The organism is Gordonia sp. (in: high G+C Gram-positive bacteria), from assembly GCF_052106715.1.
In the GTDB taxonomy this organism is placed as follows: domain Bacteria; phylum Actinomycetota; class Actinomycetes; order Mycobacteriales; family Mycobacteriaceae; genus Gordonia.
This window is the reverse complement of sequence record NZ_JBQEDL010000011.1, coordinates 1-112718: the sequence shown is the minus strand read 5'-3', so window position 1 is coordinate 112718 and position 112718 is coordinate 1. Positions and strand designations below refer to the sequence as shown.

General features: G+C 66.8%; 110 protein-coding genes, 2 tRNA genes, 1 pseudogene and 1 riboswitch. Of the genes and pseudogenes, 71 read left to right on the top strand and 42 right to left on the bottom strand.

The genetic code is table 11. The features are described from left to right. Positions 1-124 precede the first annotated feature (124 nt). From ACTIMF_RS08025 to ACTIMF_RS08010, 4 genes are all read left to right on the top strand, one after another. Positions 125-2035 (top strand): acetolactate synthase large subunit, encoded by a 1911-nt coding sequence (locus ACTIMF_RS08025; RefSeq protein ID WP_442349750.1) that lies wholly within the window; start codon positions 125-127, stop codon positions 2033-2035. Then, positions 2032-2535 (top strand): acetolactate synthase small subunit, encoded by a 504-nt coding sequence (ilvN, locus tag ACTIMF_RS08020; RefSeq protein ID WP_442349749.1) that lies wholly within the window; start codon positions 2032-2034, stop codon positions 2533-2535. Before ACTIMF_RS08025 ends, ilvN begins: the two co-directional genes overlap by 4 nt. 73 nt (positions 2536-2608) lie before the next feature. Beyond that, complete coding sequence (ilvC, locus tag ACTIMF_RS08015) at positions 2609-3622, top strand: ketol-acid reductoisomerase (RefSeq protein ID WP_442349748.1); 1014 nt, start codon at positions 2609-2611, stop codon at positions 3620-3622. 201 nt (positions 3623-3823) lie between these two features. Beyond that, positions 3824-4270, top strand: coding sequence for an SRPBCC family protein (locus ACTIMF_RS08010; RefSeq protein WP_442349747.1), 447 nt, complete (start codon positions 3824-3826; stop codon positions 4268-4270). Positions 4271-4376: 106 nt separating this feature from the next. On the opposite strand, the gene ACTIMF_RS08005 is transcribed toward ACTIMF_RS08010, so the two are convergent. After that, complete coding sequence (locus ACTIMF_RS08005) at positions 4377-5051, bottom strand: trypsin-like serine protease (protein WP_442349746.1); 675 nt, start codon at positions 5049-5051, stop codon at positions 4377-4379. Positions 5052-5331: 280 nt separating this feature from the next. On the opposite strand from ACTIMF_RS08005, the gene serA reads away from it, so the two are divergent. After that, the gene (gene serA, locus ACTIMF_RS08000) at positions 5332-6927 is read left to right on the top strand and encodes a phosphoglycerate dehydrogenase (protein ID WP_442349745.1); all 1596 of its coding nucleotides are present in this window, start codon (positions 5332-5334) and stop codon (positions 6925-6927) included. Between the two features lie 26 nt (positions 6928-6953). Next, positions 6954-7964 (top strand): 3-isopropylmalate dehydrogenase, encoded by a 1011-nt coding sequence (locus tag ACTIMF_RS07995; RefSeq protein WP_442349759.1) that lies wholly within the window; start codon positions 6954-6956, stop codon positions 7962-7964. Between the two features lie 98 nt (positions 7965-8062). On the opposite strand, the gene ACTIMF_RS07990 is transcribed toward ACTIMF_RS07995, so the two are convergent. Continuing rightward, entirely contained in the window at positions 8063-9310 is a 1248-nt protein-coding gene (locus ACTIMF_RS07990) for an MFS transporter (protein WP_442349744.1), read from the bottom strand. 83 nt (positions 9311-9393) lie between these two features. Between ACTIMF_RS07990 and ACTIMF_RS07985 the strand changes: the two genes are divergently transcribed. Beyond that, positions 9394-10164 (top strand): fumarylacetoacetate hydrolase family protein, encoded by a 771-nt coding sequence (locus ACTIMF_RS07985; RefSeq protein ID WP_442349743.1) that lies wholly within the window; start codon positions 9394-9396, stop codon positions 10162-10164. Continuing rightward, on the top strand, positions 10161-10991 hold the full coding sequence (locus ACTIMF_RS07980) for an alpha/beta fold hydrolase (RefSeq protein ID WP_442349742.1): 831 nt from the start codon (positions 10161-10163) through the stop codon (positions 10989-10991). The genes ACTIMF_RS07985 and ACTIMF_RS07980 overlap by 4 nt, the downstream gene beginning before the upstream one ends. Here the strand turns inward: ACTIMF_RS07980 and ACTIMF_RS07975 are convergent. Together ACTIMF_RS07975 and ACTIMF_RS07970 are read right to left on the bottom strand one after the other, a co-directional pair. Continuing rightward, entirely contained in the window at positions 10988-11974 is a 987-nt protein-coding gene (locus tag ACTIMF_RS07975; RefSeq protein WP_442349741.1) for a DUF1648 domain-containing protein, read from the bottom strand. The genes ACTIMF_RS07980 and ACTIMF_RS07975 overlap by 4 nt on opposite strands. Next, positions 11961-12320 (bottom strand): GntR family transcriptional regulator, encoded by a 360-nt coding sequence (locus tag ACTIMF_RS07970; RefSeq protein ID WP_442349740.1) that lies wholly within the window; start codon positions 12318-12320, stop codon positions 11961-11963. The genes ACTIMF_RS07975 and ACTIMF_RS07970 overlap by 14 nt, the downstream gene beginning before the upstream one ends. Before the next feature lie 90 nt (positions 12321-12410). Here ACTIMF_RS07970 and gltX point away from each other — a divergent pair, with 90 nt between their 5' ends. The 3 genes from gltX to ACTIMF_RS07955 all read left to right on the top strand — a co-directional run bounded on the left by gltX (position 12411) and on the right by ACTIMF_RS07955 (position 14193). Further along, entirely contained in the window at positions 12411-13895 is a 1485-nt protein-coding gene (gltX, locus tag ACTIMF_RS07965; RefSeq protein ID WP_442349739.1) for a glutamate--tRNA ligase, read from the top strand. A gap of 103 nt (positions 13896-13998) precedes the next feature. Beyond that, positions 13999-14070, top strand: a tRNA-Gln gene (locus ACTIMF_RS07960). 50 nt (positions 14071-14120) lie between these two features. Continuing rightward, positions 14121-14193: transfer RNA gene (locus tag ACTIMF_RS07955), tRNA-Glu, on the top strand. A 131-nt stretch (positions 14194-14324) separates the two neighbouring features. Here ACTIMF_RS07955 and ACTIMF_RS07950 read toward each other — a convergent pair. Both ACTIMF_RS07950 and ACTIMF_RS07945 read right to left on the bottom strand, forming a co-directional pair. After that, positions 14325-14840, bottom strand: coding sequence for a PPOX class F420-dependent oxidoreductase (locus tag ACTIMF_RS07950; RefSeq protein ID WP_442349738.1), 516 nt, complete (start codon positions 14838-14840; stop codon positions 14325-14327). A gap of 15 nt (positions 14841-14855) precedes the next feature. Next, on the bottom strand, positions 14856-15557 hold the full coding sequence (locus ACTIMF_RS07945; protein WP_442349737.1) for an IclR family transcriptional regulator: 702 nt from the start codon (positions 15555-15557) through the stop codon (positions 14856-14858). Between the two features lie 76 nt (positions 15558-15633). Between ACTIMF_RS07945 and leuC the strand changes: the two genes are divergently transcribed. The 3 genes from leuC (at position 15634) to ACTIMF_RS07930 (ending at position 18568) form a co-directional block, all read left to right on the top strand. Beyond that, positions 15634-17070, top strand: a complete 1437-nt coding sequence (gene leuC / locus ACTIMF_RS07940; RefSeq protein WP_442349736.1) for a 3-isopropylmalate dehydratase large subunit — start codon at positions 15634-15636, stop codon at positions 17068-17070. Between the two features lie 29 nt (positions 17071-17099). Then, positions 17100-17687 (top strand): 3-isopropylmalate dehydratase small subunit, encoded by a 588-nt coding sequence (gene leuD, locus ACTIMF_RS07935; protein WP_442349735.1) that lies wholly within the window; start codon positions 17100-17102, stop codon positions 17685-17687. Between the two features lie 173 nt (positions 17688-17860). Then, complete coding sequence (locus ACTIMF_RS07930; protein ID WP_442349734.1) at positions 17861-18568, top strand: HU family DNA-binding protein; 708 nt, start codon at positions 17861-17863, stop codon at positions 18566-18568. A 12-nt stretch (positions 18569-18580) separates the two neighbouring features. Here the strand turns inward: ACTIMF_RS07930 and ACTIMF_RS07925 are convergent, their stop codons facing one another. From ACTIMF_RS07925 to cofC, 3 genes are read right to left on the bottom strand one after another with little or no spacing between them, the layout of a single operon-like run. Next, on the bottom strand, positions 18581-19486 hold the full coding sequence (locus tag ACTIMF_RS07925; protein WP_442349733.1) for an NUDIX hydrolase: 906 nt from the start codon (positions 19484-19486) through the stop codon (positions 18581-18583). 12 nt (positions 19487-19498) lie between these two features. Next, positions 19499-21712 carry an RNA degradosome polyphosphate kinase gene (locus ACTIMF_RS07920; protein WP_442349732.1) on the bottom strand — a complete coding sequence of 738 codons (2214 nt, stop codon included), beginning with the start codon at positions 21710-21712 and terminating at the stop codon, positions 19499-19501. Next, entirely contained in the window at positions 21699-22397 is a 699-nt protein-coding gene (gene cofC, locus ACTIMF_RS07915; RefSeq protein WP_442349731.1) for a 2-phospho-L-lactate guanylyltransferase, read from the bottom strand. The genes ACTIMF_RS07920 and cofC overlap by 14 nt, the downstream gene beginning before the upstream one ends. A 122-nt stretch (positions 22398-22519) precedes the next feature. Here cofC and ACTIMF_RS07910 point away from each other — a divergent pair, with 122 nt between their 5' ends. Then, on the top strand, positions 22520-23530 hold the full coding sequence (locus ACTIMF_RS07910; RefSeq protein WP_442349730.1) for an NAD(P)H-dependent glycerol-3-phosphate dehydrogenase: 1011 nt from the start codon (positions 22520-22522) through the stop codon (positions 23528-23530). Between the two features lie 32 nt (positions 23531-23562). Here the strand turns inward: ACTIMF_RS07910 and ACTIMF_RS07905 are convergent, their stop codons facing one another. Next, the gene (locus ACTIMF_RS07905; protein ID WP_442349729.1) at positions 23563-24105 is read right to left on the bottom strand and encodes a DUF3515 domain-containing protein; all 543 of its coding nucleotides are present in this window, start codon (positions 24103-24105) and stop codon (positions 23563-23565) included. A gap of 59 nt (positions 24106-24164) precedes the next feature. Between ACTIMF_RS07905 and thiL the strand changes: the two genes are divergently transcribed. The 3 genes from thiL to ACTIMF_RS07890 are packed head-to-tail and all read left to right on the top strand — an operon-like array spanning position 24165 to position 26348. Beyond that, positions 24165-25133 carry a thiamine-phosphate kinase gene (gene thiL / locus ACTIMF_RS07900; protein WP_442349728.1) on the top strand — a complete coding sequence of 323 codons (969 nt, stop codon included), beginning with the start codon at positions 24165-24167 and terminating at the stop codon, positions 25131-25133. A gap of 16 nt (positions 25134-25149) precedes the next feature. Beyond that, positions 25150-25674, top strand: a complete 525-nt coding sequence (locus tag ACTIMF_RS07895) for a gamma carbonic anhydrase family protein (protein ID WP_442349727.1) — start codon at positions 25150-25152, stop codon at positions 25672-25674. Beyond that, a complete protein-coding gene (locus ACTIMF_RS07890; protein ID WP_442349726.1) occupies positions 25671-26348 on the top strand; it encodes a uracil-DNA glycosylase in 678 nt (225 codons plus the stop codon). Before ACTIMF_RS07895 ends, ACTIMF_RS07890 begins: the two co-directional genes overlap by 4 nt. Positions 26349-26381: 33 nt before the next feature. Here the strand turns inward: ACTIMF_RS07890 and ACTIMF_RS07885 are convergent, their stop codons facing one another. Continuing rightward, the gene (locus tag ACTIMF_RS07885) at positions 26382-27176 is read right to left on the bottom strand and encodes an enoyl-CoA hydratase/isomerase family protein (protein WP_442349725.1); all 795 of its coding nucleotides are present in this window, start codon (positions 27174-27176) and stop codon (positions 26382-26384) included. 120 nt (positions 27177-27296) lie between these two features. Further along, the gene (gene rpmB / locus ACTIMF_RS07880; RefSeq protein ID WP_442349724.1) at positions 27297-27485 is read right to left on the bottom strand and encodes a 50S ribosomal protein L28; all 189 of its coding nucleotides are present in this window, start codon (positions 27483-27485) and stop codon (positions 27297-27299) included. Positions 27486-27686: 201 nt separating this feature from the next. On the opposite strand from rpmB, the gene ACTIMF_RS07875 reads away from it, so the two are divergent. From ACTIMF_RS07875 to ACTIMF_RS07865, 3 genes are all read left to right on the top strand, one after another. Then, positions 27687-29330, top strand: coding sequence for a DAK2 domain-containing protein (locus ACTIMF_RS07875; protein ID WP_442349723.1), 1644 nt, complete (start codon positions 27687-27689; stop codon positions 29328-29330). After that, positions 29327-31624, top strand: a complete 2298-nt coding sequence (gene recG, locus ACTIMF_RS07870; RefSeq protein WP_442349722.1) for an ATP-dependent DNA helicase RecG — start codon at positions 29327-29329, stop codon at positions 31622-31624. Before ACTIMF_RS07875 ends, recG begins: the two co-directional genes overlap by 4 nt. Before the next feature lie 88 nt (positions 31625-31712). Continuing rightward, positions 31713-32447: an HNH endonuclease family protein gene (locus ACTIMF_RS07865; RefSeq protein WP_442349721.1), complete on the top strand. Its 735-nt coding sequence runs from the start codon at positions 31713-31715 to the stop codon at positions 32445-32447. Positions 32448-32618: 171 nt separating this feature from the next. Here ACTIMF_RS07865 and ACTIMF_RS07860 read toward each other — a convergent pair whose 3' ends face one another. Beyond that, the gene (locus ACTIMF_RS07860) at positions 32619-33239 is read right to left on the bottom strand and encodes a DUF305 domain-containing protein (protein ID WP_442349720.1); all 621 of its coding nucleotides are present in this window, start codon (positions 33237-33239) and stop codon (positions 32619-32621) included. Positions 33240-33387: 148 nt separating this feature from the next. Here ACTIMF_RS07860 and ACTIMF_RS07855 point away from each other — a divergent pair, with 148 nt between their 5' ends. The 11 genes and pseudogenes from ACTIMF_RS07855 to ACTIMF_RS07805 all read left to right on the top strand — a co-directional run. Next, complete coding sequence (locus tag ACTIMF_RS07855) at positions 33388-34647, top strand: glutamate-5-semialdehyde dehydrogenase (RefSeq protein WP_442349719.1); 1260 nt, start codon at positions 33388-33390, stop codon at positions 34645-34647. Then, positions 34644-35567 (top strand): AAA family ATPase, encoded by a 924-nt coding sequence (locus ACTIMF_RS07850; protein WP_442349718.1) that lies wholly within the window; start codon positions 34644-34646, stop codon positions 35565-35567. The genes ACTIMF_RS07855 and ACTIMF_RS07850 overlap by 4 nt, the downstream gene beginning before the upstream one ends. A 4-nt stretch (positions 35568-35571) precedes the next feature. Next, positions 35572-36975 carry a vWA domain-containing protein gene (locus ACTIMF_RS07845; RefSeq protein ID WP_442349717.1) on the top strand — a complete coding sequence of 468 codons (1404 nt, stop codon included), beginning with the start codon at positions 35572-35574 and terminating at the stop codon, positions 36973-36975. Positions 36976-37008: 33 nt separating this feature from the next. Then, positions 37009-37671 carry a nicotinate-nucleotide adenylyltransferase gene (gene nadD / locus ACTIMF_RS07840; RefSeq protein WP_442349716.1) on the top strand — a complete coding sequence of 221 codons (663 nt, stop codon included), beginning with the start codon at positions 37009-37011 and terminating at the stop codon, positions 37669-37671. Next, entirely contained in the window at positions 37658-38077 is a 420-nt protein-coding gene (rsfS, locus tag ACTIMF_RS07835) for a ribosome silencing factor (protein ID WP_442349715.1), read from the top strand. The genes nadD and rsfS overlap by 14 nt, the downstream gene beginning before the upstream one ends. Before the next feature lie 10 nt (positions 38078-38087). Then, complete coding sequence (locus ACTIMF_RS07830) at positions 38088-38795, top strand: histidine phosphatase family protein (protein ID WP_442349714.1); 708 nt, start codon at positions 38088-38090, stop codon at positions 38793-38795. 64 nt (positions 38796-38859) lie between these two features. Then, a complete protein-coding gene (gene octT, locus ACTIMF_RS07825) occupies positions 38860-39597 on the top strand; it encodes a diglucosylglycerate octanoyltransferase (protein ID WP_442349713.1) in 738 nt (245 codons plus the stop codon). A gap of 2 nt (positions 39598-39599) precedes the next feature. Continuing rightward, the gene (locus tag ACTIMF_RS07820; RefSeq protein ID WP_442349712.1) at positions 39600-40448 is read left to right on the top strand and encodes a DegV family protein; all 849 of its coding nucleotides are present in this window, start codon (positions 39600-39602) and stop codon (positions 40446-40448) included. 111 nt (positions 40449-40559) lie between these two features. Beyond that, entirely contained in the window at positions 40560-41564 is a 1005-nt protein-coding gene (locus ACTIMF_RS07815; RefSeq protein WP_442349711.1) for a ComEA family DNA-binding protein, read from the top strand. Beyond that, positions 41564-42151 (top strand): DUF4131 domain-containing protein, encoded by a 588-nt coding sequence (locus tag ACTIMF_RS07810; protein ID WP_442349710.1) that lies wholly within the window; start codon positions 41564-41566, stop codon positions 42149-42151. The genes ACTIMF_RS07815 and ACTIMF_RS07810 overlap by 1 nt, the downstream gene beginning before the upstream one ends. After that, positions 42126-42950: pseudogene (locus ACTIMF_RS07805) on the top strand (ComEC/Rec2 family competence protein); the annotation flags it as partial. The gene ACTIMF_RS07810 and the pseudogene ACTIMF_RS07805, both read left to right, overlap by 26 nt. A gap of 76 nt (positions 42951-43026) precedes the next feature. On the opposite strand, the gene ACTIMF_RS07800 reads toward ACTIMF_RS07805, so the two are convergent. After that, complete coding sequence (locus ACTIMF_RS07800; protein WP_442349709.1) at positions 43027-44448, bottom strand: alpha/beta fold hydrolase; 1422 nt, start codon at positions 44446-44448, stop codon at positions 43027-43029. Positions 44449-44575: 127 nt separating this feature from the next. Between ACTIMF_RS07800 and holA the strand changes: the two genes are divergently transcribed. Beyond that, positions 44576-45547 carry a DNA polymerase III subunit delta gene (gene holA, locus ACTIMF_RS07795; protein ID WP_442349708.1) on the top strand — a complete coding sequence of 324 codons (972 nt, stop codon included), beginning with the start codon at positions 44576-44578 and terminating at the stop codon, positions 45545-45547. Positions 45548-45647: 100 nt separating this feature from the next. Here the strand turns inward: holA and rpsT are convergent, their stop codons facing one another. Next, positions 45648-45908, bottom strand: a complete 261-nt coding sequence (gene rpsT / locus ACTIMF_RS07790) for a 30S ribosomal protein S20 (protein ID WP_442349707.1) — start codon at positions 45906-45908, stop codon at positions 45648-45650. Positions 45909-46120: 212 nt separating this feature from the next. On the opposite strand from rpsT, the gene ACTIMF_RS07785 reads away from it, so the two are divergent. Further along, positions 46121-47221, top strand: coding sequence for a sulfotransferase family protein (locus ACTIMF_RS07785; RefSeq protein WP_442349706.1), 1101 nt, complete (start codon positions 46121-46123; stop codon positions 47219-47221). A 1-nt stretch (position 47222) separates the two neighbouring features. On the opposite strand, the gene ACTIMF_RS07780 is transcribed toward ACTIMF_RS07785, so the two are convergent. Next, positions 47223-47621: a type II toxin-antitoxin system PemK/MazF family toxin gene (locus ACTIMF_RS07780; protein ID WP_442349705.1), complete on the bottom strand. Its 399-nt coding sequence runs from the start codon at positions 47619-47621 to the stop codon at positions 47223-47225. Then, positions 47618-48289 carry an alpha/beta hydrolase family protein gene (locus tag ACTIMF_RS07775; RefSeq protein ID WP_442349704.1) on the bottom strand — a complete coding sequence of 224 codons (672 nt, stop codon included), beginning with the start codon at positions 48287-48289 and terminating at the stop codon, positions 47618-47620. The genes ACTIMF_RS07780 and ACTIMF_RS07775 overlap by 4 nt, the downstream gene beginning before the upstream one ends. Before the next feature lie 110 nt (positions 48290-48399). Between ACTIMF_RS07775 and lepA the strand changes: the two genes are divergently transcribed. Genes lepA through ACTIMF_RS07760 form a run of 3 tightly spaced genes read left to right on the top strand, consistent with a single transcriptional unit; the run spans position 48400 to position 52487 of the window. Next, positions 48400-50253 carry a translation elongation factor 4 gene (gene lepA, locus ACTIMF_RS07770; RefSeq protein ID WP_442349703.1) on the top strand — a complete coding sequence of 618 codons (1854 nt, stop codon included), beginning with the start codon at positions 48400-48402 and terminating at the stop codon, positions 50251-50253. After that, positions 50250-52277, top strand: coding sequence for a M3 family metallopeptidase (locus ACTIMF_RS07765; RefSeq protein ID WP_442349702.1), 2028 nt, complete (start codon positions 50250-50252; stop codon positions 52275-52277). Before lepA ends, ACTIMF_RS07765 begins: the two co-directional genes overlap by 4 nt. Before the next feature lie 9 nt (positions 52278-52286). Then, complete coding sequence (locus tag ACTIMF_RS07760; RefSeq protein ID WP_442349701.1) at positions 52287-52487, top strand: hypothetical protein; 201 nt, start codon at positions 52287-52289, stop codon at positions 52485-52487. On the opposite strand, the gene ACTIMF_RS07755 is transcribed toward ACTIMF_RS07760, so the two are convergent. The 7 genes from ACTIMF_RS07755 to amiA all read right to left on the bottom strand — a co-directional run bounded on the left by ACTIMF_RS07755 (position 52484) and on the right by amiA (position 60169). Beyond that, positions 52484-54187 (bottom strand): ATP-binding cassette domain-containing protein, encoded by a 1704-nt coding sequence (locus tag ACTIMF_RS07755; RefSeq protein WP_442349700.1) that lies wholly within the window; start codon positions 54185-54187, stop codon positions 52484-52486. The two genes, ACTIMF_RS07760 and ACTIMF_RS07755, sit on opposite strands and share 4 nt — an antisense overlap. After that, a complete protein-coding gene (locus ACTIMF_RS07750) occupies positions 54184-55815 on the bottom strand; it encodes an ATP-binding cassette domain-containing protein (RefSeq protein ID WP_442349699.1) in 1632 nt (543 codons plus the stop codon). Before ACTIMF_RS07750 ends, ACTIMF_RS07755 begins: the two co-directional genes overlap by 4 nt. Beyond that, positions 55815-56801 carry a hypothetical protein gene (locus ACTIMF_RS07745; protein WP_442349698.1) on the bottom strand — a complete coding sequence of 329 codons (987 nt, stop codon included), beginning with the start codon at positions 56799-56801 and terminating at the stop codon, positions 55815-55817. The genes ACTIMF_RS07750 and ACTIMF_RS07745 overlap by 1 nt, the downstream gene beginning before the upstream one ends. A gap of 4 nt (positions 56802-56805) precedes the next feature. Continuing rightward, positions 56806-58197 (bottom strand): YcaO-like family protein, encoded by a 1392-nt coding sequence (locus ACTIMF_RS07740; protein WP_442349697.1) that lies wholly within the window; start codon positions 58195-58197, stop codon positions 56806-56808. Then, positions 58194-59129 (bottom strand): CocE/NonD family hydrolase, encoded by a 936-nt coding sequence (locus ACTIMF_RS07735; protein WP_442349696.1) that lies wholly within the window; start codon positions 59127-59129, stop codon positions 58194-58196. The genes ACTIMF_RS07740 and ACTIMF_RS07735 overlap by 4 nt, the downstream gene beginning before the upstream one ends. After that, on the bottom strand, positions 59126-59962 hold the full coding sequence (locus ACTIMF_RS07730; RefSeq protein ID WP_442349695.1) for a hypothetical protein: 837 nt from the start codon (positions 59960-59962) through the stop codon (positions 59126-59128). The genes ACTIMF_RS07735 and ACTIMF_RS07730 overlap by 4 nt, the downstream gene beginning before the upstream one ends. 108 nt (positions 59963-60070) lie before the next feature. Next, positions 60071-60169 carry a streptamidine family RiPP gene (gene amiA / locus ACTIMF_RS07725; RefSeq protein WP_420039364.1) on the bottom strand — a complete coding sequence of 33 codons (99 nt, stop codon included), beginning with the start codon at positions 60167-60169 and terminating at the stop codon, positions 60071-60073. A gap of 112 nt (positions 60170-60281) precedes the next feature. Here amiA and ACTIMF_RS07720 point away from each other — a divergent pair, with 112 nt between their 5' ends. From ACTIMF_RS07720 to ACTIMF_RS07680, 9 genes are all read left to right on the top strand, one after another. Beyond that, positions 60282-61472, top strand: a complete 1191-nt coding sequence (locus ACTIMF_RS07720; RefSeq protein ID WP_442349694.1) for a hypothetical protein — start codon at positions 60282-60284, stop codon at positions 61470-61472. A 5-nt stretch (positions 61473-61477) separates the two neighbouring features. Continuing rightward, complete coding sequence (locus ACTIMF_RS07715; protein WP_442349693.1) at positions 61478-63220, top strand: prolyl oligopeptidase family serine peptidase; 1743 nt, start codon at positions 61478-61480, stop codon at positions 63218-63220. After that, positions 63217-64263, top strand: a complete 1047-nt coding sequence (locus tag ACTIMF_RS07710; RefSeq protein WP_442349692.1) for a FecCD family ABC transporter permease — start codon at positions 63217-63219, stop codon at positions 64261-64263. Before ACTIMF_RS07715 ends, ACTIMF_RS07710 begins: the two co-directional genes overlap by 4 nt. Continuing rightward, complete coding sequence (locus ACTIMF_RS07705; RefSeq protein WP_442349691.1) at positions 64260-65063, top strand: ABC transporter ATP-binding protein; 804 nt, start codon at positions 64260-64262, stop codon at positions 65061-65063. The genes ACTIMF_RS07710 and ACTIMF_RS07705 overlap by 4 nt, the downstream gene beginning before the upstream one ends. 7 nt (positions 65064-65070) lie before the next feature. Then, a complete protein-coding gene (locus ACTIMF_RS07700; RefSeq protein ID WP_442349690.1) occupies positions 65071-66081 on the top strand; it encodes an ABC transporter substrate-binding protein in 1011 nt (336 codons plus the stop codon). A gap of 110 nt (positions 66082-66191) precedes the next feature. Next, the gene (locus ACTIMF_RS07695; RefSeq protein ID WP_442349689.1) at positions 66192-67271 is read left to right on the top strand and encodes a sulfate ABC transporter substrate-binding protein; all 1080 of its coding nucleotides are present in this window, start codon (positions 66192-66194) and stop codon (positions 67269-67271) included. Beyond that, a complete protein-coding gene (gene cysT / locus ACTIMF_RS07690; RefSeq protein ID WP_442349688.1) occupies positions 67268-68110 on the top strand; it encodes a sulfate ABC transporter permease subunit CysT in 843 nt (280 codons plus the stop codon). The genes ACTIMF_RS07695 and cysT overlap by 4 nt, the downstream gene beginning before the upstream one ends. Continuing rightward, positions 68110-68958, top strand: coding sequence for a sulfate ABC transporter permease subunit CysW (gene cysW, locus ACTIMF_RS07685; RefSeq protein WP_442349687.1), 849 nt, complete (start codon positions 68110-68112; stop codon positions 68956-68958). Before cysT ends, cysW begins: the two co-directional genes overlap by 1 nt. Position 68959: 1 nt before the next feature. After that, the gene (locus ACTIMF_RS07680) at positions 68960-69949 is read left to right on the top strand and encodes a sulfate/molybdate ABC transporter ATP-binding protein (RefSeq protein ID WP_442349686.1); all 990 of its coding nucleotides are present in this window, start codon (positions 68960-68962) and stop codon (positions 69947-69949) included. A 3-nt stretch (positions 69950-69952) separates the two neighbouring features. Here ACTIMF_RS07680 and ACTIMF_RS07675 read toward each other — a convergent pair whose 3' ends face one another. Beyond that, positions 69953-70345: a DUF4189 domain-containing protein gene (locus ACTIMF_RS07675; RefSeq protein WP_442349685.1), complete on the bottom strand. Its 393-nt coding sequence runs from the start codon at positions 70343-70345 to the stop codon at positions 69953-69955. Between the two features lie 223 nt (positions 70346-70568). Between ACTIMF_RS07675 and ACTIMF_RS07670 the strand changes: the two genes are divergently transcribed. Both ACTIMF_RS07670 and ACTIMF_RS07665 read left to right on the top strand, forming a co-directional pair. Beyond that, the gene (locus ACTIMF_RS07670) at positions 70569-71492 is read left to right on the top strand and encodes an alpha/beta hydrolase (protein ID WP_442349684.1); all 924 of its coding nucleotides are present in this window, start codon (positions 70569-70571) and stop codon (positions 71490-71492) included. 111 nt (positions 71493-71603) lie between these two features. Beyond that, positions 71604-72542, top strand: coding sequence for a hypothetical protein (locus ACTIMF_RS07665; RefSeq protein ID WP_442349758.1), 939 nt, complete (start codon positions 71604-71606; stop codon positions 72540-72542). 41 nt (positions 72543-72583) lie between these two features. Here ACTIMF_RS07665 and ACTIMF_RS07660 read toward each other — a convergent pair whose 3' ends face one another. The 5 genes from ACTIMF_RS07660 to ACTIMF_RS07640 are packed head-to-tail and all read right to left on the bottom strand — an operon-like array spanning position 72584 to position 78067. Continuing rightward, entirely contained in the window at positions 72584-73315 is a 732-nt protein-coding gene (locus tag ACTIMF_RS07660; RefSeq protein WP_442349683.1) for a sirohydrochlorin chelatase, read from the bottom strand. Next, positions 73315-74637, bottom strand: coding sequence for a sulfate adenylyltransferase subunit 1 (locus ACTIMF_RS07655; protein WP_442349682.1), 1323 nt, complete (start codon positions 74635-74637; stop codon positions 73315-73317). The genes ACTIMF_RS07660 and ACTIMF_RS07655 overlap by 1 nt, the downstream gene beginning before the upstream one ends. Then, entirely contained in the window at positions 74637-75593 is a 957-nt protein-coding gene (gene cysD / locus ACTIMF_RS07650; RefSeq protein ID WP_442349681.1) for a sulfate adenylyltransferase subunit CysD, read from the bottom strand. Before cysD ends, ACTIMF_RS07655 begins: the two co-directional genes overlap by 1 nt. Beyond that, a complete protein-coding gene (locus ACTIMF_RS07645) occupies positions 75590-76345 on the bottom strand; it encodes a phosphoadenylyl-sulfate reductase (protein WP_442349680.1) in 756 nt (251 codons plus the stop codon). The genes cysD and ACTIMF_RS07645 overlap by 4 nt, the downstream gene beginning before the upstream one ends. A 6-nt stretch (positions 76346-76351) precedes the next feature. Continuing rightward, complete coding sequence (locus ACTIMF_RS07640; RefSeq protein WP_442349679.1) at positions 76352-78067, bottom strand: nitrite/sulfite reductase; 1716 nt, start codon at positions 78065-78067, stop codon at positions 76352-76354. Positions 78068-78429: 362 nt separating this feature from the next. On the opposite strand from ACTIMF_RS07640, the gene hemW reads away from it, so the two are divergent. Further along, positions 78430-79650 carry a radical SAM family heme chaperone HemW gene (gene hemW, locus ACTIMF_RS07635; protein WP_442349678.1) on the top strand — a complete coding sequence of 407 codons (1221 nt, stop codon included), beginning with the start codon at positions 78430-78432 and terminating at the stop codon, positions 79648-79650. A gap of 46 nt (positions 79651-79696) precedes the next feature. Here hemW and ACTIMF_RS07630 read toward each other — a convergent pair whose 3' ends face one another. Next, positions 79697-80131: a type II toxin-antitoxin system VapB family antitoxin gene (locus ACTIMF_RS07630; protein WP_442349677.1), complete on the bottom strand. Its 435-nt coding sequence runs from the start codon at positions 80129-80131 to the stop codon at positions 79697-79699. 76 nt (positions 80132-80207) lie between these two features. Here ACTIMF_RS07630 and hrcA point away from each other — a divergent pair, with 76 nt between their 5' ends. The 11 genes from hrcA to ACTIMF_RS07575 all read left to right on the top strand — a co-directional run bounded on the left by hrcA (position 80208) and on the right by ACTIMF_RS07575 (position 90559). Further along, entirely contained in the window at positions 80208-81242 is a 1035-nt protein-coding gene (gene hrcA, locus ACTIMF_RS07625; protein ID WP_442349676.1) for a heat-inducible transcriptional repressor HrcA, read from the top strand. A gap of 100 nt (positions 81243-81342) precedes the next feature. Continuing rightward, complete coding sequence (gene dnaJ, locus ACTIMF_RS07620) at positions 81343-82500, top strand: molecular chaperone DnaJ (RefSeq protein ID WP_442349675.1); 1158 nt, start codon at positions 81343-81345, stop codon at positions 82498-82500. Then, the gene (locus tag ACTIMF_RS07615) at positions 82497-83249 is read left to right on the top strand and encodes a 16S rRNA (uracil(1498)-N(3))-methyltransferase (protein WP_442349674.1); all 753 of its coding nucleotides are present in this window, start codon (positions 82497-82499) and stop codon (positions 83247-83249) included. The genes dnaJ and ACTIMF_RS07615 overlap by 4 nt, the downstream gene beginning before the upstream one ends. 3 nt (positions 83250-83252) lie before the next feature. Then, complete coding sequence (locus tag ACTIMF_RS07610; protein WP_442349673.1) at positions 83253-84014, top strand: alpha/beta hydrolase family protein; 762 nt, start codon at positions 83253-83255, stop codon at positions 84012-84014. Between the two features lie 108 nt (positions 84015-84122). Further along, the gene (locus ACTIMF_RS07605) at positions 84123-85187 is read left to right on the top strand and encodes a PhoH family protein (protein WP_442349672.1); all 1065 of its coding nucleotides are present in this window, start codon (positions 84123-84125) and stop codon (positions 85185-85187) included. Beyond that, positions 85184-85729, top strand: coding sequence for an rRNA maturation RNase YbeY (ybeY, locus tag ACTIMF_RS07600; protein ID WP_442349671.1), 546 nt, complete (start codon positions 85184-85186; stop codon positions 85727-85729). Before ACTIMF_RS07605 ends, ybeY begins: the two co-directional genes overlap by 4 nt. Position 85730: 1 nt before the next feature. Continuing rightward, positions 85731-87083: a hemolysin family protein gene (locus ACTIMF_RS07595; RefSeq protein ID WP_442349757.1), complete on the top strand. Its 1353-nt coding sequence runs from the start codon at positions 85731-85733 to the stop codon at positions 87081-87083. Beyond that, positions 87080-87997, top strand: a complete 918-nt coding sequence (gene era / locus ACTIMF_RS07590) for a GTPase Era (protein ID WP_442349670.1) — start codon at positions 87080-87082, stop codon at positions 87995-87997. Before ACTIMF_RS07595 ends, era begins: the two co-directional genes overlap by 4 nt. Before the next feature lie 110 nt (positions 87998-88107). Continuing rightward, positions 88108-88938 (top strand): alpha/beta fold hydrolase, encoded by an 831-nt coding sequence (locus tag ACTIMF_RS07585; RefSeq protein WP_442349669.1) that lies wholly within the window; start codon positions 88108-88110, stop codon positions 88936-88938. A 47-nt stretch (positions 88939-88985) separates the two neighbouring features. Further along, on the top strand, positions 88986-89756 hold the full coding sequence (recO, locus tag ACTIMF_RS07580) for a DNA repair protein RecO (RefSeq protein ID WP_442349668.1): 771 nt from the start codon (positions 88986-88988) through the stop codon (positions 89754-89756). Continuing rightward, on the top strand, positions 89756-90559 hold the full coding sequence (locus ACTIMF_RS07575) for an isoprenyl transferase (protein WP_442349667.1): 804 nt from the start codon (positions 89756-89758) through the stop codon (positions 90557-90559). The genes recO and ACTIMF_RS07575 overlap by 1 nt, the downstream gene beginning before the upstream one ends. Before the next feature lie 19 nt (positions 90560-90578). Here ACTIMF_RS07575 and ACTIMF_RS07570 read toward each other — a convergent pair whose 3' ends face one another. The 3 genes from ACTIMF_RS07570 to ACTIMF_RS07560 form a co-directional block, all read right to left on the bottom strand. Continuing rightward, positions 90579-91313: a Clp protease N-terminal domain-containing protein gene (locus ACTIMF_RS07570; protein WP_442349666.1), complete on the bottom strand. Its 735-nt coding sequence runs from the start codon at positions 91311-91313 to the stop codon at positions 90579-90581. Between the two features lie 105 nt (positions 91314-91418). Next, positions 91419-91829, bottom strand: coding sequence for a Fur family transcriptional regulator (locus ACTIMF_RS07565; protein WP_442349665.1), 411 nt, complete (start codon positions 91827-91829; stop codon positions 91419-91421). After that, entirely contained in the window at positions 91826-92158 is a 333-nt protein-coding gene (locus tag ACTIMF_RS07560) for an ArsR/SmtB family transcription factor (RefSeq protein WP_442349664.1), read from the bottom strand. The genes ACTIMF_RS07565 and ACTIMF_RS07560 overlap by 4 nt, the downstream gene beginning before the upstream one ends. A 102-nt stretch (positions 92159-92260) precedes the next feature. Here ACTIMF_RS07560 and ACTIMF_RS07555 point away from each other — a divergent pair, with 102 nt between their 5' ends. Next, on the top strand, positions 92261-92710 hold the full coding sequence (locus ACTIMF_RS07555; protein WP_442349663.1) for a nitroreductase family deazaflavin-dependent oxidoreductase: 450 nt from the start codon (positions 92261-92263) through the stop codon (positions 92708-92710). 6 nt (positions 92711-92716) lie between these two features. On the opposite strand, the gene ACTIMF_RS07550 is transcribed toward ACTIMF_RS07555, so the two are convergent. After that, positions 92717-93109, bottom strand: a complete 393-nt coding sequence (locus ACTIMF_RS07550; protein ID WP_442349662.1) for a hypothetical protein — start codon at positions 93107-93109, stop codon at positions 92717-92719. A gap of 223 nt (positions 93110-93332) precedes the next feature. On the opposite strand from ACTIMF_RS07550, the gene ACTIMF_RS07545 reads away from it, so the two are divergent. Then, on the top strand, positions 93333-94724 hold the full coding sequence (locus tag ACTIMF_RS07545; protein WP_442349661.1) for a glycine--tRNA ligase: 1392 nt from the start codon (positions 93333-93335) through the stop codon (positions 94722-94724). Positions 94725-94853: 129 nt separating this feature from the next. Here ACTIMF_RS07545 and ACTIMF_RS07540 read toward each other — a convergent pair whose 3' ends face one another. Both ACTIMF_RS07540 and ACTIMF_RS07535 read right to left on the bottom strand, forming a co-directional pair. After that, the gene (locus ACTIMF_RS07540) at positions 94854-95387 is read right to left on the bottom strand and encodes a maltokinase N-terminal cap-like domain-containing protein (RefSeq protein ID WP_442349660.1); all 534 of its coding nucleotides are present in this window, start codon (positions 95385-95387) and stop codon (positions 94854-94856) included. A gap of 64 nt (positions 95388-95451) precedes the next feature. Beyond that, positions 95452-96066 (bottom strand): pyridoxamine 5'-phosphate oxidase family protein, encoded by a 615-nt coding sequence (locus tag ACTIMF_RS07535; protein ID WP_442349659.1) that lies wholly within the window; start codon positions 96064-96066, stop codon positions 95452-95454. Between the two features lie 141 nt (positions 96067-96207). Between ACTIMF_RS07535 and ACTIMF_RS07530 the strand changes: the two genes are divergently transcribed. Then, complete coding sequence (locus ACTIMF_RS07530; protein ID WP_442349658.1) at positions 96208-97632, top strand: WS/DGAT/MGAT family O-acyltransferase; 1425 nt, start codon at positions 96208-96210, stop codon at positions 97630-97632. Here the strand turns inward: ACTIMF_RS07530 and ACTIMF_RS07525 are convergent. Both ACTIMF_RS07525 and ACTIMF_RS07520 read right to left on the bottom strand, forming a co-directional pair. Further along, on the bottom strand, positions 97629-98507 hold the full coding sequence (locus tag ACTIMF_RS07525; protein ID WP_442349657.1) for an SDR family NAD(P)-dependent oxidoreductase: 879 nt from the start codon (positions 98505-98507) through the stop codon (positions 97629-97631). The two genes, ACTIMF_RS07530 and ACTIMF_RS07525, sit on opposite strands and share 4 nt — an antisense overlap. Next, positions 98483-99379 carry an alpha/beta fold hydrolase gene (locus ACTIMF_RS07520; RefSeq protein WP_442349656.1) on the bottom strand — a complete coding sequence of 299 codons (897 nt, stop codon included), beginning with the start codon at positions 99377-99379 and terminating at the stop codon, positions 98483-98485. The genes ACTIMF_RS07525 and ACTIMF_RS07520 overlap by 25 nt, the downstream gene beginning before the upstream one ends. A gap of 258 nt (positions 99380-99637) precedes the next feature. Between ACTIMF_RS07520 and ACTIMF_RS07515 the strand changes: the two genes are divergently transcribed. From ACTIMF_RS07515 to ACTIMF_RS07495, 5 genes are all read left to right on the top strand, one after another. Further along, positions 99638-100402, top strand: a complete 765-nt coding sequence (locus tag ACTIMF_RS07515) for a hypothetical protein (RefSeq protein ID WP_442349655.1) — start codon at positions 99638-99640, stop codon at positions 100400-100402. An 86-nt stretch (positions 100403-100488) separates the two neighbouring features. Next, a riboswitch (cobalamin riboswitch) is annotated at positions 100489-100684 on the top strand. Between the two features lie 56 nt (positions 100685-100740). Further along, on the top strand, positions 100741-101796 hold the full coding sequence (locus ACTIMF_RS07510) for an ABC transporter substrate-binding protein (protein WP_442349654.1): 1056 nt from the start codon (positions 100741-100743) through the stop codon (positions 101794-101796). Continuing rightward, on the top strand, positions 101793-102821 hold the full coding sequence (locus ACTIMF_RS07505) for a FecCD family ABC transporter permease (protein ID WP_442349653.1): 1029 nt from the start codon (positions 101793-101795) through the stop codon (positions 102819-102821). Before ACTIMF_RS07510 ends, ACTIMF_RS07505 begins: the two co-directional genes overlap by 4 nt. Continuing rightward, complete coding sequence (locus ACTIMF_RS07500; RefSeq protein WP_442349652.1) at positions 102818-103591, top strand: ABC transporter ATP-binding protein; 774 nt, start codon at positions 102818-102820, stop codon at positions 103589-103591. Before ACTIMF_RS07505 ends, ACTIMF_RS07500 begins: the two co-directional genes overlap by 4 nt. A gap of 42 nt (positions 103592-103633) precedes the next feature. Further along, on the top strand, positions 103634-106744 hold the full coding sequence (locus ACTIMF_RS07495) for a BTAD domain-containing putative transcriptional regulator (protein WP_442349651.1): 3111 nt from the start codon (positions 103634-103636) through the stop codon (positions 106742-106744). On the opposite strand, the gene ACTIMF_RS07490 is transcribed toward ACTIMF_RS07495, so the two are convergent. Next, positions 106723-107535: an ABC transporter permease gene (locus tag ACTIMF_RS07490; protein ID WP_442349650.1), complete on the bottom strand. Its 813-nt coding sequence runs from the start codon at positions 107533-107535 to the stop codon at positions 106723-106725. The two genes, ACTIMF_RS07495 and ACTIMF_RS07490, sit on opposite strands and share 22 nt — an antisense overlap. Positions 107536-107538: 3 nt before the next feature. Continuing rightward, positions 107539-108522 (bottom strand): ATP-binding cassette domain-containing protein, encoded by a 984-nt coding sequence (locus ACTIMF_RS07485; protein ID WP_442349649.1) that lies wholly within the window; start codon positions 108520-108522, stop codon positions 107539-107541. A gap of 228 nt (positions 108523-108750) precedes the next feature. Here ACTIMF_RS07485 and ACTIMF_RS07480 point away from each other — a divergent pair, with 228 nt between their 5' ends. The 3 genes from ACTIMF_RS07480 to ACTIMF_RS07470 are packed head-to-tail and all read left to right on the top strand — an operon-like array spanning position 108751 to position 111943. Next, positions 108751-109227: a cold-shock protein gene (locus ACTIMF_RS07480; protein ID WP_442349756.1), complete on the top strand. Its 477-nt coding sequence runs from the start codon at positions 108751-108753 to the stop codon at positions 109225-109227. Next, entirely contained in the window at positions 109202-110491 is a 1290-nt protein-coding gene (locus ACTIMF_RS07475; protein ID WP_442349755.1) for a deoxyguanosinetriphosphate triphosphohydrolase, read from the top strand. Before ACTIMF_RS07480 ends, ACTIMF_RS07475 begins: the two co-directional genes overlap by 26 nt. A 33-nt stretch (positions 110492-110524) precedes the next feature. Continuing rightward, a complete protein-coding gene (locus tag ACTIMF_RS07470) occupies positions 110525-111943 on the top strand; it encodes an acyl-CoA synthetase (RefSeq protein ID WP_442349648.1) in 1419 nt (472 codons plus the stop codon). 8 nt (positions 111944-111951) lie between these two features. On the opposite strand, the gene ACTIMF_RS07465 is transcribed toward ACTIMF_RS07470, so the two are convergent. Continuing rightward, on the bottom strand, positions 111952-112718 hold a 767-nt coding region (locus ACTIMF_RS07465), incomplete at its 5' end, for a thiamine pyrophosphate-dependent enzyme (protein ID WP_442349647.1).

The following is a 112718-nucleotide window of genomic DNA, read 5'->3' as shown; positions in this document are numbered from 1 at the left end:
ACGCGCCCCTCGACCAGCACACGCTGTCGAGGGTTTTTTCTTGTCAGGACCAGGTGGCCACGGTCGTCGGGCCTGCGGGGACGTCAGAACATTTTTGCTGGCACTAGAGGATGAGGAACGTGCAGTGAGTACTCCAGCAGCACACGGAACCGGGGGCCGACCGCAATCGCCGTCGACCGAGTCGATGCGATCGGGCGACGCGGTAGTCGCACCCGAGCGGGTCACCGGCGCGCAGTCGGTGGTCCGGACCCTGGAAGAACTCGGCGTCGAGACCGTGTTCGGCATTCCCGGCGGCGCCGTCCTCCCCGTCTACGATCCGCTTCTGGACTCGACGAAGGTCCGGCACGTCCTGGTCCGTCACGAGCAGGGGGCGGGCCACGCCGCAACCGGTTACGCGCAGGTCGCAGGCAAGGCCGGCGTGATGATGGCGACGTCCGGTCCGGGCGCGACCAACCTCGTCACCCCGCTCGCCGATGCTCAGATGGACTCGGTTCCGGTCGTCGCGATCACCGGCCAGGTCGGTCGCGCGCTGATCGGCACCGACGGCTTCCAGGAAGCCGACATCTCCGGGATCACCATGCCGATCACCAAGCACAACTTCTTGGTGAGTACGGCCGTAGATATTCCGCGCATCATCGCCGAGGCCTTCTACATCGCCGAGAGCGGTCGCCCGGGCGCCGTCCTCGTCGACATCCCGAAGGACATCCTGCAGGCGCAGACCACGTTCTCCTGGCCTCCGCAGTTCGACCTTCCGGGATACCGTCCCGTCACGCGTCCGCACGGCAAGCAGATCCGCGAAGCGGCCCGCCTCATCCAGCAGGCCGCGCAACCGGTGCTGTACGTCGGCGGCGGCGTCATCAAGGCCGAGGCGTCGGCAGAACTGCTCGAGCTCGCCGAACTGACGGGCATCCCCGTCGTCACCACGCTGATGGCGCGCGGTGCATTCCCCGACAGCCATGAGCTGCATATGGGCATGCCGGGTATGCACGGAGCGGTCGGCGCCGTCGGCGCACTCCAACGCGCCGATCTGTTGATCACGCTCGGTGCCCGCTTCGACGACCGCGTCACCGGCCGTCTCGACTCGTTCGCGCCCGACGCGAAGGTCATCCATGCCGACGTCGATCCGGCGGAGATCGGCAAGAATCGAGACGTCGATGTGCCGATCGTCGGCGACGTGCGGGCGGTCATCGTCGATCTGATCGACGCGCTGCGCGCCGAGCACGCGACCGGTGGCGCAACGCCGGACCTGTCCGCGTGGTGGAAGTACCTCGGCGGACTGCGCGAGACGTACCCGCTGAGCTACGACGGGCAGTCCGACGGCTCGCTCTCGCCGGAGTTCGTCATCGAGGAGCTGGGCAAGGCCGCGGGCCCGGACGCGGTGTACGTTGCGGGCGTCGGTCAGCATCAGATGTGGGCCGCCCAGTTCATCAAGTACGAGAAGCCGCGTACGTGGCTCAACTCGGGCGGCCTCGGCACCATGGGCTACTCGATTCCGGCTGCGATGGGCGCCAAGGCCGCCGCTCCCGACACCGAGGTCTGGGCGGTCGACGGCGACGGCTGCTTCCAGATGACCAACCAGGAGTTGGCGACCTGCGCGATCGAGGGCATCCCGATCAAGGTCGCGCTGATCAACAACGGCAACCTCGGCATGGTCCGCCAGTGGCAGACCCTGTTCTACGAGAAGCGTTACTCGAGCACCGATCTGTCAACACACACTCGGATGATCCCGGACTTCGTCAAGCTCGGCGAGGCGCTCGGTTGCGTGGCGATCCGCGTCGACCGGGAAGAGGACGTCGCCCCGGCGATCGCGAAGGCTCGCGAGATCAACGATCGCCCCGTCCTCATCGACTTCATCGTCGGCAAGGACGCCCAGGTGTGGCCGATGGTCGCCGCGGGAACCGGCAACGACGAGATCATGGCCGCGCGTGACATCCGCCCGCTGTTCGACGACGACGAGGCGGCTTCGGATCCGGTCGACATCCACGACGCGATGGACCGAGAACAGGCCGCTACCGAAGGAAAGGATTCGCTGTGAGCACCACCCACACGCTGAGCGTTCTGGTCGAGGACCGGCCGGGTGTCCTCGCCCGCGTCTCCGGTCTGTTCTCGCGTCGCGGTTTCAACATCGAGTCGCTGGCCGTCGGCCCGACCGAACTCAAAGGGATCTCGCGGATGACCATCATGGTCACGGTCGAAGACTTCCCCCTCGAACAGGTGACGAAGCAACTCAACAAGTTGATCAACGTCATCAAGATCGTCGAGCAGGAACCGACGAACTCGGTGTCCCGCGAACTCATGATGATCAAGGTCCGCAGCGATGCGGCCAACCGAGGCGAGGTTATCGACGTGGTCAACCTCTTCCGCGCCAAGGTCATCGACGTGTCGCCGGAGTCCGTGACCATCGAGGCGACCGGCACGTCCGAGAAGCTCGAGGCGCTGCTGCGGATGCTGGATTCATACGGGATCCGGGAGATCGCCCAATCCGGCGGAGTGACCCTCGGCCGTGGACCCAAGAGCATGTCGGCCAACCGCTAGCGGGACAATAGAGAATTAGCCGTACCGGACCGCGATAAGCACAACACCTACACACCATTTGAAGGGAATTGCTGTGGCAATCGAACTTTTCTACGACGCCGACGCCGATCTGTCGATCATCCAGGGTCGCAAGGTCGCCGTCATCGGCTATGGCAGCCAGGGCCACGCCCACTCGCTGTCGCTGCGCGACTCGGGCGTCGACGTCGCCATCGGCCTGCGTGAGGGCTCGGCGTCGCGCGCCAAGGCGGAAGAGCAGGGCCTCAAGGTGATGACCGCTGCAGAGGCTTCGGCGTGGGCCGACGTCATCATGGTCCTCGCTCCCGATACCAGCCAGGCCAAGATTTTCACCGAGGAGATCGAGCCGAACCTGAAGGACGGCGACGCGCTGTTCTTCGGCCACGGACTCAACATCCATTTCGATCTGATCAAGCCGGCCGCGGACGTGACCGTCGCGATGGTCGCGCCGAAGGGCCCGGGCCACCTGGTCCGTCGTCAGTTCGTCGACGGCAAGGGTGTGCCCTGCCTGATCGCCGTGGAGCAGGATCCGAAGGGCGAGGGCCAGGCCCTGGCTCTCAGCTACGCCAGCGGAATCGGCGGCGGTCGCGCAGGCATCATCAAGACCACCTTCAAGGAAGAGACCGAGACCGACCTGTTCGGCGAGCAGGCCGTGCTCTGCGGCGGCACGGAGGAACTGGTCAAGACCGGTTTCGAGGTCATGGTTGAGGCCGGTTACGCGCCGGAGATGGCCTACTTCGAGGTGCTGCACGAGCTCAAGCTCATCGTCGACCTCATGTACGAAGGCGGCATCGCTCGAATGAACTACTCGGTGTCGGACACCGCTGAGTTCGGCGGCTACCTGTCGGGCCCGCGCGTCATCGACGCCGACACCAAGGAGCGCATGAAGGGGATCCTCACTGACATCCAGTCCGGTGAATTCACCCGTCGTCTGGTCGCGAACGTCGAGAACGGCAACACCGAACTCGAAGGTCTGCGCAAGGCGAACGCCGAGCACCCGATCGAGGTCACCGGCAAGAAGCTGCGCGATCTGATGAGCTGGGTCGACCGTCCCATCACTGAGACCGCATAGAGTCTGTCTGGCACGTCAGGCCCCGTCTCCTCCGCGCGGACGGGGTCTGACGCATTTCGGTGGGCCAGAGGGCCAGCCACACAGAGGGCCAGCCACACAGGGGGGCAGGAGCGACGAGCCACTCCTGTCGTCGGGGCCATCGGGAGCGACTCCGTTACGATTCTCGATGACTGACAGTCCGTTCGATGGAGAGAAACACCGATGACCGAGATCCGGCACCACGCCACCATGAAGGGTTCGCGCGAGGTCGCGTTCGACTATGTGAACGACTATCGGAACGTGCCTGAGTACATGTTCGGGGTGAGTGAGTTCCGTCCGATCACCGAACAGACCAGCGGTCTCGGGTCGCAGTTCGTGACTGTTCTGAGTGTTGGACCGAAGACGCTCGAGTCCACCGTCGAATGCACCGAGTGGGTCGAGAACGAGGTCATCACGATGAAGTCGATCAAAGGCTTCGGCGCGAATACCGAATGGCGTTTCGCCGACGGCGACGAGCCGGGCACGGTCGAGGTCGACGTCATGTTCGGCTACACGCTGCCGGGCGGCATCGGCGGGCGGGTGCTCGGCGGTCTCCTGCGTCAGTTCGTGACGCCGGCCGTCAAGCACTCCGAGTCGGTGATCGGCAAGCACCTCGCCGCCGAGCGCTGATCCTCTCGCGTCTCCGAGCACAACAACTCCCTGAAACCAGAAGAACGGCGGTCCACTCCGTGAGGAGCGGACCGCCGTTCTGCTCGTGCGGTGTGCGGACGAACTCTTACACCGGCTTGAATGCTCCGTAACCGAGCTTGTTCAGACGCGTCATGATCGCCTTGCTGCTCGTGCCGGTCTCCGGTCCGACGCATGACAGGAAGTAGTACGCGTTCACCATGCCGACGAGACGGTCGCCGACGACCACGGGGCTACCCGAGTCGCCTTCGACGACACACATCTGGCTGATGTGACGGTCGCCGATGGACGTCCAGTTGACGCCGCAGGTCTTACCCGTGGTGCGACCGGTCTTGCACAGAACGGTCGGGAACTGCGGTGCGCGAGTCTCGATCTTCCGGATGGTCACACCGTTGACGGAGCGCACGGCGCGAACCTTCGAGGTGTCCAGCTTGATGACAGCGATGTCGATGTCCGAGCCGCTGTAGACGAACGTTCCGATCTGGCCGCGCTGCTGGTAGCGCTCGGAGAGCACCCGCTGGCCCGGCTTACCGCAGTGGCCCGCGGTGACGGCGATCAACTCGCCCTTGTGCTTGCCCGCGGTCGGACGACCGACGGTGGTGACAGTGCACGCCGAAGCGGTGTTGCCTCCCTTGAGAACCAGGATCCCCGAGCCCCCGCCCAGCGGGACCTGACCCGCAGCATCGGCGTTGCCGACGCCGATACCGATAAGCGACGCCATCGCAGCCGTCATGACTGCGATGAGAATCGTCAGCTTCTTCATATTCACTCCACTCGCGTGTTGTCCTTCGGGCCCCGCGCCGTAGCGCAGACCTCCCCACATTAGTGCGCGATCATGGGTGGTCCCAGTCTCGAGCGTGATCGTTCGCAGGTCGTGATTCAATCGATACGACGCTCGCAATGTACCGCCGATGGGTGTCGGACGCCACATCGGCAGGTGGGTCGCTGGGGCCGACTCGCCGGAAGGCTCTAGAATTTGCACGTGTGAATCGTCGTCCGGCCCGGCCAGGCGGCGTCCGTCCCCGAGAATTCTGGAGAAACCTGTGACCGATGCTGGCCGCCCAGTCGTCCTGATCGCCGATAAGCTCGCGCCTTCGACCGTGGAAGCACTCGGCGGCGACGTCGACGTCCGCTGGGTCGACGGCCCGGACCGTCCGAAGCTTCTCGAAGCCGTCGTCGACGCAGACGCCATCCTGGTGCGCTCGGCGACGACCGTCGATGCCGAGGTCCTCGACGCAGGCAAGAAGCTGAAGATCATCGCCCGTGCGGGCGTCGGGCTCGACAACGTCGACGTCCCGGCGGCCACCGAACGCGGTGTCATGGTCGTCAACGCTCCGACCTCCAACATCCATTCGGCAGCCGAGCACGCCATCGCCCTGCTCATGTCGACCGCCTGTCAGATCCCGGCAGCCGATGCGACGCTGCGTGAGCACACGTGGAAGCGTTCGTCGTTCTCCGGCGTCGAAATCTTCGACAAGACCGTCGGCGTGATCGGCCTGGGCCGCATCGGTCAGCTCGTGGCCGCTCGTCTGGCCGCCTTCGAAGCGAAGATCGTCGCGTACGACCCCTACGTCTCGGCGGCCCGCGCAGCTCAGCTGGGCATCGAACTGCTGCCGCTCGACGAACTCCTCGAGCGCGCCGACCTCATCACCATCCACCTGCCCAAGACGAAGGAGACCGCGGGTCTCATCGGTGAGGAGCAGCTCAAGCTCGTCAAGAAGGACGCCATCATCATCAACGCCGCGCGCGGCGGTCTGATCGACGAGGCCGCGCTCGCCGCAGCGATCACCGAGGGGCGTCTGCGCGGCGCAGGTATGGACGTCTTCGGCTCCGAGCCGTGCACCGATTCGCCGCTGTTCGAGCTCCCGCAGGTCGTCGTCACGCCGCACTTGGGCGCGTCGACCGCAGAGGCGCAGGACCGGGCGGGCACGGACGTCGCCAAGAGCGTCAAGCTCGCGCTCGCCGGACACTTCGTTCCCGACGCCGTCAACATCACCGGTGGTCCGGTCGACGACGAGGTCGCACCGTGGCTCGAACTGTCCCGCAAACTCGGCGTCCTCGCGGGCGTCGTCGCGGGCGGTATGCCGACCAGCCTTACCGTGGAGGTGCGCGGCGAGTTGGCGTCCAGCCCGGTGGACGTGCTCGGTCTGTCGGCTGTCCGCGGCCTGTTCTCGGCGGTCGTCGACGAGCCGGTCACCTTTGTCAACGCCCCTGCCGTCGCTTCCGAACGTGGTGTGGCTCACGAGGTCGTCACCGAGTCCGAGAGCCCCAACCACCGCAGCCAGGTGGACGTGAAGGCCGTGTTCGGCGACGGCAGCGTCGTCAATGTCGCGGGCACTCTGACCGGACCGCGTCTGGTGGAGAAGATCGTCAACGTCAACGGCCGGAATCTCGACCTGCGTGCCGAGGGACGCAACCTCCTCGTCAGCTACGTCGACCAGCCGGGCACTCTTGGCCGGATCGGCTCGTTGCTCGGCGACGCAGGCATCGACATCGAGGCCGCAGCACTCGCGCAGGACGCGGACGGCGACGGCGCCACGATGCTGCTGCGCGTCGACCGCGAGGTCGGCGACGACGTGCTCGCGTCCATCGGCGACGCGGTCTCGGCGACCCTGATCAAGCAGGTGGATCTGGGATGACGGATTCTTCGCTCAGTTCACACGGGATGAAGCTCGCCGTCATCGGCGGCGACGGGATCGGCCCCGAGGTCACCGCAGAAGCGCTGAAGGTGCTGCGCAAGCTGCACCCGAACGTCGAGACCACCGAATACGACTTCGGTGCCCGCCGCTACCACGCGACCGGCGAACTCCTCACTGACGGCGATCTCCAGTCGCTGCGCGAGCACGACGCGATCCTGCTCGGCGCGATCGGGGACCCCTCGGTGCCGTCGGGTGTCCTGGAGCGAGGGTTTCTGCTGAAACTGCGGTTCGCGCTCGACCACCACGTGAACCTGCGCCCGTCGATTCTGTTTGACGGTGTCGCATCACCATTGGCCGGCGACCCGCGGATCGACTTCGTCGTCGTCCGGGAAGGCACCGAGGGGCCGTACACCGGCAACGGCGGCGCCATTCGTGTCGGCACGCCGAACGAAGTGGCCACCGAGGTCAGCGTCAACACCCGGTTCGGTATCGAACGCGTCGTCCGTGACGCCTTCGCACGTGCGCGCTCGCGGAGCAAGAAGCTGACTCTGGTCCACAAGACCAACGTCCTCACGTTCGCGGGCTCGATGTGGGCTCGCACCGTGGACGAGGTCGGCAAGGAGTTCCCGGAGGTCGCCACCGATTACCTGCACATCGATGCAGCCACCATCTTCATGGTCACCGATCCGGCCCGCTTCGACGTGATCGTCACCGACAACCTGTTCGGCGACATCATCACCGACCTGGCGGCCGCCGTCTCCGGAGGTATCGGCCTCGCCGCGTCGGGCAACATCGACGCCACCCGTGCTAACCCGTCGATGTTCGAGCCGGTGCACGGCAGTGCCCCCGACATCGCCGGGAAGGGTCTCGCCGACCCGACGGCCGCCATTTTGTCGGTCGCACTGCTGCTGCGTCACCTCGGCGACGACGAGAGCGCTGCCCGGGTGGAGGCCGCCGTGGCGGCCGACGTCGCATCGCGCGGCGAGTCGCGCGGCTCGACCTCCGAGGTCGGCGACCGCATCCTGGCGGCAGTCTGACGGACATGATCTGACAGAGAAGCAGGGGAGCAGGGGAGCGGTTCGTACCTCGTTGAGGGGTGCGGGCCGTTCTTCTTAGGACCGTCGGCCAGCCGGAGCTACTCGCCGGTTTGTCGGCCGCCGGACTCGGCTGCGTCCACCGGCGACTCGTGGAGCGGCGGGTCCTTCGGAACCAGTCCGATGGCGATCAGCGGGGCGATCGCGGCGATCCCGAACGCCGAGGGGTAGCCGGTCGCGTCGATGAGTCGACCGAACACCGCCGTGCCCGCGGCAGTGGCGACGTACTGCGCGGTGTTCTGCACGCCGAGGCTGCGACCGCTCCACGACGGTCCGGCGAACTCGGCGATCGCCGTGAACGCCAATCCGTTGTCGGCGACAGCGCTCACGGTCGCGACCACCATCACGACGACAGCGATCGGGCTGCCGATCCAGTCGGTCAGCGACAGCACCGCCGCCGAGACGCCTGCGGCCGCCGCGATCACACGGATCGGCTTCATCCGCGATCCGACGACGTCGGACGCACGGCCCGCCGCGATGCGTCCGATCGCACCGATGACCTGGGTGACCGTCACCAGAACACCTGCCGCGAGCGGAGACCACCGGTGTCCGACGATCAGCCAGGCTGGCACGAACGTCCACAACATGGACTGCGGGATCACCAGAAGCACGCTCACCGCGTGGACGCGCTGCAGAAAGCTCGCTCCCCGATACGGATTCGCTACGGGGGCGGAGTCTGCCGCTGTGCGCAGGGGAGGGTCGACGATGGCGACGGCGACCGCGATCAACCCGACAAGAGTGACGACGACCGGCACCGCGAACGCCGCCGTCAACCCCCACGTGTGCGCGAACACCGGCATGGTCAGCGCACAGACGCCGATGCCGAGCGGCTGCGCCATCTGTCGCACACCCATTGCGGTACCGCGCTGATTCGCCGGGAACCAACCGACGACGATGCGGCCGCTCGCGCCGTTCGCTGCGCCGGAGCCGAGTCCGCCGACCAACAGGGGGGCCGCGAGCGCAACGACACCGCCTCCGATGGCGGCGACAACCAGGGCAGCCATCGTTCCTGCGGCCGTCACCAGTAACGAAACCAATAGAACGCGGCGTTCGCCGAAGCGGTCGAGTGCGGCGCCCCATGCGATGATCGTCAACGTGAGGCCGATGGTCGGGATCGCGGCGAGGACGGACGCGTCCGACAGCGACATTCCTTGCCGGTGGAGCTCGGGAATGACGTACGCGACGCCGGACGTCGCGCAGGTCGTCGTCATGGCCGCGACGAGGGAGCTCACCAGCATCACCCAGCGGCGGTTCGTCGACATGTCCTGCGATGGGTCCGGCCGGCGCATCGAACACCTCCCATGTATTCCAAACTATGAGATTACTGTTTCATAGTGTAGAACACGATCGACGGTGCGATAGTCTTCGGGATATGAAACTCGGTCGAGTCGCAAGTCCGGACGGCGTCGCATTCGTCGCCATCGAAGGCCCCGAAGGCCAGGAGACGGCCCGGGAGATCGCGGAGCATCCCTTCGGTGACCCAACGTTCACCGGACGTGAATGGAAGCTCGCGGACACCCGCGTCCTTGCCCCGATCCTGGCGACCAAAATCATCGCTATCGGTAAGAACTATGCAGCTCACGCCGCTGAAATGGGTGGTGAGGCGCCCGCCGACCCGGTGATCTTCGCCAAGCCCAACACGTCGATCGTCGGCCCGGGTGTGCCGATCGTCCGCCCGCCGTCGTCGGAACGAGTCGACTACGAAGGCGAACTCGCCGTCGTGATCGGTCGGCCCTGCAAGGACGTGCCCGCGGCCAAGGCTAAGGATGTCATCCTCGGATACACCGTCGCCAACGACGTCACCGCGCGCGATCAGCAGGCGCACGACGGTCAATGGACGCGCGCCAAGGGATACGACACGTTCTGCCCGCTCGGCCCGTGGATCGTGACCGACTTCGACTCGACAGATGTCGCGGTCACCACCGAGTTGGATGGCGTGCGAAAGCAGTCGAGCCGCACGTCCCTGATGCTGCACTCTGTCGGAGACATCATCGAATGGGTCTCGCGCGTCATGACCCTGCTGCCAGGTGATGTGATCCTGACCGGTACGCCCGAGGGCGTCGGCCCGATGGTCGCGGGACAGTCGGTGTCCGTCTCGGTGGAGGGTATCGGGACGCTCGTCAACCCCGTGATCGACAAGTGAGCCGCCCAACTCGCGTCGCACCGACCGTCGTTCGGAACGGTGACGTCAGCCTCTCATGCACCGCGGTCGGTAGCGGCCCGCTCGTCGTCATGGTGATGGGGACCGGGAGTCCCGGCCGCGTCTGGCACGCGCACCAGCAGCCCGCGCTCGTGAAGGCCGGATTCCGTGTGGTCACGTTCGACAACCGCGGTATCGCACCGTCGAGCGAGTGCGCCAGTGGGTTCACCCTCGCCGACATGGTGACCGACACCGCGGCGGTGATCGAGCACTTCGGCGGGCCGGCGTTCGTCGTCGGAACGTCGATGGGCGCGCGCATCGCCCAGGAGTTGGCCCTGGTTCGGCCCGAACTCGTCCGTGCTGCGGCGATGCTCGGCACCTATGCTCGTCCGACGCCTCTCATCTCCGCGTACAACGAGGGTGAGAAGGCGCTGATCGACGCCGGGCAGCAACTGCCCGAGGCGTTCCATGCTGCGATCACCGCGCATATGAACCTCTCACCTGCGACGTTCGCCGACGACCGATCGGCGCGCGACTGGATCGACATCATCGGCTTCGGTGGACAAGCACAGTCGGCGGGCCTGCGGGCGCAACTCGATCTTCCCGAACGGGACCAGAACCGCTTGGCCGCGTATCGGGGAATCGCTCGCCCCTGCCTCGTCGTCGGATTCGCCGACGACCGCACTTTGCCGGTGTTCTTGGCCCGCGAAGTCGCGGACGCGATACCCGGGGCGCGGTACGAAGAGGTCGCCGATACTGGTCACTTCGGCTATCTGGAGCGGCCGGACGTCGTCAACGGATTGCTGATCGAGTTCTTAACGTCGGTCTAGTCTCGCGCTCGCACGGCGACGGCGGCCAACAAGGCTGCCGCAGTGGCTGCGTCCTCGAGAGTGATGACCAGCGGTCGTCCGTTGGTGCGGGTCACCAGGACAGCCGGACCGGAGCGGAGCACGATGCCCGTCCGGCCGCGCGAGAGTCGAACGCCGTAGCCGCCGAAGTCGCCGATCGCGCGGACATCGATCACCGACACGTCGTCAATGTCGTTCGCGGCGACGTGCCAGCGGGGGAGTCCGGCGATCGAGCGGACGGTGAGTCCTGAGGAGTCGATCCTGATGTGGAACGCGACGATCGTCGAGATCGCGACGAGGGTGACCGTAGCGATCGCCACCGCAGCCCAGAAGGAACCGGCCGACCCGCCGTTCATCCATGCGACGAGCAGAACGATCACGGAGAACGCGAGGGCGGCGCCGACGATCAGGAGGATGCCGCGGGCGGCGGTCTCGGTGTGCAGCCACACGGCGCGGCGACCGGGCGCGAGTCCCATAGGTTCTGCCTGGTGCCCCGGGTCGACGGGCGGATCGGAGGGCTGGACGTACCAGCCGATCGCGCCGACGACGAGCGCGGCGACGGCCGCGACGCCGATTGATGCCACGGGAGACGCGGTGTCGCCGTCGGTCTGCGCGACGAGGGTGCCCGCGAGGATCACCGCCATCGCGGTCGCCAGGGCCGCCGATGCCGTCGACAGCCAGCGAAACGTGCCACCGGGAGTGCCGTCGCGCAGCTGCCGGAAGTTGGTCGCAGAGATGCCGATAGCGACGAGGCCGGACACGACGGTGGCCACCACCATGGTCCACGGCGAGCCCCACCGGTCGGCCTCGCCCGAGGCGTTCCAGTGCACGGCGATCTCGTCGGGGAGGTCCGACATGCTCATCGCCTGAACGACCACGGCGATCAGAGTCACGACAACGGGCGTGAGGAACCCGACCGCGACATAGGTGAGTCGGCGGCGAGCGGTGATGTCAGTCGATGGCACGGATTGCCTCCTTGACGAGAGCGGACAGTGTCTCCGGGCTCAAGCCCGCAGAGATGGCTTTGGCGGCGAGGGCGGTGATGTCGTCGCTGACCGCCAACAGGGTGTCGGCAGCCGAGGTGAGAACCGCGCCTCGGCCCCGCCGGAGCTCGACGAGACCCTCGTCGCGCAGCTGCTGGTACGCGCGCAGAACGGTGTGGACGTTCACCTCGAGTGCGACCGCGAGTTCCCGGGCCGACGGCAGTCGGTCGCCTGCTCCTGAACGCCCGGCGGCCACGTCGGCGCGGACGCTGTCGGCGATCTGGGCGAAGATCGGCGCGTCACTCGTGGGGTCTATCTCGACTAGCACGCAATTAATCTAGTTCAACTAGAACAATCAAGTCAATGGTGTGCTGCCCTGCTCGACGCCACGCGGGTTCGATGACATAGGCTGACCTGCATGACCAGTGCTGACAACGTTCGCGTCCGCTTCTGTCCGTCTCCGACCGGAACTCCGCACGTCGGCCTCGTGCGGACTGCGTTGTTCAACTTCGCCCAGGCTCGTCACAACGGCGGGACCTTCGTGTTCCGCGTCGAGGACACCGACGCCGCGCGCGACAGTCAGGAGTCCTACGACGCCATCCTCGATGCGCTGCGCTGGCTCGGCCTGGAGTGGGACGAGGGGCCGGAGGTCGGCGGACAGTACGGGCCGTACCGGCAGTCCGAGCGCACGCAGATCTACCTGGACGTCGTCGCCCGACTGCTCGAGTCCGGTGAGGCGTACGAGGCGTTCTCGACACCTGAGGAGGTCGAGGAGCGGCACAAGGCCGCCGGTCGCGACCCGAAGCTCGGTTACGACAACTTCGACCGCGACCTCACCGAGGAGAAGCGCGCCGCCTACCGTGCGGAGGGGCGTAATGCGGTGGTGCGTCTGCGGATGCCGGACGAGGACATCACCTGGGACGACATGGTGCGCGGCACCACGACCATCAAGGCTGGTACGGTTCCAGACTTCGCGCTCACGCGCGGCAACGGCAAGCCGCTGTACACGCTGGTCAATCCGGTCGACGACGCGATGATGAAGATCACGCACGTGCTGCGCGGCGAGGACCTCCTGTCGTCGACGCCGCGGCAACTCGCGTTGTACGGCGCGTTGATCCGTATCGGTGTCGCCGAGGCGGTACCGGAGTTCGCGCATCTTCCGTTCGTGATGGGGGAGGGAAACAAGAAGCTCTCCAAGCGTGATCCGCAGTCGAGCCTGTTTCACCACCGGGATCGTGGTTTCATTCCCGAGGGGCTTCTCAACTACCTGGCTCTGCTCGGGTGGGGCTTCTCGGGAGACGAGGACGTCTTCACCCTCGACGAGATGGTCGCGGCGTTCGATGTCCGCAACGTGAACTCTAACCCCGCGCGTTTCGACCAGAAGAAGGCCGACGCCATCAATGCGGAGCATCTGCGCCGTCTGGAGCCCGCCGACTTCGCCGCTCGACTCCGCGCCTTCCTCGTGGCCGGTGGTGAACTCGTCGAACCCGTCGACGACGCGCAGTTCGTGGTGGTCGCCGATCTCGTGCAGACGCGCATCCAGGTGCTCGGCGACGCGTGGGCGCTGATCAAGTTCTTGTACGTCGACGATGCCGATTTCACCTTCGACGAGAAGTCGGCCGCAAAGAACCTCGGCGCGGATGCAGTACCCGTGCTCGACGCTGCGATCGCCGCGTGTGAGGCGTTGGCGGAATGGGAGACGCCTCGGTTGCAGGAGGCTCTCAAGTCGGCGCTGGTCGAGGGATTGGATCTCAAGCCGCGCAAGGCGTTCGGCCCGATCCGCGTGGGCGTGACTGGCGCGGCCGTCAGTCCGCCGCTCTACGAGTCGATGGAACTCCTCGGTCGGGACAAGAGTATCGCCCGTCTCCGAGCCGCTCGCGAGGTTGCACAGAATCAGCCCTGACCAGACGATTTGCGCTCAGGGGTGGGGTTATTGGTAATGTACTCCCCGGCCAGGAAAGCGCCGGTTCACTGATGGTGGCCGATACATTCCGGGTCAAATCCCTTGGGGTATGGTGTAATTGGCAACACAGCGGTTTCTGGTACCGCCATTCTAGGTTCGAGTCCTGGTACCCCAGCGAAGTTCGCGGAGCGATTTGTGAGCTTTACAATTGAAGAGTTGTTCTAGGGCCCCGTCGTCTAGCGGCCTAGGACGCCGCCCTCTCAAGGCGGTAGCGCGGGTTCGAATCCCGTCGGGGCTACTCGGAGAAGACCCTCACCATCCGGTGAGGGTCTTCTTCTTTGTTTCGCTGGTCGAGCGGAGTCGAGACGACAACGCTGTAGTTTGCTGCCACATACTGGCAGCAAACTACAGCGTTGATTTCTCTGACGCCTATTCGGCCGCTCGCGCCTGCTCGTAGTACTGGGCCGTCGAGCCGGCCAATGGCATCTCGGGGAGTCCGAGTCTGCGGTGGTCCCACGACCGGACACGGTCGGCGACGACGCGGACTGCGACGCGCTTGTGCATCATGGCTTCGACGGCGGGCCGCAGGTCGTCGGTGTACGGCCCGTTGTAGCGCTCCCACACCCCGATTCCGACTCGCAGGCAGGTCCCGGGGTCGTCATAGATCTCGGCGTGGCCGGTGATGCTGACGCCGCGGAGTACGTCGTAGGTGAGACCGTCCTCGATCGACACCGTGACACGGGGGTCACGCCGCAGATTGACGGCCTTCTGCGACTTGGCCTTGGTCTCGATCCAGATCTCGCCGTCGATCACCGCGTACCACATGGCGACGAGGTGGATGTCGTCCTTGCCGAACGTAGCCAACGTCGCCGTGCGGCGCTCGGTGATGAACGCCTCGATCTCGTCGTCGGACATGACGATCTCGCTGCGTCGGTTGGTTCCCATGGGTGAGAACGTAACTCACAAGCGGGCGCTGATGTCCGATGCTGCCGCGATCAGTTCCATTCCGTACCGTTCGCCGGGCTTGCGGCCCAACCGGCCGATCGGGCCGGAGATCGACACGGCGGCGATCACGTCACCCGCGTGATCGTAGACCGGTGCCGACGCACTGGCGACGCCGTCGACGCGTTCGGACACGCTGTGCGCCCAGCCGCGACGCCGGATGTCGGCGAGAGTGCGGTCGGTGTAGGCGGCGTCGAGCAGGAGCATCGCCCGCGTGTCCGGGGCCGCCCATGCGGCGAGGACCTTGGCCGCCGATCCCGCGGCCATGGTGAGCCGAGTTCCGACGGGGACGGTATCGCGGAGGCCGGTCGGCGGCTCCGAAGCGGCGATGCACACCCGGACCGCGCCTTCGCGGCGATACACTTGTACGGACTCGCCGGTGGACTCCTGCAGCCCGGGAAGAACCAGTAGCGCGGCCTCACGCAGGTGGTCGTGCGCATTCGCGGCGAGCCGAGCGAGCGCCGGACCGGGAACCCACCGTCCGGAGTCGTCTCGGGCGAGGAGTTCGTGGACTTCCAGTCCTACGGCGAGGCGGTGCGCGGTGGCGCGCGGCAGTCCGGTGGCCTCGCACAACTCGTTGAGGTTGCGTGGTGCAGCCGCGACGGTGTGCAAGACCGCCACGGATTTGTCGAGCACGCCGATTCCGCTATCCTTTCCCATAGGACGATACTAGCTGTCCAAATAATGAGATCAAGCATCGACGGGCGCCCCGTCGGAGGAAAGAACCGAGTGGCTCATGAGTGAGAAGAACGCGAAGCCGCGCACGCTGGCCGAGAAGGTGTGGGACGACCACGTCGTGGTCCCCGGTGACGTGGACGCGAGCGGCAATGCGAATCCCGACCTGATCTACATCGACCTGCACCTCGTGCACGAGGTGACCAGCCCGCAGGCCTTCGACGGCCTCCGCGTCGCAGGCCGCAAGCTCCGTCGCCCGGATCTGACCATCGCCACCGAAGACCACAACGTCCCGACCGTGGACATCTTCAGCCCGATCGCCGACCAGGTGTCCGCACTGCAGGTCGAGACCCTGCGACGCAACTGTGAGGAGTTCGGCGTCCGACTGCACCCCATGGGCGACGCCGAACAGGGGATCGTGCACGTCGTCGGACCTCAGCTCGGCCTGACTCAACCGGGTATGACGGTGGTCTGCGGCGACAGCCACACGTCGACGCACGGCGCGTTCGGAGCCCTCGCCATGGGCATCGGAACCTCCGAGGTCGAACACGTGATGGCGACGCAGACCCTGTCACTGCGGCCGTTCAAGACGATGGCCATCACCGTCGACGGTGAACTGCCCGAAGGCGTCACGAGCAAGGACCTGATCCTCGCGGTGATCGCCGAGATCGGAACCGGCGGCGGCCAGGGCCACGTCCTGGAGTACCGCGGCTCGGCCATCGAGAAGCTGTCGATGGAAGCCCGCATGACGATCTGCAACATGTCGATCGAGGCGGGCGCGCGGGCAGGCATGATCGCCCCCGACGCGACGACGTACGAGTTCCTCAAGGGCCGCCCGAACGCGCCGCAGGGCGACGACTGGGACGCGGCCGTCGAGTACTGGGACAGCCTCCGAACTGACGAGCGTGCCGCGTTCGACCGTGAGGTCCACATCGACGCATCCCAGCTGACCCCGTTCGTCACCTGGGGCACTAACCCGGGACAGGGCCTGCCCTTGGGTGCGAGAGTCCCCGATCCCGCCGACATCGTCGACGAGAACGAGTCGTCGGCGGCTGCCCGAGCGATCGAGTACATGGGCCTGACCCCGGGGACGCCGCTGCGCGACGTCGCGGTCGACACCGTCTTCGTTGGGTCGTGCACCAACGGTCGCATCGAAGACCTGCGAGCTGTCGCCGAGATCCTGACCGGTCGCAAGGTGGCCGACGGTATGCGCATGCTGATCGTTCCCGGATCGATGAAAGTGCGCGCCCAGGCCGAAGAGGAGGGGCTCGGCGAGATCTTCACCGAAGCCGGAGCCGATTGGCGGATGGCGGGCTGCTCGATGTGCCTGGGCATGAACCCCGACCAGCTGTCGCCGGGGGAGCGGTGTGCGTCGACGTCGAACCGCAATTTCGAAGGGCGCCAAGGCAAGGGCGGCCGTACCCACCTCGTTTCGCCTGCCGTCGCGGCGGCCACCGCTGTCCGCGGTCGGCTCGCTGCTCCCGCGGACCTGGTCTGACTCCGACGAGCTGAGAAAGTAGAACTGACATGGAAGCCTTCACCACGCACACCGGCATCGGAGTTCCGTTGCAGCGCAGCAACGTCGACACAGACCAGATCATTCCCGCCGTGTACTTGAAGCGAGTCACCCGTACCGGCTTCGAAGACGGCCTGTTCGCGAGCTGGCGTACCGACCCCGATTTCATTCTCAACAACGAACCCTGGTCCAAGGGATCGGTCCTGGTGGCCGGTTCGGACTTCGGCACCGGCTCCTCTCGCGAGCACGCAGTCTGGGCGCTTATGGACTTCGGGTTCCGCGTCGTCATCTCGTCGCGGTTCGCCGACATCTTCCGCGGCAACTCGGGCAAGGCTGGACTACTTGCCGCACAAGCAGATCAATCGGATGTCGAACTGTTGTGGAAGCGACTCGAGGCCGAGCCCGGCCTGGAGATCACCGTCAGCCTCGAGGAGATGACGGCCACCGCAGGCGACCTCGTCGTACCGATCCAAGTGGACGACTACACCCGGTGGCGTCTGATGGAAGGCCTCGACGACATCGGCCTCACGTTGCGCGAGGTGGACCATATCGGGGCGTACGAGCAGCGGCGCCCGCCGTTCAAGCCGGTGACCCTCTGACGAGTGATCGGCCGCAGCGGACCCTGTCGCGACGCCGAATCCGGTGTCGCGGCGTGGGTTCGGTGCCGACTGACTGACGGTCTTTTCGGTGAGTCTCTGTGATATACAACATGATTTCCTCTACCGTGTGAAATAGCTGGCGAGCCGAGTCGGCGTGATCCGCGGAGGTTTGAATGAACAAGGCAGAACTCGTCGAGGAATTGGCCAAGAGCCTCGACGCCGATCGAAAGACTGCGAATACGGCCGTTGAGCACATGATCGACACCATTGTGCGCGCCGTCCACAAAGGCGAGAGCGTGACGATCACCGGGTTCGGAGTCTTCGAGAAACGGGCTCGCGCGGCTCGCGTGGCCCGAAACCCGCGCACCGGTGAGACCGTGAAGGTCGCGGCGACGCAGGTCCCGTCGTTCCGGCCGGGAGCCCAGTTCAAGGCGATCGTCGCCGGGCAGCAGAAGCTGGCGGCCGGCCAGCCTGCCGTGAAGCGTGCCGCTCCCGACGCCGCACCGGCTAAGAAGACCGCAGCGAAGAAGGCTCCCGCGAAGAAGGCAGCAGCCAAGAAGGCTGCGACCCAGAAGGCTGCGACCCAGAAGGCTGCGGCAAAGGCGGCACCGGCTACGAAGACTGCAGCGAAGAAGACTGCAGCCACGAAGGCCGAGGCTACGAAGGCTGCTGCTACGAAGGCTGCTGGGACGAAGGCTGCTGGGACGAAGGCTGCTGGGACGAAGACTGCTGGGACGAAGACTGCGACCAAGAAGGCTTCGGCTAAGAAGACGCCTGCACCCAAGACTGCGGCCCCGAAGGCCACGGCCAAGAAGTCTGATGCGGGAAAATCGGCTTCGAAGAAGTCATCGGGCAAGAAATCATCCGCTAAGAAGAAGTGAGCCCGAGCATCGTCAGTCCGCGAACGGGCCGGGGATGTGATCGACGGCGATCAGGGTGTCGCCGCGCAGGGTCAGCACGCACACGCTGCCCTTCCGGTTACGGGAGGCCGGCAGCGTGACGTCGTCTCGCTTTGCCCAACGGGACAGGACAGGCGGAATCACCTTCCCCTGACTGCAGACCGCATGCACGGGACCGTTGTGGTCGGCAAGTGCTAGCAGTCGCTCGAACGACGCATCGGGGTGTGCGGAATGCGCTTCCTCGGTGAGTGCCGGCTCCACTTCGATCACTTCGCGAAGGGCCTCCGACAGTGGAGTCAGGGTCTGGACGCAGCGCAGGCGATCGGCAGCGTGCAGACGATGTGCCCCGAACAGCCCGAGGACGTCGGCCAGTGCGGCGGCCTGGCGTCGCCCTTCGCGGTCCAGGGGACGGTCGCGGTCGTCACCGCGGAACATCGCCCGTCGCCCGGCCTTCGCGTGCCGCACCAGCAGCATCGTATGCAGTTCGTCGACGGGATTGGATGCGAAGGTACGCAACACCTTTCGGTCTGCGGCATAGCTCACCTTCCCGATCGCGTCGTCGACCGATCGCCATCGCAGCATGTCGCACTCGTGATTGGCGACGAATTCGCCGCCGGTCGCGGCCACCGACCAGTAGGCGACCTTCTTGAGCGCACCCGAACCGAGCCGGTACTCGACGGTGATCAGCCGCTGGCCCATCCGGACCTCGTAGCCGGTCTCCTCCACGAGCTCTCGCGCCGCCGTTGCGACGAGGAGTTCACCCGGCTCCGCTTTGCCTTTCGGCAGCGACCAGTCGTCGTACCGTGGACGGTGTACCAGGGCCACTTCGACTCCTGTGGCCGAACGCCGCCAGAGCACACCGCCCCCGGCCAACACCACCTTCTGTGAGGACGAACTCATCGGGCGTTTCCTTCACCTGCCGTCGTGGGGTTCCAAGTGGTGACGGGAGCGGCGCGCCATCCGCCGTTGGTGGTCACGGACCTCTTCGCCCGCAGCTGGACGCGCCTCCCAGTTGCCTTCGGACCGCAGTTCCCAACAGCGGGTGCGCGGGTCCATCGCCGAGTCGAAGATATCCTGAAGATCGGCCACCAGGCGGTTGTCACGTACCTGCACCATCACCTCGACACGACGGTCCAGGTTGCGGTGCATCATGTCCGCGCTGCCGATCCAGTACTCGTCCTGCGCCCCGAAGTGGAGGATGCGCGAATGCTCCAGGAACTGGCCGAGAATCGACCGGACGACGATGGTCTCGCTGAGTCCGTCGATACCGGGTTTGAGCGCGCAGATCCCGCGGACCACGACGTCGACGGGAACCCCGGCGCGCGATGCGCGGTACAGGGCGTCGATCACCTGCTCGTCGACCAGTGCGTTGGCCTTGAGCTGGATGCGTGCTCGCGCGTCGCCGTTCTCGAAGGCACTGATCTCGCCGTCGATCCGCTCTATGATGCCCTTGCGGATGCCCGCTGGTGCGACGAGCAGGTTGCGGTACTCCTGCTTTCGTGAGTACCCGGTCAACGTGTTGAACAGGTCCGTCAGGTCGGCGCCGATCTCCGGGGCCGCGGTGAACAGGCCGACGTCCTCGTACAGGCGAGCCGTCTTCGGGTTGTAGTTGCCGGTGCCGATGTGGCAGTAGCGGCGGATCGTCGATCCCTCGCGACGCACCACCAGACACGTCTTGCAGTGCGTCTTCAGACCGACCAGACCGTAGACGACGTGGACGCCAGCCTGCTCCAGCTTGCGTGCCCACTTGATGTTCGCCTGTTCGTCGAATCGCGCCTTCAGTTCGACGAGGGCGACCACCTGCTTGCCGGCCGCCGCCGCGTCGATGAGGGCGTTGACGATCGGAGAGTCGCCCGATGTCCGGTACAGGGTCTGCTTGATGGCCAGGACGTGCGGGTCGGCTGCCGCTTGTTCGATGAACCGCTGAACACTCGTCGAGAACGAGTCGTACGGGTGCTGGACGAGGACGTCACCGTCGCGGAGCGTCGAGAAGATGCTCTTGGGCGTCTCGCGCTCGCCGAACGCCGGATGTGTCTTGGGGACGAACGGCCGCTCTTTGAGAGCGGGCCGGTCGAGGCCGTAGACCTGCCAGAGCGCGGTAAGATCGATGAGCCCGGGGATCTGGACGACGTCGCCCGGGTCGACGTCGAGTTCGCGCAACAGCATCTCGAGCATGTGCTCGGTCATGTCGTCGCCGACCTCGAGGCGGACGGGCGACCCGAATCGGCGACGTGCCAGTTCGCGTTCGAGTGCTTGCAGCAGGTCTTCGTCGCGGTCCTCGTCGACCTCGAAGTCGGCGTTGCGCGTCACGCGGAACAAGTGGTGGTCGACGATGTCCATGCCGGGAAACAACTCGGACAGGTTGGCCGCGATCACCTTCTCCAACGGCAGGAACAGTGCGGGAGCCGACGCACCGTCCTCTGACTCCCGCTCGTTCTCGCCGGTCAACGCGTCGACCCGGATGAACCGGTTCACGTTGTTGGGGACCTTGATCCGCGCGAAGTGCTCACTGCCTTCGGCCCGGTCGCGGACGGTGACCGCGAGGTTCAAGCTCAGACCGGAGATGTACGGGAACGGGTGCGCAGGATCGACCGCCAGCGGTGTGAGGACAGGGAACAGCTCGGTGTGGAAATGCTGGCGGAGGCGCGCCTGCTGGTCCTGTGTCAGATCGGCCCACTCGACGAGGCGAATGTTCTCGGCCTCGAGCGCCGGGGCCACCGAGTCGATGAACACGCGGGCATGGCGATTGGCGATCTTCCGAGAACGCGACGCGATCATCTGCAGCTGTTCACGCGGTGACCGTCCGTCGGCGGACCGCACCGACAGGCCCGTCTCGTCGCGACGTTTGAGGCCTGCGACGCGAACCATGAAGAACTCATCAAGGTTCGATGCGAAGATCGCGAGGAACTTGGCGCGTTCCAGGATCGGCATCGACTGGTCCTCGGCGAGGGCGAGGACGCGGGAGTTGAAGTCGAGCCAACCCAACTCGCGATTGAGGTAGCGCTCCGTCGGAAGATCCGCGTCGAGCTCCGGGGTCACGGTCTCGGCGGGCAGCGCTGACGGTAGCGCTGTCAGGGATGCGGTCTCGATGTCGTCGGCGGTACTCACCGGTTCATTGTGCCGCATCCGCAGCGGACTGTCTCGTCGAACTCGGCGCTTGGGTCGCGGGGCGTGCGAGCGCGCTGAGTGTCCGTGGGCCGAGTCCAATGTCGGTCGCTACGGCGAGGTCGTCCGGGGTGTCGATGTCGGTCCGGAGGTCGGGCCAGCGACGACGATCCGCGTCGAGTTCGACGGCGCCGGCTTCGCGGTGCCGCTGCGCCGACTCGGCACCGAATCGCGGGGTGAAACCGGCCTGAGCGACGAGCAGAACCGTGCCGTGTCCGGACCGGTCGGCGACGAAGGCCGCCGGTGCGGATGTCAGAGCGAGGCTCGCGCCGTCGAGTGCCTGGGCGAGCGAGTCCGACCGCAGTGCAGGAAGGTCCGCTTGAAGGAATGCGGTCGGCCCCCCGGGTGCGGCACCGCGAGCGAGCGCGGCGTTGAGCGGTGTGATCCCCTGGGCCGGGCCCGGCTCGTCGAGAGCCCTCACGCCGGCAGCGGCGGCGAGACGGTGCACGTCCCGGTCCGGGCTGACGACCACCGCGTCGGCTCCGACTGCGGCGACGGCGTCCAGCGTGTCGAGGAGCATGGCGGACACGAGTGCCCGACGGTCCGCGGAGTCGGGGAGCGGGGTCAGCCGCGACTTCGCATCCGGCAACGACTTCACCGCGAGCACGACGGTGCACCGAGCCGGTGTCGACGTTGCAGTGGCCATGGCAACCATGGTGCAGCAGGGTGCGCTCGAACCGGTGATCGGGTCGAGGCGAACCGGTCGCGGCGGCGATCGCATAGCTTAGGCTGGACGCACTCTCGTGTGGACCGGTTGAGGAGTTGCGTGTGCGTGCAGTGGTGATGGGTTCTGGCTCGTGGGGCACCGCGGTGGCGAAGGTTCTGGCGGACGCCGGGAACGACGTCGTGATGTGGGCTCGCCGACCCGAATTGGCCGAGCAGATCAACGTCGACCACGTGAACAGCGACTATCTGTCGGGGGTCACGCTGCCGGACTCGTTGCGAGCCGTGAGCGCGCCGGCGGAGGCGTTGGCCGGGCGCGAGCTCGTCGTCTGCGCCGTCCCGTCGCAGTCGCTGCGGGACAACCTCTCGCGGTGGCTCGACGACTTGCCGCCGGACGCGATTCTGCTGTCGCTGGCCAAAGGCGTCGAGGTGAGCAGCGGCAAGCGGATGAGCGAAGTGATCGCCGAGGTCACCGGTTTCCCGGGGGAACAGATAGCCGTCCTGTCCGGCCCCAATCTCGCCCGCGAAGTGGCGCAGGGGCAGCCGGCGGCGACGGTCATAGCGTGCGTCGACGAAGAACGTGCCAAGCAGGTGCAGAACGCGTTCGCGACGGGATACTTCCGCCCATACACGAACACCGATGTCGTCGGATGCGAGATCGGCGGTGCGGCCAAGAACGTGATCGCGCTCGCGTGCGGAGTCGCCTCAGGGATCGGGTACGGCGAGAACACGTTGGCCACGATCATCACGCGCGGGCTCGCGGAGACCATCCGGCTCGGGGTGGCGCTCGGTGCCGACATCACGACGTTGGCCGGACTCGCCGGAGTCGGCGATCTGGTCGCGACGTGCTCGTCGCCGCTGTCTCGGAACCGATCGTTCGGCGCGCGGCTCGGTGAGGGAGCGAATCTCGAACAGGCGCAGGCGGCGACCAACGGTCAGGTGGCCGAAGGCGTGAAGTCGTGCCGGTCGGTGCGCGCCCTGGCGCAGGCACACGGAGTGGAGATGCCGCTGACCGAAGCCGTCTATCAGCTCTGCCATGAGGGGATGAGCGTGCCGGACATGGTGAGCAGCCTGTTGGGTCGTTCGACGAAACCCGAGGTGTACGGCCCGATCTGACGGGGCCGCAGACATGGGCTCCCGGACCGGGGCTACTTTCCGAAGTCGAGTGGGGCGCGGGTAAGTCTCTGGGCGACGAGCGCCGACACATCGGTGATGGGCGCGTTGCCCGACCCCGCGGGGACCCACATGGCGATATACGGGCGGTGGTCGACGCTGACGTAGGCTTGCCCGCGTCCCGCAACGGTGTCGGTCATGAACCACTGCACCGGGTCGATGACCTGAAGGGCACTGGTCGGAGCCAGTTCGTCGGGCCGAGTCACCCCGCACCGGATGACCACAGGATCCGAGCCCTCCTTGCTCCAGCGGGCGGTTGCGCCGTCGACGGACTTCCCGTCGAAGTCGCCGAGCCGGTCGGGCAGCGCGTCCAGGAAGGCTGGACACTTCTCCGATCCCTCACCCTGCGCAGTGGAATAGTCCTCGACCGGGATCGATTCGCTGTTGGGCCGATTCGCGTACTTGACTGCAGCGAAGGTGATGAACACCGCGATCACCATCACCGGAACGGCGACCAGGGTCGCGATGAGTGCCGGGCTGAGAGGGGAGCGCTGTTCGTCATCGGAGGGTTCGGCCATGGGACTCAGGATAACCAGCGCGCAGTCGAGCACCGTGCCCTGCCAGTAGGATCGGGTCGATGCAGACTGTGAGCGACGTCGGTGAGCGGCGGCTGATCGCCATGTTCACCGAAGCGGCGGCATCGGCGGGCGACGACGTGGTGATCGGTTCGGGGGACGATGCCGCAGTGTTCACTGCCGACGGGCCGGTGGTGGTCAGCACGGACACCGCCGTGGCCGGGCGGCATTTCCGATTCGACTGGTCGACGCCGGCACAGATCGGCGCTCGCGCCGTGGTGCAGAGCGCCGCCGACATCGCGGCGATGGGCGGTCGACTCACCGGCACGACGGTCTCCCTCGGTTGCCCGCCGGAGACGCCGGTGGACCGACTCCTCGCGATCAACGCGGGCATCGTCGAGCAGACGCACGCATACGACGCCCGGGTGCTCGGTGGGGACCTCGTGTCGTCACCGACGACGGTGATCACCGTGACCTCCATCGGAGTGCTCGACGGCCTCGCCCCCGTGACGTTGTCGGGTGTCGGCGCGGGTGACGTCCTTGCCGTCAGTGGGCCCCTCGGCGGTGCGGCAGGCGGCTTAGCGGTCCTGTCAGCCGTCGAGCACGGCGCGGATCCTGCACTGTACGAGCGACATTCGGTAGCGTTGGCCGCATACCGACTCCCGCAGCCGGACCTCGCGGCCGGGCCGCGTGCCGCGCACGTCGGCGCGACGGCGATGACCGACGTGTCGGACGGGCTGGTCGAAGAACTGGTGACGTTGTCGTCGTCGTCGCGCGTGCGTTTGGACGTCGTGTCGGCGTCGGTGCCACGAGCCGAGGGGCTCGACGCGGTGGGCGAGGACCTTGCCGTCGATCCGGTGCGTTGGGCGCTCGGCGGCGGTGAGGACCACGTTCTGCTCGCGGCCTTCGCTGCCGACGCGGTCCCTGCGGACTGGACTCGCATCGGCGGCGCCGCCGACGGTGCCGGTGCATTCGTCGACGGTGAGCCGGTCGGCTCGATACGGGGCTGGCAGTCGTTCACGCGGTCCTAGTGATTAGATGCAACGCATGGCTGTCTATGCACTCGGCGATCGTGAGCCGACCCTCGGGAAAGACGTGTTCATCCATCCTGACGCGACGGTGATCGGCGCCGTCACATTGGGCGACGGCGTCTCGGTGTGGCCGGGCGCGGTGCTCCGCGGCGATTACGGGACGATCACCGTCGGCACCCGCACCAACATTCAGGACGGCACCGTCGTCCACTGCACGTTCACCGAGCCGACGGTGATCGGCGCAGGTTGCGTCGTCGGACACAACGCGCACATCGAAGGCGCCGAGATCGGCGACGACTGTCTGATCGCGTCGGGTTCGGTGGTGTTGAACGGTTCCACGATCGGATCGGGATCGATCATCGGCGCGGGCGCGGTGCTCTCCTACAAGTCCACCGTGCCGCAACGGTCGATGGCGCTCGGCGTGCCGGCCAAGGTGCGCGAGGGATACGTCGTCCCCGAAGGACACCTGACGGCGAACACCGAGTTGTACTACCAGAACGCACAGTTCTACGCGACCAATCTGCGACGGATCGACCGATGAGCCCCAAGCCACTTCACGAACTGCTCGACCCCGGGTGGGCGCAGGCGCTCGCACCCGTCGAAGAACAGATCGCGACGATGGGCGACTTCCTCCGTGCGGAGATCGAGGCGGGGCGTCGGTACCTGCCCGCAGGCGCCGACGTCCTGCGCGCATTCACCCACCCGTTCGACGACGTGCGGGTCCTGATTGTCGGCCAGGACCCGTATCCGACGCCGGGCCACGCTGTCGGATTGAGCTTCTCCGTCGGGGCCGATGTACGGCCGGTTCCGCGATCCCTGCAGAACATCTACACCGAGTACTGTGACGACCTCGGCCACCCGCGTCCGTCGAGCGGCGATCTCACGCCGTGGGCTCAGCAGGGCGTCCTCCTACTGAACAGAGTCCTCACGGTGATGCCGGGTGAGCCTGCGTCGCACCGCAACAAGGGCTGGGAGATCGTCACCGAGTGCGCGATCAAGGCACTCGCCGCCCGTGACGAGCCGCTCGTCGCAATCCTGTGGGGCAACGACGCGCGCAAACTCGTCGAGTGGCTGCCCGACGTTCCGACCATCGAATCGGTGCACCCGTCGCCGCTCTCCGCATCGCGCGGCTTCTTTGGGTCGAAACCCTTCAGCCGAGCGAATGAGGAACTCCTCGACCTCGGCGGAGAACCGGTCGACTGGCGGCTTCCGTAGGGCACCGCTGGATGATCGGGTTCCCCGAGACTGTTACCGCACGGAGCGGAAGTCGGGCGCGCGTTTGGCAACGAAAGCGTCGACGCCTTCGATGCCCTCGGGTGTCGCCGAGAGCCGCGAGATCGACTTCGCTTCCGCGGTGACGTGATCGGTGAGCGTGCGGCTCGCAGAGTCGTGGACCAGTTGTCGGATCGCAGCCATCGACCCGCGGGGGCCCGCGGCGAGCTTGACGGCCGCCGCACGTGCGGTGTCGGTGACCGCTTCGTCGTCGACGACTTCGGCGAGCAGACCTAGATCGAGGGCGCGCCCGGCGTCGATGATCTGGTCGGTCATGATGATGTGCCGTGCACGGCCCGGCCCGACGGCGCGCGGCAGGGTCCACGACATGCCGCCGTCCGGCGACAGCCCGATACCCGGGTACGCGGGTCGCAGCTTGGTCTTGGTGCCGCCGATCGCGATGTCGGCGTGCAGCACCATGCTCATGCCTGCGCCTGCGGCCCACCCGTTGACGGCGGCAACGACGGGCAACCCGGTTTCATACAGCAGCCCGATCATCGCGTGGAGATCGTCCGCGAGCCCGCGGAGGTACTCGACGCGGTCGGGCGCGGATGCGAATGCGGCGACGTTGCCGCCTGCGCAGAAATTCTTGCCCGTCGACGATAGGAGGATCGCACCGGCGTCCACATCACCGCGCGTGACCTTGCTGAGCTGTGCGGCTCCGGCGAGGACCAAGTCGTGGTCGAGCGCTGTCCCGTTGTCGGCGGTGGCGAGCGGGAGGGTGAGGACACCGTCGTCGAGTGTGATCAGTTCACTAGGAGAGGAGGTCATGCGCAGAGCTTACCGAGCGAGCGTTCGGCTGCCGACTCCGGTCCACCGCCCCTGCGAACACAACAATCGCCGCCCGGCGGACCGGACGGCGATCGGAAGAATATGTGGCGGGTACTGACCTCAGACGGAGGTCTTGCCTGCCTTGAGGCACGAGGTGCACACGTTCGTGCGCTTCTTGTTGCCCGGGGCGACCTCGACTCGCACGGACTGGATGTTCGGGTTCCAGCGGCGGTTGGTGCGCCGGTGCGAGTGCGAGACCGACTTACCGAATCCGGGGCCCTTGCCGCAAACGTCACAAACGGCAGCCATAGCGAACTCCCTTGGTAGAAATGGTCTGGTCTCTTCGCCCGCTCGGCGCGTGAGTGACCACGCGGCGTCGACAGGCAACCCGACAAGAGTAACGCGCAATCGTGTGCTGGCCAAATCGCGGCCGTAGGGTCGTAAGCGAACTGCATCTCGGTCGGAGGGCAACGGTAACCTCGGACACGACTCTAGTTTCGGGGGTGATGAATGGCCTACGGCGGTGACGCGGTCAACCCGCAGTTCATCCGCGACTGGGCGCAGGCGTGCGCGGGCGGCCTGGCGGTCTCTCGCGGTGAGATCAACGATCTCAACGTCTTCCCGATCCCCGACTCCGATACCGGAAGCAACATGGCCAACACCATGGCCGGAGCGGTCGCGGCGCTCGACGACGTCGCGGTCGGCGCGGACTTGCAGACCGTGACAAGGACACTCGCCGATGCGGCGGTGGCGAGCGCGCGCGGCAATTCCGGGATCATTCTCGCGCAGTTGTTCGTCGGTCTCGCCGACGCCGCCGACCTGGCCGTCGCCGAGAACGACCTCGGTTTCAACAGACTGTGCACCAACGGACTCCGTCTCGCGTCGCTGTCCGCGCGCCGCGCTGTCGCCGATCCGAAAGAGGGGACCGTACTTACGCTGCTGAACGTGGCGGCGGAGGCGGCCTCGGAGAATCTCGCGCAAGCTCCTGCCGATCTCGTGCGCGCCGTCGCCGAGAGCTCGGCAGAGGCCCTCGATCTCACCACCGACCAACTGCCCGAACTCGCGAAGGCCGGGGTCGTCGACGCCGGGGCCCGCGGTTTCCTGGTGCTCGCCGACGCGCTCGTCTCGGTCGTTACCGGTGTTGCGAACAAACGCCGGGCCTACCGCGGATCGTTGAGCGGACCCGGTGGATTTCACGCCGAAGAGTGCTCGGCAGACGGTGACACGGCCTTCGAGGCGATGTACCTGCTCGAAGGGGCCGACGGTGCTCAGATCGGCGGGCTGCGAGACCGGCTCAGCGATCTCGGCGACTCGGTCGTCATCGTCGGTGACAGCTCGACCGGGTCGGAGAATTTCTCGGTCCACGTCCACACAGACGAGCCGGGAGCCGCTGTGGAAGCAGGCATTGCACTCGGCGCGATCCGTGATATCCGAATCAGCTGCTTCATGTTGGACGCCTACAACGCGGCGCCCGGCGCCAACGAGCCGCCGCCGAGGTTCAAGCGGGCTGTCGTCGCCCTGGTGCGGGGCGACGGCGCCGAGGAACTGTTCACCGAAGCGGGTGCGTCGGTGGTGCGAGCAGACCACGGTGTGCAACCGGAGACGCTCGGCGAAGCCATCCGCGCCACGGACAGCGCGCACGTCGTTGTCATGGGCAACGGGATGATGTCGTCTCAGGACCTGGTCACGGTCGGTGCGCACGCCAGGTCGACCCAACGGTCGGTGGTGTTCCTCCCGACCATGTCGATGGTGCAGTGCCTGTCGGCGCTAGCCGTGCACGATCCCGGAGCAGAACCCGATGTCGACGCGTTCGCGATGGCCGAAGCCGCGGCCGCGACGCGGTGGGGCTCGTTGATCCGGTCGGCGTCGAAGATCATGACCCTCGCGGGAACCGCCGAGATCGGCGACACTCTCGGTCTCATCGGGTCCGATGTCCTGGTGATCGCGAAGGATCAGTCGGGGGCGGCGACCGCGCTGCTCGATCTCATGCTCTCCACTGGCGGAGAGATGGTCACCGTCCTGGCGGGCAGTGACCTCGACGCGGAGTCGCGGGCCGCGATCGAAGCACACGTCCGGGCCCACTACCAGGGCATCGAACTGGAGGTGCACGACGCAGGGCAGACGTCGCATCTTCTGCAAGTGGGAGTCGAATGATGCTGACGTCGGCGTCGCCCCTCACCGATTCGTCCATCGACCCGAAACTTGTGGACAAGCTGGCGGGTCTGGAATTGACGACTGTCGGTGAACTCCTGCGCTACGTTCCACGCCGCTACATTCGGCAAGGGCAGGTGTCGGCCACCGAGCGACCCGAGCCCGACGAGTGGATCACCGTCATCGGACGCATCGAGAAGTCGCAGATGATCGCCATGAAACGGCGATACGGCAAGTTCCTCAAGATCGTCGTCAACGACGGTCGGACCCGCTACGAGGCCAGCTTCTTCAATGCGAAGTACATCCAACGAGTGCTCGTCTCCGGCGTGCGCGTGGCCCTGGCAGGCAAGGTCAAATACTTCAACAACCAGATCCAGTTGTCGCACCCGGACTGGCTCGTGCTGCCCGACGACGGGATGGATGTGCACGGCACATCGATGATGGCCGAACTCCTCGCCGACGAGACCGGGGAGAGCCAGAAGGGCGAGCCCGGTGACGACGGGGAGGCCGCGGCCCTGACCGGCACCGCCGACGACGTCGAGCACTTCAGACGGTCGATCATCCCGATGTACCCGGCGACGCGCGACGTGCAGACGTGGGAGATCTGGCGTGCCGTCCGGCAGGTCCTCGCCGATACCGTGCCCGCGGCGGACCCGCTCACCGACGAGCAGCGGACCGTGCGAGGCTTCATCACAAGCGACGAGGCGATCCGGCACATCCACCTGCCCGAGACGATGGAGCAGATCGAAAGGGCCGACGAACGGCTCACGTTCGATGAGGCGCTCGCCGTGCAGACCGCGCTCGCGCAACGGCGGGCCGACCTCGGCTCGGAACGCTCGATCGGCTGTCCGCACGTACCGGGCGGACTGGAAGACCAACTGCTCGAACGACTCCCGTTCGAGCTCACCGCGGGACAGACGACGGTGCTGGGCGAGATCGGTGACGATCTCGCGGTCGATCACCCGATGAATCGCCTCCTGCAGGGCGAAGTCGGATCCGGCAAGACCCTGGTCTCGTTGCTGGCGATGCTTCGCGTAGTCGACAACGGGCATCAGTGTGCGATTCTCGCGCCGACCGAAGTCCTTGCCGCGCAGCATTATCGAACCCTCATGACGATGCTCGGCGACCTTGCGCGCGGCGGTGAACTCGGTGGGGCAGACGGTGCGACTCGGGTCGGACTCCTCACCGGTTCGCTCGGCACCGCCGCCAAGCGTCAGACGCTCCTGGACGCGGTGACCGGCGACTCCGGCATCGTCATCGGTACGCATGCCCTCCTGGAGCAGAACGTCGAGTTCTTCGACCTGGCCATGGTCGTCGTCGACGAACAGCATCGCTTCGGCGTCGAACAGCGTGATGTTCTGCGCGGTAAGGGACGCGACGACCGCCGGCCGCACTTCCTCGTGATGACGGCGACTCCTATCCCGCGCACGGTCGCCATGACGACGTTCGGCGATCTGGACACGTCGGTCATGGCGGAGCTGCCGCGTGGTCGGCAGCCGATCACGACGACCGTGGTGCCGATGCACAAGGCGAATTGGGTACACCGCGTGTGGGAGCGCGCCGACGAGGAGGTCGCCGCGGGACGCCAAGTGTATGTGGTGTGCACGCGGATCGGCGACGAGGAATCGAATAGGAAGGCCGCCAAGAAGACGGGCGGCAAAGCCGACGGGGAGGAGAAAGAGGACGACACGATCTCGGTCCTGCAACAAGTCGAGATGCTGGAGAGTGGCCCGCTGGCCAAGCGGCGCATCGCCGTCCTGCACGGCCGGATGCATCCCGACGACAAGAACGACGTGATGGATGCGTTCACCCGCGGCGAGATCGACGTCCTCGTCGCGACGACGGTCATCGAGGTTGGTGTCGACGTTCCGAACGCGACGACGATGGCCATCGTCAATGCCGAGCGTTTCGGTGTCAGCCAACTCCATCAGTTGCGCGGGCGTGTCGGACGTGGGCAACACGCGGGGCTGTGCTTGTTGATGACGGCGGCACACGAGTTGTCGGCGTCGATGGAGAGGCTGAAGGCCGTCGAGGCGTCGAACGACGGATTCGAGTTGGCGATGGTCGACCTTCGGCAACGGCGGGAGGGCGACGTCCTCGGCGCGCTGCAGTCGGGCGGCAAATCGTCGCTGAGCTTCTTGTCCTTGATCGACGACACCGAGGTGATCGCCGACGCGCGCGACTTGTCCGAGTCGATCGTCGAGGCCGACCGAGACCTCGCCGATCATCCCGCTCTCGCCGATCTGGTGCGCGCCGTCCTCCTGCCTTCCCGGGCGGAGTATCTCGAGAAGTCCTGACACCGCTCCGCGTAACACCCCTCCGCGTATCTCGATCCAGGAGGGAACCGCGCGGCCGCTCCCCGCGTCTAACAAGTAGGGGGGCACGATGCGGTGGCGGGACTGGCATGCACGACGACGCCGCGGCGTCGTACGTCTGACGATCGGGCAGTGGGGCGCGCTGTCGGTGTTCGCTCTGGTCGCGATGGTCGTCGCGGTCGGCGTCGGTCCGCCGCACGGCGCGGCCCCACGGGTTCCCGCACTCCGTGTGGCCCAAGCGCGGACGGCGCTTGCGGCGCTCGCGACACTACCGACGCGCCCACCGCACGACACCGGCTACGACCGCGATGCGTTCGGTACCGCGTGGACGGATGCCTCCGACGCGCCCGGTGCGGGGAATCGGTGCGACACACGCAATGACATCCTCACCAGAGACTTGGAGGTGTCCGGGCAGACGGCGATCAGTTCATGTCCACGGGCGGTGTCGGCTGGCGTGTTGACCAGCCCGTACACCGGACGATCCGTGGTGTTCGAGCGCGGTCGGTCGTCGGCGGCGGTACAGATCGACCACGTGGTTCCGCTCTCGTACGCCTGGGATCTGGGTGCGAGAGAATGGCCCCGTGCGCGTCGAACCGCGTTCGCGAACGACCCGGCCAACCTCGTCGCCGTCGACGGCCCGAGTAATCAGGCCAAGTCCGACGCCGAGCCGGCCGTATGGATGCCACCGCTCGACGGTTTCCACTGCCAGTACGCGGTGCAATTCGTGACGGTGCTGCACGCGTACGGTCTGCCGGTCGACGAACCGTCGCGTGCCGTGCTGTCCGAGGCGTTGGCCGCGTGTTGAAGCGTTGCCGCATCCTCGCTGCCGCTCCCGTCCCCTCATTTCGGCTCCCGCAGCCTCATTGCGTCTTAGCAGCCTGCGCCCAGGCTGCTAAGACGCAATGAGGAGGCGACAGGCGATCTGAGGGTATGACACGCAAAACGAGGCTGCGGAACCAGAGCCGAGGTCGCGACTCTATCCGAGCATCTGCTTCATAGCGTCGATCTCCTTGTTCTGAGTCTCGACGATGCTGCGCGCCATCGCGACCGCGTCCGGATTGCGCCCGTCGTCGATCTCGGTCTGCGCCATCGTCACGGCGCCTTCGTGATGCCCGATCATCTGCCGCAGGTATAGACGCGCAGCATCCTCGCCTGGCGCGTTCGTGAGCTTCGCGAGGTCGGCTTCGGAGACCATTCCGTCCATGTGATGACCGCCCATATCCGCCTCGACCGGGGCGCCCCACTCGCCGAGCCATCCGGTGAGTTGTTGGACTTCGGGCGCCTGCGCGGACTTGATCGATTCGGCGAGCTCGCGGACATCGTCGGGGACGCTGTCCTTGTTGAGAAGGACGTCGCTCATCTGTACGGCCTGCAGGTGGTGCGGGATCATCATCTGCGCGAACATCACGTCGGCGTCATTGTGCGCAGACTGTTCCTGGCCGCCGGACGGCGCAGACGTCGACGCCATCGAACCGTGGCCGTCGTGCCCCTCGCTCGTCGCGTCGTCGGAGTCGGAACACGCCGCGAGAAGGGCGACACTGACGAGTGCGGCCGCCCCCGCGGTGATCGTGCGGGCTGTCGTCGAACGGATGTCCATCGGGACGGATCCTCTCTTCTCGGATGTCGGTGCGGTCGTGTTCCACCCAATACTGCCCGATGGCCCGACGTCGCCGGCGCGGTCGAAGTAGTGATCGCGCCGACCCGCCCGTCTTGGGCCCGCTGAACGGCGGCGCTAACCTGGATCCATGAGTGCACCCACCGAGACCGACGTCACCGGCGTCGTCACCGGGCTCGCGACCGCAGCCAAGAAGGCCTCGCGCAGCCTCGCCACCCTGACGACCGCGCAGAAGGACGCCGTGCTGCTGGCCGCCGCCGACGCTGTCGACCAGGCTGCGGACACCATCCTCGCGGCTAATGCCGACGACGTCGCGCGTGCCGAGGAAGCCGGTACCGAGCCGTCGCTGGTCGACCGTCTGCGCCTCACCCCGGAACGGATCGAGGGAATCACCGGCGGACTGCGCCAGGTCGCGGCACTTCCGGATCCGATCGGTCAGGTCGTGTCGGGTAAGAAGCTCCCGAACGGTCTCGACCTCCGTCAGGTCCGGGTCCCGCTCGGTGTCGTCGGTTTCGTCTACGAGGCGCGTCCGAACGTGACGGTCGACGGTTTCGGCATCGCCTTCAAAGCGGGTAACGCCGTGCTGCTGAGGGGCTCGTCGTCGGCCGCCAGCTCGAACGCAGCTCTCGTCGAGGTGCTGCGCACCGTTCTATCGGACAACGACGTCAGCGCCGACGCCGTCGCACTGCTGCCCAGTGAGAGCCGCGACAGCGTGACCGCGCTCATCCAGGCGCGCGGGCTGGTCGACGTGGTGATCCCGCGCGGCGGGGCCGGACTGATCTCGGCCGTCGTGCGTGACGCGACCGTGCCGACCATCGAGACAGGCACCGGCAACTGCCACGTGTACGTGCACGCGGACGCCGACGCCGACATCGCGACGCGAATCGTGCTCAACGCGAAGACTCGCCGCCCCAGCGTGTGCAACACCGCGGAGACGGTGCTCATCGATAAGTCGCTCGCCGATGACGTACTCCTGCCGATGATGTCCGCACTGCAGTCGCAAGGCGTCGTCATCCACGGCGACGAGCCCGGCATGGAACCGGCCACCGAGGGCGATTGGCACCGTGAATACCTGTCGCTGGACATCGCGATGAAGGTCGTCGACGGACTCGACGAGGCGATCGAGCACATCGACACCTACGGCACCGGCCACACCGAGGCGATCGTCACCAAGTCGCTGCAGGCGGCCGAGGAGTTCACCGCCCGCGTGGACGCCGCCGCCGTCATGGTCAACGCGTCAACGGCGTTCACCGACGGCGAGCAGTTCGGATTCGGCGCCGAGATCGGCATCTCCACCCAGAAGCTGCATGCTCGGGGGCCGATGGGATTGACCGAACTCACCTCGACCAAATGGCTCGTGTGGGGCGACGGACAGGTGCGGCCCGCATGAGCGGGAAGGACATCGTCCCCGCGTTCACCGACGCTGCGGACGTCAGCGCACGCCTCGCCGACACCGGATACCTTGCCGACGCCGCGACGTCGACCACCACGTTCCTGGCGGACCGTCTCGGCAAACCGCTGCTCGTGGAAGGGCCCGCAGGCGTCGGAAAGACCGAGGTGGCGCGCGCCATCGCACAGGCGACCGGATCCGAACTGATCCGCCTGCAGTGCTACGAGGGCATCGACGAAGCGCGGGCCCTCTACGAGTGGAACCACGCCAAACAGATCCTCGCGATCCAGGCCACCGGGACCCGGGACTGGGACTCCGCGAAAAACGACATCTTCTCCGAGGAGTTCCTGCTCGCACGACCACTGCTGACGGCGATCTCCCGCACCGAGCCGACCGTGTTGTTGATCGACGAGATCGACAAGGCCGACGTCGACATCGAAGGGCTCCTCCTCGAGGTGCTCAGCGACTTCGCGATCACCATCCCCGAGATGGGCACCGTCGCCGCGACGCGACGGCCGATCGTGCTGCTCACCTCGAACGCGAACCGTGAACTGTCCGAGGCGCTCAAGCGCCGCTGCCTGTACCTGTACATCGACTTCCCGGATGCGACGCTCGAACGCGAGATCCTCGCGTCACGGGTTCCCGACCTGCCCGAGAAGGTCGCCGAGGAGTTGGTGCGCGTCGTCGGCGTACTGCGCGGACTGGACATCAAGAAGAAGCCGTCGGTCGCCGAGACCATCGACTGGGGCAACACCCTTCTGGCGATGACCGGGGGAGTAGGCGAAAGCGGCGCGGAGTCGGCGATGCAGGCGATCAAGGGTGGACGGCTCGACGAGTCGTTGCTCGCGAGGACCCTCGGCGTCGTGCTCAAGCACCGTCCCGACGTGACGACCGCGATCCGCGAACTGAAGCTTGGCTGACCGCATGGGCACCGAGGCCGTCGTCGATACGCTGACCGGGTTCGTCGAGGATCTGCGGGGTCGGGGGATCACCGTCGGACCGTCCAATCTGATCGACGCCGGTCAGGCGATGACCGTCCTGGATCTGCTCGACCGCGAGTCGCTGCGCGAAGGGTTGGCGGCGACCCTCCTGTCCGATCACAACCATCGTGACACGTTCGACCTGTGCTTCGAGCTCTGGTTCCCGCTGGGCAACGAGGCGCGGCGAGCCGCGTTCGAGGTTCCACGCGACGAGGACGGCGAAGTGGACGTCCAAGCACTCCGCGAGATGGTCGCCGACACACTCGCCGACGCCGAGTCGATGACCGACGGCCGATTCGATCAGATGGTTGCTGCGGTCGTCGCCGAGATGGGGCAGTACGAGTCGGCGCGTGGCGAATCGTATTCGGTGTATCAGGCGATGTCGCAGATCTCGCCGCAGACGTTGATCGCGCGGATCGCCGCGGCGATGGCGGGCGGCCAGGCGAACGGCGACGACCGGCCCGGCACGGACGCGCTCAACCGCCAGGCCGCGCGTGGGGCCACCGAGCGATTCCGCGAAGCCGTCACCACCGAGACGCAACGTCGAATGGCGGAGGTTCGCGGGCGCGACGCGGTCTCCTCGTACGCCGTCCCGAAACTGCCGGAGAACATTGACTTCTTCTCCGCCAATGCGCAGGACATGATCAAGATGCGGCGCACCATCGACCCGATCGCGCGCCTTCTCGCAGCGAAACTGGAGTTCCGTCGTCGCCGCAACAGGCACGCCGCGGTCGATGTGCGAGCGACGCTCCGCGCGTCGATGTCGACCGGCGGCGTTCCGATCGATCTGCGCCGTCGCAAACCGCGGCCCGGCAAACCCGAACTCATCATCATCTGCGACGTGTCGGGCTCGGTCGCCGGGTTCAGCCAATTCACCCTGCAACTCGTGTACGCGCTTCGCCAACAGTTCTCCAACGTGCGGGTGTTCGCATTCGTCGACACCGTCGACGAGGTCACCGACTTCTTCGCTCACGGCAACGACGACAACCAGTTCGGAACCCGGATGAGCGAGATGCTCTCGACCGCGCGGATCAGCACCCGTGACGGACACTCCGACTATGGACACATGTTGAAGGGTTTCGCCCGGACATATCTCGACTCGTTGACACACCGCAGCGCGCTGCTCATCCTCGGCGACGCCCGCAACAACTTCCGGCCGGCGCACGCGGACTCGCTCGCGAAGATCCGCGAACGGGTGCGGAACGCCTACTGGCTCAACCCCGAACGCAAACAGGCCTGGGACTCCGGTGACTCCTCGGCGAGCGTGTACGCCGCCGAAGTCGACATGTTCGAGTGCCGCAATGCCGATCAGCTCGGACGTGTGATCGCCGACCTGCTGCCGGTGTGAAGCGGGCACGGTCACCGCGTAAGCTCACTGTTCATGTCATCGGAGACTGCGCGGCCGCGTCGTATCGGCGTCATGGGCGGCACGTTCGACCCGATCCACAACGGTCACCTCGTCGCCGCGAGCGAGGTCGCCGACCGGGTCAAACTCGATCAGGTCGTGTTCGTGCCGACCGGACGGCCGTGGCAGAAGGAGGGCGAGCACGCCTCCGATCCGTCGCGCCAGGTCAGCTCGGCCGAGCATCGCTACCTGATGACGGTCGTCGCGACCGCGTCCAACCCTCAGTTCACCGTGAGCCGCGTCGACATCGAACGCGAGGGGGTCACCTATACCGTCGACACCCTGCGTGACCTGCGCGCCGCGTTCCCCGATGATGAGCTCTACTTCATCACCGGTGCCGATGCGCTCGAGACCATCCTGACCTGGCATGATTGGGAAGGGTTGTTCGAGCTCGCGAACTTCATCGGAGTGTCGCGGCCCGGATACGAACTGAACGTCAAACATCTGACCGAGCATCTGGCGACTAAACCCGCCCGGTCGCTGCAATTGATCGAGATCCCCGCACTGGCGATCTCGTCGACAGACTGCCGCGACCGCGCGGCCACAGGACGACCTGTCTGGTACCTCGTGCCCGACGGCGTCGTGCAGTACATCGCCAAGCACGGTCTGTACCGAAGGGAAACCAGTGAGCGCGACTGAAGAATCCATCGCGATGGCGACGACCGCCGCCCACGCGGCCGTCAAGGTCCTCGCGACGAACGTCGCCGCGATCGACGTCTCCGAACAGCTCGTCATCACCGACATCTTCCTGATCGCGTCGGCCGACAACGAGCGCCAGGTCAACTCGATCGTCGAAGAGATCGAGGACAAGTTGCGCGAGACGGGCCACCAGCCGCTGCGTCGCGAAGGCACTCGAGAGGGTCGATGGGCGCTTCTGGACTACGGAACCGTCGTAGTCCACGTCCAGCACGACGACGAGCGCGACTTCTACGGTCTGGAACGGCTGTGGAAGGACTGCCCGCTGATCGAGATCGAGGGTGTTGAACCGGCGGTCCGACCCGAATCCGACCGCAACGACGAGATCGTTCCCGGCTCACCCGAATGAGGAGGCGCTGATGCGCGGCGAACCGGACCCCGGCGACTCCAGCGTCGAGCGGCTCACACCGCGCGTGCGCCGTCTGATCTTGCTTCGCCACGGCCAGACCGTCTACAACGCGACGCAGCGAATGCAGGGCCAGCTCGACACCGATCTGTCCGACCTGGGTGTCGAACAGGCACAGATAGCCGGTCGGGCGATCGCGACTCGTGCGCCACTGGTGATCGTGTCATCCGATCTGCGTCGGGCATACGAGACCGCGAGAGCGGTCGGCGCGGTGACCGGCCAGGATGTCACGACCGACGAGCGCTTGCGCGAGACCTATCTCGGCGACTGGCAGGGTCTGACGCACACGGAGGTCGACACCGCATCTCCCGGCGCGCGTCGGTACTGGCGTGACGACGCGGCCTGGTCGCCGCCCGCAGGCGAGAGCCGCGTGGACGTCGCCGCGCGCATGGTGCCCGTAGTGACCGAACTCGTCGATGCCCTCGACGGCTGGGGTCGCGGCGACGATCCCGACGCTCCGGTGGTTCTCGTGGCGCACGGCGGCTGCATCGCCGCGCTGACTGCGCGACTCCTGGGACTGCCGGTCGCGAACTGGCCTATTCTCGGCGGTCTCGCGAACACCGCGTGGGTCCAGGTGTCGGGACACTCGACGACGGACACCGACGATCCGGTATGGCGGCTGGACGTATGGAACGCGTCGGCCGAATCGGCGGTCCAGTAACGTCCGGTCGTAATCGCAAGCCAGATCGTTTGGCAGCCAGCATCTCTCAACCGTAGGAGCGCACGTGTCGGGTTCTGTTCTGGTCCTCGCTGACTCACTGTCGTATTACGACGAGACGGGTGGCCTGGCCGCCGACGACCGACGTATCTGGCCGAATCGTGTGGGGGAGCGCGTCGGGCGTCGCGTCGAACTGTTCGCCCGCATCGGTTGGACCAGCCGTGATGTGTGGTGGGCGATGACCCAGGATCCGCGCATCTGGGCCGCGCTCCCGCATGCCGACGTCCTGGTGCTCGCGTACGGCGGAATGGACTCGTTGCCGTCGCCGTTGCCGACGGCGTTGCGCGAACAGATCCGATACATCCGACCCGCAGCCCTACGCCAGCGAGTGCGCGAGGCGTACTCGTGGCTCCAGCCGCGACTCTCGCCGCTCGGGTGGCCGACGGCGCTGCCGCCGCGGGTCACCGTCGAGTACTACGAGAAGGTGCGAGGCGCCGTCGCGCACTTGCGACCGGACCTGCCGATCGTCGTCTGCCTTCCGCCCACCCACGACAGCCCGTACTACGGGAACGCTCATCCCGGTCGCATCCCGACGACCACTGCGATCGAGAGGTGGGCGGGTGAGCACGGGTTGCCGACGGTGTCGTTCTACGAGACGACGGAGGCCGCGTTCGCCGATCCGGAGACGACGATGAACCCAGACGGCATCCACTGGAGCGTTGCCACACACTCCGCGATCGCCGAGGTGACCGCGCCAGTCGTAGAGGCGGCGCTCACCGCAATTCCGGCACCGGCTACCGTGTAGTCGTGCCTGTCGTCGTCGTCACCGATTCGTCGTCGCGATTGCCTGCGTCACTCGCCGACGCTCACGGGGTCGTGCAGGTTCCGCTGCATGTGACTCTCGACGAGGGCACCGAGTACCTCGAGGGTGTGGACGACGTTCCGCCCGAGGTCATCACAACATCCGGTGTGTCGACGTCGGGCGCGAGTCTCGCGGACCTGCGGCGCGCGTACGAAGACGCATTGGAACGCAGCGAGGGCGATGGCGTCGTGGCCGTCCATATGTCGCGCCGATTGTCCGGAACCTGGAGCGCGGCCCGACTCGCGGCGGACGCCGTCGACTCGGCTGTGCGCGTGGTCGACTCCAGGTCGGTAGGTGTGTCGCTCGGTTTGACGACGATCGCGGCGGTGCAGGCCGCCGAATCGGGAGCTTCGCGCGATGAGGTGTACGAGGCGACGGTACGCGCCGCGGCCACAGCGGAGTCGATGCTGTGCGTACAGAACCTGGACAATCTGCGCACGAGTGGCCGACTCAGTCTGACCGGTCGCCTGTTGGGTTCGGCTCTGTCGATCAAACCGATCCTGCACATGTCTGACGGTCTGCTCACGCTCCGCGAACGCCATCGCACCATGACGAAGGCGGTCGGGAAGATGGTGGACGCCGCCGTCGAACTCGCTGACGGCGAGGCGGTCACCGTCGGCGTCCAGCACTGCCAGAACCCGGAGCTGGCCTGTGAACTCGTGGACACGATGCTCGAGCGACTCGATGACGTCACGTCGACGTTGACCGTCGACCTCGGCTCCGTGCTGGGAACTCACGTCGGCCCCGGCGCCGTCGGCGTCGCCCTCGCCTTCGGACTGGACTCCCTCGACTGACCGAGCGGTCACGCGCGCCACACCTGTGCACAACGCGCCGTTCATCCACAGATCGCCCGTTTCGCCTGATCTTTCCTTTCCCGGTGCAGGCAGCGCACCTACCGTCCACTCATGGGGATGGAACTGCGGGCGGGCCGTAACCGCGACTCGGGGCCGGATCGATTGGCGCGTCTGATCAAGGCGCCCGACGACGAGTGGGACGAGGTTCGGCCAGAGTCCGACGACGTCGTCGACCGATGGGGCGCGACGGCGATGCCGGACTGGCTCGACACCCGACAGGGCAGACGGACGTGGAACGCCCGAAGCTCGGAAGGGTTCGACTGCCTCGACGACACACTTGACGATGCCAGCCTCGACGACGACGCGTCGACGGACGACGAGGACGACGAGTGGGACCCACCGCGGCGCCGCTGGACGATGATGCCGCCCGCAGCGATCGGCCTGATCCTCGTCGGGGTGCTCGGCTGCGGGTTCGCCGGGTACTCACTTCTGCGACAGAACGAGCCATCGACTCCGCTGGTGGCATTCGATGCGCCCGTCGACTCGTCAGGGGCGGCCTCGTCAGGGGCGGCGCCGCCGACACCAGGTACCGACACACCCGAGCAGACGAGCGCGAGACCCCCGTCTGCGGAGGTCGTGGTCAGTGTGGTCGGTCTCGTGCGGCGGCCAGGGCTGGTCAAGATACCCGCGGACTCGCGGGTCGCCGACGCCCTCGCGCGGGCGGGCGGAGCGCGTGCGAACGCCGATACGATGAGCTTGAACCTCGCGCAGATCGTGCACGACGGCGACCAGGTACTCGTCGGGAAGAAGGGCGACGATCAGGTCCGTAGCGCGGTCGTCGCATCCGGCGGTTCGACGTCATCGCCGGGTGGCAGTTCGGGAACAGGCAGCGGCACGGCGGGAGGGTCGAGCAGCAGCGGACAGTTGGTGAATGTGAACACCGCGACCGAGTCCGAGCTCGACACGCTGCCCGGTGTGGGGCCGGTGACGGCGCAGTCGATCATCGCGTGGCGGGAAGCCAACGGGTCGTTCGGATCGGTCGACCAGTTGGCCGAGGTGGATGGAATCGGAGAGGGACGCCTGGCGAAGCTCCGGCCGCTCGTCACCGTGGGCTGATGGCCGATCTTCGGCTGGCTGCGCCCGCAGCCGCCTGCTGGTCGACGACGATCATCGGGCTTGTTGCCCCGGCCCCGGCGACGCGAGTGGTGGTCGGGCTCCTGGTGGTCGGAGCCGTCGTCGCCTGCCTGCGGTCACGCGATCCGCGGTGGCGGCGCGCTGCCGTCACGGTTGTGGGCGTGTGTGGGATCGGCGCGGCGGGCGCGACGATCGTTCTACTGCGTATCGCCGCGGTCGATGCGGCTCCGGTCACCGAGACGGTCGGCAAGCCAGTCGTCGGGATGACGGTGGCGGGCGATCCGATGTACTGGCCGGGCGGGAAGCGGTTCACTGTCGCCGTCCAGGTCGACGAGATGTCCGGTCGCGCGCAACGTCCGGTGTCGGCGCGTCTGGCAGCGTCGTCGGACATCGGCGATCTATTGCCGGGGGAGCGACTGTCAGCGCGGGTTCGCGTCACTCGCGCTGCCGAGCCCGGGCGGGATCGACTGATCGCGGCCGATCTCACCGCGACCGGAGATATCGCCAGGCGCGGCGACGCGCCGTGGTGGCAGCGCGCGGCGGGTGGCGTACGTCTGCGGTTGCGGTGAGGTCGCCGCCCGGGCTCTCGGCGGACGTGCGGGCGGACTGTTGCCCGGTCTCATCCTGGGTGACACCGGCGGTCTGGACCAGGACACCCGCGACAACTTCCGCGCGGCCGGTCTGTCGCACCTCGTCGCGGTGTCCGGAGCCAACCTGGTCCTCGTGGTCGGTGCGGTCCTCCTGTGTGTTCGCGCGCTCGGCGCCCGACCTCGCATGGTGTTCGCGGTGGGTGTGGTGGCGGTGACCGGATTCGTGATCCTGGTGCGGCCCACCGACAGCGTCCTGCGGGCCGCGGTGATGGGCGGGGTCGGGCTGGCCGCGGGCCTGTCATCGCGGCGTTCTCAGGCGTTGCCCGCGCTCGGTGCGGCGGTGATCGTAGTGCTCCTGTGGTGGCCGGAGATGGCGTTGGCCCCCGGTTTCGCCCTCTCGGTGGCTGCGACCCTCGGGCTGGTCCTGTGGTCGGTGCCGATCCGGTTCGCGATGACTAACCGCGGGGTGCCGGAGTGGGCAGCGGCGTTGCTGTCGATGACGGTGGCCGCGCAGGTCCTGACGACGCCGTTGGTCATCGCGGTGAGCGGACAGGTGAGCGTTTTCTCGATCCCGGCGAATCTGCTTGCCGCACCGGTTGTCCCGCTGATCGGTATCACCGGGACGCTCGCCGCCGCGGTCGGCGCGCTCGGGCCGCGGTACGGGCCGCAGAGTGTGCTCGCGGACCTACTGGTGCGCGCGGCGGGGCCCGGGGTCCGGTGGCTGATCGGCGTCGCCGACCGGCTCGGCGGGCCCGGCTGGGTGTCGCCGGAGGTGCCCGGAGCGGCCGCGGCGGGAGTTCTGGTCGTGACCTGCGGCGGCACGGCGATCGCCGTCCGATCGTGGCGCAGGCGCGTCACCGCCGACGGGACGCCAAGTACTCGCGCACCTGGCGAGCGATGGCCGGGTCAGTGGTCACGTCGCCGTGTCCGACGCCGTCACGGACGAGGTGGCGAGCTCGGTCGCCCAGCACAGTCTTCACCTCCTCGGCCCATGCGATCGGAGTCGCGACATCGAAACGGTTGCTGAGGAGCAGGATCGGGAAGTCGCCGCCGGACCGGAATCCGTTCGCGGCCGACGGCTCTGGCCGCGGGGCGCCCGCGCAGGCCGTCGCATAGGCGAGCGCGTTCGTCGAATACGGAGTGTCCGGGTTCCCGCGCGCTGCAGCGTGCAGAATCGATCGCGCCGTCGACCAATCGCGAATCCCGAGGTCGAGGTCCGCGCACACGATCGCGTCGGGGTACACGTCGCGGATACCTGTCGGGGTCGCAGTCGGCGCGTCGGTCACGGGGTTGCGGTGGTCCACAAGAGCCCGAAGGGCCGATGCGGCCCCACTGAAGTCGTCGACACCGGCGCTGAGTTCGAAGGCCTGCACGACGCCTGCGGCGTCCCAATCCCTGCCGAGAGCCGTCTTGCCCGGAATCAGTCCCCGGTCGGCGTTCCGTTTCGCCGCGGCCATCGCGGCCGAGGCGCCCTCTGCTCGGATGGGACACTGCGGATCGGTGGCGCACCAGCCCGCGAACTCGTCGAACAACCGCTGATTGCCGCGGGCCGCCTCGGACTGGAACTGTTCGGCGGTCCGTCCCGGCGCGAGGACGCTGTCAAGCACCGCGCCCCGGGCCTGGTCACCGAATCGTTCGAGGTAGCGAGCGCCGAGCAGGGTCCCATACGATGTCCCGCTCACGACGACCCTCGGTGCGCCGAGCGCCCGACGGAACGCCTCGGCGTCGTTGGCGTTGCTGTATGCGTCGAGGTGGTCGATCAGCGACTTCGGACTCGTCGAGCAGCTCTGATACACAGTGTCGCGAAGCCCGCGGGTGCGCTCGAACGCCGCTCGATCGGCAGGCGGGGCCAGCGGTGCGGCGAGGACGGCGTCGTACGAGCACGTGACCGGCGCCGTGGAGGCCACTCCGCGGGGGTCGATACCGATCAGGTCGTAGCCGGGGGCCAGCGGTTTGAGTGTGCTGAAGCCGATGTCGGCGGTGGCGCCGGGGCCGCTGGGGAAGTCGATGATGGTGCCGCGGCGTTCGCCGTCGGCCCGCTGCCGGTACACCCGGGCCGTGAAGGTCGCGCCGTCCGGGTCGTTCCAATCGACCGGCAGGCTCATGGTGCCGCACTCGACATCGTCGGCGATGTCGTTTCGGGCGGGGTCGCACAGACCCCAGCTGATCGTGCGCCCATCGGGCGCGTCTTGCGGGGCGGCGACCGACTCGGTCGAGTACGCGACGGATCCGCAGACGGCGGATGCGAGGATCAGAGTCAGCAAATGTCTTCTCATACCGGCAATTACAGTCGGTGCGCGTCGCGCCGTCATCAGTCCGAAAGGTGATCTGGCGTCATCGTCGAGGATGACCCGCGATGTGCAGGTCCGGCGTCTTCAACGTCGACCGCGCGCGGATGGAAGGATGGACCTCGTGAGCGATCGGCTATTCCTCCTCCTCGGTGACGACGACTTCTTGACGGGACGCGTGATCTCCCGCATCGGTGCGGAGCGATCCCGTGAGGCGGGCGTCGATGTGCCCGTGACTCGTGTGCGGGCAGGCGAGGTCACGGCACCCGAATTGGCCGAACTGCTCAGTCCGTCGCTGTTCGCCGACGAGCGGATCGTCGTCATCGAGGCGGCCGACGCCGCAGGCAAAGAGCCCGCCGGATTGATCGCGGCGACGGCGAAGTCGGTGCCGGACGGCATCACGATGGTCGTCATCCACTCCGGCGGCGGACGCCAGAAATCGATGGTCGGTCTCCTCAAGAAGGAAGGGGCGCAGGAGTTCGCGTGCGTGGCGCCGAAATGGCCGAACGAGCGTGTGGACTTCGTGCGCGCCGAGTTCCGGGAGATCGGGGTCAAAGTGAGTCCCGAGGTCATCGAACTCGTCACGGACATGGTCGGCTCGGATCTGCGGGAGTTGTCGGCGGCCTGCCATCAATTGGTCGCTGACACCGGCGGGAAGGTCGACGCCGCAGCGGTCCGCACCTATTACACCGGGCGGGCGGAAGTGACCGGATTCGAGGTCGCCGACAAGGCCGTCACCGGCGATCTCGCCGGCGCGATGGAATCACTCGCCTGGGCTCAGCACCACGGGACCGCGCGCGTCCTGCTGGCCGATGCTCTCGCCGAAGCGGTATTCGGCATCGCACGTGTGCGGTCGATGGGCGGCGCAGACAAATACTCGGTCGCCTCCGAACTCGGCATGCCGCCGGGCCGCGTGGGAAAGATCCAGGGTCAGGCCCGTGCGTGGGACTCGGCGTCGATCGGGAAGGCGATGCTCGTCGTCGCGCAGCTCAACGGCGACGTGAAGGGCCAGGCCGCTGATATGGACTACGCCCTCGAATATGCGGTGTCGCAGGTCGCGCAGCTGAGGCCGCGGCGGGGTCGATAGCAGAAAAACCCCGACGGTCGCGTGGACACCGTCGGGGTCATCTGGTTACTGCTATGAAGATCTTTTCTGACGTCTCGCAGGCCGCGTGGCCGCGAAGGATTCAGAGCTTGTTGACTGCGAGAGCCATGGCCGACTTCTTGTTGGCGGCCTGGTTCTTGTGGATGACGCCCTTCGAGGCGGCCTTGTCGAGCTCCTTGCTCGTGCTGACCAGCAGTTCGGACGACTTGTCCTTGTCGCCCGACGCGACGCTCTCGCGGAAGGTGCGGATCGAAGTACGCAGAGCCGACTTGATCGACTGGTTGCGCTGACGGCGCGCCTCGTTGGTCTTGTTCCGCTTGATCTGCGACTTGATGTTTGCCACGCGAATTCCTTCTCGTCGTTTGTCAGCGGCCGTACGGCCGACCGTCGTGATGTGTTCTGGGCAGCGCTCCGCGACCGAGAGGTCGGCGACGAGTGCAACAGCGATCAACGATACCAGCGTGCGCGTACGCACCCAAATCCGTGAAGCACATCGTGCCCGGTACCGACGAGGTGGCTCGGTTGTAATCATCGTGATTCTAATAGGGTGGGGCCATGTCTGTCGTCTACGTCCACGTCGGTCTGCCGAAGACCGGCACCACGCACGTCCAGAGTCGTCTCTGGCGGAACCGGAATCATGCGATGGCTGCGGGTCTGCTGTACCCGGGCGTCAACATGGACGACCACTTCCATGCCGCGACCCACCTGCAACCCGAGCGGTACCTCGACTGGGCACGACCCGAGCATGCGGGAGCGTGGTCCGCGATGGTCGAACAGATGCGTCAGTGGCCGCAGCGTTCGCTCGTCTCGCATGAGTTGTTCGCGAACGCGGGAGCGGATCGGATCCGTCGACTGGTCGCCGATTTGTCGTTCGCCGACGAGGTCCACGCGATCCTCACCGTGCGTGACCTCGGCCGTCAGGTCCCGTCGGTCTGGCAGGAGAACGTCAAGAACCAGCGTCGCGCGACCCTCGACGAGTTCCTTGCCTCGATCAGCGCGGGGCCCGAGGCGCCGGGCGATGAACCGTTCTGGGAGTTCCAGGACTACCGGCGCATCCTCGCCGACTGGTCGGCGGTCATCGGTGCCGAGCGGGTGCATGTCGTGACAGTCCCGGCGAAGGGAACCAGCAAGCCCGGCGACGGGCTGTGGGAGCGCTTCTTACGCGTGATCGACCTCGACCCGGCGCGACTGCCCGAGCCGACAGTGCGTGACAACAGCTCGTTGTCGGCGTCGCAGACCGAGTTCCTCCGACAGCTCAACACCCGCCTCCAGCCGACCGACGTCGAATGGAGTCGCTACGAGCGGCTGGTCAAGCACGTCCTCATCCACGAAGTGATGTCGAACATCGACGCAGGCGCTCCCGTCGGGCTCGCTGCGGGACAGGTCGACTGGGTGGCTGACTACTCCGACGAACTCGTGTCGGCCATCATCGACGGCGGATACCCGGTGTCGGGGACGGTCGATGATCTGCGCGTCGCGCCCGGTGGGACGGACTCGGCGCCCCTCACCGACGGGCAGGTGTTCGACGCGGCGCTCGACGCGATCGCCGAGTGGGTCAAGGTCTCGGAGATCGTCGACCCGCCCGTGCGGTTGAAGACGCGCGTGGGCAACGTCGTTCGCGCCGTGCGACGTCGTTCGCAGGCCTTGCGGAGATAGCTCAGCTCCAGCCGAACCGTTCGCGCAGGGTGTCCGCGACCCTGTTGAACAGTTCCCGGTCACAGACGGCACCCTCCCGGCGGATGCCGTGCTCGGCGACCAGTAGGACGCGGTCGAGTCGAACGAAGCTCTCGCGTCCTTCGCGGTCCCAGCTGCCCGATCCGATGGCCTGCCAGTCGTCGTCGCCCCGGTGATAGTCCTTGCTCGACAGCATGAGCCCCAACAGGTGCTCGTCGTCGCGCCCGACGACGAGCACGGGCCGGTCCTTGCCTTGACTCGCGTCCTCTTCGAACGGTACCCAGGTCCATACGATCTCACCGGGGTCGGCGCTGCCATCGAGATCCGGGGCGTACACGACGCTCCGGGCGAGGTCGCCCGTCGCTCTCTCGGCGGGTCTCATCGGCTGGCTCGGAACTCGCGCGCAGCAGGCGCCAACCAGTCTTCGACCGCGTCTGCGGTCGTCGGGCCGACGCCGCTACGAGTGGGCCGCAGGCTGTGATCGGCCTTCTCGATCTCCAGTAGCCGCACCTGGCCGCCGAACATCGGGATGATCGCGGCGAACTCGGCGGAGGTTCCGAACGCGTCCGAACGCCCGTGGACGATGAGGGTCGGCGGTGTGATCTGGGGGAGGTGCTCGGTCCGGGCCTTCTCCGATTTGCCCGGCGGGTGCAGGGGATAGGAGGTCAGGAGTAGTCCGTCGGCGAGAGTCGAGTCCTCGGCGACTGCCATCGACGCCTGTCGCCCTCCGTACGACTGACCGCCGACGATCACCGGACCGTTCGTGTCGACCTCCGAGCGCACGGCCCCGACAGCCGCGCGGATCCCGTCCCGGTCGGCGGCGGCCTTCGACGGTGACGGCGGGCCCTTCGGTCGCTGCTGGCGATACGGGAGGTCGATCCGTGCGACGGCGAACCCGCGCCCGGTCAGTGACTCGCTCAGGACTCGTAGGAGAACAGACTGCCGGTCGCTGCCTGCGCCGTGTGCCAGGACGATCAGGCCTACCGGATCGTCGGGTGATTCGAGATCGGCGACGACGGCGTCTGCCGTCACGGTGCTGGCGTTCCTCACGCGGCCGACACTACCGGCGGAACGCCGGAGAATCGTCGCCTGTCGGGTCGGCGTGCGAAACTGGAGGGTGATCTGTGTGCCGGTTCCATCCCGGCCCCGCCGCCCGAGGAGTGAGTTCGATTCCCAGCTTCGCCGATACGACGTTCACCGATCCTGCCTCGATCAGGAACTTCTGCATCATTGCGCACATCGACCACGGCAAGTCCACGCTCGCGGACCGCATGCTGCAATTGACCGGTGTCGTCGAGGAGCGGGCGATGCGTGCGCAGTACCTCGATCGCATGGACATCGAACGTGAGCGCGGCATCACTATCAAGGCGCAGAACGTGCGACTGCCGTGGACGATGGACGGTCAGGAATACGTCATCCATCTCATCGACACCCCGGGGCACGTCGACTTCACGTACGAGGTGTCGCGTGCGCTCGAAGCGTGCGAGGGCGCCATTCTGCTGGTCGATGCGGCGCAGGGCATCGAGGCGCAGACTCTCGCCAATCTGTATCTGGCGATGGAGAACGACCTGACGATCATCCCGGTCTTGAACAAGATCGATCTGCCCGCCGCCGACCCGGACCGGTACGCGTCCGAGATCGCGCACATCATCGGCTGCGAACCCGAGGACGTCCTGCGTGTCTCCGGTAAGACCGGAGAAGGCGTACCCGCACTGCTCGACGCGGCGATCAGGCAGATTCCGGCGCCCGTCGGCGACTCGGACGCGCCTGCCCGCGCGATGATCTTCGACTCCGTCTACGACACTTACCGTGGCGTCGTCACCTATGTCCGTGTGGTCGACGGCAAGATCGTTCCCCGCGAGAAGATCGCGATGATGTCGACGGGCGCGACGCACGAACTGCTCGAGGTCGGCATCGTCTCGCCCGAGCCGAAGGCGAGCAAGGGGCTCGGGGTCGGTGAGGTCGGCTACCTGATCACCGGTGTGAAGGACGTCCGCCAGTCGAAGGTCGGCGACACGGTCACGAGCGCGCGGGGCGGCGCCCCGGAGCCGTTGACCGGATACCGCGAGCCGCGCCCGATGGTCTACTCTGGTCTGTACCCGGTCGACGGCTCCGACTATCCGGTCCTCCGCGAAGCGCTCGAGAAGTTGCAGCTCAACGACGCGGCACTGACCTTCGAGCCCGAGACGTCGGTGGCCCTCGGCTTCGGTTTCCGCTGTGGCTTCCTCGGGCTGCTGCACATGGAGATCACCCGCGAGCGCCTCGAGCGCGAGTTCAACCTGAACCTGATCTCCACGGCTCCCAACGTCGTCTACCGCGTGGAGATGGACGACGGCTCCGAGCAGATCGTCACCAACCCGTCCGACTGGCCGACCGGCAAGACCCGCAACATCTACGAGCCGATCGTCAAGACGACGGTCATCGCGCCGAGCGAGTTCATCGGCTCCATCATGGAGTTGTGCCAGACGCGGCGTGGTGAACTCGGCGGTATGGACTACCTGTCGGAGACGCGAGTGGAGATGCGGTACACACTGCCGATGGCCGAGATCATCTTCGACTTCTTCGACGCACTGAAGTCGCGGACCCGCGGTTATGCGAGCCTCGATTACGAGGAGGCGGGCGAGCAGGCCGCGGAACTGGTGAAGGTCGACATCCTGTTGCAGGGCGAGGCGGTCGACGCGTTCAGCGCGATCGTCCACAAGGACGCGGCGTACGGCTACGGCAACAAGATGACGAACAAGCTCAGGGAGCTGATCCCGCGCCAGCAGTTCGAAGTCCCGATCCAGGCAGCCATCGGGTCGAAGGTCATCGCACGCGAGAACATCCGCGCGATCCGCAAGGATGTCCTGGCCAAGTGCTACGGCGGTGACATCAGCCGTAAGCGCAAGCTGCTCGAGAAGCAGAAGGAAGGCAAGAAGCGCATGAAGACGATCGGCCGCGTCGAGGTGCCGCAGGAGGCGTTCGTGGCGGCGCTCTCCACAGACGCGCTCGGCGACAAGCCGAAGGGAAAGTGACCGGCGTGAACCCAGTCCTCGCCGACTCCGGCCTGCCCTACGGTCTGCCCGACTTCGCGTCGATCTCCGACGACGACTTCCTCCTAGCGTACGACGATGCGTTCGCCGATCATCTCGCTGAGGTAGACGCCATCGCATCCGCTTCCGATCCGGCGACGTTCGTCAATACTGCTCAGGCACTGGAGAACTCGGGTCGTGCGCTGGCGCGGGTCAACGGGATCTTCGTCAACCTCGAGGGTCCCGACAGTAACCCGCAGCGTGCGCAGATTGCGCAAGCGCTCGCGGTCCGGCTCACCGAGCACGGCAATGCGATCGCGATGAACAAGGCGCTGTTCGCGCGGATCGAGGCGGTCTACGCGACCCGCGAGGAGACCGGCCTGACTGAGCCGCAGCGTCGGCTCGTCGAGCAGCAGTACCGGGACGCGGTCCGTGCCGGAGCGGCCCTCGACGACGAGGGACAAGCGCAGATGCGGGAGTGGTCGTCGCGGCTCGCGACGCTTACTACCGACTTCGGACAACGTCTGCTCGACGACACGAACGCGTCTGCGGTGCTCTTCGAGGACGTCGCCGACCTGGACGGGCTGTCCGACGGCGAGATCGCGGCCGCACGGCGAGCCGCAGCCGACGCCGGCCGTGACGGCTGGCTCGTCGCGCTGGAACTGCCGTCCAGCCAAGGCAGTGTCGCCAAGCTGACCGACCCGGCGGCACGACGCCGCGTGTTCGATGCGTCGATCACCCGTTGCGCGCGCGGGAACGAGTTCGACACTCGCGATCTCATTCGCGAGATCGTCGAATTGCGCGCACGCCGGGCACGCCTCCTCGGCTACGCTGACCACGCCGAGTACGTGCTCGCCGAACAGACGGCTCCGAGCCCGAGGGCCGCAGCCGATCTCCTCGCCGAGCTCGGCGGCGCCGCGATGGCGGCGGGCGTTCAGGAACTCGAGCGCATCAGCGACGGGGCCCGTCTGGAGCCGTGGGACGTCACGTTCGCGCTCGCCGCGGCACAGCGGTCGGGCGGCGATGTCGATATCGACGAGTTCGAGCAGTACTGCGAGCTGGAGTCGGTGCTGCGCGACGGCGTGTTCGCCGCCGCACACGCCCTGTACGGGCTGAGCATGACCGAACGCCCGGATCTGCACGGCTACCACCCGGACGTCCGCGTCTGGGAGGTCACCCGCGACGGGGAGGGGATCGGCCTGTTCCTCGGCGACTTCTTCGCACGGCCGTCCAAGCGGGGCGGGGCGTGGATGAACAACATCGTCGACCAGTCCCGCAGCCTCGGGACGTCGCCGATCATCGTCAACGTGTCGAATCTGACGAAGCCGGAGGCAGGCGAGAAGTGCCTCCTCACACTCGATCAGCTGATCACCGTGTTCCACGAGTTCGGACACGCGATCCACGGTCTGCTGTCTGACGTGGATTACGCGTCGCAGTCGGGTACGTCGGTTCCCCGTGACTTCGTCGAATTCCCGTCGCAGGTCAACGAGATGTGGGCGCTGCACCCCGATGTGGTCGGCGGGTACGCTCGGCATTTCCGGACGGGTGAGCCCGCGTCGGCGGCGCTGCTCGACGCAGTGCGTGCGGCGACGGCAACCGAGACCGCGCACTCGACCATCGAATACTTGGCGGCCGCAGCCCTCGACTTGGCGTGGCACCGGCTCGGCCCGGATGAGATCGGTTCGGACGTCCTCGTGTTCGAGGAGCAGGCGCTGCGTGAAGCCGGGCTGTGGTCGGAGCTGATTCCGCCGCGCTACCGCACCACGTACTTCAACCACGTGTTCGCTGGCGGCTACTCGTCAGGCTACTACTCATACATCTGGTCGGAGGTTCTCGACGCGGAGACCGAGCAGTGGTTCCTGGCCGGCGGCGGACTCGATCGCGAGCTCGGACGTGCGTTCGCCGACGCCGTGCTCTCGCGGGGCGACAGCGTGGATCCGGTGCGTGCGCACGCGGCGATGCTCGGCCGTGACGCACAGATCGGACCGCTGCTGGCGCGGCGCGGGCTCGCCGCGACCGGCGAGTAGGGTGACGTCATGAGCGGTGTGCTGGCGTGGTGGGACTCGGTGGAGGAGTGGCTCACCGGTCTCCCCTTCATCCCACAGCTCGTGGTGTTCCTCCTAATCGCCACACCGCTCGCCGCAGCAATCGCCTTCGGGGTCAATTACCTTGTCGGCAAAGCGTTCTCAGTGCTCGCCCGGCGCGACGTCGAGGACGATCACGGATTGGGGATCTAGTCGTGTTCCGTTCCAAAGTGACCATGGCGCTCGTTGCATTGTTGATCCTCGTGATCATCGCTTGGCTGATCCTGCGCTGACGGGACGGGACCCACTTCCACGACGCGGTGCAGGCGCGCGAGCGTCTCGCTGCGGTGCGTCGCGACGAGGAGCGTGCCGTCGAAGTCGGCGAGCGTCGCCGACACTGCTCGTTCGGTGTCCGGGTCGAGACTAGCGGTGACCTCGTCGACGAGCAGTACACGTGGCCGACGCACCAGTGCGCGCGCCAATGCGAGCCGTGCGCGTTGGCCGCCGGACAATCGGAGGCCGGACTGTCCGAGCTCGTCGTCGAGACGGACACGGTCGGACACTCCGACTCGGTGGAGCACCGCGGTCAACTCGGCGTCGTCACGTCGATCCGTGCCGCGCAGCAGGTTGTCCCGCACGGTGCCCGAGAACATCGTCGCGTCCTGATCGACCACGGCGACGACGGATCGGAGATCGGCGTCGGCGACATCGGGCAACGCCACCGATCCGGTGCGTCCGACGAGGCGGATCCGACCGCCGACCGGGTCGCGCAGCCGTGACGCCAACGCCAGGACTGTGCTCTTACCGGAGCCGGACGGACCGGTGAGACCGATGTGCTCCCCGGGGGCGACGAGAAGCGTCCAGGACCGGAGGACGTCGCGGCCCCCGTCGTACGTGAAGTGCACCTGGTCGAAGTGGATGCCCAGCCGACCGTCGGGGACCGGATGCGGATCGACGGGTTCGGGGCTCGTCGTCGGCGCATCCACCTGGTTGGCGACACGAACGGCGTCTGCGGTCAACGGGTGCAGGCGAGTGGCGGTTGCGGCGACGTCCGAGGCTGCGGACACGCCTGCGAGTGCGAGAGCCACCAGCGCGGGGAGAAGCGCGGGTGCACCGTCTGCTGCGGCGAGCACCCCGACTGTTACGGCCGTGACGACCACGTCGCGCACCGTCTCGCTGCGGCGTTCGGCCATCTCGCGGAGTCGATGGACGGTGTTCGCGCGGTCGGTCGCATCCGCGACGGCACCGACGATCTGCCGCGTGATCCCGTACGACAGCACCTCGCGCAGCGCGCCGAGCGCGTCGACGACCCGTACGGACACCAACTCCCGTGCCCGGTCGTCCGCAGCGCCGAGACGCCGCGCGGTGCGAGCCCAGGCCGACGACGTGCACAGGACGAGGACTCCGCCGAGTGCGGTGACGACCGCGGTGATCGGGGCGAGTACCGCAGCGGCTCCGATCGCGCCGACGAACACCACGACAGACGCACCCATCTGTGCGACGGTGTGTGCGTAGAAGAACTCGAGTCGCTCGATCCCGTCCATCGCGATGCTCGCCGACCGACCCGAATGGGCACGACGGTGGGCCCCCGCACTGCGGGCGTACGCGTCGAACAGCACGCTCCGGAGCCGGGCGAGCACCCGGTAGGCGAGAGCGTGCGACACGTCCATCTCATGCCAGGTGAGCACCGTGCGGGCGACGACGAGCGCGAGCACCGTGCACCACCACCACGCGTCCGGCGACGTTCCGTCGACGACGGCGTGACCCACCCCGGCCGCGATGAGCACGGTGAGCGCGACGAGGGCGCCTGCGCTCGCCGTCGCCGCCGCGAAACTCCAGACCATCGCCCGTCGTTCCGGGTACAGTGCGGGCAGCAGCCGTGCGAACGCGTCGACCGCCGCGGGCCGGGTCATCGGACCTCCCTGGTGAGCGCGCCCGCGTCGAGGCGGTACACGTCCGGCACGTCGACGAGCGATTCGGGACGGTGGCTGACCATCACGACGATGCGATCGGTCGCCACCCGATGGAGCGTGTCGAGGACGTCCGCGGCACGCGCGGCGTCCAACGCGCTCGTCGGTTCGTCGACGAGCAGCACGGGCCGCTGGGCGAGCAGTGCGCGAGCCAGAGCCAACCGCTGCCGTTGACCGCCGGACAGATTGCCTCCGTTCTCGTCGACGGCGGTGTCGAAGCCGTCGGCGAGCGACTGAACGTCGGCGAGGATACCGGCCGCACGGCACGCGTCGACCATCTCCGCCCGGGAGGCAGTCCTCGCGGCGGCGAGGTTCTCGGCGACCGTCCCCGCGAACAGCACCGGATGCTGTGACAGGACGGCGACGTCGCCGGGACGTAGCGGGCGCCCGTCCAACTCGATCGACCCGGCGCCCGGTCGCAGGAATCCGAGAAGCACGTCGAGGAGAGTCGACTTCCCTGCGCCCGATGCTCCGACCACCGCGCTGATCGCACCCCTCGTCGCGGTCAACGTCAGCTCGTCGAGCACCGGGGCGCTCGCACCGGGGTAGGTGAACGACACTCCGGACACCCGCAGCTCATGCGCAGACCTGTGCGACGGTGTCGCGACCGGTTCGCCGCGCGGAGCGTCGTCGAAGGCGCCGATCCGGGTGAGTCCGACGATCGCCGAGACCCCGAGGAAACCCGAGTGCCAGTGCTTCGACAGGTCTCGGACGGGACGGAACGCCTCCGATGCGAGGAGCAGGATCAGGTAGACGCCGATCGTCGGCGTGCGCCCTGTCGTCGCCGCGCCGATCGCGGTCGCCGCCGCAGCGAACATGCCGGCCTGCACCGCGAAGTCGGTGACGCCGGTCTCCGCGAGAGACACCCGCATGCTGCGTTCGGTCGCCGCCCGAAGCTCCTCGGACCTGCGGCCGACGGTGGCACGTGTTCCGGGGACGTCGCCGAGCACTCGGAGCGTCGGCATACCGCGCAACGACTCGAGCAGGTCGGCGCTCAGCGACTCGTAGGTGTCCCAATGCTCACGGCTCCGGCGAGCCGACAGGCGCCGCCACACCTTCGGTCCGGCCAGCGCGACGACGACGCCGAGCGCGACGGCGACGGCGGCGATCGGCGACAGGAACAGCAGCGACACGACGACGGCGGGGCAGACGATCGCCAATTGTGCGAGCGCCGGAATGTATTTGGCGACATACGAGTCGGTGCCGTCGACACCGTCCGTGACTGTGGCGCGCAGTGTTCCGTCGCGCACGGTCTCGTCGTGCAGACTCGAGGGCGACAGGACGGCGGTGAGAGCTCGACGGCGGATCTCTCCACGGACTTGTCCGCCGAGGCGCGCGGCCGTCGACGCCTGCGCGAGCATCGCCGCCACCCGTATCGCGAGGATGGCGACGATCGCGGCCAGCGCGACCGCCACCTCGCCGGACCGGCCGTCCACGACGGCTGCCATCGCACAGGCGACGGCGACGGCCTGCGCGACGTGCGTCGCCGAGATCGCGGTGAGCAGCGCGACGGCACCGGCTAGCCGTGCGGGGAACTGGGCGGCCTCCCGCCAGAGGGGGCGGACGATCATCATCGGCGTTCCCCCGTCAGTCGATCGAGACAGGCCACAGCGTGGACCGGCCATGTCCCGTCGACGAGCGTCGTCCCGGACACGGGTCGGCACTGTCGACGGCCGTCGAGCGCGTGACCGTACACGAATCTGGCCGCATCGCGGTGCACCCTCCACAGCCCCGCCAGAAGTGTCGGGGCGTCGTCGGGCGGGGCGAGCGTCCACATCCGTAGACGGTCGGAGCCGAGCACCCACCCCTGCTGTGACGCGCGGGCGACCGTGATCGCGTCGTCGGACGGTCGCCGACCCGTTCGGGACGCGAAATCGGCCACCGCGGGCGATCGACGGACCCGCAGAGCGGCCCGTCGGATCTCCGAGACTCGAAAGTTGTCGCCGAGAGGCGTTGCGGCGAGTGCGATCTCGGGGACCAGACCGCTGTCGGTCCACCGTCGTGCGTCGCCGGCGGGCGGGAACGCAACCAGCGATCGGATTCGGCGGTCGGGGCCGACGAGGACCCGAGCGCGTGCACCGGACAGAAAGTCCACGGCGGCGACCGCATAGGCGACGTCGGCGATCCACAACGGCCACGAGCGGTGCCCGTACCGGGAGTACGACCGACCGGGCAGGACGGTGAAGACCAGGTGCGAGACGCCGGATCCGGCGACGCCGTCGCCGCGACGCAGCAATGTCGCCGATTCCCGATCCACGACGTACCTGCCCGGATCGAGCCCTGCGAATCCGCGGTCGCCGATCACGAGATGCGTTTGGACCGGGTAGGCGCCGCCCGCGGACGGCACCGGCCGTCGCGCGATGCTCGACGGTGTGCCGTCGGGCAGCACGTGCGGTCCGCCGTCGTTCCACAGTCCGTCCACCAGCGCACGGACCCGAGGAGGCGCTGCGACCGGAACCGCGCCGACCGCGGTCCACGGATTGCTTCGTGGGCCGGGCGGAACGGCCGGTCCGGGTTCGTCGGGCGTCCACGCCCGTGTCAGAAGTTCGGGGATCACGGCGTCACATGTGGGGCGGGGGAACGAGGGTGAGCTCGTCGGGCCGACCGTCGAAACGCGACCGCCAGCCGCGTCCGAGCGCACAGTCCCGTAGGCGCGGCATCCCGACGTAGGCGAATGCGGCGGGTGCGTTGGGAATCAGACCCGTGACGACCGTCCGAACCACGCGCAGGGGTGTCAGAGCCACATCCGAGGTGGTCAGATCCCGCGTGATCACTCGATGGCCGCCTTCCGCGAGACGTCGGTAGACCTCGAGCATGTCGATACGCGGCACCGGGACCTCGTCGAGCGGCAGTGTCCCGCCGACCGGGTCGGTGAACCGGTGCGCCTCCTCGTGCACCCGCGGGTCGAGCCACACCTGCACATGCGCGCCCAGGTCGACGACGCGTTCGCAGTCGGGGCCCGCCGCGTCGAGATACGTCCGATCCGGGCGGAATGGAAAATGCAGGCCCTCGGCCATCAGCCCCTCGTCCACCGCGCGGAAGACCCAACCGTCCGCGTCGGTGCACCCCTGCGTGTACAGCCAGGTGTGCACCGCTTCCAGCACGGCTTTGCGCGCCGCCTGTGCCGGATCGAGCGACGCGGAGAACCCCGCGGCGTACAGTCCGCGGACCGGGTCGTGGACCAGCGCGGCGACGGCGGGAGCGAACTCGGACGGCATCACCACCAGCGACACGTCGAGGTCGGCGCCCGCGAGGTCGTCGGTCAGACCCGGCACGCTCGCGGGGTCGATGCCGACCGTCGGCCCGTCCAGATGCCACCACACCTCGAGCGCGTCGCGTTCGATCACCTCGATGACACCACGGTCGCGGGCGTCGTCGGCGCCCTGCCCGGTCGCGATGCCCGCATAGTTGAGGTGGTGGATGCGAGGCAGGTGCCGGAGTCTGGTCTGCCGCCAGTTGAGGTGCACGAGCGACGCGGGCAGCCACACGTCGTCGCCTCGGTCGTCGACGCATCGGGACCACAGGGTCGGGGTGTCGTCGGTCAGACGTTCATACGGGAAGCCGTCGCGAGCGTGCTGCCAGTCGGCGAACCGGGGCAGTTCGTCGAGGCCGATCGGCGTGCGCCCGCGACCGACGAGGTCGGCTCGTGTCGTCACGATCAGATCGTCGTCGTCGAACTCGGCGGGTAGCCAGTTGCCGCAGTAGCGTTCCACGCCTTCGGCGACGGCGGCGATCCACGCACGGTCCGGATCTCCGAACGAGGTGCCGAGCGACACGCGGTCGGCGGGCCAGTCGCCGAGTATGCGGGCGTCGGCGACCGCGGCCGTCATACCGGTGTAGGAGATCGGGGCGCCCGCGGGATGCGGGACCTCCCGCACCGATCGGATCACGCCGCACTCGGGGTCGACGAGCACGGAGACAGGAAGCACTGCGACGGGGAGCGGCTGGGTCACGGAACGGTCCTCTCGTGACGCCACTCGTCTGCGGCGGCGTCGAAGGTCGACGTGGTCGGATGTTCGGGGCACAGGATCGAGGTCCAGCGATCGGGGGTGCCGGGCAGACCGTGCGCGGTGAGCCACGGATCGATGACCGCACCCGAGCCGGATCCGATCCGATGCCCCCACGGCCCGACGGCGAAATGAGACGGTCCGGTCCATTCGCGGGCGAGCCGCCGAGCATCGTGATCGAAGAAGTCGTAGGCGCCGCTGAGGACCAGAAGCGGTGCACGGACGTCGGCGAACCGTCGGGACACGTCGACCGGGGCCGCCGCCCAGAGCTCGCGCCACGCCCGACGTGTCGGTTCGGGCCAGCCCCATGCGTCGGCCGCCGCGGACACGTCCGTCGCCGCGACCGCGGTGCGGGCGTCGAGTTCGACATCGGACAGCGGACCCTGTGCGGTCCGGGTGTGCCCGTGTTCGTGCCACCAGCCGATACGGTGACGGATCTGACGGACGCCGTTCGCATCGACGGTCGTCTCGGCCGGACCGAGGACGGGGACCGCGACGATCACCGCCGCGACCGGCGCCCTGCTCGCCCGTGCTGCCTCGAGCGCGGTGTGAGCGGCGTACGACGCTCCGTACACGACGACGGGCAGCCCGGGGCGGATCCGTGTGACGGCGTCGAGCGCAGCTCGACCGTCGGCGGACTCGTGACGGTAGGGCAGCCATGCGCCGTCGGACCGGTAGCGTCCTCGGACGTCCTGGACCAGGCACTCGTAGCCGCGGCTCGCCCACGCCCGGCCGATCGATTCGTGGCGGGAAGCGTCGTAGGGGGTGCGGATCACGACGAGAGCGCGCGGATCGTCACTCGTCCACAGGAGTCCTCGGAGCTCGGTGCCGTCGTCGGCGCCGACGGTGTGCTCCCGTGCGTCCGGCGGGACCGTCATCGCTGTGCTGTTCCGGTGGCTGCGGTTTCGCTGTCGGCGGGCGCTGGATAGGACAGGACAGGGTGTTCGCGGGTGCGGCCGGTGGCCGACACGTACGTCCACAGTGTGCGGCGGTGGACGTCGAGCAGGGGATCGTCCTGCGCCCAGGCGAGAGCGACGCCGAGTATCCGGTCGGCGACGCGGATCCGTTCGACGACCGTGAGGTCGGGCGGGTCGGGACGGGTCCGCTGACGCCACGCTCGGACGTGGCGTGGAACGGGGCTCGCCGCGAGACGGCGTCGCGCCACCTGGCGGGCGGACGGGTCGTCGGACGATGTGGCGATCGGATCGACGAACCACACCGATCCCTCCCGGTACGCCCGCAACCAGGCGACGCCGCGTCGAGGCAGTTCGTCGAGGGCACCCCACTCGGTCGGACCGTCGGCGACGGCCACGACGAGTGCGACGGCAGCCGGGTCGAGAGCGTCCGCCCGGTCGTGCCGCTGGATCCGGACGCCGATCTGCGTGAGGGCCTCCGCGATGTCGGAGGCGACTGCGCCGGAGCCGATCACCCCGACGTCCCGACGGTCGTCCGGCCAGCGGGTCTGTGCGTCGGTCTGCTCCCGGTAGGTGATCTCGGCCCGGAGACGGCCGATGTAGTCGTCGACCTCTGAGGCGGTGCGCGAGGGCTCGGCCGCGGTGGTTCCCGCGAGGTGCGCGACGACGCCCGCGGGAGGATCGACGAGGTGGTGAAATCGTCCGGTCGCCGTGCGCAGGACGATGTCGCCGCGATCGGTGTCGTCGAAGACGACCGCACCGGTTCCGGTGACGGCGACGACTGTTCGGTCAGGCAAGGCGGGACTCTCCTGGAGGGTGCGGGTGAGGGCGAGACGCCTCGGGCGGGCGGGGTCGAGTCCGCCCGCCCGAGACGTCGACTCACGGTCGGACCGTGAGGCTTCGGCTCAGTCGAACGGGTTGTCCACGAGGGCGTTCGAGTGGCTTGCCGACAGGTGAGCCAACTGCTCGGGCTCTTCGATCTCTGCGATCAGCTGCGCGTCCATGGGACGTCTCCTTTCGTTGTGGAACGGTCCGACCTGCGCCGGCCCGTGTCTGCCGAAGCGGACTCGAGAACCGTACTTGATAATGGGAACCAATTGCAATAACTTTCGTCGGGTGACTTCATCCGAACTGATCGCCGCAGACCACCGTGCGGGCGTCGTCTACCGTGTCGTCGGCGCGGACGTGTCCGTCGTCGACCATCCGGAGGACACGGTGGCGGCCGAGCACGCGGGAGTCCTCGCGATTCCGGGCGGGGGATGGGCGTACGCCGACGACCTCCGCGGTGAGCTCGCCGTTCACGGCGGTCTCCGACGGCGCGCGTTTCCGATCGCGATCCCCGCCGAACACACGGCGTGCGACGAGTCGGGTCGATACGTCGTCGTCACCACCGGAACAGGTGCGGACGCCATGCCGTGGAGCGACGTGTATACCGTCGTCGACCTCGTCGACGGGCGGGCGGTCCGCATGCGCAGTCGCGCAGGCGAACCGGGTGTCGGGGTCGTCACCGATCAGAGCACGGGTGAACCGCACGTGGTGATCCGCCACCGCGAGCCGGGCGCCGTGGAAGCGCTGTCGGTGCGCATGTGCCTGGCTGTCGGGCCGCACGTTCCGCCGATCGCCGGTCATCTGACCGAGGACGTCGGAGCCGACGGTCACGGCGACGCCGTCGACACCGAGTCCGGTGTGTTCGCCGTCGCCACCGGCCGCGGCATCGAACGATTCGTCGTCGACCGCGGCGTTCCCCGCCCCATCGGCATCGTCGACTGGCCGTTCGCCGGTCGCGCCCACTACCTGAGGTTCGACGCCGCGACACGATCGGCCGTCGGCGTGGTCCGCGGCGGGCCCGCCGACCCCGGACAGTGGGTCGACTGGACCAACCATCTTGTGGCCGTCGAACTCGTCGGCGGACGGACCCGGGTCGCCCCGCTGCCGCCTGGGCTCGCATTCCGGTTCGGCCTCGGCGGATCCCGGGCGGCGGTCGCCACGATCCATCCCGATGGCGATGCGCTCACCGTGATCGGGGTGCGGTCCGACGCTCTCACGCTTGAGCGGGTCGTCGCACTGCCTGCGCTGTCGCGACCGCCTCGACCGGGATCGGTGCCGTGGGACCCGCCCGCGCACCGCCGGTCGGTGGCCGTGCACCCCGACGCCACGTCGATCGCCGTTACCAGGGGCGGCGACGGCGAGATCCTCGTCGTCGCCGCTGACGCCGACGACGCGACCACGATCAGGGTTCCGACCCCGCTCGACGACGGCGGTCTCCTGCACTGGACTGGCGGCGACCTCGATCCGATCGGCCGGTGACGGCGATGACGCATGCCGCCACGCAGACACCGTCCGAGCTCGACGCCGCGCTGCATCGGTACGAGCGGCTCGGCCGCCCGTCCCTGCCGTTGCGTGGATATCGCTGCGACCGTCTGCCGGGACGGGCCCGCCGCGGCCTGTACCGAGCCGCCGACGGTGCTCCGGTCTTCGAACCCGACGGCCACATCCTCTCCTGGGAGCCGTCGGGAGACCGGTCGCACATCGCCGTCCAATGCGCCGCCGCCGCAGACGAGGAGGCCGTACTCGTGATCGTCGACGCCGCGACCGGTGACGTGACCGAGTTCGAAGACGTCCGATGCCGCTACGATCCGATGCTCTGGGATACGGCGTCGTCGCGACTGTCGACGGTCGCGGCGGGGAGCCTGGTCGACGTCGACGTCGACTCCATGACGGTCGTCGCCGTCGAAGACCTGCCCGACGGCAGGTGGCGGTTGTTCCCCGGCGGCCGGGACGGTCTGCTCACGCACAGTCGGCCGGGGCGACCGACTGCGATCGTCGACCGGGCGACGCGAACCCGGATCGGGCAGGCACTGGCCGTGACGGCGATCGTCGACTGCGGCGGGCAGGCGGTGTACGGCGACGGGCGCGGCCTGTACGCGATCGACCCGAACACCGGTCGACGCCTCTGGGCGTGGTCCGATCCGGACGTCACCCCGACGGGTGTGGCGGTCTCCGACGACCGACTCGTCGTCTCCGGTGTCCGTTACGGGCGCAGTGTCGTCCTCGAGATCGTCGATGGCGTCGTCGTCGACGACATCGACCCGGAGACGACGCTCGGCCCGGTGACCGTCAGCGCTCTGGGCCGCGCAGACGGAGCGGCCGTCCCTGTCGACGCGACCGCCGGTGTGACTGTGCTCGTGGAATCGTTCACCGTCCCGCCGACACAGATGTCACTCGACGACCTGCGGAACGGCGAGCGACTCGCGTCGTCCGCGGCCGTCCGCCGGCTGACGGTGCGCGCCGACGACGGGGCCGACCTGTCGGTGGTCGTCGCGGAACCGGAGGCTGAGGGTCCGCGGCCGATGATCCTCACCTGCTACGGAGGCTTCGGCGTCTGCGCCCTCCCGGAGTTCGAGCCGACCGCCGCGGCGTGGATCGAATCCGGCGGATCGTATGCGGTCGCTCAGGTCCGTGGCGGCGGAGAATACGGGCCTGCGTGGCGGGCCGCGGGATACGGCGCGGTCAAGCGGCGCGGCGTCGACGATCTCATGTGCATCGCCCGCGGACTCGTGGCCGCAGGCGTCACGACGCCCGAACTCCTCGTACTCGCGGGCGCATCGCACGGCGGTGTGCTCGCCGCATCGTGCGCGTTCGGAGCGCCCGACGTGTGCGCAGGCGTCGTCGCGACCGCCGCGCCCCTCGATCTGACAAGACTCGACGAGCATCCGCTCGGTCACCGGTGGGCAGCCGAATTCGGTGCCGACGGCACAGCCGAGGGCGATGCGCGGCTCACGTCGCTGTCGCCGCTGCATCGGGCCGCACGCCTCACCGACACCGATGTCGACACCGTGCCCGCATTCCTCGGGGTCGTCCTCGGACAGGACTCCCGAGTCTCGGGCGACGCGACTCGGCGGACCGTCGAGGCCGTGCACGCGTCAGGGGCGCGCGCAGAACTCGCCGAGTACGACGATGCGGGTCACGGTGGAAACCACCTGGACGCGCTGCACGCGATGGGGGTCGATCTGCTCGCGTTCGCCGCCGAGGCGACGAACGGCAGCACCTCATGAGATCGGTGACGCGTGTGCGGATACTGGCTCCCGCGTTGACGCTCGCGCTGGTGTTCGTCGTCGTCGGATCGGCGGCCACCGGGACCATCGAGGTCTCCGTCGGCGACGCCACCCGACTGATCGTCGGCCACCTGATCCCCGGCATGCCGTGGATGTCGGACGGCTCCCTCACGGCCGTCCAGGACAGCGCGGTCTGGCAGTTCCGGCTCCCGAGAACACTGCTCGCCGTCCTGACCGGCGCCGCCCTCGCACTCGCGGGCACTCTCATGCAGGCAGTCGTGCACAACCCGCTCGCCGAGCCGTACATCCTCGGGGTGTCGGCGGGAGCTGGAGTCGGGGCCGTCGGCGTCATCGTGCTCGGGGTCGGAGCGACCGTCGGGATCAGCGCGGCGGCGTTCGTCGGCGCACTTGTGGCGACGGCCGCCGTCTACCTTCTCGCGAGCAAATCCGGCCGCATTGCTCCGCAGCGGTTGATCCTGGCAGGCGTCGCGCTCGGCGCCTTCCTCTCGGCGATCACCAGCTATCTCACGGTGTCGAGCGATGCACAGAACGTCTACTCGATCATGTTCTTCCTCCTCGGCTCGGTGTCGGCGGCCACTATGAGCCATCTCGCGCTGCCTGCGGTCGCGCTCGTCGCGGTCGGTCTGTACGCGGCGTTGCGGACGAGAGCGCTCAACGCACTGCTCGTCGGTGACGATGCGGCGTCGTCGTTAGGCGTCGACGTGAACCGGTTGCGAGGCACCGTCCTGATCGCCGCGGCCCTGCTGACCGGTGCGGTCGTCGCAGTGTCGGGCGGCATCGGCTTCGTCGGTCTCGTCGTGCCGCATGTGGCGAGGATCCTGGTCGGATCCGACCACCGTCGGATGCTTCCGGTCGCGGTCCTCGGGGGCGCCGTGTTCCTCGGCGCCTGCGATCTCGCGGCACGCACCGTCGCCGCGCCGACCGAGGTGCCGCTCGGTGTGCTGACGGCGGCGGTCGGAGCGCCGTTCTTCCTTTGGCTGCTGCGCCGCGACAGCGCCGACGCGGTGGGGATCGACCGATGAGGGTCGACGTCCACGGTGTCAGTGTCCGACGTTCGGGACGGCTCGTCGTCGACGGCGTCGACCTCTGTGTGCCCGCAGGCACAGTGCTCGGTCTCATCGGCCCGAACGGCAGCGGCAAGTCGACGCTGCTGCGCGCGGTCGCGGGCTTGACACCGGCAGCGTCCGGGCGAGTCGACCTCGGCGGGGTCGCACTGACCTCGCTGCACCGCCGAGACGTCGCCCGCCGCATCGCCGTGATGGCACAGGAGGGTTACGGCGAATTCGACATGACGGTCCGTGACCTCGTGTTGCTCGGGCGACTCCCGCACGGTCGCGGTTTCGGCCGAGACTCCGCGGAGGACGTCGACGTGGCGCTGCGCTGCCTCGACCGCGTCGGCGCGCTCGCGTTAGCGGGGCGATCGGTCGGAGCGCTGTCCGGGGGCGAACGCCAACGCGTCATGCTCGCGCGGTCCCTCGCGCAGGACACGCCGGTGCTCGTCCTCGACGAACCGACGAATCACCTCGACATCGCGCACCGGCTCGAACTCCTCGCACTCATCCGCGCAGCGGGGCGGACGGTCCTGATGGCGCTGCACGACCTCGACCTCGTCGATGCCGCCTGCGATCACATCGCCGTCCTCGACGGCGGCCGACTCGTCGCGCACGGCACACCCGTCGACGTGCTGACCGTCGATCGGCTGCGCAGCGTGTTCGGGGTGGCGGCGACGCCGGTCGTGCATCCGACGACCGGCCGTCGGCACCTCATCTTCGACAGACCGACAGAACCGGGGGCCGAGGGGCCCCACCCGCACAGAAAGTAGACACAGCATGAGGTTCGTCAATCCAGGAGCACACTTCGGCGCGGCCGCAGCGGTGCTCGGCGCCGCCGGCCTGCTCACCGCGTGCGGTGCGGGCGTCGACACCGATCGCGCCGACGGCGACGGCTCGCGGCCGGTCACCGTCGACGACTGCGGGCGCGAACTCACCTTCACGTCCGCCCCGCAGCGCGTCGTCGGTCTGATGCCGACGCAGACCGACCTGCTGCTTCGGCTGGGGGCGGGGGACCGTCTCGTCGGACAGGCGCAGACCGGGGTGTCGGATCTGCCTGCCGACACCGCGAGACAGGCGACCGACATCCCGGTTCTCAGCGTCGACGCACCGCCGGCGCGGGAGGACCTTCTCGAGGTCGAGCCGGACTTCGTGGTCGCGCCGACGTCCTACGAGTTCACGGCGGCGCAGGGCTTCGCCGACATCGGGCAGCTCGACCGCAGCGGAGCACAGGCCTACATCGCGGCAGGCGGTTGCGCCGAGCGCCGGAACTCGGCGAAGGTCACCGACGTGCTCACCGACATCGACAACCTCGGTGCGATCATGCGCGTGCCCGACACCGCCGACCGGCTGGCCGCGGACACCAGGGAGCGGTTGCGTGCCGTCGACACCGCGATCGAGGGCCGACCGCGCCCATCGGTCGCACAGGTCTACGCGGAGGCGGGCACGCTCACCGCCATCGGTGCGGGCGTCGAGGCCGACATCATCGAGCGTGCGGGCGGCGCGAACGTCTTCGACGCGTCGTCGCCCGAATTTGCCGACTTCTTTGCCGCCGAAATTAATCCGGAGGAGATCATTGCCCGGGCCCCGGACGTCATCGTGTTCGGGGTGACCGACGGCGAGCACGAGAAGCGCACACGCGACTATCTGCGACGGACCTTCCCCGACGTCCCCGCGGTCAGGGACGGTCGCCTCATCGCCGTCGCGGAGAGCGATCTGCACCCCGGCACCCTCGGCAACGTCGGCGCAGTCGAGACCATCGCGCACGGTCTGCACCCCGAGGGTGCGTGACGGCGCCCCGCAATACCCGGGCACGGACCGAAAGCGAGAAATTCGAATCAGCGTGAGCGCAATGCCGTTCTACGTTGAGGTGCAGGTAGAAACGTTGCTAGCGTCATCGCGTGAACTCGGAGAAGACCCATCGGCGCGTGCGGCGTCCGCGCCAGATCCTCGGCTGTCTCGCCGTGGTCGCCGCGCTCGTCGTGTCGGTCGCTGCCTGCGGCGGCGGATCGACGGACGAGCCGGGCGGCATCGACATCTCGTCGGGCGGCAGGCATGTGAACCTCGCCGCGTATGCGGTCCCGAAAGTCGGCTTCGACACCGTGATCCCGGCCTTCCGTGAGACTCCGGAAGGCCGGGACATCGGCTTCTCGCAGACCTACGGTGCATCCGGCGACCAGTCGCGGAAGGCGGCGCGGGGTCTGCCCGTCGACGTCGTCAACTTCTCGGTGGCCCCCGATGTGACGCGTCTGGTCGACGCGGGCGTCGTCGACGACGACTGGGAGGACCAGCGCCCGAACAAGTCGGTGGCGTTCGGGTCGGTCGTCGCGATCGTCGTCCGTGCCGGCAACCCGAAGAACATCCGGACCTGGGACGATCTGCTGAAGCCCGGTGTCGAGGTCGTGACCCCGAACCCGGGAAGCTCCGGTTCGGCCAAGTGGAACCTCCTCGCGCCGTACGCTGCGAAGAGCGATGCGGGTAAGAACCCGGACGCCGGTATCGACTACATCCGGTCCCTGGTCCGCGACCACATCCACGTCCTGCCGAAATCGGGTCGCGAGGCGACGACGACGTTCCAGCAGGGGCAGGGCGACGTGCTGATCAGCTACGAGAACGAGGCGATCATGCTCGAGCGGGGCAATGCCGGTGCGCCCGCGTCGCAGCGCGTCCAGTACATCGTGCCGTCGGAGACGTTCCGGATCGACAACCCGGTCGCCGTCGTCAACACGAGCACCGACCTCGCCGCGGCGAACTCGTTCGTCGACTACCTCTTCACCCCGGCGGCGCAGCGGCTGTGGGCGCAGGCGGGCTTCCGGCCGACCGATCCGGCGGTTGCGGCGCAGACCTCGGCCGACTTCCCCGGCGACATCCGCCGACTCACGACCATCGACGATCTGGGCGGATGGAGCGACGTCGACGATCAGCTGTTCGGGTCCGGTGGAGCCATCACCGCCGCCTATGACGAGGAGGCGGGCCGTTGAGCCTCGCAGACACCACCGCAGACCACAACCCGGTCGAAGCGGCCAGGCCCCGACGATCGAGCACCGGGCTGACTGTCGGCGTTGCAGGCCTGTGGTTGAGCATCATCGTGCTGCTGCCGCTCGCCGCGATCGCCGTGCAGTCGTTCGACGACGGTCCCGCCGGGTTCTGGGACGCCGTCATCGCGAAGCCCGCGTTGCAGTCGCTCGGCATCACCGTGCTGGTATCGCTCGCCGTCGCGATCATCAACGTCGTCTTCGGCATGCTCATCGCCTGGGTCCTGGTCCGTGACGACTTCCCGGGAAAAGGATTCGTCAACGCGATCATCGACTTGCCGTTCGCGTTGCCGACGATCGTCGCGAGCCTCGTGCTGTTGTCGCTGTACGGTCCGGACAGCCCGATTGACATCCATCTGTCGGCCACCCAGCCCGCGCTGATCATCGCCTTGACCTTCGTGACTTTGCCGTTCGTGGTCCGGCAGGTGCAGCCGGTGCTCATGGAACTTGATCACAGCGTGGAGGAGGCTGCGTCGGTACTCGGCGCGAGCAACCGCGTCATCTGGACCAAGATCGTGCTTCCGGCACTGCTGCCGTCGATCCTGACCGGGGCGGGCCTCGCCTTCACCCGGGCAATCGGCGAGTTCGGTTCGGTCGTGCTGATCGGCGGCAACATCCCGGGTAAGACTCAGGTGTCCTCGCAGTACATCCAACAGCAGATCGAGGTCGACGAACCGGTCAACGCGGCGGCCGTCTCGGTGGCGCTGCTGGTGATCGCCTTCGTGGTCCTGTTCGTCCTGCGCGTCGTCTCGCGCATCCAGACACGTCGGGAGGGTGCGGAGTAATGATCGTTTCGAAATGGACGAGGCTCGGCCTGCGAAGCATCGCATTGATCTACTTGTTCGTCCTCCTGCTGGTGCCCGTCGGTCTGATCTTCTGGCGGTCATTCGAGCATGGTTTCGGGCAGTTCTGGGAATGGATCACCACCCCCGCCGCGATCTCGGCACTGCAGTTGTCCCTGCTGATCGTCGTGATCGTCGTCCCGCTGAACGTGATCTTCGGTGTTGTGACGGCGCTGGCGCTGGCGCGTGGCCGGTTCCGTGGCAGGGGCATCCTGCAGGCGATTGTCGATCTGCCGTTCGCCGTGTCGCCGGTGGTCGTCGGCGTCGCTCTGATCGCGCTGTGGGGCGCAGACGGCTGGTTCGGTGGTCTGGAGTCCTTCGGCATCCGAGTCATCTTCGGCCTACCCGGAATGGTGTTGGCGACGATCTTCGTGACGTTGCCGTTCGTCGTCCGTGAAGTGGAACCGGTGCTCCGCGAGATCGGGACCGAGCAGGAGGAGGCGGCGGCCACGCTCGGCGCGACGGGGTGGCAGACGTTCTGGCGCATCACACTCCCGGCCATCCGCTGGGGCCTCACCTACGGCGTGGTGTTGACCGTCGCCCGTGCGCTCGGCGAATACGGCGCGGTCACCATGGTGTCGTCCAACTTCCCTGGCGTGTCGCAGACCCTGACCCTGTTGGTTCACTCGCGGTACACCGACGACTACAACGAGTTCGGTGCATACGCTGCCGCGACTCTGCTCATGCTGGTGGCGATCGTCGTGCTCGTCGTCATGACCATCGTCGAACGACGCGTCCAAGGGCGGGTGGCCGACGCGAGTTCGGCGATCGTCGAAGAGGAGAAGAACTGACATGTCCATTTCGGTGATCGGTGCCAACAAGCGGTACGGGGAGTTCGCGGCGCTTGACGACGTGTCGATAGACATCCCCGAGGGCTCGCTGACGTCGCTGCTCGGACCGTCCGGGTCCGGCAAATCGACGCTGCTGCGCGCCATTGCGGGTCTGGACACGCTCGACTCGGGAACGGTCAAAATCAACGGTCGCGACGTGTCCAAGGCATCGCCACAGCAGCGCGACATAGGGTTCGTCTTCCAGCATTACGCGGCGTTCAAGCATCTGACGGTGCGGGAGAACATCGCGTTCGGGTTGAAGATCCGTAAGCGGTCCAAGGTCGAGATCGAGCGGAAGGTCGACGACCTGTTGGAAATCGTCGGACTGACCGTCTTCCAGAAGCGCTACCCGGCGCAGTTGTCGGGCGGTCAGCGTCAGCGCATGGCGCTGGCGCGTGCCCTCGCTGTCGACCCGCAGGTTCTGCTGTTGGACGAGCCGTTCGGCGCGCTCGACGCGAAAGTCCGTGAGGATCTGCGCAAGTGGCTGCGGAATCTGCACGACGAGGTGCACGTGACCACGGTCCTCGTCACGCACGATCAGCAGGAGGCGTTGGACGTCTCCGACCGGATCGCTGTCCTCAACAAGGGGCGTATCGAGCAGATCGGCACCCCCGACGTGTTGTACGACCACCCGGACAACGTGTTCGTCGCGTCGTTCCTCGGCTCGATCTCGAAGCTGAACGGTGAACTGGTCCGTCCGCACGACATCCGTCTGGGACGTACTCCGGAGATGGTGTTTCCCGGTCCGGACTCCTCGCTCGACACCGGTGTGGTCAAGGCGCATATCCTGCGTGTGGTGAACCTCGGGTTCGAGACTCGCGTCGAGTTGCGGGCCGCGACGACGGGGGAGGAGTTCCTCGCTCAGATCACGCGTGGCGACCAGAACGCATTGAACCTGGTGCCGGGCGAAGAGATCTTCGCCCGAGCCACCAGGGTTCCCGAACTGGACTGAACGTCAGCGGCCCGCAGTGCAGGCCCACGCCCTGATGTGTGAGCCGTAGCCCGCCTTACGTTTGGCGGCGCGCTGGGCGCTGGCGCGGGTCGCGTAGCCGCGGGCGGTGCCGACCCGGGTGCGGTGCCCGCTGAACTTGTAGGCGGCCGCACCGCACGAGCGGTAGAAGGCGATCCAACCGCAGTTGCGTCCGCAGCGTGCTTTCGCCGCACGGACGGCACCGTTCTGTGAGTGATAGTTGACGGCGTACGCCGTGCGGCCGTTGTAGTTCCAGGCGATCGCACCCCAGTAATTGGCGGCGGCTGCTGCGGTCGGAGTGGTGCCGGGTACCACCGTCGCGCCGGTGGCGAGCAATGCCATGATCGCGAACGCTGCGAGGAACTGTCGAAGTCTCATGCGACGACAGTATTCAGGAACCACTCAGATGCACGAACGCTCGCCGAGAATGTCGGTCGTTCGATATACGGTGGCTCCTCTTCTGGTGAGGGAGAGGCGAGATAGCGACGCGCGCAGTATGTCTCGGCTTCTCTTGGGCAAGCGAGGGACTGCCGTCCGATGCATTGCTGACTGCATGGTGCAGACTGATATCCGAACGCAGTACGTTCCTTCTGGAGGTCCCATGCCGATCGATCCGAACACGCAGGTGCTCCTCGATGCGATCGCCCAGGCGACGCCGATGCACGAGATGCCCGTCGAACGGGCGCGTCGCGCGTTCGACACCATGAGCAACCGGTCGGGCCTGCCCCCGGTCGATGTCGCGGACGTGGCCGAGCGCACGATTCCCGGGCAGGCGGGCGACATCGCCGTCCGCGTCTACACGCCGGACGGCACCGGCCCGTTCCCCGTACTCGTGTACTTCCCGGGCGGCGGCTTCGTCGTTGGCAGCCCGGCGTCGGTGCATGGGCCGTGCTCGGTCTGGTGCAGGCAACTCGGTGCGGTAGTCGTCTCGGTCGACTACCGAAAGGGTCCAGAGAATCCCTTTCCGGCCGCCTCCGACGACGCGACAGCGGTGACCCGTTGGGTCGGCGAGCGTGCGGACGAGTTGGGCGGCGACGTGTCGCGTATCGCTGTGGCAGGCGACAGCGCGGGTGGGTGCCTGTCGGCGGTCGTCGCCATCGACGCCCGCGACCACGGTCCGGAGTTGGCAGCGCAGGTGCTGATCTACCCGGCGACCGACATCTCCAAGCCGTACCCGTCACTGAAGGAGCACGGCGAGGGCAAGTTCCTGACGAAGGACTTGCTGCGCTGGTTCGGGAAGAACTACCCGTCCGATCCGACCGACTGGCGGGCGTCCCCGATGCTCGCCGACGACGTTGCCGGGGTCGCACCGGCATTCGTCGTCACCGCAGAGTACGACCCGCTCCGTGATCAGGGCGAGGCGTACGCGCAGCGTCTCGCGGACGCCGGTGTCCCGGTGCAGGCACGACGCTACGACGGGCAGATCCACGGTTTCGTCGCCAACCTTGCGGGCGCGACTGGTCTGGGGCGGACCGCCGTCGACGATATCGGCGAATACCTGGAAGGCGTCTTTCACGACGGTTGAGCATCAACGCTGTAGTTTGCTGCCACATAGTGGCAGTGATCTACAGCGTTAAGGTCCGACGCGTGTTCGCCCCTGTGGATAACGTGCTGTACACATCGGCGGACCGTGGCGATGATCCTGGGTATGCGCGCACCGCCCGAGATCGCGGATCTCCTGCAAAGGCAGGACGGTGTCGTGTCACGCAAGCAGGCCCTCGAGTGCGGCTGCACCGCCGCCGATGTGCGCCGCAGTCTTCGGCGCCGCGACTGGGCGACGATCTACTCGGGCGTGTACGTCGATCACACCGGCCCGCTGACGTGGCGTCAACGAGCGTGGGCTGCAGTCCTCGACGCATATTCTGCTGCGCTCTGCCATACGTCCGTGCTGCCCGGCCTCGGCGACACGATTCACATCGCCATTGAGGCAGACCGCAAGGTGACCAGTCGCCCAGGCGTCGAAGTCCATCGTCGGACAGGGCTACAGGCGTACGTCGCCTGGAACATGTGCCCGCCGCGACTCCGGATCCACGAGGTTGTCCTCGACATCGCGGCGTCGGCCCGCAGCGAGACCGAGGCGATCGCAGTCCTCGCAGACGCCGTGAATGCACGGATCACCGCTGTCCCGCAGCTGCGGCAGGCATTGGCCGCCCGAGCGCGAATGCCGCGACGCGCCCGCGTCGTCGCTGTGTTGACGGACATCGCCGGCGGCACGTGCTCGATACTGGAACACCGGTACCTGACCGGGGTGGAACGGCCGCACGGATTGCCCGTACCGGTCAGACAAGCCCCGACTAGCTTCGGTCGCAAGGGCTTCCGCGATCTCGACTACCCAGACTGGGGAACAGTCGTCGAACTGGACGGGTGGCGGTTCCACGACACGGCGGCCGACCGTGACCGCGACCTCGAACGAGACCTGGACGCTGCTGTCGGAGAACGACGCCTGACCCTGCACCTCGGCTTCGGGCAGGTCGCTGGACGGCCCTGCGAGACGGCGTGGAAGATCGCGACGGCGTTGACTGCCAACGGGTGGCCCGGCCCCTTCGTCCGCTGCCCGAACTGCCCACCCGCTTAACGCTGTAGTTTGCTGCCACTATGTGGCAGCAAACTACAGCGTTAAGCGGAGACGGCCGGTGCGGCCGCGGCGTGCGCTGTGTAGAGCGCGGCGATCGCGTCGACCAACGTCGGGTGCGCGCCGACCGGGCCTGCGACGAACACCGGTGTGTCCAGGGAGTCGAGGACACGCTCGACGCGTTCGGTCAGGAGACCGGCCGACAGGAACAACGGACTGACCGCGATGCGGGAGCAGCCACGAGCCAGCAGGGCGTCGACGGCGCCGCGCACTGCCGATCCGTCCCGCCCGATCCGGGTCGCGAACACCAATTCGACGGGCCGTCCGAGAGCGGCGGCCAACTCGTCCGAGCGTGCCGTGATCGACGCGTCCGACGTCGGATCCGACGAGCCGACGGCGATCATTAGCACGCCGTCGTCATCGCGTAGACCCGCCTCGACGAGCCGGTCAACCAGCGCGGGAACCGGGGAGCGGACGCCGACGACCTCGGTCTGCCGCACTGACAGCGCCGGGTTCGACGCACAGCCGTCCGCGAGTATCGCAGGCAGATCGACCTTGCCGTGGAAGCCGTTGCCGAACAGGAGCGGAACGACGACGGCGTCGTCGGACAGGCGAGCGAGCACGTCGCCGATCGCCGGCTCGTTCAAGTCCAAGTACGCCAGTTCGACGCGTACGCCGGGCAGCCCGACGCGCACCGCATCGGCTACTCGGCGAGCTGTCGCATCGAAACGCGGGTCTCGGCTGCCATGCGCGGCGAGCACGAGAGTCGCACTCATCAGAGCGCCGCGGCCTCGGGCAGGCGCAGCGGGGCGAGGGCGTCGCCGATCAGGCCCGCGCCCAGGGTGTTTCCGCCCTGCGGGTCGATGATCAAGAAGCTGCCCGACTCGCGGTCCACCTGGTAGTCGTCGGCGGCGATCGGCTCGGCCGTCATCAATGAGATGCGTCCGATCTGGTTGAGCTCTAACAACTCCGGCGCGTCAAGCACCGAGAGATTCTGCTCGTCGAACAGGGCGTCGAGCGAGCCGATGATGACCTGCGTCGTCTTGGTCCCGTGTTTGAGGAGCAGGCGCGCACCGGGGCGCAAGGCCTTCTCTGCCAGCCAGCAGACCGTCGCCGAGAACTCCTGAGCGGGCTCCGGAGCGTCGTTGACGGAGGCGATCAAGTCGCCGCGGGAGACGTCGACGTCATCGGCCAACAGCAGTGTGACGCTGCGACCGGTGTGTGCCGTCTGAAGCTCGCCGTCGGCGGTATCGATCTTTGCGATCGTCGAACGGATACCCGACGGCGCGATCACGATCTCGTCGCCGACCGACACGCGACCGGCGGCGATCTGGCCAGCGTATCCACGGTAGTCCAGGTATTCGGGGGTGCGGGGACGGATCACGTACTGAACCGGGAAACGGAGACCGACCGGGCTACGGTCGATCACGTTCGGCACCGTCTCCAAATGCTCGATCAGGGTCGGTCCGTCGTAGTACGGAGTGTTCTCCGACTTGATCGCCACATTGTCGCCGTGCAGCGCCGACACCGGGATCTCCTGGACCTGCTCGGGCTGGTACCCGAGAGCCGCTGTAACCGAATTGAAGTCTGCGGAGATCTGCGCGAACACCTCGGCCGCGTTATCGACGAGATCGATCTTATTGACCGCGAGCACGAGGCGTGGGACGCCGAGCAGAGCCATGACCGCCGCATGACGACGGGTCTGTGCGACGACTCCCGACCGCGCATCCACGAGCAGGATCACCAGCTGCGCGGTCGACGCCCCCGACACCGTGTTGCGGGTGTACTGAACGTGGCCGGGGGTGTCGGCGAGGACGAACGATCGGTTCGGTGTCGCGAAGTAGCGGTACGCCACATCGATCGTGATGCCCTGTTCGCGCTCGGCGCGCAGACCGTCGACCAGCAGCGACAGATCCGGTGTGTCCATTCCACGGTCGACGGACGCCGTGGTGACGGCGTCGATCTGGTCGGCGAGTACCGACTTCGTGTCGAACAGGAGACGGCCGACGAGAGTCGACTTGCCGTCATCGACGCTGCCCGCGGTGGCGATGCGGAGCAGGTCGGGGGCCGGGGCGAGCCCCGTATGTGGAGCAGTCATCAGAAATATCCTTCGCGCTTGCGGTCTTCCATGGCGGCCTCGGAGACGCGGTCGTCGCCACGTGTGGCACCGCGTTCGGTGAGGCGCGACGCTGCGACCTCGGCGAGAACGGACTCGTTGTCGGCTGCGTCCGAGAGGACGGCTCCGGTCGTGGAGCCGTCGCCGACGGTGCGGTAGCGCACCATCCGGGTCTCGATGCTCTCGCCTTCACGCGGTCCGCCCCACGGGCCCGACGTCATCCACATGCCGTCGCGCTCGTACACCTCGCGCTCATGCGCGTAGTACAGCGGCGCGAGCAGCACCTGCTCGCGAGCGATGTAGCGCCAGACGTCGAGCTCGGTCCAGTTGCTCAGCGGGAACACGCGCACGTGCTCGCCCGGGGCATGGCGTCCGTTGTAGAGGTTCCACAGCTCAGGACGCTGACGCTTCGGGTCCCATTGCCCGAATGCGTTGCGGAGCGAGAAGATCCGCTCCTTGGCGCGGGCCCGCTCTTCGTCGCGGCGAGCGCCGCCGAACACCGCGTCGAAGCGGTTCTCGGTGATGCCGTCGAGCAATGGGATGGTCTGCAGCGGATTGCGGATGCCGTCGGGACGCTCGGTGAGGCGACCGTCGGACAGATAGTCCTCGACCTTTGCGACGTGCAGACGCAGGTTGTGGCGTTCGACGATCTCGTCGCGGAACTTGATGATCTCGGGCAGGTTGTGCCCGGTGTCCACGTGCAGCAGCGAGAACGGCAACGGTGCGGGCCAGAAGGCCTTGAGCGCCAGGTGCAGCAGCAGGGTGGAGTCCTTGCCGCCGGAGAACAGGATCACCGGTCGCTCGAACTCGCCCGCGACCTCGCGGAAGATGTGGATCGACTCGGACTCGAGTGCGTCGAGAGTGGTGAACTCGTCCGTGTCGACCGACGGGGCGCGGTTGAGCGGCGGCGTGATCGGGGTGTTGTCGGAAATGGTCATGACGCGTGCAACCCGCATTCTGTCTTGGTGCGCCCGGCCCAACGGCCGCTGCGCGGATCTTCTCCGGCCTTGGGTTTGACGGTGCACGGCTCGCACCCGATGGAGGGGTAGCCCTCGTCGACCAAGGGGTTGACGAGGACGCCGTGCGCGTCGATGTACTCCTGGAACTGCTCGTCGGTCCACGCGGCGAGCGGGTTGATCTTGACCAACCCGAATCCCTCGTCGAACGAGATCAGGGGAGCCTCGGCGCGTGTAGGGGACTCGACGCGGCGGATGCCGGTGACCCACGCACTGAATGGCGCGAGAGATCCCTTGAGTGGCACCACCTTGCGCAGACGGCAGCATTCGCCTGGGTCGGACGCGAATAGGTTTTTCCCGACGAGTTCGTCCTGCTGCTGGACGGTCTGCTCCGGCGTGACGTTGATCAGTTCGAGGTCATAGACGTCGGTGACCGCGTCGCGCGTGCCGATGGTCTCGGCGAAGTGGTAGCCGGTGTCGAGGAACAGCGCCTTAAGCTTCTGCTCGTCGATCGTTGCCGGATCGATCGCCTTCTTCGCGACGTCGATGAGGACGGCGTCCTGCATGTTCGCGGCGATTACGAAGTCGGTGCCGAACGTCTGCGCCGTCCAACGGAGCAGTTCCTCGGCGGTGGCGTCCGGTCCGAGTTGCTGTGCCCCGGCTTCGGCGATCGCCCGCAGCTCGTCGGCGTTCTTCTTAGTTCGAGTCGAGGGATCGAGATCTGTCGTAGTCATGCTTCCCTACCTGAGTTTGTCGTCGTCGGCCCGCGTCGCCCACTCGGCGAAGCGCTCGCCGTCGGTGCGGTCCGCGATGAAGTTGCGGACCAGGCGCTCGATGTATTCGTTGGCCTCGGACGCGTAGATCTTGTGCTGACGCAGCTTGCGACCGAATCCGATGTCGTTGCCGAGGCTGCCTCCCAGGTGCACTTGGAAGCCTTCGACGGGGGTGCCGTTGTCGTCGATCAACTGGCCCTTGAGGCCGATGTCGGCGACCTGCACTCGGGCGCACGAGTTGGGGCAGCCGTTGAAGTTGATGGTGATCGGCACGTCGAGTCCCTCGTTGAGCTCGGCGAGCCGGGTCTCCAGTTCCGGCACCAACTGCTGCGAGCGGCTACGGGTCTCGGTGAAGGAGAGCTTGCAGTACTCGAGGCCGGTGCAGGCGATCAGATTGCGTCGCCAGTTGGACGGGCGCGACTGCAGTCCGACGGCCGACAGAGCGGCGTCGAGCTCGGCTACCTTATCGTCGGGGACGTTCACCACGACCAGCTTCTGGTACGGGGTGAGTCGGACGCTGTCGCTGCCGACTTTCTCCGCGGAGTCGGCTACCGCGTCGAGGACGGTGTCCGAGAGTCGGCCGGACACGGCGGAGAAGCCGACCGCGACTCTGCCATTCTTCTGCTTCGTGACGCCGACGTGGTCGATCGGATGCTTCGGCGCGACCGGGGCTGGGCCGTCGATCAGCTTGCGGTGCAGATACTCGTCCTCGAGGACCTGGCGGAACTTCTCGATGCCCCAATCCTTGATGAGGAACTTCAGGCGCGCCTTGGAGCGTAGCCGGCGGTAGCCGTAGTCGCGGAAGATGCCGACGACACCTTCCCAGACGTCCGGGACCTCGTCGAGCGGGATCCACGCGCCGACCCGCTGCGCGAGCATCGGATTGGTCGAGAGGCCGCCGCCGACCCATAGGTCGAGGCCGGGACCGTGCTCGGGGTGCTCGACACCGACGAAGCTGACGTCGTTGATCTCGTGCACGACGTCCTGCAGACCCGAGATCGCCGTCTTGAACTTACGCGGCAGGTTCGAGTACTCGGGGTTGCCGATGTAGCGGCGCTTGATCTCGGCGAGTGCGGGGCTGGCGTCGAGAACCTCGTTGACGGACAGTCCGGCGAGGGGGGAGCCGAGCATGCCGCGCGGGCAGTCGCCGCATGCCTCGGTGGTCTCGAGACCTACTTCTTCCAGGCGCCGCCAGATCTCCGGGACATTTTCGATCTCGATCCAGTGGTACTGGATGTTCTGTCTGTCGGTGACGTCCGCGGTGCCGCGGGCGAAGTCGCGCGAGATACCGGCCAGGGCGCGGACCTGCGGAATCGTGAGCTGCCCGCCGTCGGTGCGCACCCGCATCATGAAGTACGGCGCTTCGATGATGTCGATGTTGTCGTCGTGGCTGTAGGTGCCGTCGTATCCGTCGGCGCGCTGCGTGTACAAGCCCATCCAGCGGAAGCGGCCGCGGAGATCGGCCTTGTCGATGCCGTCGAATCCGACCTTCGAATAGATGTCCAGGATGCGGCGTCGCACGTTGAGCGGGTTGTCGTCTCGCTTGGACTGCTCGTTGGGATTGAGTGGGGTGCGGTAGCCGAGGGCCCACTGACCTTCGGACTTTCGCTTGGTGGGGCGCGCCCGCTTGGGCGGCGCGGCGGCAGGCTTCTGCTCGGCCGACTCGGTTGATGTGAGCGTCATCGGATCTCCTGATGGCATGCTGCGGACACGGCAGCACGACGGTGGGCTGTTACTCAGGGTGAAGTGACGTGAACTCGGCGCGCCGCGACTAGGCGGCGATGCCGGAGCGATCGTCGGTCAGAGCCGACAGAATGCGCTGTTGACGCGCTTGAGATCGATGTGCCGCCGTTCGGCGAGCCACACTCCAGGGTAAGTCACGAGGTCCATCATGCCACGAGCCGACGTAAGTCGTCTACTTGGGAATATTTTCGCTCACGGTGAGATTTAAACCCTTGTGCGGTGGTGTGTGTCGGGCGCTACACCTGCTGGGGGCCGCCGTCCGCGGGTCGAGTGGAGTCGAGACCACCGTGCATCATGGGGGTGTGGTGAATCGACAGGCTCCCGAGCCGCTCTCCGAACAGGCTCTGGCAGCGCTTGGCTCCGTCGGCACCGGTCCATCCGGTCTGTACCTGCATGTCCCGTTCTGCGCGACGCGGTGCGGTTACTGCGATTTCAACACCTACACGGCGGGCGAACTCGGGTCGTCGTCATCGCCGCAGTCGTGGATGGAGAGCGTCCGCAGGGAACTCGACGCGGCTGCGGGGCTGCTCTCTCCAGTGCGGAAGGTCTCCACGGTCTTCGTCGGGGGCGGGACACCGTCGTTGCTCGGCGGGGACGGGCTCGCCGACCTCCTCGATGCTGTTCGTGACTCGTTCGATCTCGCACCCGGGGCGGAGGTGACCACCGAATCCAACCCGGAGTCGACGTCGCCCGAGTTCTTCACGACCCTGCGCGCGGCGGGCTACACCCGCATCTCTCTGGGCATGCAATCGGCGGCCCCGCACGTACTGTCCGTACTCGACCGCACGCACACGCCGGGGCGGGCGCTCGAGGCCGCCCGGGAGGCGGCCGACGCCGGTTTCGAGCACCTCAACCTGGACCTGATCTACGGGACGCCCGGTGAGTCCGATGCCGACCTGGCCGCGTCGATCGACGCGGTGCTGTCGGTACCGGTCGACCATGTGTCGGCCTATGCGCTGATCGTCGAGGACGGCACTGCGTTCGCTCGTAAGGTCCGTCGTGGTGAGGTGCCGATTCCCGATGACGATGTCCTTGCCTCCCGGTACGAGATGCTGGACGAGCGGCTTCGGCGGGCAGGCCTCACCTGGTACGAGGTGTCGAATTGGGCTCGTGCGCAAGTAGATTCCGGACTACCCGAACCCGACTCGGCCTGCAGGCACAACGAGATGTACTGGCGTAGCGACGACTGGTGGGGCATCGGACCCGGTGCGCACTCGCATGTGAACGGCGTCCGCTGGTGGAATCAGAAGCATCCGGCGACGTACTCCGCGTCACTCGCCGACGGAGCGCTGCCTGTCGCGGGCCAGGAGATCCTGAGCGCCGAGGACATGCACACCGAAGCGGTGATGCTGCGCTTGCGGATGCGCGAGGGGCTCGCCGCCGACGTGCTCGATGAGCGCGAACGGGCACGCGCCGACGTCGCCACCGTGTCCGGCCTGCTCGAGTGGATCGACGACGCCTACGTCCTCACTGACCGTGGGCGGCTCCTGGCCGACGGCGTAGTCCGCGACATCTTGGACTGACTTCGACGAGGTCGGCTCATCCGATCTGGTGGAGGCCGGTCACCCCTCACTCCGGGAGGCGGTGCGCTCCGGCTCTCCGAGCACGACGGGCCGTTCCCGCGAACGGCGCGGACACCGGTTGCAGCGGAGCCGTCGTCTCGACACCCGAATCATCCGCGCCGGGCACGGCGCCGAATCGCGCGAGATGGTCGTCGAGGTCAAACAGGCGAGCGTGGATCAGCGGCCGGTTCCGTAGCGCCGACCGGACGGCGCGGTGCAGGCCGTCCTCCAGGTACATCACGTTCTCGAACTGGACGATGTGTGCGAACAGGTCGCCGTAGAACGTCGAGTCCTCGGCGAGCAGTTTGTCGAGAGCGAGCACCGTCGTCACGGTGGTCAGCTGATCGAGACGAAATTGCCGAGGCGGAATCTTGGCCCAATCACGCGGGGAGAGACCGTGATCGGGGTACGGCCTGCCCTCGTGAACCCCTTTGAAGATCATCGCCCGCCTGGTCTTTCCGCCGGTTTCGTAGAATGGTCGAAGTCCACTGTATTCATACAGCGCGAGGAGGCGCCCCGTGTCGGTAACAGATGACCGTCGCTTTGAGATTCTCCACGCCATCGTCACCGACTTCGTGGACAGTCAGGAACCGATCGGGTCGAAGGCGCTCGTCGACCGACATCAGCTCGGCGTGTCCAGCGCGACCGTCCGCAACGACATGGCCGTCCTCGAAGAGCAGGGGTACATCACCCAGACGCACACCAGTTCGGGCCGCGTCCCCACGGACAAGGGATACCGGCTCTTCGTCGACCGGATCAGCGAGATCAAACCGCTGTCATCGGCCGAGCGCCGCGCCATCCTGTCGGTCCTGGACTCCGGCGTCGACCTCGACGACGTGCTCCGCCGCAGCGTGAAGCTCCTCGCTCAGCTCACCCGCCAGGTCGCGGTAATCCAGTACCCGGTGCTGTCGACGGCGCGGGTCCGACACCTGGAGATCGTCGCCCTCAGTCCGTCGCGCATGCTGCTCGTCGTCATCACCGACACCGGCCGAGTCGAGCAGCGGATGGTGGCACTGCATGAGGCCATCGACGACGACACGCTCGCTCGACTGCGAACCATGTTCTCGCAGGCGCTCGACGGCCAACGGCTCGAAGACGCGTCCGTGGCCGTGGCCGAACTGGCCTCCGAAGCTCCGCCGAGCCTGCAGGAGCCCGTCGTCACGGTCGCGACCGTACTGGTGGAGACACTCGTCGAACGCGGCGAAGACCGACTCGTGCTGGGCGGAACGTCGAATCTGGCGCGGGCGGCTGCGGACTTCACGCCTGCGACCGGCGGCATGGACAGCGTGCTCGAAGCACTCGAGGAGCAGGTCGTCGTCCTCAAGTTGCTCGCGCACACCCAGCGCACCGGCCAGGTGACCGTTCAGATCGGTCAGGAGACGAACACGGAGAACCTGCGCAACACGTCGGTGGTGTCTACCGGGTACGGTGCTTCGGGCACTGTGTTCGGCAGCGTCGGTGTGGTGGGACCCACTCGGATGGACTACCCGGGAACAATCGCGTCGGTGGCAGCGGTTGCGAAATACGTCGGCGAGGTACTCGCCGACCGATGAAGACTTACCGGCCAAGCGAAGCTGGTCGAACGAGAACCGGCTGGTCGAAGAGATCACGCCGACCGATGGAACTATGTGAAGCGTAAGGACTGTATTCACTGTGGCTCGTGACTACTACGGAACTCTGGGCGTCCCTCGGGGCGCGACCGATCAAGAGATCAAGCGCGCGTACCGAAAGCTCGCTCGTGAACTGCATCCGGACGTCAATCCAGGCGAAGAGGACCGGTTCAAAGAGGTGACGACCGCCTACGAGGTGCTGTCGGACCCGGAGAAGCGCCGAGTCGTCGACGCGGGCGGCGATCCCCTCGCGGGGCCCGGGCAGGGTGGCTTCGGCGGCGACCCGTTCGGCTCGGGAGGTCTCGGTGATATCTTCCAGACTTTTTTCGGCGGCGGCGGAGGCGGCGGTTTCGGCGGCGGTCGCGGCCCACGTGGACGCGTCCGCCCAGGTGAAGCCGCCCTGGTCGGTGTCACGCTCGATCTCGACGAGATCGCCGAGGGCGCGCGCAAGGAGATCACCGTCGATACGGCAGTGTTGTGCGACACGTGCACCGGGTCGGGCACGCGGAACGACTCCAAGCCTGTGACGTGCGCGACCTGTAAGGGCGCGGGTGAAATCCAAGCGGTACAGCGTTCGTTCCTCGGCCAGGTCATGACCGTCCGCGAATGCCCCGAATGCCACGGCGTCGGCGAGACGATCCCCGATCCGTGCCTCAAGTGCGGCGGCGACGGACGGGTCCGGTCGCGTCGCACCCTCACGGTCAAGATTCCGGCGGGCGTCCAGGAGGGCATGCGTGTCCGTCTGACCGGGCAGGGCGAAGTCGGTCCTGGTGGCGGACCGGCGGGCGACCTTTACGTCGAGGTCAGCGAAGCGTCCGACGACGTGTTCGTTCGCGACGCCGACGACCTGCACTGCACCGTCCGAGTCCCGATGGCCGACGCCGCGCTCGGAACCGAGATCGAGGTGCCGACCGTCCTCGGGAGCGTCGCGACCGTTGTCGTCGATGCGGGTACCCAACCGGGAGCGGTCGTCAAGGTGCGTGGCCACGGCATGCCGCACCTGAACACCGGGATGCGAGGCGACCTGCACGCACACCTGGATGTGGTCGTGCCGCGCAGGCTCGATCCCACCCAGACCGAACTGCTCAACAGTCTGCGCGAAGCGATCGACGACGACGTCGAACTGGTCAGCACGACGTCGAAGTCGGCCGGGTCCGGCGGACTCTTCTCCAAATTGCGCAACGCTTTCGCAGGCCGATGACCCCGCCGCTCTTCTGGGTCGACGAGATCGCCGCCGCCGGTGACCAGGCGATGGTGACGGGCTCGGAGGGCAGACATGCGGTCACCGTCACGCGTATCAAGCGTGGTCAGACGGTGATCCTCGGCGACGGACGCGGTACGTTCGCCGACTGCGAAGTGCTCGGTACACCGAGCAAGGATCGGCTGACGGTGCGCGTCGGGCGGGTTGAGTTCGTGACCCGCCCGAAGCCGTTCGTCACCGTCGTGCAGGCGTTGCCGAAGTCCGAACGAAGCGAGCTGGCCGTCGACCTCATGACTGAAGCGGGCGTCGACGCGATCGTGCCGTGGCAGGCGTCACGGTGCGTCGCACGCTGGGCGGGATCGAAGGCCGAGCGGGGAGTCGACAAGTGGCGGTCGGTGGCCGCGACGGCGGCCAAACAGGCGCGTCGCCCGTGGATCCCGGAGATAGCCGATCTGGCGACCACGACGGACGTGCGCGAGCGGTGCGCACGCGTCGTCGGCGACGGGGGGACGGTCGCGCTGCTGCACGAAGAGGGGGCGACGCCGTTCCGCTCGCTCGAGTTCGGCGGCGGGCCCGAGATCATCTTGGTGGTCGGACCCGAGGGCGGGCTCGACCCCGTCGAGATCGCCGATCTGACAGCGCTCGGCGGACGGTCGGTCGTCCTGGGTCCCGAAGTGCTGCGGACGGCCGCGGCGGGTGCGGTCGCGCTCGGCGCCCTGGGCGCGGTCACCGACCGTTGGCGTCGCTGAGCAGTGCGTCGCCTCAAGATTCCCTACGGGGACGCACCGAGCAACTACGGCCACTTGTACCTTCCGTCTGCGCAGGCCGAGCGGCCTGCACCGCTTGTGGTTCTGGTCCACGGCGGTTACTGGTCGACCGAGTACTCGCTCGTCGTCTATACCGGCCTCGCCCGACTGCTCGCGCAGCGTGGAGCCGTCGTGTGGAACGTCGAATACCGCAGAGTCGGAGACGACGCAGGTGGCTGGCCGACGACCGGCCGCGACGTCCTGGCCGCCATCGGCGCGCTCGACGGTCCGGTCTCCGACCGGCTCGCGACGGCCGAGGTTGCTGTCGACCACGCGAACGCCGCCGTCGTCGGTCATTCGGCCGGCGGACAGCTCGCCGTCTACGCGGCCGCCCGACTGCGCGGGGTCACTGAACTGTTCACGTTCGCGACAGTGATCGCGCAGTCGCCGGTACTCGACTTCACCGAGACCGGAGCGTACGACCGACCGACCGTCGTCGAACTGATGGGCGCGCCGTTCGAGCAGATCCCGGACCGCTACCGGGAGGCGTCGCCGTCCGAGCAGCCGCCGTTCGACTCGACGGTCGCGGTGATTCACACTTGCGACGACGAGTCTGTGCCGATCGAGATGAGTAGGCGATACGTCGCCGACGCCCTCGCGCGCGGTCAGTCGGCAGTCCTGTACGAGGTGCCAGGCGAAGGCCACGACGCCTTCGTCGACCCGACGTCAGCCGCCACGAGGAAGACCCTGCGTGTACTGGGGATTTAATCACCGATGGCGTCCGATCTGTCCGACGATAGAATGCAAACTGTACCCGCGCGTGCGGGAGTCCAGACGAATGTCAAGGAGTGACGGAATTAGTGAGTGACGGGCCGAATGAGTGAGGAGAGCCGCGATCGCGCGGACGCGGCAGCAACCTCGAAGATCGAAGTCCCGCAAGACCTGGCAGTGGGACTACTCGGCGCGACAGACGTCAACCTGCGGACCCTCGAAGCGCAACTTCCCGCGGACATCCACGTCCGCGGCAATCGGATCACGCTCAAGGGAGCACCCGCCGATGTGGCGGCGTCCGAGCGGGTCATCGCCGAACTGGTCAAAGTGGTGCGCGGCGGGACGACGCTCACTCCGGACCTCGTCCGACAGAGCCTGTCGATCCTTTCCGCGTCGAACGAGTCGCCCGCCGAAGTGCTGAGCCTGGACATCCTGTCACGGCGTGGCAAGACGATCCGGCCAAAGACCCTCAACCAGAAGCACTACGTCGACGCCATCGACAAGAACACGATCGTGTTCGGCATCGGACCCGCGGGCACCGGCAAGACCTACCTCGCGATGGCCAAAGCCGTTCAGGCTCTGCAGAACAAAGACGTGAGCCGAGTGATCCTGACGCGGCCCGCCGTCGAAGCGGGGGAGCGGTTGGGCTTCTTGCCCGGCACGCTCAGCGAGAAGATCGATCCGTATCTACGCCCGCTGTACGACGCCTTGCACGACATGATGGATCCGGAGGCGATCCCGAAGCTCATGGAGGCGGGCGTCATAGAGGTCGCGCCGCTGGCGTACATGCGCGGCCGGACCCTCAACGACGCGTTCATCATCCTCGACGAAGCCCAGAACACGACCGGCGAGCAGATGAAGATGTTCCTCACCCGCCTCGGATTCGGTGCCAAGATGGTCGTCACCGGCGACGCCACGCAGATCGACCTTCCGGGCGGTGCCAAGAGCGGACTGCGCGTCGCCGCGCGCATCCTCGACGGCATCGACGACATCCACTTCGCCGAATTGACCAGCTCGGACGTGGTTCGACACCGACTCGTCGCCGACATCGTCGACGCATACGGGCGCGCCGAGGAAGCGGAGGGTCGAGCGGTATCCGGAGACGCGCGCGGGAACCGCGCCGCCCGACGTGACGGCATGCGCCGATCAGACGGAGGACATCGCCGGTGAGCATCGAACTGTTCAACGAATCGGGTGTCGACGTGCCCGAACACCTGGTCATCGAAGCCGCACGTTTTGCGATGGCCCGGATGGAAGTCCACCCCGGTGCCGAACTGTCGATCACGCTCGTCGACTCGGAGACCATGGCCGACCTGCATGTGCAGTGGATGGATCTGCCAGGGCCGACCGACGTCATGAGTTTCCCGATGGACGAACTGACACCGGGCGGGAGACCCGACGCCGCTGATCCCGGCCCGGCAATGCTCGGCGACATCGTGATCTGCCCCGAGTTCGCGGCGGACCAGGCCAAGAGCCAGCGGCACAGCTTCGAACACGAGGTCGCCGTCCTCACGGTGCACGGGGTTCTTCATCTCCTCGGATTCGACCATGCGGAACCGGACGAGGAGAAGGAGATGTTCGGGTTGCAGGGACAGATCATCGTCGACTGGTACTCCGCGCGTGACGACCGCGTCCGTCTCCAGGATCAAGCCGAGCGCGACGCCAGACTGCTCCGGAACACTGGATTCGCGGACGGCACGGGCGGGCGCTGACCTGATGCGAGATATCGTGTTCCTCGTCGCGGCCGCTGGGCTGGCATTCGTCGCGGGGGTTTTCGCGGCCATCGACATCGGCTTGCAGACCGTGTCTGCGGCCCGCGTCGACGATATGGTCAAAGACGAGCGCGGCGGCGCCAAACGTCTCCGCGTCGTCCTCGAGCAACGGGCCACCTATGTCGGCCTGGCCGTCCTGCTCCGCGTGTTCTGCGAAGCCGCCGCGATCGGTCTCGTCGCCGTGATCGCCGTGGACGGTCTCGGGACGGGCTGGGGATTGCTCGTCACCATCTTCGCCATGACCTTCGTGTCCTACGTGGCGGTCGGTGTCGGTCCACGCACACTGGGCCGCCAGCACGCGTACTCGATCTCGCTGATCGCGGCACCCGTTCTCACGGCGATCGGGGTGGTACTGCGTCCGGTTACTCGTGTCTTGATCCTGATGGGTAACGCACTGACTCCCGGCAAGGGCTTCCGCAACGGCCCGTTCGCCACCGAAGTGGAAGTCCGCGAAGTGGTGGATCTGGCGCAGGAGCAGGGTGTGGTCGACGACGACGAGCGACGCATGATCCAGTCCGTGTTCGACCTCGGCGACACCAACGCCCGTGAGGTGATGGTGCCGCGCCCGGAGATGGTGTGGATCGAGGCCGAGAAGTCCGCGACCCAGGCGATGAGTCTGGCCGTCCGGTCCGGGCACTCGCGGATCCCCGTCATCGGTGAGAACCCCGACGACATCGTCGGTGTCGTCTATTTGAAGGATCTCGTCGAGAAGATGTTGCCGAAACTGACCGTCGCAGGTTTCGACGTCGGCGACGTGATGCGGGAAGCACAGTTCGTTCCCGACTCGAAGCCGCTCGACGACGTCCTCGAAGGCATGCAGGCCGAACGCAACCACATGGCGCTCCTCGTCGACGAGTACGGCGGCATCGCGGGGCTGGTCACGATCGAGGACGTTCTCGAGGAGATCGTCGGCGAGATCTCCGACGAGTACGACACCGATGAGGTGGCTCCGATCGAGAAGCTGGGCGAGGACAAGTACCGAGTGTCGGCGCGACTGCCCGTCGAGGATCTGGGCGAGCTCTTCGACATCGAGATCGATGACGACGAGGTCGAGACCGTCGGTGGCCTGCTCGGTCTGCGACTCGGGCGCGTCCCGCTGCCAGGCGCGAAGGTGAGGTCGCACGGGCTCAAGTTGACTGCCGAAGGCGGTCCGACCAAGTCGGGGCGGCAACGGATCACGACTGTCGTCGTCCGACGGGGCAAGAAGCCGTCGGTGGACGGCGGCCGCGAGGAGTGGGGCGAGGACGATACGCTGCACCAGAACCACGACACATCGATCGGAGAGTCCGCTTGAGCAACCCCACGTCGACGCAACCCGAGTTCCGCTCGGGTTTCGTCTGCTTCGTCGGTCGGCCGAACACTGGTAAGTCGACATTGACGAATGCGCTCGTCGGCGACAAGGTCGCGATCACGTCGAATCGTCCGCAGACCACGCGGCACGCCATCCGCGGGATCGTCAACCGGCCGGACGCTCAGCTCATTCTGGTAGACACTCCGGGGCTCCACCGCCCTCGGACCCTGCTAGGTCAGCGACTCAACGACCTCGTGCGCGACACCTACTCCGAAGTCGATGTGATCTGTGTGTGCATCCCCGCAGACGAAGCGATCGGCCCCGGCGACCGTCGAATCATCGAACAGGTGGGCAGTGTCGCACCGAAGACTCGCAAGGTCGGCGTCGTCACGAAGATCGACCGGGTGGGGCCCGGGAAAGTCGCGACCCAGCTGATGGAGTTGTCGAAGCTGATGGGGCCCGGCGCTGAAGTGGTGCCGTGCTCGGCCAAGTCGGGCCGCCAACTCGACACGCTCTCGGACGTCCTCGTCTCGCTCTGCGAGGAGGGACCCGCGTTCTATCCGGACGGCGAACTCACCGATGAACCCGAACAGGTCCTGATGGCCGAGTTCATTCGCGAAGCCGCGCTCGAAGGTGTGCGCGACGAGCTTCCGCATTCGTTGGCCGTCGTCATCGAAGAAGTCGTCCCGCGTGAGGATTCGGAGATCGTCGACGTCTACGCGCACCTGTTCGTCGAGCGCGACAGCCAGAAAGGCATCGTCATCGGGCACAAGGGTGCACGGCTCAAAGAAGTCGGCACCGTCGCCCGCGGCCAGATCGAGCGTCTGCTGGGCACCAGGGTGTACCTCGACCTGCACGTGAAGGTGGCCAAGGACTGGCAGCGTGATCCGAAACAGCTGGGTCGCTTGGGTTTCTAGACTCGCCCGTCGGTTGGCTGCGCGGGGCCGAGCGCCATCGGAGGTCGAAGGTTCGCCGTGAGTCGGGAACGCCCCTGGACAGCGGCGTAACGAGCGCGCACGGTAGGGACATGCCCTTCATCGATCTGTCCGCAGGCCCGATCGAGTACACCGACACCGGCGGTGACGGGCCGGTGCTGGTGTTCGGCCACGGGCTGTTGATGAACGAGACGCAGTGGCGGGCCGTGATCCCGCTGCTCGATGGGTTCCGGTGCATCGCTCCGACGTGGCCGTTGGGCGCACATCGCCGTCCCATGCACCCGGACGCCGATCTGTCGCAGGCAGGAGTCGCGAATCTGATCGCCGACTTTCTCGACGCGCTCGACCTCCACGAGGTGACCCTCGTTCTGAACGACTGGGGCGGCGGCCAGTTCATCGTCTCGGAGGGTCGCGATCACCGGCTGGCGCGCCTCGTACTCGCATCCTGCGAGGCCTACGACAACTTCCCGCCTAAACCCGCCAGACCTGCGGCCGCACTGTGTCGAGTGCCGGGCGGCTCCTGGCTGCTCATGCAGATCACCCGGACGGCGCTGTTCCGGCACGGGACCGCTGCGTATGGCGGGCTGGCAAAAAGCCGTCTGCCTGACGAGATGATGGACGACTGGTTCGAACCCGCGCGGCGAGACTCTGCGATTCGACGTGACCTCGCGAAGTTCGTGAACGGCTCGCCGTCGAAGCGCATTCTGAACGACTGGCATTCCAAGGTCGTCCGCTTCGACCGCCCCGTTCTGCTGCTCTGGGCGGTGGAAGACCGGATGATGCCGATAGAGCATGCGCGTCGGATGGCGGACGAGTTCCCGGAGGCGCGCCTCGTGGAGATTGACGACTCGTGGACGTTAGTGCCCGAGGATCAGCCCGGGCGCGTCGCCGCCGAGCTGATCGACTTCGTCACGACGACGTGACGCGAGTCGGTCCACCGTTTGTCGGGGCCCGGTGAGAGAATGTGTCAGTGAGGTTATATTCCGATGAGGCGGTGGTGCTGCGCCAGCATAAGCTGGGCGAGGCCGATCGCATCATCACCTTCCTCACGGCCGAGCACGGACTGGTGCGTGCAGTGGCGAAGGGCGTCCGGCGGACCCGGTCCAAGTTCGGTGCACGTCTGGAGCCGTTCGCACACGTCGACGTCCATTTCTATCCGGGCCGCAACCTCGACATCGTCACCCAGGTACACAGTCTGCACGCGTTCTCCGATGACATCGCCTCCGACTACGGTCGGTACACGACGGCGTGTGCGGTGCTGGAGACCGCTGAACGTCTGGCAGGTGAGGAGCGTGCTCCTGCCAGACAACTGCACAGGTTGACGGTCGGTGCGCTCGAAGCGCTGGCCGAAGACCGCCGTGATCGGCAGTGGATCCTCGACGCGTTCCTGCTGCGCGCCATGTCGGCCGCCGGGTGGATGCCTGCGCTCGACGTGTGTGCACGGTGTGCCCAGCCGGGGCAGCATCGGGCGTTTCACGTGTCGGCGGGCGGCGCGGTGTGTGTGCACTGTCGGCCGGCGGGTGCGGCGACGCCGTCCGTCGGAGTCCTCGACCTGATGGATGCCCTTGCCCGCGGCGAGTGGGATCAGGTCGCGGCGGCCACCGATTCGCAGCGACGACAGGCGACGGGCCTGACTGCTGCTCACCTGCAATGGCACCTGGAGCGTCAGCTCCGGACGCTGCCGCTCATCGAACGACATGCGCCGCACAGGTTGGTGGCGCAGGAAGACCAGGTTGTCTGATGGCCCGATTCTCCCGCGCTTCGTCTGCCGATCAGATTCCGACGCGATCGGTACGACCGCCCGACCCTCACCCGTCCGGCGCGACTCCGCCGAGCATTCCGGCGGAGTTCGTGCCGAAGCACGTCGCGCTGGTCATGGACGGCAACGGCCGGTGGGCGCAGGAGCGGGGACTGCCCAGGACTGAAGGGCACAAGCGCGGCGAAGCCGTTCTCATGGACGCGGTCTGCGGATCTATTGAGATGGGCGTGCAGTGGCTGTCGGCATACGCGTTCTCGACAGAGAATTGGTCGCGGAGTCCCGACGAGGTCAAGTTCCTGATGGGCTTCAACCGTGACGTCATCCGTCGCCGTCGGGACGAGATGAACGAGATGGGCGTCCGCGTCCGCTGGGCGGGTCGGCGTCCGCGTCTGTGGCGCAGCGTCATCAAAGAACTCGAAGTGGCCGAGGAACTCACCAAGGACAACACCGTCATGACGCTCACGATGTGCGTCAACTACGGTGGCCGCGCGGAGATCGTCGACGCGGCTCGCGAACTCGCCCGCCGAGCGGTACGCGGGGAGATCGACCCCGACCGGATCACTGAGTCGAGTTTCGCCAAGTACCTCGACGAGCCGGACATGCCCGACGTGGACCTGTTCCTCCGACCGTCGGGCGAGCAGCGTCTGTCCAACTTCTTGCTGTGGCAGAGCGCCTATGCCGAGATGGTCTACCAGGAAAAGCTCTTCCCTGACTTCGACCGCCGCGACCTCTGGGCCGCCTGCCTCGAGTACGCGAAGCGAGACCGCCGCTTCGGCAGCGCCTAGCTTTGTCTCCGGTCGACCCTCACCCTTCCTTCGTCGGCGTGTACTGGTCGAGGAGCTCCACGACGTCGGCCTCGAACTTCTCCTGGGCGATCCCGGTGTTCGTCAGCGGACCCGATCCGTTCTCCAGCTCGTACAGCGCGAGGACGATGTGTTCGGTGCCGACGTAGTCGTGACCGAGGCGGACCGCGTGGCGGAAGGTCAGTTCCAAGACTTTGCGAGTATCGGCGTCGTAGGGGATGAGTTCGGGAACGTCGACCGCCGTCGGCTGCGTCGCGCGGACCGATCGTCCGAGTTCGTCGGCGTCCAGGCCGCGTCGCTTCAATACGACGATCGCCAACGACTCAGGATCTTCGAGGAGGCCGAGCACCAGATGGTCCCGAGTCACTTCGGGGTGGCCCGCAGACTTGGCGAGGTTGTGCGCGGACGCGAGGAGGTTCCGGGCGCGAGGCGTGAAGCGATTGAATCCCTGCGACGGGTCGAGGTCGTTCGCGGTGCCCGGGTCCTTCGGAGTGAACCGCTTCTGGACCGCCTGTTTGCTGACGCCCATGCTCGAACCGATCTGAGTCCACGAGGCACCGCGTCGGCGCGCTTGATCGACGAAGTGCCCGATCAGATGGTCTGCGACTTCGCCGAGATGGTCGCCCGCTAGGACCGCGTCACTGAGCTGTTCGAGAGGGTCGTCGTGGACCTTCTTGATCGCCTCGATCAGATCGTCGAGTCGGACGGGTGGATTCAGACGAGTGTTATCAATCATGCGTCAACCGTAGGTTGACTCCATCATTTCGTCAACCGTTGGTTGACGAGTAAGCGTGGGTTGGTGGCCGATGCCGGTCGGCGGACGGCTCACCATCTCGCTCGCCTACTTCGCGCAGTCGGTGCAGGTTCCGAAGATCTCGACCGTGTGGGTGATGTCGGAGAAGCCGTTCTCAGAGGCGATCTTGGACGCCCACCGCTCGACCGGGTCGGCCTGAACTTCGACGGTGGTCCCGCACGCGCGGCAGACGAGGTGATGGTGGTGCCCGGATGAGCAGTGGCGGTAACGGGTCTCGCCGGAGCCGTCCCAGATCGCGTCGATCTGCTGAGTCTCGGTGAGCGCCTGTAGGTTCCGGTAGACGGTGGTCAGCCCGATGGACTCGCCGCGGTCGCGAAGCTTGTCGTGCAGTTGCTGTGCGGACAAGAAGTCGTCGGTGGTCGACAGTACGTCGGCGATCGCGGCGCGCTGCTTGGTGGACCGTTGTCCGGTGACCGGCTTGGCAGGCTTGGTGGTCACTGATGTCCCTCCCTACGTTCGGTGGCATGCACGAGGGCGTCCACGACGATGTGTGCGACGTGGTCGTCGGCGAGCGCGTACTCGATCTCGCGCCCGCGGCGTGTGCCCACCACCACACCAGAACGCTTCAACACACTCAAATGCTGACTGACTTGGGGCTGATTGAGGTGCAGGGCGTCGACCAGTTCGTGCACGCACATCGCCCGGTCCTGCAGGCTCAGCACGATCGCGACGCGGGCGGGTGCTGACAGTGCGCGCAGCAGATCGCTGGCGGCTGAGTGTGCGGAGTGGTCGCCGACGAGGGCTGCGGGCGCGGTCGGGGTAGTCATACCCCACATCTTATGGGAATTGGTTTTCATTTTGCAGGGAGGCGGCGGGCGACGACGTCGACTGAGGGCCCGCTGCAGACGAGGCGGCACTAGAGTCGAGGCATGGTCATCGGTGCGCGACTCCTGCAGACGCGATGGCTGGTCAGATCGCCGATCCCGCTTTTCCGTGCGGGGTTCGGCTTCGTGTTCGGTGGACGCCTGCTGTTGCTCGAACACGTAGGTCGAAGGTCGGGCGAACACCGGTTGGTCGTCCTCGAGTGCGTCGACCGACCCGACGACGCCCACGTGGTTCTTGCATCCGGGTTCGGCGACAAGTCGCAGTGGTACCGCAATCTCGTCGCCGAACCGCGGTGTTGGATCAGCATCGGTTTCGTCCGACGGCGGCCGAGCACGGCCCGCGTGCTGTCGGCCGAGGAGGGTCGTGCCGTGATCGAGCGATACCGGCAGCGATCACCGAGGGCCTACGCCGAACTCTCCGGGGTTATCGAAGAGGCAACCGGACTCGACATCGACGGCATCCCGTTCGTCGAGCTCGCGCTCGACCCGCGGTAGAACACGTCAGCAGAGGGCGACCGCGTAGCGACCGGTCGCCGAGTCGGATGAGACGAGGGTGTCGTTCACGTACACGCGGCATGCTGCGCGGTATCCGCTGGTCTGGATGGAACTGCTCGCGAGTTGGTATGTGGAGCGTGAGGTGACCGTGAGCGACCCACTGTACCAACCCTCTTCACCGGAGTATGACGGCAACTTCGGATTCTCCATCGTCTGGATCTCGCTGTTGGCGTCGAAGTAGGTGAGCGACTCGTTGTACTGGTAGTCGCTGTAAAACATGTACCGAACGGTGTCGCCGGCAGTCGGCTCGCTCGGGTTGGCGGAAGCGACGGCGGCCGCGGGGGCGAGCGCGGTGGTTGCTGCGACGGCGGCGACGGCGAGGCGGGTCGAGATCTTCATCGGGGGCTCCTTGGGAGAGGTCCGGCCGGGCCCACTGCCTGACCGGTGCGATGAATCTATGACGCGCCTACGACAATTCTTCGCGATTCGGACGTTCGGATGACACTGCGCATTCAGGCATGACGCATGCGATCGGCGCGATGTCTCGACCACCGACTACCCTGTAAACGAACCCTTAACGCATGCATTCCCTAACCCCTACACACGTGGAGATCAGTTAACCGTGGCTGTCCAGTCCAAAGTCGATGCTGTCGTCAACCTCGCCAAGCGGCGCGGTCTGGTATACCCCTGCGGTGAGATCTACGGCGGTACCCGTTCTGCCTGGGACTACGGCCCGCTCGGCGTTGAGTTGAAGGACAACATTAAGCGACAGTGGTGGCGCACGATGGTCACCTCACGTGAGGACGTCGTGGGTCTCGACTCATCGGTCATCCTGCCGCGTCGCGTGTGGGAGGCGTCTGGCCACGTCGACGTGTTCACCGATCCGCTGATCGAATGCACCAACTGTCACAAGCGTCAGCGTCAGGATCATCTGCAAGAGGCGTATGCATTGAAGAAGGGCATCGACGACCCGGACACGGTTCCGATGTCGGAGGTCGGCTGCCCCGAGTGCGGCACCAAGGGGCAGTGGACGGAGCCGAAGGCGTTCTCGGGTCTGCTCAAGACGTTCCTCGGACCGGTCGCCGACGAAGACGGCCTTGCCTACCTTCGCCCGGAGACCGCGCAGGGCATCTTCATCAACTTCAAGAACGTGATGACCACGTCGCGCCGCAAGCCGCCGTTCGGTATCGCGCAGATCGGCAAGAGCTTCCGTAACGAGATCACGCCGGGAAACTTCATCTTCCGCACCCGCGAGTTCGAGCAGATGGAGATGGAGTTCTTCGTCAAGCCGGGCGAAGACGAGCAGTGGCATCAGGAGTGGATCGACGCCCGACTGCAGTGGTACGTCGACCTGGGCATCGACCCCGAGAATCTGCGTCTGTTCGAGCACCCGGCCGAGAAGCTGTCGCACTACTCCAAGCGGACCGTCGACGTCGAGTACAAGTTCGGCTTCGGCGGCAACCCGTGGGGCGAGCTCGAGGGCGTCGCCAACCGGACCGACTACGACCTGTCGACGCACAGCAAGGCGTCCGGTGAGGACCTGTCGTTCTTCGACCAGGCGACCGGCGAACGATTCACGCCGTACGTCATCGAGCCCGCTGCCGGGCTGGGTCGATCGATGATGGCATTCCTCGTCGACGCCTACACCGACGAAGAGGTTCCGAATGCCAAGGGGGGCACCGATACTCGCACGGTCTTGAAACTGGATCGTCGTCTGGCGCCGGTCAAGGCTGCCGTGCTCCCGCTCTCGCGCAACGAGAAGCTGTCGCCGAAGGCGCGCGATCTCGCGGCGGAACTGCGCAAGTATTGGAACGTCGAGTTCGACGACGCGCAGGGCATCGGCAAGCGGTACCGCCGTCAGGACGAGATCGGCACGCCGTTCTGCGTCACCGTCGACTTCGACACCCTCGATGACCAGGCGGTCACGATCCGTGAACGCGACACGATGACGCAGGAGCGAGTGGCCTTGGACAAGGTCGTCGAGTACCTCGGTGGCAAGCTGATCGGCGTCTGATCGCTGCCTGACTGGTCGCGAAGGGACGACGTGGGCCCGAAGGTCGTCGTGCCGATCTGGGTGATCATCCGGGGAGTGTGGTTCTACCGCGAATGAAACGTGGTGGCGCGTCCGCGGGTGTCGGCCTCGTCAGTCGAGGGCGGCGACCACCACCGACTCGTCGGCCCAGGTGGCAACGAGAGTCGTGTGCCCTGTCGCGGGGGTGCCCACGTCGTAGGTCAGGTGCAGTGTCGACTCGAGCTCCGCTTCTCCGACGACGATCAGCGCCATCGTCGTCGCCATCGGCTCGACGGTTCCGTCTGCACGGTGGGCTTCGAGCGCAGCCTGGCCTTGTGCGTTGTGGAGGGCGCGGGTATACGCGTCGAGCGCGACCGGGTCATCGGCGGCCGCGTACACCCATCGGCGACCGAGTACAGAGTGCTCCATGGTGCCGACGGGTGTCGCGCCGTCGAGAGGAGCGCCGCGATAGGTCAGCGGGACATGGAAGATGCGTCCGCCGCGCGCGACTATGTGCGCCTCGATGCCGACTTCGCCCTCCGGGTCGTCGAATCGGTAGGCGGCGAGGCGTTCGACGTCGCCTCGGGCGAGGCCGGCACTGTCGAGAAAATCGCGGATCAACTCTTCTTTCGATGGGGACAGGGTCGCGTCGTAGATCACCGCCATGCGTTGACGGTAGTCCCGGAGGTGGTGTCGCGACCACCGTGCTCGACCATCGAACGAGCTGGGCTCAGTCGAGCTGCGCTTTCAGCGCGGCCACCTCGGCCTGCAACGCAGAGATGCGGTCGATGTAGGGCTGTACGCGTTCGCGGACCTGGGTGTCGGTGTATTGCGGGACGAGACTGCGTGAACAGTTCCAATCGAACGCTTCGACGTCGATGACGATGCTTCGCTCGCAGACAGCCGAGATCATGCCGTCGTCGACGTGGCGCAGGCGGTCGAGGAGATCGGGGTCGTCCGAGACGACGGCGCGACCGAAGACTTTCAGCCGCTTCCGGAGCGGGTAGTCGGCGACGAACAGGGCGACTCGGCCGTCGGCGTCGATGTTGCCCGTCGACACGAACTGGCGGTTGCCGCGGAAGTCGGCGAATGCGATCTTGTTGCCACCGAGATGGTGGACGAATCCGGTTGGGCCGCTGCGGTACTGCACGTACGGCCAGCCGGATTCGGTGACGGTGGCCAGATGGAACTGGAAAGCGTCGGTGAGCATGCGGAGCTCACGAGAGGTCAGCTCCTGAGGTCCGTCGTCGGTGATCTCGGGTCCTGGCGTTCCTGCACCTGTCACTGCGTGTTGACGGGCTCGCGCGGCGTCGCCGTATGCGAGGTTCTGATAGCGGGTGGCCATGCCTCCACTTAACACCGAGGCGCCGCCGGCGCGTAGGACGCATAGTTATGTCCTGCGCCGGTGGTGACGCGAAATCGCAGGCTGGCGAGGACTCTCGGCGATAGTAGAACACGTTCTAATTCCTGTTGTATTCTGTTCCTCATGGATCGTCTGAGCGGCCTCGATGCAAGCTTTCTGTACCTGGAGACTCCAGAGCAACTGATGCACGTGTGCGGGCTGATAGTGCTCGACGCCGCGACGGTGCCCGGCGGCTATACATTCTCGACGATGCGGGATCTTCTCGACTCACGAGTGAAGAAGGTCGACCAGTTCACGCGGAAGGTGCGACGCGTACCGCTCGACGTCGGGCATCCGGTGTGGGTGCGTGACGATCACTTCGACATCAACCACCATTTCCACCGGATGGCGTTGCCGCAGCCTGCGGGATATGCCGAGTTGATGGAGGTCTGTGGTCATCTCGCCGGTCAGCCGATGAATCGCAGCCGTCCGTTGTGGGAGATGGTGCTGATCGAGGGCTATCGCGACGTCGACGGCGTCGAGAAGCTTGTGGTGTTCTCCAAGATGCATCACGCGACGGTCGACGGCGCGTCGGGCTCGAATCTGATCTCTTACCTGTGCAGCCTCGAGCCGGACGCACCGGCGTTGGTCCCGGACCATCCGCCGAAGCACTCGCGTGCGCCAGGCGGTCTGGAATTGCTCGGTCGCGGTGTCGTCGAGACGCTGATGCGGCCGCTCGGGATTCCGAAGTTGGTTCCGGCGTCGATCGGCATGATCACTCAGTCGATCGACCGCGCCCGCCAGGGGACCGCGATGGCGGCTCCGCTGACGGCACCTCGGACCTCGTTCAACGGGACCATCACCGGACACCGCACCATCGCGATCGCCGATATGAGACTCGAGGACATCAAAGAGGTGCGTCGCGCGACCGGTGCGACGGTCAACGACATCGTGCTGAGCATTGCAGGCGGTGTGCTCCGCAGCTATCTCGAGGAGCGCGGGGAACTACCTGACGAGCCGCTTCTCGCCTCAGTGCCCGTCTCGGTGCGCGAGGAGTCGTCGCGCGAAGTCGGCGCCAACAAGGTGTCGTCGCTGTTCGCGCGTCTGGGTACCGACATCGACGATCCGCTCGAGCGGCTTCGCCGGGTAGCCGACGACAATCGGAACGCCAAGGAGCACAACAAGGCGATCTCGGCGGACATGTTGCAGGACTGGGCCGAATTCGCTGCGCCAAGGGTCTTCGGTCTGGCTGTTCGTGCATACGCGGGTCTACGTCTCGCAGAGAAGCACCCCGTCGTACACAATCTCGTCATTTCAAACGTTCCGGGACCGCCGGTCCCGCTGTACTTCCTGGGTGCGCAGGTGTTGGGTATGTACCCGTTGGGGCCGGTGTTCCACGGTGCCGGGCTCAACATCACCGTGCTGTCGAACAACGGCGTCGTGCACGTTGGGATCATCGCTTGTGAGGAGAGCGTGCGTAATCCGCAGACGATGGTCGAGCATTTCCCGGAGGAACTGGAGCGACTCAAGGTCGAGGTCGCGGCGGCGGACGATCTCTCGCAGAGTTAGTCGACGACGGCGCCGCTGAAGGTCGGCGGGTCGCCGAGAAACGGTCGGTGCGACGGCGGCTGATTGCCGTCGACGTCCGTCACGCCGAGTTCCTGGGCGATCTCGGCGCCGATCAGGACTCGCCCGGTGCGGTCCATCAGATGTTCGTCCTTCGAGAGTGCGGCGATGATGCGGCCAGGGAACTCGACTGACTCGGCCGATGCCGCGAGCCCCTCGTACATCGCGGGCGCGGCCTCGAACGCTGCCATGGTGCGTTCGGTCTTGAGGAGTCCCATCCATAGCGAGATGACCGCGACGTCGAACGGTTTGAAGTCGACGGCCATGTCGTGCGCCATCTTGTCGATCGCGGCTTTCCCGACGCCGTACGCGGGGCCGTGCATGTAACAACTGCCGCCGAACGACGAGGTGTTGACCACCAGTCCGGATCCGTTGGCGACGAGCAGCGGTGCCGCGTAGTAGGTCGCCGCGTAGGCCGAGCGCATCCCGACGTCGAACATCTCGGTGAGCGATAGCGGCTTCTCCCAGAACGGGCCCTTTCGGGTGAGTGCCTTGGGGATGGTGGTGGCGTTGTTGACGAGGATGTCGAGGCGTCCGTGCTCATCGCGTACTCGCCGGAACAGGGCCGCGACCTGGTTGTCGTCGGAGTGGTCGACGACCGCCGGGATGCCGGTGCCACCGCGCCGGGTGACCTCGTCAGCTGTCTGGGCGACGGTGCCCGGCAGGTCCGCGTCGGTCTCGGCGGTGGTGCGGCCGGTCACGTAGACGGTGGCACCTGCTGCTCCGAGCGCGAGTGCGATCCCTTTGCCTGCGCCTCGCGAGGCTCCGGTGATGACGGCGATCTTCGGTGAGTTCACGCCTGCTCCTTCTCGGCCCATCGTGCGAGGACGGTGTTCGTCGCTTCGACGAGCTTTGGGACGAACAGGTCGGCGCGCATCACGCAGCAGGAGTGCCCGGCGTCCACCTCGTGGACGGTCGCGCCCGGAATGCGTTGGGCCATCGCGCGCTGACGTTCCGGCGGGATCGCCTTGTCGCGTAACGGGATGACGACGGCGGTCGGAACGTCGATCTCATGAACCCACGGCTTGGTGTGATGCTTGCCGATAGCTGCGAGGGCACGACCGACAGCGAGCGGTCGGGTGGACCGGAACTCGGTGATCGCCCACCGACGGAGGTCGTCGTTCGGGTCGAGCGGTTCGGCCTTCAGGTCGGCAACGGTCGGTGCGCCGCGTCGAAGACGGCTGAACGAGGCACCCATGCCCTGGTGGAAGAGTCGTTCGGTGACTGTGGTCTGGAACTGGTCGGTGCCTGCGCACAGCACGAGCCCGCCGACACGGACGGGATGCTGGCGCCACACGCGTTGTGTGATCAGCGATCCCATCGAGTATCCGGCGACGATCGCCCGGTCGATGTCGAGGGCGTCGAGAACGGCCACCGCATCGTCTGCGCAGTCGCGCAGGGAGAACTCGGACGACTGGATGCCCCGGCCGTGCATCCGCTGGTCCATGGTGATGACGCGAAAGCGTTTAGCGAGCGCGGGGATGCTCGGAAACCAGGTGAGCAGACCGGTGGTCGACAGCGCGTGCAGCAACAGGATCGCCGGTGCGTCCGGGTCGGGGCCGCGGCTGTCGGTGACGAACGTGGTGCCTCGTCCGGGGAGGTCGACGAGGTGGCCACTCGGCACCTTGACGTCGGGGAGCCGTCCGGACGCCGGCAGCAGCGAGACGAGGTCACGGCGTGACGATTTCATCGGTTCACCCCTTCGTTCCGAAACCGAGCAACAGAACTAGAACGTGTTTCAGTGCCGCGAGCCACTATGCCATAGATTCAGTTTGGACTCGGGTCGGGCACGGTGGTCGTGGCATGCGGGTCCGGCTCAACGGCTGATTCTCCGCAATGTCCTCTGAACGGACTAATCGACGTATTTAAGAGAAACCTGATAACCGGTGGTGCTTAAGTTATGGCAAGTGTCACTTCTGCCCCGTCTCTCCCATGATCAGGAGTTCCCATGAAGATCCGTCTCGCACTTGCCGCTGTGGCAGCATCTGCCGCTCTCCTCGGCGGGGCCATCGGCGCACCCGTCGCCCAGGCCGCGCCTGCCACCAACGGCGTCGCCGCGAAGGCCGCGCTGGACTCGATTCAGCCGCAGCCGAACGACGCCGCAGCCGTCGTCGACGGCATTGCGGCCGCGAACGAGGTTCTCAATAAGCTTGGGATCACTCCGTTCACTCCGACAATCGGTGCCTGTACCGACTTTTCGTTCCCGCTGGCGGTTGGCGGTGCGGTTGCCGGTCCTACGACGCCAGGCCTCCCGGATACCCCGTTGCTGGGGATCAAGGATGGAAATTTGACCATCAAGGATCTTCTCGGAAAGGAACACGACCTTAACGCGGTGAAGAAGGGTGAGATTCTCTATGGATTCGTGCCTGTTGGCGTGATTAACGACTCCGGAGACAAGTCCGGCATGCGGGTCGCGTGGTTCAACGTCAACACGTTCAAGGGTGGACTGGGGGCGCCGATGGGCGGGATCACGGACGTGATCGTGGACGCTGTGGAGAAACGAATCAGCGAAGCGGGCCTGCCGGAGGCCGTCACCGGCCCCGCGGTTGCACCACTCAAGACTGCACTCAACCTTCTCCCCTCCAACGGAGTCCGCGGTGGCCTCGTGGACACCGGCTCCGGCACTGTCCTTTCCGCGATCTACGGCACCGTGAAGAAGGGCGACGCGACGTGCTTCTTCTTCCCGTCGCTGGGTATCGCGACCGCCAAGTAGGCGGGCGATGACCGCAGTGCAGTGAAACGATCCTGTGCCCGGGACCATCTGACCGGTGGTCCCGGGCACAGTCGTCTGTGCGCGAAAGTTATGATCACCGTGCCAGCGCGCCCGATGTTTCGGGCAGGGAATCCGGTGCGAATCCGGGACTGACGCGCAGCGGTGAGAGCGACGTTCCGGATCGCATGTCACTGGGTCGAAACCTGCTGGGTCGACACCTGGGAAGACGTCCGGCAACGGTAGACCTCGAGTCCGAAGACCTGCTGGCTCGCGCGGGAGCAACCCCGCGGGATCCACACGCGAGCTTCGCGTTCTGAGCTCGGGCCCGAAAGATTGTGATGTCCCACCTCTCCCGTAACCCGCTGATCGGCCGCAATTCGCTGTTCGGCATCGCGGCTCTCGCTTCGTCCATAGCGCTACTCGCCGGATGCGGAGTGTCGGACGACGCCGCGTCGTCGACCCCGTCTGTCGAAGGATTTCCCGTCACGCTCACGAACTGCGGCGAGCAGGTGAGCGTCGACTCGCCGCCGCAGAACATCGTCTCGCTGAACCAGGGGACCACCGAGGTGCTGCTGTCCCTCGGGCTCGCCGATCGGATGGCGGGTACAGCCACGTGGACCGACCCGGTCCTGCCGTCACTGGCCGCAGCGAACGAGAAGGTCAAGCGAATCGACGACAACTGGCCGTCGCTCGAAGCAGTCCTTGCCGAAGAACCGGACCTGGTCACTGCGTCGTTCGGATCGACCTTCGACAAGGGCGGCACCGCGCCGCGCGCACGGTTCACCGAGTTCGGCGTCCCCACCTACCTGGCCCCGTCGGACTGCGAAGGTAAGGAGGACACCGGTGGCGACGGATCGCGGAGTACGGACTTCACGCTCGACCTCGTCTACAAGGAGATCACCGAACTCGGTGAGCTCACCGGTACGTCGGACAGAGCCGCGAACGTCGTCGCCGATCTCAAGAGCCGAGTGAAGAGCGCAGCCGATTCGGTCAACGCCCGGGGCACAACGGTTCTGTACTGGTTCTCGGACTCGGAGTCGCCGTACATCGCAGGATGTTGCGGTGCACCAGGCGTTGTCTCCAAGGCGCTCGGTCTCAAGAACGTCTTCGACGACACGCACGACGAGTGGCCGCAGATCGGTTGGGAGGAAGTCGCCAACCGGAACCCTCAGGTGCTGGTGATCGGCAACCTGACGCGCGATATCCAGTCAGGGGAGTCCGCACAGAAGAAGATCGACTTCCTGGAGTCGAACCCGGTCACGCGTGAGATGGACGCGGTCAAGAACAAGCGATACATCATCGCGACGGGGGCAGAGATGAACCCCTCGCTCCGCACTGTCTACGGAATCCAGAACGTCGCCGACGGTTTGAACAAGCTCGGCCTGGGTACGTGAGAGCGTTTGCGACTCGACTCCCGACCGTCGCCACGTTGTGGCTCGGCGGACTGGTGCTGTTGCTCGTGTCGATCGGATTCGCGATCACGATCGGACCGTCGGGGCTCGGCCTGTCGGACGTCTGGTCGTCACTGCGGGCGGAGTTGTTCGGCGGCGATTCGGGTCTGTCGAAGCTTCAGGAGTCGATCGTCTGGAAGCTGAGGCTGCCGCAGTCGGTACTCGCCGCGGCGTGTGGCGCGGGACTGGCCGTTTGCGGTGGTGTTCTTCAAGCCCTGCTGCGGAACCCGCTGGCCGACCCCTTCGTGCTCGGAGTCTCCTCTGGAGCGTCGGTTGGCGCGGTGTCCGTGATCCTCCTCGGCGTCGGAGCCGGGGTGATCGGAATGGCGGGTGGCGCATTCGTGGGTGCGCTCGCCGCATTTGCGCTGGTGTTGTTGCTCGCCCGTCTCGCCGGAGGCACGACTGATCGGGTCGTCCTCGCCGGGATCGCCGCCACCCAGCTGTTCTCGGCGTTGACCTCGTTTATCGTCTACACCTCGGCCGACGCCGAACAGACGCGCGGCGTGCTCTTCTGGTTGCTCGGTTCGTTGTCGTCGCCGTCGTGGACGGAAGTGTCCGTATGCGCAGTCGCGACCGTCGCAGGCCTCGTGGTGTGCCTGCTGTCCTCCGGTGCACTGGACGCGTTCGCGTTCGGCAACGACGCGGCCGCATCCCTCGGCGTGAACGTGGCCCGGACCCGGCTGGCACTGCTCTGCGTCACCGCGCTGATCACCGCGGTGGTGGTGAGCGTGTCCGGAGCGATTGGCTTCGTCGGCCTCGTGCTGCCGCATGCGGCTCGGGCCATCGTCGGCGTCCGCCACCGCGTCATGATGCCGACTTTGGCGATCATCGGCGCGTTGTTCCTCGTGTGGGCCGACGTCGCAGGACGCGTTCTGATCGCCCCACGCGAACTGCCGATCGGTGTCATCACCGCGATCGTCGGCGTCCCGATGTTCGTGCTGGTCCTGATCCGTCAGGGGCGCCGATGATTCTGCGCGCAGAAGGTGTCGGCTGGGCGGTCGGCGGAAAGACAATCCTTCACGACATCGACCTCGCGGTGAGCACAGGCGAAGTTGTCGGCCTCATCGGACCGAACGGGTCGGGCAAGACGTCGCTGCTGCGATTGCTCGCGGGGTTGCGCAGACCGAGTCGCGGAGCAGTGTCGTTGGGCGATACGAGGTTGGACGATCTGCCGCGGCGCACCATCGCACAGCGGGTCGCGTTCGTGGAGCAGGCCGCGGTGACCGACCAGAATCCAACTGTGGCCGACGTTCTCGAACTGGGGCGGACACCGCATCGTCGGACATGGGCGATCGGATCGGCCCGTGACCGGAAGATCATCGAGACCGTGGCACGCGAGACCGAGATCTACCAGATGCTCGGTGAGCGGTACGGCTCGTTATCGGGCGGCGAACGTCAACGTGTGCAGATCGCTCGAGCGTTCGTGCAGGAACCGCAGACGATGATCCTCGACGAGCCGACCAATCATCTCGACATCAAATACCAGTTGAGCTTGCTGGAACTGGTGTCCGCCCACGTGCGGGACACTGATGCGTCGGCAGTGATCGCTCTGCACGACCTGAATCTCGCCACGATGTTCTGCGATCGCATCGTGGTCCTGGCCGGAGGTCGGGTAGTCGGCGAAGGTGCGCCTGCCGACACGATCACGGAGAGCATCATCGCCGACGTGTTCGGTGTTCGGGCGCGGATCGTCGACGATGGTGGCGTGTGGGTGCGGGTCGATCGGAACGGAGCATAGCGACTTCATGAACTTCGGCCGGACCGTACTACCCTTGGACTGATGTCGTCCGAGACCTCGAAACCGCGTGCTGTGTCGGTGATCGGCGTGCTCGGACCGGTCACCGTGGACGGTTGCGAGGTGTCAGGGATTCGGGCGCAACGACTCCTCGCCGCGTTGGCTGTCGCCAATCGCTCGGTATCGAGCGAACGACTGATCGACGAGGTGTGGGGCGAGGACCTGCCCAGGTCTGCTCAGGCCGCCCTGCACACTCAGATCTCCCGGCTACGCGGGCTCGTCGGAATCAACGGGTCGGACGGCCGATACCGTCTCGAAAATGCGACCACCGATATTGCTCTCGCCGAGCAGGCTCTGGCGCAAGGCGATCCGGAGGCGGCGGCGAGGTACTTTCGAGGTGATCCGGCCGACGGGGTTCGCATGGACGCCGAACGTCTCCGCGCCCGGATCGACGATCGACGCATGCACGATGCGCTCACCGCAGGTGACTATTCGACGGCCGAGCGGCTCGCCGTCGCCCGCGCCGAAGCCGATCCGATCGACGAAGCGGCCCATGTCGCGTGGATGCGCGCCTTGGCGGGAACCGGCCGGACCTCGGAGGCGCTCGCCGTCTTCGCGCGTCTGCGTCGCGCACTCGCCGAGGAACTCGGAGCCGACCCGGGATCCGAGGCGACGGAGCTCAATGCGGATCTCCTCGCCTGGTCTGCGCGTCCCGCACGACGAACACCGCGCCTGCGCTCGGACTCGCTGATCGGCCGCGACGACGACCTCACGGCGTTGACTCGTCTCGTCGTCGAGCATCGGGTGGTCACGGTGCAGGGGCCTGGCGGAGTAGGGAAGACGTCGATCGCCTCGGCTGTCGGCGATTTGTTCTCCGATCGCGGATCGTCGGTGCACTTCGTGTCGCTCGCCGCGGTCCGCGACGCCGCGGACCTCGTCGGAGTGATCGCGGCGACGCTCGGCGTCGGCGAGTCCGATGTACGGACAAGCGCTTTGCCGAAACTCGTCGGAGATCTCTCGCAACGTCTCGGGGATGCGCTGCGCGGCAACGACACACTGTTGATTCTCGACAACTGCGAGCAGGTGATCGACGCGGCGGCGACCCTCGTCGGGGAGCTCATCGCGAGCCTCCCGGACCTCCGGGTCCTGGTGACGAGCAGATCGCCGCTGTTGATCTCGGCCGAGCAGGTCTACCGACTCCCGGTGCTGCAGACTGCCGGAGCCGAGTCGGCGGGCGTCGAACTGTTCACTCTGCGTGCGCAGTCCGTGCGTCCAGGCGTTGCCCTCGACCCGGACGCTGTCGCGATGTTGTGCGCCCAGCTCGATGGGCTGCCGTTGGCAATCGAACTCGCTGCCGCACGCATCCGGGTGATGGGCGTCGACGAGATCGTCGCAGGCCTCGCGCAACGGTTTGCGCTCCTGCGGTCGGCCGATCGCACAGCGCCTGATCGTCACCGGACGCTCCAGGCTGTGATCGACTGGAGTTGGGACCTGCTCGACGATGAGGCGCGTGCGGCGTTGCGTCGTACGTGTCTGTTCCCGAACGGTTTCTCCGCGACCGCAGCTGAGTATGCGACCGGGATGTCGGGTGTCGCGTTAGCCGATGCGCTGACCGCTCTGGTCGACCAGTCGTTGCTGCAAGTCGACGAAGTCGGCGGACACACGCGGTATCGAATGCTGGAGATGGTGCGAGAGTTCGGCGAGGAACGTCTCGTCGACGCGGAAGAAGCGGCGAGTGTGGGTGCGGCGATGGCGACATGGGCTCGCCTGGTGTGCGACGGGCTGCGGCATCGATATCGCAAGGAGCCAGACCGCGTATTGGTGGCCGAGACGACAACCGAAGTCGAGAACCTCGTGTGGGTGCTGCGCCGCGCAGTCGACGACGCCGACATCGCGACTGCGGTTACGGTCTTCCCGGTGATCGCCGCTCTCTGGTCGAGCCGCGGCCTCCATGCCGAAGTGGCGTCGTGGGCCGAGCGCGTGATCGACATGCTGCCGATCCCAGCGGGGGACGTCGGCGCGCTCCACCAAGCATGGAAGTTGACGGCCGTCGTCTCTGCTGTGCACGTGATGCCGAACAGTTCCCGGCGGCCTCTCGCGCGGGCGATGTGCATGTTGCGCCGACTACATCGACCGGCGCAGAGATACGCCGACCCGATCGAGTTCGTCGCCGCAGTCATTTTGGCGCGTCGGATCCTGCCCGCTTACCGGATCATATTGCGCGCATTGGAACCCGGGCGGCCAGACCTGGTGCGGTGGGCGGCGTTGAGCATGCGATTCAACGTGCGTGAGAACATCGGCGACCTCGACGGGGCCCTACGTGACAGCCTCGAAGTGTCGGCGGCGGCAGGCTCCTCGGACTCCTTCACCGCCGCGATGACCGATATGACGACGGCGAGTCTGCTCGGGCAGCAAGGGAAGTGGGCCGGCGCGCTGGAGCTGTACCAGCGGACCGTTGTGCGCTTCGCGGAACTCGGAGCCGAGGACGACGCACACCAGGTCGGTGTCTACATCGTCGCGACCCTGCTCGCGCTCGGCGACGTCGAAGCCGCCCGTGAACAGCTCGACGATCTGACCGGCGGTTGGAAGCCGGGGGATCGGACACCGCAGGGGAGCGCAGAGTCGGTCGCCGGGACCATGACGGTGATGGCCGAGTACCAGCGGATCACCGGAACCTCCTCGAACGAGGATGTCGCCTCGCTGCTGTGTCGGGGCGCCGACTTGCTGGTCGGTGAGCAGGCGACCGAACGCATGGACCCGGGTGTTATCGGCATCGTCACGGTTGCGGTCGCCGGACTGATCCAAGTGGGTGCGTACGACAGGGCACGGGAGTACGTCTCGGGACTCGCCCGAGTCCTGGCCGCTGCAGACACCGGATGGATCGATGTGCCGCAGACGGCCGGGGTCGTCTTCACATTCGGCGCGCTGGCCTGCATAGCGTCGCCCGGCGATGAGACCGGTGCGCGGTGCATGGCGTTGGCGATCCGACTCGGGGCGCGCCACGACTATCCGGCACTGCACGGACTGCTCGTCGACGCCCCGCGCCTGTCGGGTTGCGGACCCGGCGAGTGGGAGAAGATCAGCTCGTCTGCGCGCAAGTTGGCGCGCAGACGAGCTCTGGATGAAGCGATCGGCTACTTGGCGTTGCGGATATAGGCGCGGACGGCCAGTGGTGCGAAGACGATGATCAGTACGGCGGCGCCGACCAAACTCCATACGACGTGGGTTCCGACGTGGCCGTCATTGCACATCTCGCGGATCGCGGTGATCAGGTGGCTGATCGGGTTCACATTGACGAAGGCCTGAAGCCAGCCGGGCATGGTGTCGACAGGGACGAAGGCGTTCGACATGAACGTGAGCGGGAACATGATGAGCATCGAGACGCCCTGCACCGCCGAAGCCTTTTTCACCAGGCAGCCCATGAGCGCGAAGATCCACGACACGGCGAAACTGCAGACCAGCACGAGGAGCACCGATCCGAGGACACCGAGCGGCTCGGGTCGCCAGCCCATCGCGACGCCGACCGTGAATGTGATGGCGGTGGCGATCAGGTAGCGGATGACGTCGGCCAGGAGAGCGCCGGCGAGCGGACTGATCCGGGCAATCGGCAACGAGCGGAAGCGGTCGAACACTCCCTTGTTCATATCCTCGCGGAGCTGTGTTCCGGTGACGATCGACGTCGTGATGACCGTCTGGACCAGGATGCCGGGGACGATCACCGGCAGATAGCTGGAGATGTCGCCGCTGATCGCGCCGCCGAAGATGAACGTGAACATCAACGTGAAGATGATCGGCTGCAACACGACGTCGAAGAGTTGTTCGGGGTTGCGAGCGATCTTGATGAGGCCCCGATAGGCGAACGAGAAGGACTGGGTCACGGTGTCGGCGAGGCTCACTGTGCGTCGCGGCTCGCGGACGGTGTCGATGGCGATAGAGGTAGTGGTCATGGGTCAGGCCTTTGCGGTGATGGTCAGGAACACTTCGTCCAGGCTCGGCTTGGAGACGGTGATCTCGTCGACGACGATCCCGCGGTCGCGCAGGGCGATGAGGAGGTCGGGAACGAGGTCCTGACGGTGCAGTGGGGCGGTGATACGGCCGGCTTCGGCGCTGAGTGCCGTGGTCTCGCCGAGTACGGACTCGGCGAGCTCGGCGACGGCGGGCGCGTCGTCGCGGTCGACCGGGGTGAGGGTGAGGGTGCTGGTGCCGACTGACTGCTTGAGTTGGTCGGCGGTGCCGTCGGCGATGACGCGGCCGTGGTCGATGACGGCGATCCGATCGGCGAGCTGATCGGCTTCGTCGAGGTACTGAGTCGTGAGCAGGACGGTGCACCCGTCGGCGACGAGCTTGCGGATCGTCTCCCACATCTGTGCACGCGTGCGCGGGTCCAGACCAGTGGTCGGCTCGTCGAGGAACAGCAGCGGCGGGGTGTCGACGAGGCTGGCCGCCAGGTCGAGACGTCGCCGCATACCGCCGGAGAACTCCTTCAACGGCCGATCGGCAGCTTCTTCGAGAGCGAAGTCGGCGAGGAGTTCCTCTGCGCGGGAACGACATTGCGCACGCGACTTACCCAGGAGGCGCCCGAACAGCATGAGGTTCTGTCGTGCGCTGAGATCTTCGTCGACCGATGCGTACTGTCCGGTGACGCCGACCAGCGAGCGCACGGCCACCGCGTCGCGCACGACGTCGAAGCCGAACACCTTGGCGTTGCCTGCGTCGGGCCGGAGAAGTGTGGCGAGCATGCTGACCGTCGTGGTCTTGCCTGCCCCGTTGGGTCCGAGGACGCCGTACACCGACCCGGCGCGGACGGCGAGGTCGACTCCCGCGACGGCTTTGGTGGATCCGAAGTATTTGACGAGCCCCTGTGCGTCGATCGCGAGATCGGCGGCCGGGCCCTGGCTGGTGGCGGCTGTGTTGGCCGAGATTGTCGAAGTCATGCCGACGACGATGCACCGCGGCTCTGTCGCAGCACTTGCATGCGCTTACGTCCACTCACGTCGGTTCGGGAGCGGCCGACTCGGCGGCGAGAAGGAACGACGTGATTCACGTCTAGACCAGGCGTTTCGGCTACACGTGTACGGCGCGATGAGGCACAATGGGAGGCAGTGTGCGCCGCGCGGGCAAGGGGTCCGCGACCCAGGCGTCCAACAGAGAGTGAGCAAGTGGTGGCTGTCAGCGGCAAGGTTGTGCATTTCGACTCGAATCGCGGGTTCGGATTCCTGGCACCGGAGGACGGCGGGGACGATGTGTTCCTGCATATCAACGACATCAGCATCGATGAGAACCTGCTGCGCCCCGGCGCGGTCGTGGAGTTCGACGTCGAGAGCACCGACCGTGGCTCGAAGGCCATGAACGTCAAGGTGACCGAGGAGGCGCCGGTAGGCGATGCCGCGGGCGAGCGCGCTCACCGTCGCGAAGAGAGCCGGGGCCGATTCGGCGATCGGGATCGCGGTGACCGTCGTGACCGTGGTGGCCGCGAGGACCGTGGGCCACGTCGCCCCCGGCACACGGGCGGTCCGCTGTCGAACGAGATCACCGAACTGCTGCTCGACTCGTCGCCGGACCTGACAGCGCGTCAGATCACATCGATCCGTTCGCGAATCCTCGACCTGGCCGCTGCGCGCGGGTGGTCGAACGATTAATTCGGCTGCGTATCGCGCTCATGATGTGGAGCGGATGGTGGTCGAAGGGCGCAAGCTCGCAGACACCGGCTCCGTCACCGAACATCGAAGCGCCTTCTCCCGCGACCGCGCTCGCGTGCTGCATTCGGCAGCGTTGCGGCGACTCGCGGACAAGACGCAGGTCGTCGGACCCCGTGAGGGCGACAATCCGCGTACGCGTCTGACGCATTCGTTGGAAGTAGGCCAGATCGGCCGCGGAATCGCGGCCGGTCTGGGCTGCGATCCCGACCTCGTCGAATTGGCCGGTCTCGCGCACGACATCGGTCACCCGCCATATGGGCACAACGGCGAGCGCGCACTCGAAGAGGTTGCGCGCGATCACGGTGGGTTCGAGGGAAACGCGCAGAACTTGCGGATCTTGACGGCATTGGAGCCGAAGATCTTGCTGCCAGACGGCGAGAGCGCGGGTCTGAACCTGACGCGTGCCTCGTTGGACTCGACACTGAAGTATCCATGGTCGCGAGAGACTCCGGGCAGCAAGTACGGCGCGTACGTCGAGGACGAGGGGGCGCTCGCGTGGGTTCGTGACGGTGCCCCGGACGGTCGACGCTGCCTTGAGGCGCAAGTGATGGACTGGTCCGACGATGTGGCCTACTCCGTTCACGATCTCGAGGACGGTGTGATCGGTGGACGTATCGACTTGCGGCAGCTCGGGGCCCGAGACGACCAGGCAGAGCTGGCGCAGCTCGGAATGAAGTACTTCGGCGGTGACGATCCGACACCGCTCATCGTTGCCGCGCAACGACTCTCGGAGATGGACATCTTTGCCCAGCTCGGCGGCTTCGATGGATCGCTCGACTCGTCCGTCCGGTTGAAGCGGCTCACCTCGGAGTTGATCGGCCGGTTCGCGACCACCGCGATCGCGTCGACCCGGGCTGCCGTCGACGACCGTCCGGTGTGCCGATACGACGCCGACCTGACCGTCCCCGACGAGGTGGCCGCCGAGGTCGCCGTCCTCAAGACCGTTGCGTTGCGGTTCATCTTTTCCGATTCGCGCCACCGCGCCCGACAGGACCGCCAACGTGAACGCATCCACCGGGTGGCCGAGATGCTGCTCGTGACGTCTCCTGGCGGGCTCGACCCGTTCTTCGCGGCTCGGTGGAGGCAGGCACAGACAGACGACGAGAAGGTCCGGGTCGTTGTCGACCAGATCGCGTCCATGACCGAAGGCCGGTTGGAACGCTTGGACAAATCGAGTGCAGACGTGCAGGCACATCTGGGCTGAACGAGGTGCTCGCGCACCAGTAGAGGAGGAACCGTGTACGGACCACTGCTGGCATCACTGACCGGCGACCTCGATCGGAAGGCGGTGCGGGTCGGAGACCCGACGTCGAGCGCTGATGAACTGACTCGTGGCGAACTGCTCAGCGCGGCAGCGGTGGTCGCCGATGCGGTCGAAGGTATGAGTGTTGTGGCCGTCGACGGCTCTGCGAGCATCGAGACCGTCGTCGCTGTGGTCGGGGCACTGATGGCGGGCGTACCCGCAGTGCCGGTGCCTTCCGACGCAGGTGACTCGGAGCGGGCGCACATCGTCGGTGACAGCGGCGCGCAGATGTGGTTGTGCGCCCCCGGCACGGTCGCCGACCCCAGCCCGCAACGACACGAAGTCGACGTGGCCGCGCGCAGCGACAAGCGATTCGAGGAACCGGACGAGTCGGCGATCGGACTGATCGTCTACACGTCGGGCACTACCGGAAAGCCGAAGGGCGTCCGACTCTCCAGGCGTGCGCTCGCCGCCTCCATCGACGGGCTCGCCGACGCCTGGGAATGGACGTCCGACGACGTCCTCGTTCACGGTCTCCCGTTATTCCACGTACACGGACTGGTGCTCGGCGTGCTCGGTGCGCTGCGTGTGGGGTCGTCGCTCATCCACACCGTGCGGCCCACTCCGGCCGCGTACGCAGCGGCGGGCGGGACTCTGTACTTCGGTGTACCGACGGTGTGGAGCCGCGTCTGTGACGACGAGGCCGCGGCGCGAGCGCTGTCGTCGGCCCGCTTGCTGGTGTCGGGCAGTGCACCGCTTCCGGTCCCGGTGTTCGAGAAGCTCACCGCGCTCACCGGGAGGTCGCCGGTGGAACGCTACGGGATGAGCGAGACCGTCATCACCTTGTCGATCAGAGCCAACGGCGAACGACGCCCCGGCTGGGTCGGGCTTCCGATCGACGGCGTGCAGACCCGGATCCGAGGCGAAGACGGGCAGTTAGCGCCGCACGACGGCGAGACCCTTGGTGAGCTGGAAGTGAGCGGGCCGACGGTGTTTGACGGATACCTCGGCAACCCGGACGCCACCGCGAAGGTGACGACCGAGGACGGCTGGTTCCGCACCGGTGATGTCGCCGCCGTGGACGCCGACGGCTTTCATCGGATCGTCGGGCGTGAGTCGGTCGACATGATCAAGTCCGGCGGCTATCGGATCGGGGCAGGGGAGATCGAGCACGTCTTGCTGTCGCAGCCCGGGGTCCGTGAGGCGGCGGTCGTCGGCGCGCCTGATCCCGACCTGGGGCAACGAATCGTCGCGTTCGTCGTCGGCGAGCTCGGCAGAGCGGAGGATCTGATCGACGCGGTCGCCGCGGAACTGTCTGTTCACAAACGTCCCCGTGAGGTGCGCGTCGTCGACGAACTGCCGCGCAATGCGATGGGCAAGGTGCAGAAGAAGGCGCTGCTAGAGCGGATCTGAGGCCCGACTCAGAACAGGCGCTTGAGTAGATTCGTCTCGGCGAGGTCGAGTAGTTCGTCACCGCGCCCGGACATCACCGTCCGTAGTGCGTACAGCGCGAAGCCCTTCGCCTGAGCCGCCGAGATCGTCGGTGGGATCGACAACTCCTGCCGGGTGGTCCGCACGTCGAGGAGCGCGGGGCCATCGTGGGCGAGGAACTCCTGGACGGTCTCGGACAGAGTCTGTGAGTCGGCTGCACGGAAACCGCGCACCCCGATCGCGTCCGCGACCCGCGCGAAATCGGGGTTCTCCAGCTCGGTCCCGAAGTTGACGAAGCCCGCCGCCTTCATCTCCAGCTCGACGAAGTTCAGCGACGAGTTGTTGTAGACGACGACCTTGACCGGCAGGTCGGCCTGCACCAGGGTCAACAGTTCACCGAGCAGCATCGCCAGACCGCCGTCGCCCGCGAGCGCAATCACCTGGCGGCCCGGGCACGCCGACGCCACACCGATCGCCTGCGGCAGCGCGTTCGCCATCGACCCATGGCTGAACGAGCCGATGAGTCGTCGCCGACCATTCATCTCCAGGTATCGTGCCGCCCACACGACCGGTGATCCGACGTCGGGGATGAACACCGCGTCGCCGTCTGCGGAGTCGGAGACGAGCCTGGTCAGGTACTGCGGGTGGACCGGGTCACCGGCGTCGGACGGCGTCACCAGATCGTCGAGCGATGCGCGGGTATGGCGGTAGTGGTCGACCGACTTCGAGAGGTGCTTGCTGTCCCGGCCGCTGCGGA

What these genes read in the sequence shown, in the direction of transcription:
- ACTIMF_RS07950 (WP_442349738.1), bottom strand. Translation starts at nt 14,840, where the DNA reads ATGGGAACCAACCGACGCAGCGAGATCGTCATGTCCGACGACGAGATC.
- ACTIMF_RS07860 (WP_442349720.1), bottom strand. Translation starts at nt 33,239, where the DNA reads ATGGACATCCGTTCGACGACAGCCCGCACGATCACCGCGGGGGCGGCC.
- ACTIMF_RS07530 (WP_442349658.1), top strand. Translation starts at nt 96,208, where the DNA reads ATGGATCGTCTGAGCGGCCTCGATGCAAGCTTTCTGTACCTGGAGACT.
- ACTIMF_RS07755 (WP_442349700.1), bottom strand. Translation starts at nt 54,187, where the DNA reads ATGACCCGGCCCGCGGCGGTCGACGCGTTCGCACGGCTGCTGCCCGCA.
- ACTIMF_RS07500 (WP_442349652.1), top strand. Translation starts at nt 102,818, where the DNA reads ATGATTCTGCGCGCAGAAGGTGTCGGCTGGGCGGTCGGCGGAAAGACA.
- ACTIMF_RS07945 (WP_442349737.1), bottom strand. Translation starts at nt 15,557, where the DNA reads ATGGGAAAGGATAGCGGAATCGGCGTGCTCGACAAATCCGTGGCGGTC.
- ACTIMF_RS07560 (WP_442349664.1), bottom strand. Translation starts at nt 92,158, where the DNA reads ATGACTACCCCGACCGCGCCCGCAGCCCTCGTCGGCGACCACTCCGCA.
- rpmB (WP_442349724.1), bottom strand. Translation starts at nt 27,485, where the DNA reads ATGGCTGCCGTTTGTGACGTTTGCGGCAAGGGCCCCGGATTCGGTAAG.
- ACTIMF_RS07760 (WP_442349701.1), top strand. Translation starts at nt 52,287, where the DNA reads ATGAGCGGTGTGCTGGCGTGGTGGGACTCGGTGGAGGAGTGGCTCACC.
- ACTIMF_RS07850 (WP_442349718.1), top strand. Translation starts at nt 34,644, where the DNA reads ATGAGCGGGAAGGACATCGTCCCCGCGTTCACCGACGCTGCGGACGTC.
- leuC (WP_442349736.1), top strand. Translation starts at nt 15,634, where the DNA reads ATGAGTGAGAAGAACGCGAAGCCGCGCACGCTGGCCGAGAAGGTGTGG.
- ACTIMF_RS07845 (WP_442349717.1), top strand. Translation starts at nt 35,572, where the DNA reads ATGGGCACCGAGGCCGTCGTCGATACGCTGACCGGGTTCGTCGAGGAT.
- ACTIMF_RS07655 (WP_442349682.1), bottom strand. Translation starts at nt 74,637, where the DNA reads ATGACTGCTCCACATACGGGGCTCGCCCCGGCCCCCGACCTGCTCCGC.
- ACTIMF_RS07630 (WP_442349677.1), bottom strand. Translation starts at nt 80,131, where the DNA reads ATGATCTTCAAAGGGGTTCACGAGGGCAGGCCGTACCCCGATCACGGT.
- ACTIMF_RS08005 (WP_442349746.1), bottom strand. Translation starts at nt 5,051, where the DNA reads ATGAAGAAGCTGACGATTCTCATCGCAGTCATGACGGCTGCGATGGCG.
- ACTIMF_RS07605 (WP_442349672.1), top strand. Translation starts at nt 84,123, where the DNA reads ATGAGTGAGGAGAGCCGCGATCGCGCGGACGCGGCAGCAACCTCGAAG.
- ACTIMF_RS07675 (WP_442349685.1), bottom strand. Translation starts at nt 70,345, where the DNA reads ATGAGACTTCGACAGTTCCTCGCAGCGTTCGCGATCATGGCATTGCTC.
- thiL (WP_442349728.1), top strand. Translation starts at nt 24,165, where the DNA reads ATGCAGACTGTGAGCGACGTCGGTGAGCGGCGGCTGATCGCCATGTTC.
- ACTIMF_RS07585 (WP_442349669.1), top strand. Translation starts at nt 88,108, where the DNA reads ATGCCCTTCATCGATCTGTCCGCAGGCCCGATCGAGTACACCGACACC.
- ACTIMF_RS07645 (WP_442349680.1), bottom strand. Translation starts at nt 76,345, where the DNA reads ATGACTACGACAGATCTCGATCCCTCGACTCGAACTAAGAAGAACGCC.
- ACTIMF_RS07520 (WP_442349656.1), bottom strand. Translation starts at nt 99,379, where the DNA reads ATGAAATCGTCACGCCGTGACCTCGTCTCGCTGCTGCCGGCGTCCGGA.
- ACTIMF_RS07555 (WP_442349663.1), top strand. Translation starts at nt 92,261, where the DNA reads ATGGTCATCGGTGCGCGACTCCTGCAGACGCGATGGCTGGTCAGATCG.
- ACTIMF_RS07890 (WP_442349726.1), top strand. Translation starts at nt 25,671, where the DNA reads ATGAGCCCCAAGCCACTTCACGAACTGCTCGACCCCGGGTGGGCGCAG.
- ACTIMF_RS07920 (WP_442349732.1), bottom strand. Translation starts at nt 21,712, where the DNA reads ATGCGGCACAATGAACCGGTGAGTACCGCCGACGACATCGAGACCGCA.
- cofC (WP_442349731.1), bottom strand. Translation starts at nt 22,397, where the DNA reads ATGGCCACTGCAACGTCGACACCGGCTCGGTGCACCGTCGTGCTCGCG.
- ACTIMF_RS07495 (WP_442349651.1), top strand. Translation starts at nt 103,634, where the DNA reads ATGTCGTCCGAGACCTCGAAACCGCGTGCTGTGTCGGTGATCGGCGTG.
- ACTIMF_RS07750 (WP_442349699.1), bottom strand. Translation starts at nt 55,815, where the DNA reads ATGATCGTCCGCCCCCTCTGGCGGGAGGCCGCCCAGTTCCCCGCACGG.
- ACTIMF_RS07780 (WP_442349705.1), bottom strand. Translation starts at nt 47,621, where the DNA reads ATGAGACCCGCCGAGAGAGCGACGGGCGACCTCGCCCGGAGCGTCGTG.
- ACTIMF_RS07670 (WP_442349684.1), top strand. Translation starts at nt 70,569, where the DNA reads ATGCCGATCGATCCGAACACGCAGGTGCTCCTCGATGCGATCGCCCAG.
- ACTIMF_RS07715 (WP_442349693.1), top strand. Translation starts at nt 61,478, where the DNA reads ATGACGCATGCCGCCACGCAGACACCGTCCGAGCTCGACGCCGCGCTG.
- amiA (WP_420039364.1), bottom strand. Translation starts at nt 60,169, where the DNA reads ATGGACGCGCAGCTGATCGCAGAGATCGAAGAGCCCGAGCAGTTGGCT.
- holA (WP_442349708.1), top strand. Translation starts at nt 44,576, where the DNA reads ATGGACCTCGTGAGCGATCGGCTATTCCTCCTCCTCGGTGACGACGAC.
- ACTIMF_RS07615 (WP_442349674.1), top strand. Translation starts at nt 82,497, where the DNA reads ATGACCCCGCCGCTCTTCTGGGTCGACGAGATCGCCGCCGCCGGTGAC.
- leuD (WP_442349735.1), top strand. Translation starts at nt 17,100, where the DNA reads ATGGAAGCCTTCACCACGCACACCGGCATCGGAGTTCCGTTGCAGCGC.
- ACTIMF_RS07875 (WP_442349723.1), top strand. Translation starts at nt 27,687, where the DNA reads ATGGCCTACGGCGGTGACGCGGTCAACCCGCAGTTCATCCGCGACTGG.
- ACTIMF_RS07510 (WP_442349654.1), top strand. Translation starts at nt 100,741, where the DNA reads ATGTCCCACCTCTCCCGTAACCCGCTGATCGGCCGCAATTCGCTGTTC.
- ACTIMF_RS07925 (WP_442349733.1), bottom strand. Translation starts at nt 19,486, where the DNA reads ATGAGTTCGTCCTCACAGAAGGTGGTGTTGGCCGGGGGCGGTGTGCTC.
- ACTIMF_RS07985 (WP_442349743.1), top strand. Translation starts at nt 9,394, where the DNA reads ATGAAACTCGGTCGAGTCGCAAGTCCGGACGGCGTCGCATTCGTCGCC.
- ACTIMF_RS07810 (WP_442349710.1), top strand. Translation starts at nt 41,564, where the DNA reads ATGGCCGATCTTCGGCTGGCTGCGCCCGCAGCCGCCTGCTGGTCGACG.
- ACTIMF_RS07540 (WP_442349660.1), bottom strand. Translation starts at nt 95,387, where the DNA reads ATGGCGGTGATCTACGACGCGACCCTGTCCCCATCGAAAGAAGAGTTG.
- ACTIMF_RS07490 (WP_442349650.1), bottom strand. Translation starts at nt 107,535, where the DNA reads ATGACCACTACCTCTATCGCCATCGACACCGTCCGCGAGCCGCGACGC.
- ACTIMF_RS07550 (WP_442349662.1), bottom strand. Translation starts at nt 93,109, where the DNA reads ATGAAGATCTCGACCCGCCTCGCCGTCGCCGCCGTCGCAGCAACCACC.
- ACTIMF_RS07525 (WP_442349657.1), bottom strand. Translation starts at nt 98,507, where the DNA reads ATGGGCCGAGAAGGAGCAGGCGTGAACTCACCGAAGATCGCCGTCATC.
- ACTIMF_RS08010 (WP_442349747.1), top strand. Translation starts at nt 3,824, where the DNA reads ATGACCGAGATCCGGCACCACGCCACCATGAAGGGTTCGCGCGAGGTC.
- ACTIMF_RS07855 (WP_442349719.1), top strand. Translation starts at nt 33,388, where the DNA reads ATGAGTGCACCCACCGAGACCGACGTCACCGGCGTCGTCACCGGGCTC.
- nadD (WP_442349716.1), top strand. Translation starts at nt 37,009, where the DNA reads ATGTCATCGGAGACTGCGCGGCCGCGTCGTATCGGCGTCATGGGCGGC.
- ACTIMF_RS07485 (WP_442349649.1), bottom strand. Translation starts at nt 108,522, where the DNA reads ATGACTTCGACAATCTCGGCCAACACAGCCGCCACCAGCCAGGGCCCG.
- ACTIMF_RS07515 (WP_442349655.1), top strand. Translation starts at nt 99,638, where the DNA reads ATGAAGATCCGTCTCGCACTTGCCGCTGTGGCAGCATCTGCCGCTCTC.
- gltX (WP_442349739.1), top strand. Translation starts at nt 12,411, where the DNA reads ATGACCAGTGCTGACAACGTTCGCGTCCGCTTCTGTCCGTCTCCGACC.
- ACTIMF_RS07815 (WP_442349711.1), top strand. Translation starts at nt 40,560, where the DNA reads ATGGGGATGGAACTGCGGGCGGGCCGTAACCGCGACTCGGGGCCGGAT.
- ACTIMF_RS07885 (WP_442349725.1), bottom strand. Translation starts at nt 27,176, where the DNA reads ATGACCTCCTCTCCTAGTGAACTGATCACACTCGACGACGGTGTCCTC.
- ACTIMF_RS07785 (WP_442349706.1), top strand. Translation starts at nt 46,121, where the DNA reads ATGTCTGTCGTCTACGTCCACGTCGGTCTGCCGAAGACCGGCACCACG.
- recG (WP_442349722.1), top strand. Translation starts at nt 29,327, where the DNA reads ATGATGCTGACGTCGGCGTCGCCCCTCACCGATTCGTCCATCGACCCG.
- ACTIMF_RS07995 (WP_442349759.1), top strand. Translation starts at nt 6,954, where the DNA reads ATGAAGCTCGCCGTCATCGGCGGCGACGGGATCGGCCCCGAGGTCACC.
- ACTIMF_RS07865 (WP_442349721.1), top strand. Translation starts at nt 31,713, where the DNA reads ATGCGGTGGCGGGACTGGCATGCACGACGACGCCGCGGCGTCGTACGT.
- cysD (WP_442349681.1), bottom strand. Translation starts at nt 75,593, where the DNA reads ATGACCATTTCCGACAACACCCCGATCACGCCGCCGCTCAACCGCGCC.
- ACTIMF_RS07660 (WP_442349683.1), bottom strand. Translation starts at nt 73,315, where the DNA reads ATGAGTGCGACTCTCGTGCTCGCCGCGCATGGCAGCCGAGACCCGCGT.
- ACTIMF_RS07990 (WP_442349744.1), bottom strand. Translation starts at nt 9,310, where the DNA reads ATGCGCCGGCCGGACCCATCGCAGGACATGTCGACGAACCGCCGCTGG.
- ACTIMF_RS07640 (WP_442349679.1), bottom strand. Translation starts at nt 78,067, where the DNA reads ATGACGCTCACATCAACCGAGTCGGCCGAGCAGAAGCCTGCCGCCGCG.
- ACTIMF_RS07570 (WP_442349666.1), bottom strand. Translation starts at nt 91,313, where the DNA reads ATGATTGATAACACTCGTCTGAATCCACCCGTCCGACTCGACGATCTG.
- ACTIMF_RS07930 (WP_442349734.1), top strand. Translation starts at nt 17,861, where the DNA reads ATGAACAAGGCAGAACTCGTCGAGGAATTGGCCAAGAGCCTCGACGCC.
- ACTIMF_RS07710 (WP_442349692.1), top strand. Translation starts at nt 63,217, where the DNA reads ATGAGATCGGTGACGCGTGTGCGGATACTGGCTCCCGCGTTGACGCTC.
- ACTIMF_RS07735 (WP_442349696.1), bottom strand. Translation starts at nt 59,129, where the DNA reads ATGACGGTCCCGCCGGACGCACGGGAGCACACCGTCGGCGCCGACGAC.
- ACTIMF_RS07895 (WP_442349727.1), top strand. Translation starts at nt 25,150, where the DNA reads ATGGCTGTCTATGCACTCGGCGATCGTGAGCCGACCCTCGGGAAAGAC.
- ACTIMF_RS07800 (WP_442349709.1), bottom strand. Translation starts at nt 44,448, where the DNA reads ATGAGAAGACATTTGCTGACTCTGATCCTCGCATCCGCCGTCTGCGGA.
- ACTIMF_RS07700 (WP_442349690.1), top strand. Translation starts at nt 65,071, where the DNA reads ATGAGGTTCGTCAATCCAGGAGCACACTTCGGCGCGGCCGCAGCGGTG.
- ACTIMF_RS07830 (WP_442349714.1), top strand. Translation starts at nt 38,088, where the DNA reads ATGCGCGGCGAACCGGACCCCGGCGACTCCAGCGTCGAGCGGCTCACA.
- ACTIMF_RS07575 (WP_442349667.1), top strand. Translation starts at nt 89,756, where the DNA reads ATGGCCCGATTCTCCCGCGCTTCGTCTGCCGATCAGATTCCGACGCGA.
- ACTIMF_RS07665 (WP_442349758.1), top strand. Translation starts at nt 71,604, where the DNA reads ATGATCCTGGGTATGCGCGCACCGCCCGAGATCGCGGATCTCCTGCAA.
- ACTIMF_RS07905 (WP_442349729.1), bottom strand. Translation starts at nt 24,105, where the DNA reads ATGGCCGAACCCTCCGATGACGAACAGCGCTCCCCTCTCAGCCCGGCA.
- ACTIMF_RS07705 (WP_442349691.1), top strand. Translation starts at nt 64,260, where the DNA reads ATGAGGGTCGACGTCCACGGTGTCAGTGTCCGACGTTCGGGACGGCTC.
- ACTIMF_RS07535 (WP_442349659.1), bottom strand. Translation starts at nt 96,066, where the DNA reads ATGGCCACCCGCTATCAGAACCTCGCATACGGCGACGCCGCGCGAGCC.
- ACTIMF_RS07680 (WP_442349686.1), top strand. Translation starts at nt 68,960, where the DNA reads ATGTCCATTTCGGTGATCGGTGCCAACAAGCGGTACGGGGAGTTCGCG.
- cysW (WP_442349687.1), top strand. Translation starts at nt 68,110, where the DNA reads ATGATCGTTTCGAAATGGACGAGGCTCGGCCTGCGAAGCATCGCATTG.